Origin of the sequence: Rhizobium sp. Leaf306 (assembly GCF_001423425.1) — a bacterium.
GTDB classification, from domain to species: domain Bacteria; phylum Pseudomonadota; class Alphaproteobacteria; order Rhizobiales; family Rhizobiaceae; genus Neorhizobium; species Neorhizobium soli.
The window spans coordinates 737814-853156 of record NZ_LMNX01000001.1; the positions used below are offsets into that span (position 1 = coordinate 737814).

General features: G+C 60.3%; 99 protein-coding genes and 1 tRNA gene (2 of these 100 cut by a window edge). 30 read left to right on the forward strand and 70 right to left on the reverse strand.

Annotated features, from left to right (window positions below; translation table 11 throughout):
• A protein-coding gene (locus tag ASG19_RS03505; protein WP_062453759.1) for a CoA-acylating methylmalonate-semialdehyde dehydrogenase crosses the window boundary here: on the reverse strand, window positions 1-737 show its 5' portion. Its footprint begins 760 nt before the window's first position; 737 of the gene's 1497 nt are visible here — the first part of the coding sequence; it begins with the start codon at window positions 735-737; its stop codon lies beyond the left edge, outside the window.
• Between the two features lie 122 nt (window positions 738-859).
• Between ASG19_RS03505 and ASG19_RS03510 the strand changes: the two genes are divergently transcribed.
• Complete coding sequence (locus ASG19_RS03510; RefSeq protein WP_062453760.1) at window positions 860-1765, forward strand: LysR family transcriptional regulator; 906 nt, start codon at window positions 860-862, stop codon at window positions 1763-1765.
• 63 nt (window positions 1766-1828) lie between these two features.
• Here the strand turns inward: ASG19_RS03510 and ASG19_RS03515 are convergent, their stop codons facing one another.
• Window positions 1829-2074, reverse strand: a complete 246-nt coding sequence (locus tag ASG19_RS03515) for a helix-turn-helix transcriptional regulator (RefSeq protein WP_062453761.1) — start codon at window positions 2072-2074, stop codon at window positions 1829-1831.
• A 244-nt stretch (window positions 2075-2318) separates the two neighbouring features.
• Here ASG19_RS03515 and ASG19_RS03520 point away from each other — a divergent pair, with 244 nt between their 5' ends.
• Complete coding sequence (locus ASG19_RS03520; protein WP_062453762.1) at window positions 2319-2783, forward strand: hypothetical protein; 465 nt, start codon at window positions 2319-2321, stop codon at window positions 2781-2783.
• Window positions 2784-2805: 22 nt separating this feature from the next.
• Here the strand turns inward: ASG19_RS03520 and ASG19_RS03525 are convergent.
• Window positions 2806-2882 (reverse strand) — tRNA-His (locus ASG19_RS03525).
• A gap of 141 nt (window positions 2883-3023) precedes the next feature.
• A complete protein-coding gene (locus ASG19_RS03530; RefSeq protein ID WP_062453763.1) occupies window positions 3024-3470 on the reverse strand; it encodes a phasin in 447 nt (148 codons plus the stop codon).
• 238 nt (window positions 3471-3708) lie between these two features.
• Here ASG19_RS03530 and ASG19_RS03535 point away from each other — a divergent pair, with 238 nt between their 5' ends.
• The gene (locus ASG19_RS03535) at window positions 3709-7761 is read left to right on the forward strand and encodes a PAS domain S-box protein (RefSeq protein ID WP_062453764.1); all 4053 of its coding nucleotides are present in this window, start codon (window positions 3709-3711) and stop codon (window positions 7759-7761) included.
• A gap of 230 nt (window positions 7762-7991) precedes the next feature.
• On the opposite strand, the gene ASG19_RS03540 is transcribed toward ASG19_RS03535, so the two are convergent.
• Window positions 7992-9968 carry an acetoacetate--CoA ligase gene (locus ASG19_RS03540; protein ID WP_062453765.1) on the reverse strand — a complete coding sequence of 659 codons (1977 nt, stop codon included), beginning with the start codon at window positions 9966-9968 and terminating at the stop codon, window positions 7992-7994.
• A gap of 134 nt (window positions 9969-10102) precedes the next feature.
• Here ASG19_RS03540 and ASG19_RS03545 point away from each other — a divergent pair, with 134 nt between their 5' ends.
• A complete protein-coding gene (locus tag ASG19_RS03545) occupies window positions 10103-11986 on the forward strand; it encodes an AsmA-like C-terminal region-containing protein (protein WP_062453766.1) in 1884 nt (627 codons plus the stop codon).
• A gap of 16 nt (window positions 11987-12002) precedes the next feature.
• Here ASG19_RS03545 and ASG19_RS03550 read toward each other — a convergent pair whose 3' ends face one another.
• The 7 genes from ASG19_RS03550 to ASG19_RS03575 form a co-directional block, all read right to left on the reverse strand.
• Window positions 12003-12821: an ABC transporter permease gene (locus ASG19_RS03550; RefSeq protein WP_062453767.1), complete on the reverse strand. Its 819-nt coding sequence runs from the start codon at window positions 12819-12821 to the stop codon at window positions 12003-12005.
• Window position 12822: 1 nt separating this feature from the next.
• Window positions 12823-13734, reverse strand: a complete 912-nt coding sequence (locus ASG19_RS03555; protein WP_062453768.1) for an ABC transporter permease subunit — start codon at window positions 13732-13734, stop codon at window positions 12823-12825.
• An 11-nt stretch (window positions 13735-13745) separates the two neighbouring features.
• Window positions 13746-14903 (reverse strand): ABC transporter ATP-binding protein, encoded by a 1158-nt coding sequence (locus ASG19_RS03560; protein WP_062453769.1) that lies wholly within the window; start codon window positions 14901-14903, stop codon window positions 13746-13748.
• A 76-nt stretch (window positions 14904-14979) separates the two neighbouring features.
• A complete protein-coding gene (locus tag ASG19_RS03565) occupies window positions 14980-16077 on the reverse strand; it encodes a polyamine ABC transporter substrate-binding protein (protein ID WP_082471837.1) in 1098 nt (365 codons plus the stop codon).
• A gap of 257 nt (window positions 16078-16334) precedes the next feature.
• The gene (locus tag ASG19_RS03570) at window positions 16335-18056 is read right to left on the reverse strand and encodes a methyl-accepting chemotaxis protein (protein ID WP_244476074.1); all 1722 of its coding nucleotides are present in this window, start codon (window positions 18054-18056) and stop codon (window positions 16335-16337) included.
• Window positions 18057-18352: 296 nt separating this feature from the next.
• Window positions 18353-18487 (reverse strand): hypothetical protein, encoded by a 135-nt coding sequence (locus tag ASG19_RS24595; protein ID WP_256413687.1) that lies wholly within the window; start codon window positions 18485-18487, stop codon window positions 18353-18355.
• Between the two features lie 144 nt (window positions 18488-18631).
• Window positions 18632-19813, reverse strand: a complete 1182-nt coding sequence (locus ASG19_RS03575) for an NAD(P)/FAD-dependent oxidoreductase (RefSeq protein WP_082476175.1) — start codon at window positions 19811-19813, stop codon at window positions 18632-18634.
• Window positions 19814-19997: 184 nt separating this feature from the next.
• Between ASG19_RS03575 and ASG19_RS03580 the strand changes: the two genes are divergently transcribed.
• The 5 genes from ASG19_RS03580 to edd all read left to right on the forward strand — a co-directional run bounded on the left by ASG19_RS03580 (window position 19998) and on the right by edd (window position 26932).
• Window positions 19998-21437 (forward strand): glutamine synthetase family protein, encoded by a 1440-nt coding sequence (locus ASG19_RS03580; RefSeq protein WP_062453771.1) that lies wholly within the window; start codon window positions 19998-20000, stop codon window positions 21435-21437.
• 13 nt (window positions 21438-21450) lie between these two features.
• Window positions 21451-22740, forward strand: a complete 1290-nt coding sequence (locus ASG19_RS03585; RefSeq protein WP_082476176.1) for an FAD-binding oxidoreductase — start codon at window positions 21451-21453, stop codon at window positions 22738-22740.
• 96 nt (window positions 22741-22836) lie between these two features.
• Window positions 22837-24309 (forward strand): glucose-6-phosphate dehydrogenase, encoded by a 1473-nt coding sequence (gene zwf / locus ASG19_RS03590; RefSeq protein ID WP_062453773.1) that lies wholly within the window; start codon window positions 22837-22839, stop codon window positions 24307-24309.
• Between the two features lie 7 nt (window positions 24310-24316).
• The gene (pgl, locus tag ASG19_RS03595) at window positions 24317-25015 is read left to right on the forward strand and encodes a 6-phosphogluconolactonase (RefSeq protein ID WP_062453774.1); all 699 of its coding nucleotides are present in this window, start codon (window positions 24317-24319) and stop codon (window positions 25013-25015) included.
• Between the two features lie 99 nt (window positions 25016-25114).
• A complete protein-coding gene (edd, locus tag ASG19_RS03600; RefSeq protein WP_062453775.1) occupies window positions 25115-26932 on the forward strand; it encodes a phosphogluconate dehydratase in 1818 nt (605 codons plus the stop codon).
• Window positions 26933-27003: 71 nt separating this feature from the next.
• Here edd and ASG19_RS03605 read toward each other — a convergent pair whose 3' ends face one another.
• The 29 genes from ASG19_RS03605 to ASG19_RS03745 all read right to left on the reverse strand — a co-directional run bounded on the left by ASG19_RS03605 (window position 27004) and on the right by ASG19_RS03745 (window position 56034).
• On the reverse strand, window positions 27004-27360 hold the full coding sequence (locus ASG19_RS03605; protein WP_062453776.1) for a hypothetical protein: 357 nt from the start codon (window positions 27358-27360) through the stop codon (window positions 27004-27006).
• Between the two features lie 183 nt (window positions 27361-27543).
• On the reverse strand, window positions 27544-28632 hold the full coding sequence (gene ugpC / locus ASG19_RS03610; protein ID WP_062453777.1) for a sn-glycerol-3-phosphate ABC transporter ATP-binding protein UgpC: 1089 nt from the start codon (window positions 28630-28632) through the stop codon (window positions 27544-27546).
• Window positions 28633-28665: 33 nt separating this feature from the next.
• Window positions 28666-30333 carry an alpha-glucosidase family protein gene (locus ASG19_RS03615; protein WP_062453778.1) on the reverse strand — a complete coding sequence of 556 codons (1668 nt, stop codon included), beginning with the start codon at window positions 30331-30333 and terminating at the stop codon, window positions 28666-28668.
• Between the two features lie 26 nt (window positions 30334-30359).
• Entirely contained in the window at window positions 30360-31526 is a 1167-nt protein-coding gene (locus ASG19_RS03620) for a carbohydrate ABC transporter permease (RefSeq protein WP_062453779.1), read from the reverse strand.
• A 1-nt stretch (window position 31527) separates the two neighbouring features.
• Window positions 31528-32541, reverse strand: coding sequence for a sugar ABC transporter permease (locus ASG19_RS03625; RefSeq protein WP_062453780.1), 1014 nt, complete (start codon window positions 32539-32541; stop codon window positions 31528-31530).
• Window positions 32542-32694: 153 nt separating this feature from the next.
• Window positions 32695-34056 carry an ABC transporter substrate-binding protein gene (locus ASG19_RS03630; protein ID WP_062453781.1) on the reverse strand — a complete coding sequence of 454 codons (1362 nt, stop codon included), beginning with the start codon at window positions 34054-34056 and terminating at the stop codon, window positions 32695-32697.
• A 112-nt stretch (window positions 34057-34168) separates the two neighbouring features.
• Window positions 34169-35068, reverse strand: a complete 900-nt coding sequence (folD, locus tag ASG19_RS03635; RefSeq protein WP_062453782.1) for a bifunctional methylenetetrahydrofolate dehydrogenase/methenyltetrahydrofolate cyclohydrolase FolD — start codon at window positions 35066-35068, stop codon at window positions 34169-34171.
• Between the two features lie 129 nt (window positions 35069-35197).
• Window positions 35198-37039, reverse strand: a complete 1842-nt coding sequence (locus tag ASG19_RS03640; RefSeq protein WP_062453783.1) for a hypothetical protein — start codon at window positions 37037-37039, stop codon at window positions 35198-35200.
• Between the two features lie 83 nt (window positions 37040-37122).
• Complete coding sequence (locus ASG19_RS03645; RefSeq protein ID WP_062453784.1) at window positions 37123-37716, reverse strand: hypothetical protein; 594 nt, start codon at window positions 37714-37716, stop codon at window positions 37123-37125.
• Window positions 37717-37861: 145 nt separating this feature from the next.
• Complete coding sequence (locus ASG19_RS03650; RefSeq protein ID WP_062453785.1) at window positions 37862-38398, reverse strand: hypothetical protein; 537 nt, start codon at window positions 38396-38398, stop codon at window positions 37862-37864.
• A complete protein-coding gene (locus ASG19_RS03655) occupies window positions 38398-38763 on the reverse strand; it encodes a hypothetical protein (protein ID WP_062453786.1) in 366 nt (121 codons plus the stop codon). The genes ASG19_RS03650 and ASG19_RS03655 overlap by 1 nt, the downstream gene beginning before the upstream one ends.
• Window positions 38764-38782: 19 nt before the next feature.
• Window positions 38783-39355 carry a rod-binding protein gene (locus ASG19_RS03660; RefSeq protein WP_062453787.1) on the reverse strand — a complete coding sequence of 191 codons (573 nt, stop codon included), beginning with the start codon at window positions 39353-39355 and terminating at the stop codon, window positions 38783-38785.
• 30 nt (window positions 39356-39385) lie between these two features.
• Entirely contained in the window at window positions 39386-39805 is a 420-nt protein-coding gene (locus ASG19_RS03665) for a hypothetical protein (protein WP_062453788.1), read from the reverse strand.
• Between the two features lie 24 nt (window positions 39806-39829).
• Complete coding sequence (fliR, locus tag ASG19_RS03670; protein ID WP_062453789.1) at window positions 39830-40582, reverse strand: flagellar biosynthetic protein FliR; 753 nt, start codon at window positions 40580-40582, stop codon at window positions 39830-39832.
• Window positions 40579-42663, reverse strand: coding sequence for a flagellar biosynthesis protein FlhA (gene flhA / locus ASG19_RS03675; RefSeq protein WP_062454866.1), 2085 nt, complete (start codon window positions 42661-42663; stop codon window positions 40579-40581). Before flhA ends, fliR begins: the two co-directional genes overlap by 4 nt.
• A gap of 193 nt (window positions 42664-42856) precedes the next feature.
• On the reverse strand, window positions 42857-43123 hold the full coding sequence (fliQ, locus tag ASG19_RS03680; protein WP_062454868.1) for a flagellar biosynthesis protein FliQ: 267 nt from the start codon (window positions 43121-43123) through the stop codon (window positions 42857-42859).
• Window positions 43124-43279: 156 nt separating this feature from the next.
• On the reverse strand, window positions 43280-43711 hold the full coding sequence (gene flgD, locus ASG19_RS03685) for a flagellar hook assembly protein FlgD (RefSeq protein WP_062453790.1): 432 nt from the start codon (window positions 43709-43711) through the stop codon (window positions 43280-43282).
• Window positions 43702-44151 (reverse strand): flagellar biosynthesis repressor FlbT, encoded by a 450-nt coding sequence (gene flbT, locus ASG19_RS03690; RefSeq protein ID WP_062453791.1) that lies wholly within the window; start codon window positions 44149-44151, stop codon window positions 43702-43704. Before flbT ends, flgD begins: the two co-directional genes overlap by 10 nt.
• On the reverse strand, window positions 44148-44495 hold the full coding sequence (gene flaF, locus ASG19_RS03695; RefSeq protein ID WP_062453792.1) for a flagellar biosynthesis regulator FlaF: 348 nt from the start codon (window positions 44493-44495) through the stop codon (window positions 44148-44150). Before flaF ends, flbT begins: the two co-directional genes overlap by 4 nt.
• 48 nt (window positions 44496-44543) lie before the next feature.
• The gene (locus tag ASG19_RS03700) at window positions 44544-45572 is read right to left on the reverse strand and encodes a flagellar hook-associated family protein (RefSeq protein WP_062453793.1); all 1029 of its coding nucleotides are present in this window, start codon (window positions 45570-45572) and stop codon (window positions 44544-44546) included.
• A 3-nt stretch (window positions 45573-45575) separates the two neighbouring features.
• Window positions 45576-47015 carry a flagellar hook-associated protein FlgK gene (flgK, locus tag ASG19_RS03705; RefSeq protein ID WP_062453794.1) on the reverse strand — a complete coding sequence of 480 codons (1440 nt, stop codon included), beginning with the start codon at window positions 47013-47015 and terminating at the stop codon, window positions 45576-45578.
• Between the two features lie 16 nt (window positions 47016-47031).
• Window positions 47032-48300 carry a flagellar hook protein FlgE gene (locus ASG19_RS03710; RefSeq protein WP_062453795.1) on the reverse strand — a complete coding sequence of 423 codons (1269 nt, stop codon included), beginning with the start codon at window positions 48298-48300 and terminating at the stop codon, window positions 47032-47034.
• Window positions 48301-48479: 179 nt separating this feature from the next.
• On the reverse strand, window positions 48480-49151 hold the full coding sequence (locus ASG19_RS03715) for a winged helix-turn-helix domain-containing protein (RefSeq protein ID WP_062453796.1): 672 nt from the start codon (window positions 49149-49151) through the stop codon (window positions 48480-48482).
• 271 nt (window positions 49152-49422) lie between these two features.
• Window positions 49423-49938: a transglycosylase SLT domain-containing protein gene (locus ASG19_RS03720; protein ID WP_062454870.1), complete on the reverse strand. Its 516-nt coding sequence runs from the start codon at window positions 49936-49938 to the stop codon at window positions 49423-49425.
• Between the two features lie 169 nt (window positions 49939-50107).
• Window positions 50108-51715, reverse strand: coding sequence for a flagellar hook-length control protein FliK (locus tag ASG19_RS03725; protein ID WP_062453797.1), 1608 nt, complete (start codon window positions 51713-51715; stop codon window positions 50108-50110).
• Complete coding sequence (locus tag ASG19_RS03730; RefSeq protein ID WP_062453798.1) at window positions 51712-52989, reverse strand: chemotaxis protein; 1278 nt, start codon at window positions 52987-52989, stop codon at window positions 51712-51714. Before ASG19_RS03730 ends, ASG19_RS03725 begins: the two co-directional genes overlap by 4 nt.
• Before the next feature lie 6 nt (window positions 52990-52995).
• Window positions 52996-54204 carry a MotB family protein gene (locus ASG19_RS03735; RefSeq protein ID WP_062453799.1) on the reverse strand — a complete coding sequence of 403 codons (1209 nt, stop codon included), beginning with the start codon at window positions 54202-54204 and terminating at the stop codon, window positions 52996-52998.
• Complete coding sequence (locus tag ASG19_RS03740) at window positions 54201-54848, reverse strand: hypothetical protein (RefSeq protein WP_062453800.1); 648 nt, start codon at window positions 54846-54848, stop codon at window positions 54201-54203. Before ASG19_RS03740 ends, ASG19_RS03735 begins: the two co-directional genes overlap by 4 nt.
• 304 nt (window positions 54849-55152) lie before the next feature.
• Window positions 55153-56034 carry a flagellin gene (locus tag ASG19_RS03745; RefSeq protein WP_062453801.1) on the reverse strand — a complete coding sequence of 294 codons (882 nt, stop codon included), beginning with the start codon at window positions 56032-56034 and terminating at the stop codon, window positions 55153-55155.
• Window positions 56035-56619: 585 nt separating this feature from the next.
• Between ASG19_RS03745 and ASG19_RS03750 the strand changes: the two genes are divergently transcribed.
• Both ASG19_RS03750 and ASG19_RS03755 read left to right on the forward strand, forming a co-directional pair.
• Window positions 56620-57498, forward strand: coding sequence for a flagellin (locus tag ASG19_RS03750; RefSeq protein WP_062453802.1), 879 nt, complete (start codon window positions 56620-56622; stop codon window positions 57496-57498).
• A gap of 278 nt (window positions 57499-57776) precedes the next feature.
• On the forward strand, window positions 57777-58652 hold the full coding sequence (locus ASG19_RS03755; protein ID WP_062453803.1) for a flagellin: 876 nt from the start codon (window positions 57777-57779) through the stop codon (window positions 58650-58652).
• 105 nt (window positions 58653-58757) lie between these two features.
• Here the strand turns inward: ASG19_RS03755 and fliP are convergent, their stop codons facing one another.
• From fliP to flgB, 10 genes are all read right to left on the reverse strand, one after another.
• Window positions 58758-59495, reverse strand: a complete 738-nt coding sequence (gene fliP / locus ASG19_RS03760) for a flagellar type III secretion system pore protein FliP (protein ID WP_062453804.1) — start codon at window positions 59493-59495, stop codon at window positions 58758-58760.
• A complete protein-coding gene (locus ASG19_RS03765; RefSeq protein ID WP_062453805.1) occupies window positions 59492-59998 on the reverse strand; it encodes a flagellar basal body-associated FliL family protein in 507 nt (168 codons plus the stop codon). Before ASG19_RS03765 ends, fliP begins: the two co-directional genes overlap by 4 nt.
• 46 nt (window positions 59999-60044) lie before the next feature.
• A complete protein-coding gene (flgH, locus tag ASG19_RS03770) occupies window positions 60045-60767 on the reverse strand; it encodes a flagellar basal body L-ring protein FlgH (RefSeq protein WP_062453806.1) in 723 nt (240 codons plus the stop codon).
• Complete coding sequence (locus tag ASG19_RS03775; RefSeq protein ID WP_062453807.1) at window positions 60764-61321, reverse strand: MotE family protein; 558 nt, start codon at window positions 61319-61321, stop codon at window positions 60764-60766. Before ASG19_RS03775 ends, flgH begins: the two co-directional genes overlap by 4 nt.
• Complete coding sequence (locus ASG19_RS03780) at window positions 61318-62436, reverse strand: flagellar basal body P-ring protein FlgI (RefSeq protein ID WP_062453808.1); 1119 nt, start codon at window positions 62434-62436, stop codon at window positions 61318-61320. The genes ASG19_RS03775 and ASG19_RS03780 overlap by 4 nt, the downstream gene beginning before the upstream one ends.
• The gene (gene flgA / locus ASG19_RS03785) at window positions 62433-62885 is read right to left on the reverse strand and encodes a flagellar basal body P-ring formation chaperone FlgA (protein ID WP_244473995.1); all 453 of its coding nucleotides are present in this window, start codon (window positions 62883-62885) and stop codon (window positions 62433-62435) included. Before flgA ends, ASG19_RS03780 begins: the two co-directional genes overlap by 4 nt.
• 84 nt (window positions 62886-62969) lie before the next feature.
• The gene (gene flgG, locus ASG19_RS03790) at window positions 62970-63758 is read right to left on the reverse strand and encodes a flagellar basal-body rod protein FlgG (RefSeq protein WP_062453809.1); all 789 of its coding nucleotides are present in this window, start codon (window positions 63756-63758) and stop codon (window positions 62970-62972) included.
• A 17-nt stretch (window positions 63759-63775) separates the two neighbouring features.
• Window positions 63776-64114: a flagellar hook-basal body complex protein FliE gene (locus ASG19_RS24600; protein ID WP_062453810.1), complete on the reverse strand. Its 339-nt coding sequence runs from the start codon at window positions 64112-64114 to the stop codon at window positions 63776-63778.
• A 2-nt stretch (window positions 64115-64116) separates the two neighbouring features.
• Entirely contained in the window at window positions 64117-64530 is a 414-nt protein-coding gene (gene flgC, locus ASG19_RS03800; protein ID WP_062453811.1) for a flagellar basal body rod protein FlgC, read from the reverse strand.
• Between the two features lie 5 nt (window positions 64531-64535).
• Window positions 64536-64925: a flagellar basal body rod protein FlgB gene (gene flgB / locus ASG19_RS03805; RefSeq protein ID WP_062453812.1), complete on the reverse strand. Its 390-nt coding sequence runs from the start codon at window positions 64923-64925 to the stop codon at window positions 64536-64538.
• Between the two features lie 297 nt (window positions 64926-65222).
• On the opposite strand from flgB, the gene ASG19_RS03810 reads away from it, so the two are divergent.
• Window positions 65223-66188, forward strand: coding sequence for a flagellin (locus tag ASG19_RS03810; protein WP_062453813.1), 966 nt, complete (start codon window positions 65223-65225; stop codon window positions 66186-66188).
• A gap of 142 nt (window positions 66189-66330) precedes the next feature.
• Here the strand turns inward: ASG19_RS03810 and ASG19_RS03815 are convergent, their stop codons facing one another.
• The 3 genes from ASG19_RS03815 to flgF are packed head-to-tail and all read right to left on the reverse strand — an operon-like array spanning window position 66331 to window position 69033.
• The gene (locus ASG19_RS03815; RefSeq protein WP_062453814.1) at window positions 66331-66876 is read right to left on the reverse strand and encodes a hypothetical protein; all 546 of its coding nucleotides are present in this window, start codon (window positions 66874-66876) and stop codon (window positions 66331-66333) included.
• Between the two features lie 12 nt (window positions 66877-66888).
• Entirely contained in the window at window positions 66889-68280 is a 1392-nt protein-coding gene (gene fliI, locus ASG19_RS03820) for a flagellar protein export ATPase FliI (protein WP_062453815.1), read from the reverse strand.
• 18 nt (window positions 68281-68298) lie between these two features.
• On the reverse strand, window positions 68299-69033 hold the full coding sequence (gene flgF / locus ASG19_RS03825; RefSeq protein WP_062453816.1) for a flagellar basal-body rod protein FlgF: 735 nt from the start codon (window positions 69031-69033) through the stop codon (window positions 68299-68301).
• A gap of 205 nt (window positions 69034-69238) precedes the next feature.
• Between flgF and motA the strand changes: the two genes are divergently transcribed.
• From motA to ASG19_RS03890, 13 genes are all read left to right on the forward strand, one after another.
• Entirely contained in the window at window positions 69239-70111 is an 873-nt protein-coding gene (gene motA / locus ASG19_RS03830) for a flagellar motor stator protein MotA (protein ID WP_062453817.1), read from the forward strand.
• Between the two features lie 2 nt (window positions 70112-70113).
• Window positions 70114-71052, forward strand: coding sequence for a FliM/FliN family flagellar motor switch protein (locus ASG19_RS03835; protein ID WP_062453818.1), 939 nt, complete (start codon window positions 70114-70116; stop codon window positions 71050-71052).
• Between the two features lie 55 nt (window positions 71053-71107).
• Window positions 71108-71704 carry a flagellar motor switch protein FliN gene (fliN, locus tag ASG19_RS03840; protein WP_062453819.1) on the forward strand — a complete coding sequence of 199 codons (597 nt, stop codon included), beginning with the start codon at window positions 71108-71110 and terminating at the stop codon, window positions 71702-71704.
• A gap of 28 nt (window positions 71705-71732) precedes the next feature.
• Complete coding sequence (gene fliG, locus ASG19_RS03845; protein ID WP_062453820.1) at window positions 71733-72770, forward strand: flagellar motor switch protein FliG; 1038 nt, start codon at window positions 71733-71735, stop codon at window positions 72768-72770.
• Window positions 72771-72995: 225 nt separating this feature from the next.
• Window positions 72996-74147, forward strand: coding sequence for a UDP-galactopyranose mutase (glf, locus tag ASG19_RS03850; RefSeq protein WP_062453821.1), 1152 nt, complete (start codon window positions 72996-72998; stop codon window positions 74145-74147).
• Window positions 74148-74806: 659 nt separating this feature from the next.
• Complete coding sequence (locus ASG19_RS03855) at window positions 74807-76303, forward strand: hypothetical protein (protein ID WP_156466399.1); 1497 nt, start codon at window positions 74807-74809, stop codon at window positions 76301-76303.
• Window positions 76242-76865, forward strand: a complete 624-nt coding sequence (locus tag ASG19_RS03860) for a hypothetical protein (RefSeq protein WP_244476110.1) — start codon at window positions 76242-76244, stop codon at window positions 76863-76865. Before ASG19_RS03855 ends, ASG19_RS03860 begins: the two co-directional genes overlap by 62 nt.
• Window positions 76866-76894: 29 nt before the next feature.
• Window positions 76895-77758 carry a hypothetical protein gene (locus ASG19_RS03865; RefSeq protein WP_156466400.1) on the forward strand — a complete coding sequence of 288 codons (864 nt, stop codon included), beginning with the start codon at window positions 76895-76897 and terminating at the stop codon, window positions 77756-77758.
• A 215-nt stretch (window positions 77759-77973) separates the two neighbouring features.
• Window positions 77974-80025, forward strand: coding sequence for a glycosyl transferase (locus tag ASG19_RS03870; RefSeq protein WP_062454874.1), 2052 nt, complete (start codon window positions 77974-77976; stop codon window positions 80023-80025).
• Window positions 80026-80132: 107 nt separating this feature from the next.
• Window positions 80133-86969 (forward strand): hypothetical protein, encoded by a 6837-nt coding sequence (locus tag ASG19_RS03875; protein WP_062453825.1) that lies wholly within the window; start codon window positions 80133-80135, stop codon window positions 86967-86969.
• 154 nt (window positions 86970-87123) lie between these two features.
• On the forward strand, window positions 87124-88206 hold the full coding sequence (gene flhB, locus ASG19_RS03880) for a flagellar biosynthesis protein FlhB (protein ID WP_062453826.1): 1083 nt from the start codon (window positions 87124-87126) through the stop codon (window positions 88204-88206).
• A gap of 4 nt (window positions 88207-88210) precedes the next feature.
• Entirely contained in the window at window positions 88211-88666 is a 456-nt protein-coding gene (locus ASG19_RS03885; RefSeq protein WP_062453827.1) for a hypothetical protein, read from the forward strand.
• Window positions 88667-88796: 130 nt separating this feature from the next.
• Complete coding sequence (locus tag ASG19_RS03890; protein ID WP_062453828.1) at window positions 88797-90995, forward strand: DUF1217 domain-containing protein; 2199 nt, start codon at window positions 88797-88799, stop codon at window positions 90993-90995.
• Window positions 90996-91000: 5 nt separating this feature from the next.
• Here the strand turns inward: ASG19_RS03890 and ASG19_RS03895 are convergent, their stop codons facing one another.
• The 14 genes from ASG19_RS03895 to ASG19_RS03960 form a co-directional block, all read right to left on the reverse strand.
• Window positions 91001-91747, reverse strand: a complete 747-nt coding sequence (locus tag ASG19_RS03895; protein ID WP_062453829.1) for a helix-turn-helix transcriptional regulator — start codon at window positions 91745-91747, stop codon at window positions 91001-91003.
• A gap of 17 nt (window positions 91748-91764) precedes the next feature.
• On the reverse strand, window positions 91765-92481 hold the full coding sequence (locus ASG19_RS03900; protein WP_082471832.1) for a helix-turn-helix transcriptional regulator: 717 nt from the start codon (window positions 92479-92481) through the stop codon (window positions 91765-91767).
• Window positions 92482-92851: 370 nt separating this feature from the next.
• Complete coding sequence (gene fliF / locus ASG19_RS03905) at window positions 92852-94534, reverse strand: flagellar basal-body MS-ring/collar protein FliF (RefSeq protein WP_062453831.1); 1683 nt, start codon at window positions 94532-94534, stop codon at window positions 92852-92854.
• A 151-nt stretch (window positions 94535-94685) separates the two neighbouring features.
• Window positions 94686-95075, reverse strand: a complete 390-nt coding sequence (locus ASG19_RS03910) for a hypothetical protein (RefSeq protein ID WP_062453832.1) — start codon at window positions 95073-95075, stop codon at window positions 94686-94688.
• 31 nt (window positions 95076-95106) lie between these two features.
• Window positions 95107-95664, reverse strand: coding sequence for a chemoreceptor glutamine deamidase CheD (gene cheD / locus ASG19_RS03915; protein WP_062453833.1), 558 nt, complete (start codon window positions 95662-95664; stop codon window positions 95107-95109).
• Window positions 95661-96050, reverse strand: a complete 390-nt coding sequence (locus tag ASG19_RS03920; RefSeq protein WP_062453834.1) for a response regulator — start codon at window positions 96048-96050, stop codon at window positions 95661-95663. The genes cheD and ASG19_RS03920 overlap by 4 nt, the downstream gene beginning before the upstream one ends.
• Window positions 96050-97090: a protein-glutamate O-methylesterase CheB gene (gene cheB, locus ASG19_RS03925; RefSeq protein ID WP_062453835.1), complete on the reverse strand. Its 1041-nt coding sequence runs from the start codon at window positions 97088-97090 to the stop codon at window positions 96050-96052. The genes ASG19_RS03920 and cheB overlap by 1 nt, the downstream gene beginning before the upstream one ends.
• Window positions 97087-97995: a protein-glutamate O-methyltransferase CheR gene (gene cheR / locus ASG19_RS03930; protein ID WP_062453836.1), complete on the reverse strand. Its 909-nt coding sequence runs from the start codon at window positions 97993-97995 to the stop codon at window positions 97087-97089. Before cheR ends, cheB begins: the two co-directional genes overlap by 4 nt.
• Window positions 97992-98471 (reverse strand): chemotaxis protein CheW, encoded by a 480-nt coding sequence (locus ASG19_RS03935; RefSeq protein ID WP_062453837.1) that lies wholly within the window; start codon window positions 98469-98471, stop codon window positions 97992-97994. Before ASG19_RS03935 ends, cheR begins: the two co-directional genes overlap by 4 nt.
• 5 nt (window positions 98472-98476) lie before the next feature.
• Window positions 98477-100696, reverse strand: coding sequence for a chemotaxis protein CheA (locus ASG19_RS03940; RefSeq protein WP_062453838.1), 2220 nt, complete (start codon window positions 100694-100696; stop codon window positions 98477-98479).
• A gap of 16 nt (window positions 100697-100712) precedes the next feature.
• Window positions 100713-101078, reverse strand: a complete 366-nt coding sequence (gene cheY1 / locus ASG19_RS03945) for a chemotaxis response regulator CheY1 (protein ID WP_062453839.1) — start codon at window positions 101076-101078, stop codon at window positions 100713-100715.
• A gap of 2 nt (window positions 101079-101080) precedes the next feature.
• Window positions 101081-101374: an STAS domain-containing protein gene (locus ASG19_RS03950; RefSeq protein ID WP_062453840.1), complete on the reverse strand. Its 294-nt coding sequence runs from the start codon at window positions 101372-101374 to the stop codon at window positions 101081-101083.
• Window positions 101374-102996: a globin-coupled sensor protein gene (locus ASG19_RS03955; protein WP_082476178.1), complete on the reverse strand. Its 1623-nt coding sequence runs from the start codon at window positions 102994-102996 to the stop codon at window positions 101374-101376. The genes ASG19_RS03950 and ASG19_RS03955 overlap by 1 nt, the downstream gene beginning before the upstream one ends.
• A gap of 440 nt (window positions 102997-103436) precedes the next feature.
• On the reverse strand, window positions 103437-105818 hold the full coding sequence (locus ASG19_RS03960; protein ID WP_210168442.1) for a tetratricopeptide repeat protein: 2382 nt from the start codon (window positions 105816-105818) through the stop codon (window positions 103437-103439).
• A gap of 254 nt (window positions 105819-106072) precedes the next feature.
• Between ASG19_RS03960 and bcsN the strand changes: the two genes are divergently transcribed.
• The 3 genes from bcsN to ASG19_RS03980 all read left to right on the forward strand — a co-directional run bounded on the left by bcsN (window position 106073) and on the right by ASG19_RS03980 (window position 111845).
• Window positions 106073-107119, forward strand: a complete 1047-nt coding sequence (gene bcsN, locus ASG19_RS03970; RefSeq protein ID WP_162238117.1) for a cellulose biosynthesis protein BcsN — start codon at window positions 106073-106075, stop codon at window positions 107117-107119.
• A 74-nt stretch (window positions 107120-107193) separates the two neighbouring features.
• A complete protein-coding gene (bcsA, locus tag ASG19_RS03975; RefSeq protein WP_062453845.1) occupies window positions 107194-109365 on the forward strand; it encodes a UDP-forming cellulose synthase catalytic subunit in 2172 nt (723 codons plus the stop codon).
• A 5-nt stretch (window positions 109366-109370) separates the two neighbouring features.
• Window positions 109371-111845, forward strand: coding sequence for a cellulose biosynthesis cyclic di-GMP-binding regulatory protein BcsB (locus ASG19_RS03980; protein WP_062453846.1), 2475 nt, complete (start codon window positions 109371-109373; stop codon window positions 111843-111845).
• Window positions 111846-111855: 10 nt separating this feature from the next.
• On the opposite strand, the gene ASG19_RS03985 is transcribed toward ASG19_RS03980, so the two are convergent.
• The gene (locus tag ASG19_RS03985; RefSeq protein WP_082476179.1) at window positions 111856-112449 is read right to left on the reverse strand and encodes a DNA-3-methyladenine glycosylase; all 594 of its coding nucleotides are present in this window, start codon (window positions 112447-112449) and stop codon (window positions 111856-111858) included.
• A gap of 123 nt (window positions 112450-112572) precedes the next feature.
• Between ASG19_RS03985 and ASG19_RS03990 the strand changes: the two genes are divergently transcribed.
• Together ASG19_RS03990 and ASG19_RS03995 are read left to right on the forward strand one after the other, a co-directional pair.
• Window positions 112573-113013 (forward strand): DUF2231 domain-containing protein, encoded by a 441-nt coding sequence (locus ASG19_RS03990; RefSeq protein ID WP_062453848.1) that lies wholly within the window; start codon window positions 112573-112575, stop codon window positions 113011-113013.
• Between the two features lie 3 nt (window positions 113014-113016).
• A complete protein-coding gene (locus ASG19_RS03995) occupies window positions 113017-114603 on the forward strand; it encodes a sorbosone dehydrogenase family protein (RefSeq protein ID WP_062453849.1) in 1587 nt (528 codons plus the stop codon).
• A gap of 94 nt (window positions 114604-114697) precedes the next feature.
• Here the strand turns inward: ASG19_RS03995 and ASG19_RS04000 are convergent, their stop codons facing one another.
• Window positions 114698-115343, reverse strand: the final stretch of a protein-coding gene (locus tag ASG19_RS04000; RefSeq protein WP_062453850.1) for an aspartate aminotransferase family protein. 689 nt of this gene lie beyond the right edge of the window; the window shows 646 of its 1335 coding nt (coding positions 690-1335); the start codon falls outside the window, past its right edge — the gene reads right to left on this strand; the stop codon is at window positions 114698-114700.

Here is a 115343-nt window from a genome sequence, read left to right on the forward strand (position 1 = left end):
CACTGCGCGCGCTTGCCGTTCATGGCGGCGGTTCCGTAGACGTAGCGGGCGATCGGCGTCGAGCCGACAAACGAGACGGCAGAGATATCCGGATGCGTCAGGATCGCATCGACCGTGGACTTGTCGCCGTTGACGACGTTCAAAATGCCGGCCGGAAGGCCTGCCTCGATCATCAGTTCGGCCAGACGCATCGGCACGGAGGGATCGCGCTCGGAAGGCTTCAGGATGAAGGCATTGCCGCAGGCAATCGCCGGTGCAAACATCCACATCGGGATCATCGCCGGGAAGTTGAACGGCGTGATGCCGGCACCGATGCCGACCGCTTGCCGAATGGAATACATGTCGATGTTCGGACCGGCACCCTCGGTGAACTCGCTCTTGGAAAGATGCGGGATGCCGATGACGAATTCACAGACTTCAAGACCGCGAACGATGTCACCCTTGGCATCCTCGATCGTCTTGCCATGCTCGCGCGACAGCATCTCGGCAAGTTCATTCATGTTGTCATTCAACAACTGGACGAACTTCATGAAGACGCGGGCGCGGCGCTGCGGGTTGGTGGCGGCCCAGTTCGGCTGGGCAGCCTTGGCATTCTCGACGGCTGCATTCAGATCCGCATCGCTCGCAAGCGCCACGGTCGCCTGGACTTCGCCCGTTGCCGGATTGAAGACATTGGCCGTGCGCCCGCTCGTGCCGGCAAAATGCTTGCCGCCGATGAAATGACCGATCTCGTACATGGTGATCCTCCTTCTTGAAGTTGTAAGCGGCGAGGATACGCGTCAATTTGCACAAGGCAACGCCATGGTTTACGCATCCGTTGTGCAAAATTCGACACAACGATACCCACCGTGAGGTGACGATGAACTGGGATGACCTGCGGCTTTTCCTGGCTGTGGCGCGCAGCGGACAGATCCTGGCGGCTTCCCGTCGGCTGGGCATCAACCATGCGACGGTCGGGCGCCGGATATCAGCGCTGGAAGAGGATCTGCGCACGCGGCTGCTGATCCGCCGCACCAATGGCTGCGAGTTGACGCCGGAGGGAGAGGTGTTTTTGCGGGCCGCCGAGCGGATCGAAACGGAAATGCTGGACGCGCAGGCAAGCACCGGCCGGATCGACGCGGCAATTGCCGGTACCGTGCGGGTCGGCGCGCCCGACGGGTTCGGCGTGCACTTCCTGGCCTCGCGCCTGGGAATGCTGACGAAGCGGCATCCGCAGCTGAAACTGCAACTGGTGCCGGTGCCACGCTCGTTTTCGCTGTCGCAACGGGAAGCGGATATCGCAATCACGATCGACCGGCCAGAACAGGGGCGCCTGGTCTCATCGCGGCTGACGGATTACACGCTCGGCCTCTACGCCTCGAAAGCCTATCTCCAGGACGCAGGCGTGCCCGACAGTATCGAGGCGCTCAAGGACCATGCGCGGATCGGTTATGTGGAAGACCTGATCTTTTCCCCGTCGCTGAACTTCACCGGCGAGGTGATGCGCAACTGGGATGCCGGGTTCGAGATTTCGAGCGCAATCGGCCAGATCGAAGCGGTGCGGTCCGGCGCCGGGATCGGCATTCTGCACGACTATGTCGCTTCGCAGGACATGAACCTGACCCGCATCCTTCCGGACATCTCCATTCGCCGGGCCTATTGGAGCAGTTATCACGAGACGGCCAGGAACCTGGTGCGGGTTCGAACCGTCGCGGATTTCCTGCGGGAAGTCATTCAGGAGGAAGCGCGGATCTTCGTGTGGAAACCGCCGTCCGGACAAAAATAAAGCCCGCGAGAAGCGGGCCTTAAGCATTCACAGCGTCCAGCATGATAGGCCGGACGTCTCCGATTACGACGCCTTCAGAACCGACATCGGCATCTTGAGGGCATTTGCGATGCGCTTCAACTTGGCAGGATCGAAATCCGTGCCGTTCTCCATACCCACGATCTCGTCCGTGACCAATCCGGTCGTAACGGCAAGATCGTCGATGCTGTAGCCGGCAGCCTGGCGCGCTTGGGCAATCAACCCAGCCACCTGATCCGGTGCGAGAACCTGTTCTGTCGGGGCACGAAAGTTATTAATGGAAACCGTCATGGTAATCTTCCTTCCGTCAAAATCTGCCGCTAGGCAGTGAAGGGGGCAAGCAGCCCGAAGTTCGACTGCACAATTTTGGTGCCGCCAGAGCACAATAGATATGCATTGATGCCCCCACGGCAAGGGCATTCGCTGCACTGCAACAAAAAGTGTTGGGCGTCGTCGCAGATCCGAGCCCGTTGTTTGCCGCTTTTTCGAACAAAAACAGTCTTCGCGCGTTCTCTGCTCGAATAGGGACGTCAATATGCATCAGTCGAGTTCGAAACGTTTTGAAAATCTGGGTATACCCGGAAGCACAGATGCTGACATTCTCGAGGCGGCGCATCGCCTTGTGGAGCTTCATCTGACCTATTTGCGCGAACACGAGACGAAAAACGACCTCTTCGACGTGCGCGACCTGCCGGCCTCCAAGGACTCGCTGGTCAATGCTTTCCGGTTGACGCTAGCGACCGAAAACAGGACTCATATGCGCACGCTGTTGCTGAAGGCGGGCATGACATTGGCGCAGTTTCAGGAAAACATCGGTCGCCCGATGATTGTCAAATCGCAGGATGGCCATAAACCAAACCAGGTCCGGCGGAGCGATATCGATGCTGCCGTAGCGCGGCGGTTCAACAAGGCCCTGGTCCAACTGGGCGAAGAACGCGCCAGGCTCGGCCGTGTGTTTCAGGACGCCATGCGGATTGCCGGCGACAAGCCGCTTCACTGATCTGAAATTCCAGGAAAAGAAGTGGTACGGTTGAGTGGGGTCGAACCACTGACCTCAGGCGCCACAAGCCTGCGCTCTAACCAACTGAGCTACAACCGCACAAGACGCCTAAATCGCGTCGCCGGTGCAGATACTGCCATCGGCAGCGTTTGGCAAGCCCCTTTTGAGAGAACGAAGCCAAAAATGGAATGGCCGCCCAGTCGGCGGCCATGGAATACGGGCGTGATGCGCTGGTCGCTATCAAGCGGTCCGGAAATTTGCCAGTGCCTTTTCGGCAGCGTCCTTGCCCGGCCGCGACACGTCTTCTGCAAGCTGGCGGGCCATGTCCTGCATGGATTTTGCCTGCTCGACCGTCGCCTCTGCCTGACGGCGGATGAACGAGGTCTGCAATTCGAAGAATTCCGACGCTGATTTGACGCCGAGCAGCGCCTGCATGTGCGAGAGCGACAGATCCGCATTGGACCGGAACGCTTCCATTGCCTTAAGCCCGAGTTCAACGGAACCGGACTGGGCCGTGTGAACTGTGGATTCCACCGCCATGGTGGCTTCCTCTGTCGCGGCTTTCATCCTAGCATAGGCTTCACTGGACTGGCTTGCGCCCTGCCCGGCAAAGTCGCGAAGGCGTTCGCCAAGCTTCATGGGATCGAAAGCGGAAAACGAAAACATCTCTTCTGTGCCGTGTGCCATCGCGAAAGCTCCTCCAAGGCCCTACCCCGACTTTTAAATGGGCAAAAGCCGGAGTTGGATGCCTGAAATATAATCGCAAACGTTGTGCCGCGCAACGAATTTGTGCGGCGCACAAAAGCGCCGCCGTTAACCCTGACGGAGGTTTAACCGGTCGGCCTGTGGACCCCGGAAGGGGGGCAAGGTATTAACGAAGGATTAAGTCTCTCAGGAATGCCGGTAGTTAACCGACAGGTCGTTCATGTCCTCTGTACAGTACCCTTTCATCGACATCGCCGTCCACGAGCGCGTCAGGGAACGCTTTGCAGCGGGCGACGGTATAGTGCTGTTTTCCTCCGACATGCGCATGCCTTTGTGGGCGAACGGACGCGGTGCAGCGCTCTTCGGATTTGGCTCGATCTACGACCTGATCGATCAGGGGCCGAACCGCGCCGACGTGGCCTTTCGTCAGGTCGAGGCAACCGCCCGCCAGCTTGCCAAGGTCGGCGATACAAGAGGCCTCGCAGTCCGCGTTATTTCAGGTTTCCAACGGGTCGTGCTTCGCGGGGCCTGTGAACTTGTCGAAGTCCATGGCGAGCGGGCCATTCTGTTTTCGGCAGCACCCGAGCGGGAGCTTGCAACGATCGCCGAGCGTGCGGAGCGGATGATCGAGGGCTTCGAGGAAGCAGACACCCATATCGCTATCGTTGACGCGGCAGGCAAGGTTGCCGCTGCCTCCGAGCGTTTTGAAAGTCTCGACATATCGGAAGCGGCGATCACGACGCTTTCGGCGACGGCATCCGCCGATCCCAGCCGGCTTGCCAAACGGCCGATCATGACCGCCAAGGGCAACCTTCCGGCTGCCATCGGCAAGCTTTCGGACGCCCCTGCCCTCTACATTCTATTCACGGTCGATATGGCGACCGATGACGCGGTTACCCCGCAAACCTTGGTTGATCCCGGCGTCGTTGCGATGGTGCCCAATGACGAGACCGCCGTCATCGACGCCCTTGCCGCGATCGAGGACGATGTTGAGGCTCAGGAAGAGTTCGAGCTTCCTGAAACCGTGACGGCGGCAGAGGCAACCGAGATCAACACGGTCGCGATTGAAGAGACTGCGGCGGACGAAGAAAATTCCGAGCCTGCCGAGCAGCCGGAGCCGGTTGCGGAAATAGAGGCTGCGGTAAGCGCGGTTAACGACGCAGCTACGGTTGCTGACGCGCCGGTCGATGGCGACGTACCAGTTGAAGAAGCGGCGGCGGTAGAGCCGGAGAGTGAAGAAGTCGATCTGGAGCCGGCTCCGGAAGCAGTTGCCGAAGACATCGTGTCGGAGGATGTTGTCGAAGACATTCCGGCGCATGAGATCGCGGAAGCCTCGGACGAGATCGCGGAAGACCGCCTTCCGGCACCGGAGGCAGCGGATGCATCCGAGCCCGCCGAAACACGGAGCGAGCAGGCTCTGACATCGGTCGCCGCTCCCGAAACTACGGTTGCCGAGCCCGATGCATCCGGCGACGTGGAAGGCTTTGTGTTCAGCCGCGATTCACGCGCTGTGCGTTTCGTCTGGAAGATCGATGCCGATGGGCAGTTTACAGAGGTCTCGGGCGAATTCGCCAAGGCCGTGGGACCGCATGCCGCAGATGTTGTCGGCATGGCGTTTTCCGACCTCGCCGCTCTCTTCCATCTGGATCCCGAGGGGCGCATCACCGAACTGCTCGGCAAGCGCGACACCTGGTCGGGCAAAACCATCTGGTGGCCGGTAGAGGGCACGGCACTTGTCGTGCCGGTCGATCTGGCGGCACTGCCCACCTATACCCGGAGTCGCGAATTCGACGGCTTCCGCGGCTTCGGCATCGTACGGATCGCCGACGCCAAGGATGATCCTGACGCCACCGGCCTGACGCTTTCGCCGACGACGGTCGAGGATGAAGCGGTCAAGGAGACTGACGAACCGGGCATCGAGGACGCGGTAAACGACGCCGATCTGCCATCCGATGACGCGGAGCAGGTCTCCGACGTTCTGGAAGACCGCCCGGTGGAGACGGAAGCGCAACCGGCGGAACCCGAAGCAACGTCCCCCTCCGATAGCGCTATCTACGGAACCACCTATTCCGATAGCGACCGTTCCGACGCTGCCCCGCTCGAGTGGCCAGCCGGTGAGCGTCCTGCGCTGCGACTGGTCGAGAACCCCGGCCGTCGCCAGTCCGACAAGGTCATCCAGCTCGAAGAACACCGCGCCCGCCTGACGCCGGTCGAACAGGCGGCCTTCCGCGAGATTGGGCGCCAGCTCGACCGCGCAACGGAAGAAACGCCAGTGAGCGCCGAGACTGCGCCTGCTGAACCAGCGCCGAGCGAAGCTTCCCCCACAAGCGAGATTTCCGCGGAGAATACTGACGTTTCAGAGCCAGTGGCAGATGAGACTGATGTGACCAATGCTTGGCAGGAGCAGCCTGCTTCGCACGTGGCATCCGAAGAAGAGGTGCGTTCCGCCGATGACGCACCGGCCGCAGAAGACCACGTGTCGGATGAGGCCGAGATCGCCGCTCAGGCGGAAGACGAAGACCAGAGCATCGAGGCATCCGAAACCGATCTCGACGGCAGCGCTGTTGACGACCACTTCGCCTCGGACTTCCCGCCTGTCGCTGCAAACGAGAACCAGAGCGACAGCGAGGACGACGCTGGCACGGAAATCCCGGCTGCAGCAATGCTTGAGCCCGCAGATGTTGCGCCGGAGCCAGAGCATGTCGAGCCATCCGACGTCCCTCTGCTGAGCATGATCCCGGTGCGCGAGCGCATCGGCCTCTCCGCCGAGATTGTCGACCAGATGCCGGTGGCACTGCTCGTTCACAACGGCGACACGCTGATCCATTGCAATCCGGAATTCCTCAAGCTGACCGGCTATGCATCACTTGAGGAACTGGAAGAGGTCGGCGGTCTGGATGCCCTCCTGCAGCGCCAGGACTTCGATGGCGATGGTGCGAGACCAAGCGGCATGGTGGTGGTGCGTGCCGACGACGAGATCCTGCCGGTGACCGCACGTCTGCAATCGGTTCGCTGGGACGACACGACGGCCCTGATGCTAGCGCTGATGCCGACGACATCCGACGCGTCGGAAGCAAACTCGCTGTCCGATCACCCGGGCGAGGAAATCCGCACGGTTGCCCGCACCGTCCGCCCTGCCGACCAGTTGGTCCGGCTGCAGGTGGAAGTCGAAGAGTTGCGTGCCATACTGGAAACTGCGACCGATGGCGTCGTGCTGATCGGTGCGGATGGCGAGATCCGTTCGGTGAACAGGGCGGCAAGCGCGCTGTTCAACTACGATCAGGAAGAAATCGACGGCAAACCGTTCGTGATGCTGTTTGCCCATGAAAGCCAGCGGGCGATCGTCGATTATCTTTCCGGACTTGCCGGGCATGGCGTTGCCAGCGTGCTGAACGATGGCCGCGAGGTGATCGGTCGCGAAGCGTCCGGCGGGTTCTTGCCGCTGTTTATGACGATCGGCAAGCTGACCTCGTCGAACGGTTATTGCGCCGTGATCCGGGATATTACCCAGTGGAAGCGCACCGAAGACGAGCTTCGCACGGCAAAGCGCGCCGCCGAGACAGCCAACGCGCACAAGAGCGATTTCCTGGCGCATGTCAGCCACGAGATCCGCACGCCGCTTAACGCCATCATCGGCTTTTCAGACATGATGGCCGGCGAGCGGTTTGGGCCGATCGGCCATCCGCGCTATATCGAATATGCCAACGACATCGGTCGGTCCGGTCGCCACGTACTCGACATCGTCAACGACCTTCTCGACATCTCGAAAATCGAAGCCGGCGAGATGGAACTGGATTTCGTCGCTGTCGGTCTCAACGAAACGATATCGGAAGCCGTGTCGCTGGTGCAGCCGCAGGCAAACGGCCAACGAGTGATCATCCGCACCGCGCTGTCGCAGGCTGTGCCGCAAGTCGTCGCCGACCTGCGCTCGGTCAAGCAGATCGCGCTGAACATACTGTCGAATGCGATCCGGTTTACACCATCAGGCGGGCAGATAGTGGTGTCGACCGCCTATGAGCCGAATGGCAGCGTGGCGCTGCGTATCCGCGATACAGGGATCGGCATGACCCGGGCGGAACTGGAACTTGCGATGAAGCCTTTCCGGCAGGTTGCCGGTGCTGCCCGCAAGCGTGGCGACGGAACAGGTCTGGGGCTGCCGCTTACCAAGGCGATGGTGGATGCAAACAAGGCAGCCTTCTCGATCAGCTCGGCGCCGAACGAGGGAACGCTGGTGGAAATCACCTTTCCGCCGCAGCGGGTGCTTGCCAACTGAACGCACGTAAAAAGAAGGCAGCCCTGAGGCTGCCTGGAATTGATGCTGTTCGAAAAGTGACGGAAGACTTCCTAATCAGCAAAGCCTGAGCCTTGCTCATCTTCCCTACACGAAAAGTATCATGCCGGATCAGTTTTGGCGGGCGAGGCTTAACACGCCGTTAAAAACCAATACCAGTTCCGGCAATGCAGGCACTGCGAACCGCAATGGCACAGGGCACCTGATGGCCGTCAATTCCGCAATTCCGCGACATTGGCAAACAGCTCCAGCGCGTCCGGGTTGGCAAGCGCCTCCCGATTTCTGACCGGCCGATTGTGAACGATATCGCGCACGGCAAGTTCGACGATCTTGCCGGATTTGGTGCGGGGAATATCGGCGACCTGGACGATCTTTGCCGGCACGTGCCGTGGCGAGGCGCCTGCGCGAATACGCGCCTTGATCTCCCTGGTCAGTCGGTCGTCCAGCGTCAGTCCGTCCGCCAGCCGGACGAACAGCACGACGCGCACATCCTCGTCCCAGTCCTGGCCGATACAGATCGCTTCGGCGATCTCGTCCATCTGCTCGACCTGATTGTAGATCTCAGCCGTGCCGATCCGAACCCCGCCGGGATTAAGCGTCGCATCGGAACGGCCATGGATGACGATGCCGCCATGGGTCGTCCATTCGGCGAAATCGCCGTGGCACCAGATGTTGTCGAACCGCTCGAAATAGGCGGCGCGGTATTTCTGGCCGTCTGGATCGTTCCAGAACATCAGCGGCATGGAGGGGAATGCCTTGGTGCAGACGAGTTCGCCCTTTTCGCCACGCACCGGCTGGCCCTCGTCGTTCCAGACATCCACGGCAAGGCCGAGGCCCGGCCCCTGGATCTCGCCGCGCCAGACCGGCTTCAGCGGATTGCCCAGCACGAAGCAGGAGACGATATCCGTGCCACCGGAGATGGAGGCGAGATGGACGTCGTTCTTGATGCCCTGATAGACGAAGGAAAAGCCTTCCGGTGACAGCGGCGAGCCCGTCGAGGTCACGAGGCGAAGGGTGGACAGATCGTGGCTCTGCGCAGGCACGATGCCGCTTTTGCGCACGGCGTCGATATATTTCGCGGACGTGCCGAAAACGGCGAACCGCTCCTGTTCCGCATAGTCAAACAGGATGTTGCCATCCGGAGCAAAGGGCGAACCGTCATAGAGGCAGAGTGTGGCGCCAACTGCGAGACCGGAGACCAGCCAGTTCCACATCATCCAGCCGCATGTGGTGAAATAGAACAGGTTTTCACCCGGCTCGATGCCGCAATGCAGCCGATGTTCCTTCACATGCTGGAGAAGCGTGCCGCCGGCCGAGTGGACGATGCATTTCGGGATGCCGGTCGTGCCTGACGAAAACAGGATGTAGAGCGGATGCGAGAACGGCAGCGGCTCGAATTCGACGGTCCGTGCCGTAAATGGCGCCAGGAAATCGGCAAGCGCGCGGCCGTCGGAGAGGGTCTTTGCGAGCGGAGCGGCATCCTTTTGCTGCGACCCCGCGTAGGGCACGACCAGAACCGGTACGCCGAGCGTCTTTGAAACCGCGTCGACCTTTGCCGACACATCCTGCAGTTTGCCGTTGTACCAGTAGCCATCGCAGGTGATGAACAGCTTTGGGCCGATCTGTCCGAACCGGTCCAGCACGCCCTGTTCACCGAAATCCGGTGAGCAGGAAGACCAGATTGCCCCGATAGAGGCTGCTGCCAGCATGCAGGCGATCGTTTCAGGCATATTCGGCATCATCGCGGCGATGCGATCTCCCCTGCCGATGCCGAGTGCGCGGTATGCCTGCTGAAGCCTTGACACCTCACCCTGCAACCTTTCCCAGGACCAACGGTCCTTGACCTTGTCCTCGCCCCAGAAGACCAGAGCGTCCGAGGTCTTCGCGTCGGCTCCGCTGCCGGCAAGCAGATTTTCGGCGAAGTTCAGGCGTGCATGGGGAAAGAAGCGGGCGGCGAGCATTTCGCCATCGTCGTCCAGGTAGACGTCGCCTTTGTCGCCCTTGACGCCGCAGAAATCCCAGACGGCGGACCAGAAATCGCCGCGCTGTTCGATCGACCAGCTGTGGAATGCGTCGTAATCCTCAAAACCGATTGAATACCGCTCGCTGCACCAGACGATGAAGCGGGCAAGCGGTGCTGTCCGCAACGTCTCCTCCGATGGCGACCAAAGCGGCTGCTGCTCACTCATGCAATTCTCCTCCTATGCCGTTCACAGGCGCGTCCCTGACCGTCTGTATATCATGCGATCTAAGGGGATAAAGCACTGGAGCGCGCGCTTGCTGCATTTGCGCGACGCCGGCATTTCCTATATTCGCGTGAGCCATGCCCAACGAGACAGACGGAAAGCTGCGCAGGACCTTCGGACGCCCCTTAGGGACGCGGACGCGCATCGCCTTGATCGTTCTGGTCTCGCTGCTGAGCCTCTTCGTCGCCTTCCAGCTCGCGGCACCCTTCCTTGTTTCGACCGTGCTGGTACGGGAACGGATGGAGCGCGCCGTCGAGGAATGGATCGGCCACGACGTGTCGATCGGCGGACAGCCGTCGCTTGCCTTCTGGCCGGAGCCGCGCATCACATTCTCCGATGTAATGGTTCGCAACATCGATCATGGCAAGAAAGGCATGCTTGGCAGCGTCCGTGAACTGTCGGCGTCGTTCGATCTTCTGGGCGCGCTGGTGGGACAGCCGGAATTCAAGGATTTCCACCTCAAGGACCCGCAGCTTTTCGTGCTGCGCAAACCGGATGGGCGACTGGACTGGACCAATGACGGATTGCTCAGCCGCGCCGTTCGTGCTGTCAAAAGCGATGGCACCGGTCAGTTGCTGGACAATGCGAATGATGCGCCGATCGGCGATGTCCTGATCGAGAACGGCACGCTTCAGATTACCAACGAAGAGGATGGCCGCATCGTCCGGGTCGACCGGATCGACAGCGAGATCGACTGGTCCTACCTTTCACGCAGCGCGAGCTTCAAGGGCCAGGCAACGATTGCCGGCCGCAGGGTCACGGCCGATATCACATCGCGCCAGCCTCTGCTTCTGTTTTCGGGCCGCAGCAGTAGCACTTCGGGCTCGATCCAGTCGGACCTGTTCAACGCCAAGTTCAGCGGCGTCGTCAACCTCGCGAGCCACGGCTTTTTGTCCGGAGATGCCGAATTTGCAACGGCGGATGGCGCCAAAGCCATGCAGTGGATGGGGTTCGATCTGCCAGGCACGGAAAAGCTGAAGCAGCTCTCCGTGAAGGCGCGGCTGATCACCAACGATACGGCGATGCGGTTCGAAAGCCTGTCGCTCGGTATCGACGACATCACGGCAAGCGGCATTCTGGACCTGACCATGCCGGCGGATGCTCCCCCGCGGCTGACGGGGACGCTCGCCCTCAACACCCGCGACGTGTTGCCGATGCTGGCCGAGATCGCGCCGCGACTTCTCGACAAAAGCGATCCCGCCGCAAGACTGCGCGACCGGCTCGAGCTGGATTTGAGGCTTTCCGCACAAAGCGTGGAGATCGGCCCCTTCCAGCTCAGCGAAGTTGCCGTCGGCATCATGAATATCGGTGACCAGTCACGGATCGATATTCTCGACAGCGATTTCGAAAACGGACGACTGACCGGCCGCATCGCGACGATCAAGGACGGCGAGACCGGCGGCGTTGCCATAAGGCTCTCCGTGCAGGACGCCGACTTCGCCAGCGTGATCAGCCGGCTTGGCCTGACGGCCCCGCTACCCGGCGCCTCGGGCTCGCTCGAACTGGCGCTGGACGTGGCGCGACCGGTGACGGCGGAAACGCTGCGCAACGCCAAAGGATCTCTGCGCTTTCGTGCCGGCAGCGGAACTCTGCCCGGTGTGGACATGGCAGGCATAAGACGGCTGGCGACCCAAAAACCCTATTTCACGCTGAGCGAAGCAGGGACAGGAGCTTACGAATTCCAGAGTGTCGATATTAACGTCACCGTCGCCGATGGTTTAGCCGATATCCGCAACGGGCTGATCGTTGGAACCAACGAGCGTATTACGCTCAACGGCATCGTGCCCTATGCCAATAACAGCCTCGCGCTTTCTGCCGGTGTGCTCACAGATTCCAGCGGGACAACCAGCGGGGACGCTGCCGCTGGCCGCCCGGATGCCACCCACTTTTTTATTGGGGGATCCTGGCAGAACCCGGTAATCTGGCCGGTCGCAAAGCCCACGCCGAAGATCACCGAATAACACACGCCCTGACGGTTCAGCTCCCGGTCCGCAGCGCCATATGCTCGTCGCGGATACGCCGGACCTCGGCGCGCTTGGTGCCGATCGAGGTGGCGATGACGCCGAGTGTCACCAGCGCGATCAGGATCGTGCAGATTGCGTTGATTTCCGGCGTCACACCGAGCCTCACCTGCGAATAGATCTTGATTGGCAGCGTGGTGGCACCTGGCCCGGTGTTGAAGCTTGCGATCACAAGGTCGTCCAACGACAGGGTGAAGGCGAGCATCCAGCCGGAGATGACGGCGGGCAGGATCAGCGGCAGGGTGATCTGGAAGAACGTCTTGACCGGCGGGCAGCCGAGATCGAGCGCTGCCTCTTCCAGACTGCGATCGAAGGTCAGTAGCCGCGACTGAACGACGATCGCCACGTAGCACATGGTGAAGGTCGTGTGGGCGATGATGACGGTCCAGAACCCGCGATCGACGCCGATCGCCACGAACAGAAGAAGCAGCGACAGGCCGGTGATGACCTCCGGCATGACCAGCGGCGCATAGATCATGCCGGAAAACAGCATTTTTCCAGGAAACTTCTGGTAGCGGACCAGCGTCAGCGCTGCCAGCGTGCCGAGGATGGTACCGAACGTGGCGCTCAACAGACCGACGCGGGCCGTGACCCAGGCGGCATCCATAAGTCCCTGGTTCGACCACATCGAGACGTACCAGTTGAGCGAGAAGCCGCCCCAGACCGTGACGAGCCGCGAGGCGTTGAACGAGTAGACGACCAGAATGATAATGGGGATGTAGAGGAAGGCGAAGCCAAGCGTCAGGACGGTGGCATCAAGGCGGTTCTTTGTCATCTCACGCCACCTTCTTCTGCTGGTTCTGGAAGATGGCGATCGGCACGACCAGCATCAGGAGCAAGACCACTGCTACGGCCGAGGCAAGCGGCCAGTCGCGGTTGCTGAAGAACTCCGTCCACAGCGTCTTGCCGATCATCAGCGTATCGGCGCCGCCGAGCAGATCCGGGATGACGAATTCGCCTGTGATCGGGATGAAGCAGATCATCGAGCCTGCGATGACGCCCGGCAGCGACAGCGGGAAGGTGATTTTCCAGAACGCCTTCCACGGCGGGCAGCCGAGATCGTTGGCGGCTTCCAGCAGAGTATTGTCCATCTTTTCGAGCGCCGCATAGAGCGGCAGGACCATGAAGGGCAGATAAGAATAGACGATGCCGATAAAGACGGCCGTGTCGGTTCGGAAGATCTCCACCTGTTCGTCAGGTCCCATCAACCCGATCGTCTGCAAGGCGAGCGTCAGCAACCCGTCCGGCTTCAGGATGCCGATCCAGGCATAGACGCGGATCAGGAACGAGGTCCAGAACGGCAGGATGACCAGCATCAGCAGGATCGGCCGGATGGAATTGGGTGCGCGCGCCATGGCAAGCGCCATCGGATAGCCGATGAGGAGAAGCAAGAACGTCGAGATCGCGGCGATCCGCAGCGACGACATATAGGCCTGGAAGTAAAGCGGGTCCTCGGTCAGGAACAGGTAGTTCTCGATGTCGAGTTCGGAGACGAAATCGCTGATGGCGGCCCAGCCGCCGAACACCGGCGTATAAGGCGGCATGGCAATAGCCGTGTCCGACAGCGAGATCTTGAAGATGATCAGGAAGGGCGCGACGAAGAACAGCAGCAGCCAGAGATAGGGCACTGCGACGACCAGCCAGCGGGCCGGGTTGGCATGCGGATTGTCGGCTGTCGTATCGGCCATGATCGCGCTCCCTATCGTGTCAGCACAAGGCCGGCATCGCGTGACCAGGTCAGCCACACCATGTCGCCGAAGGTGATCGGCCGATCGACCAGGCGCGAGACGTTGGCCTGCGCGGCGCGGACGATACGGCCATCCTCCATCTTCACGAGAAATACCGAGAAGTCGCCGAGATAGCCGATGTCCCAGACTTCGCCATAGGCCGCATTGAGGGACGTATCAGCGGGCTGTTCCTGAGAAATGCGCACCTTTTCCGGGCGGACCGCGTAGGCGACGTGATCTCCCTTGACGGCCTGGCATTCCTGTTCCGCGGCAACGCTCAGACCGTCGCTGTCGATCCGCACCAGACCGGGGGCGCCGAGCGCGCTATCGGTTTGCGTCACCGTGCCTTCGAGGATGTTGATATCGCCGATGAAGTCCGCCACGTAGCGGCTGTTCGGGGCCTCGTAGATTTCGGCAGGCGTTGCCACCTGCATGATGATGCCCTTGTCCATGACCGCGATACGGTCGGACACGGTCATCGCCTCTTCCTGGTCGTGGGTGACAATCAGGAAGGTGAGCCCCAGCGTCTGCTGGATATCCATCAGTTCGAACTGGGTTTCCTCGCGCAGCTTCTTGTCGAGCGCGCCGAGCGGTTCGTCGAGCAGCAGGACCTTCGGGCGCTTTGCAAGCGACCTTGCCAGCGCCACGCGCTGGCGCTGGCCGCCGGAAAGCTGTGCCGGCTTGCGCTTGGCGAACTGCTCCAGCTTGACCAGCTTCAGCATTTCCTCGACGCGGGTATCGATCTCGCCCTTGGCCAAATTGTCCTGCTTGAGGCCGAAGGCGATGTTCTTTTCGACCGACATATGGGGGAAGAGCGCGTAGGACTGAAACATCATGTTGGTCGGGCGCTTGTAGGGCGGAACACCGGAAATGTCCTTGCCCTGCAAAAGGATGCGGCCTTCCGTCGGCTCCTCGAAGCCTGCCAGCATCCGCATCAGCGTCGTCTTTCCGCAGCCGGACGGCCCGAGCAGCGAGAAGAATTCCCTCTCGTAGATATCGAGCGTCAGATTATCGACGGCGGTGAAATTGCCGAAGCGCTTGGTGATGTTTTCAAAGCGGATGAAGGGCACCGAAGCCGGATCGGTCCACGGAGAGAATTTTCGTTTTACCGGTCCGAGTGTCTTTGCCATCGCCTGCCCCGCCTGCCCTAAAGAAATATTGCCAGAAACAGATCGGGGCAGGTTTTGCCTGCCCCGAAGCCGATGGTTACTTGCCGGTCTTGATCTGGGTCCAGAGCCGGTTCAGCACGCGCTGTTCCTTGGGCCCGTAAGGCGAGATCGTGAAGAGCTTCTTGGTGACCTCTTCGGTCGGGTAGACCGCCGGGTTTTCAAGGACTTCCTTGTCGATGAACTTCTGCGAGGCCAGGTTGCCGTTGGCATACTGAACGTAGTTCGATGCCTTGGCGATCACTTCGGGCTTCATCAAGTAATTGATGAATTCATGCGCTTCGGCCACGTTCTTTGCATCGGCCGGGATCGCAAGGTTGTCGAACCACATATAGGTTCCTTCCTTGGGGATCGAGAACTCGATGTTGACGCCGTTCTTGGCTTCCTCGGCGCGGGTCTTTGCCTGCAGAATGTCGCCCGACCAGCCGATGGTGATGCAGATGTCGCCGTTGGCGAGATCATCGATATAGGACGAGGAGTTGAACGTCTTTGCCGAGGAGCGGATGTCGGAATAGACCTTGCCGCCCGCTTCGAGATCCTTCGTTTCCTTGCTGTCGGGATCCTTGCCGACATAGTTCATGCCGATCGCGAAGGTCTCGTCGGATGCATCGAGGATGTTGACGCCGCAGGACTTGAGCTTTGCAGCATTTTCAGGCTTGAACAGCACGTCCCAGCTGTCGAGGGGCGTATCGCCGAGTGCCTTCTTGACCTTATCGACATTGTAGCCGATGCCGGTCGTGCCCCACATGTAGTTGACGGCGTATTCGTTGCCGGGATCGTATTTGGCAAGACGCGCCGAGATTTCCGGCCACAGGTTGGAAAGGTTGGGGATCTTGGACTTGTCGAGCTTCTGGAAGACGCCGGCCTGGATCTGGCGGGCGAGGAACGGGGCGGTCGGCACCACGACGTCGTAACCGGAGCCGCCGGCAAGCAGCTTGGTTTCCAGGATATCGTTGCTGTCAAAGACGTCGTAGACAACCTTGATGCCGGTTTCCTTGGTGAAGTCCTGCAGGATCGATTCATCGATGTAGTCGGACCAGTTGTAGACATGCACAGTGCGTTCCTGGGCGGAAACACCAGACACGCTGAAAGCGGTCGCAGCCAAAGCGGCGGCTATGCTGAGCAAATGGGCTTTCATCAATTCTCTCCTGTTGCAGCACCTGCAGCCACCGCCCCTGCGCGGCAGGACGGTTCGCGCGAATTTCCCTATAATTTTGAGGAGAGTAGAAAGGAATTCCCCAGGCCACAAGGGGGAATGTGCAATGCAGCAGCGGTTACCGGAAATCGACGCCGCCCGAACCCATGCCCTTGTGCCAAGCCGAAATCGCAACCGGCTCATCGTTCACAAAAAAGGGCGGCCCGAAAGCCGCCCCTTGTCATTTCATCTTCCCGCGCTCAGGCTGCCCGGCTATCCTGACGGGCCATTGATCTCTGGCTGTCGATCTTGAACTGCTGGACGAGGCCGAGCAGCATATCCGCCTCTTCAGCAAGACGACGGCTCGCCTCGCTGGTTTCGCCCACCATGGCACCGTTCTGCTGGGTCATCTGATCCATCTTGTTGACGGAGCTATTGATGTCCTGAAGCGCTGCGGCCTGGTCGCGGCTGGCAGTGGCGATCGTATCGACATGCTTGCTGATGATGGTGATGTCGCTGCTGATCGTGGCCAGCACTTCGCCCGCTTCCTGCACCAGCGTCGATCCGGAATGGACCTCGTGGCTGGACTGGTCGATCAGGCCCTTAATTTCCTTGGCCGCATCGGCGGAGCGCTGGGCCAGTTCACGGACTTCCTGGGCGACGACCGCAAAGCCCTTGCCGGCATCCCCTGCCCGCGCGGCTTCGATGCCGGCGTTCAAGGCGAGAAGGTTGGTCTGGAAGGCGATGTCGTCGATGACGTCGATGATCAGTTCGATCTTCTTGGACGCTTCCTCGATCTTGCCCATCGCTTCGACGGCATTGCGGACCACGGTGCCGGAACTGTCGGCGCTCTTCTTGGTCTGCGTCACGGCGTCATTGGCTTCGCGTGCGCGTTCGGCGGAGGAGCGTACGGTAACGGTGATCTCGTCCACGGCGGCTGCCGTCTCTTCGAGCGAAGCGGCCTGGCTTTCGGTGCGGCGTGACAGGTCCGTCGACGAGTGGCTGAGATCGGAGCTGCTCTTCTGGATCGAGAGCGTGCTGGCCCGGATATGCGTCATCGTTTCACGCAGCCGCAGGATCGAATTGTTGAAATCGGTCCGCAGGCCTTCAAGACGACCGGAGAACGGCGTGTCGATCGATGCGGACAGATCGCCCTGGGACAGACGCGACAAGGCCGATCCAAGCTGCGTGACGGCGTGCTCGATCTGGGCGTCGACATGCTGCTTTTCGGTATCGTTGCGATGGCGATCCGCTTCCGCTTCGGCACGCTCTGCGGCGCTGCGGCTTTCGATCAGCTGCTTTTCGCGGTCCTTATCGCGGAAAACCTCAAGGGCTCTGGCAATGTTGCCGAATTCGTTCGGCAGCTGGAGATAGGGGATCGCACTCTTGTTATCGCCCTGCGCAATGGCGCGGACGCTGCCGGTCAGCACGCCGAGCGGGCGCACGAGGGCCCGGATGGCGAAAAAGCTGAAGAAGCCGAGCACCAGAAGCGCGATCGCCGACGTGCCAATGAGGATATAAGCAGACGACGCGATATGGGCGAAATAGACTTCCATCGGAACACCGATGAAGAGGACGCCGGTGACTGCACCTGCGGCATTGGTGATCGGGAAATACCCGGTCATGTAGTCCTTGCCGAACAGAACCGCGTTTCCGAAATAGGATTCGCTCTTGCCGAGCTTCGGCTGCGCCGGATGTTCGGGAGCAAGCTTCGTGCCGATGGCGCGCTCACCCTTTTCCGTCTTCACGTTGGTGGAGATGCGGACGTAGTCTGCGCCCTGCTTTTCAAAGATCGTTGCAACGCCGCCGATGGCAGCAGCGGCACGGTCGACCACGTCATGGCCTTTCAGAGCGCCTTCGCCCTGGAGAACCTTGTTGACGACTTCGTCGCGGATCTCGGTCCTCGCACCGGGCAGTTCCAGCTCATAAAGAAGCCCCAGCGTGCGCATCGCCTTATAGGCATCGGCACGTGCACTCGACATGACGTCGTTCCGAAGATTGACATAGGCAAGCCCGGAAAGAGTAGCCGCTGCCACGGAAACGAGAAAAAGGCAGAGGAGAACAATCCGGGATACAACGGATGAGGGGAGAAGCTTCTTGGTCAAAACAGGGCTCTTTCCAAAATGTGAGAGACACTGTTGTTTTTGACGGAGATATCTGAAGATTAGATAAATAGGAAATTGACGTAACTCAAGCGACCGACGTAGATCCAGAGCTACACCGATGCCGTTACTCGTTCACACATTCCTTGCCACAGCAAGGCTGCGGGGAGACTACGTCAGAAGTAGAAAGGAACCGAAAGAAGAGCAACAGTTGCTCCAATCGCCATCGCCAGAAATCTTACGCGGATCAACTTTGCGTTATCCTGGGTCTTGGCAATAGCAATTGCACGGGCGCTGCGGGTCTTCTGCATAGGTATCCGACTCCACGATCTTGGTGATGGCCGCCGGAAGCCGGCGGGTACGCAGCCTATAGACCAAACAAATGGGCTGGCATTAAGGCAGCATCCTCCAGGCATATTAACAACACCTGAATCGAGCACAACTGGCATTTCTACCTAGAGGCTGTCTCCACAAGCATAGCCGGAAGACCAGGCCCACTGGAAGTTATAGCCGCCAAGCCAGCCTGTAACGTCGACGCACTCGCCGATGAAATACAAGCCTGGCACGGCCTTGGCCTGCATCGTTTTGGAATCCAGTGCGGAAGTATCGATACCACCCAGCGTGACCTCGGCCGTGCGATATCCTTCCGAACCGGCGGGGCGGATCTTCCAGTCCTGGATCGATGCTGCAAGCCCTGTCAGCATCTTGTCGGAGAGATCCGCGAGATTGCCGGTGACGCCCCGGTTTTCGACGAAGTATTGGGCAAGACGCTTGGGCAGTATTTCGCCAAGCGCCGTCTGCGCCGCCTGTCTGCCGTTCGTCTTGCGGGCCGCCTTCAGTGCATCGCTGATTGAGGCATCCGGTTCTATCGACAGCGTGATGTCGTCACCTTCCCGCCAATAGGAGGAAATCTGCAGGATCGACGGGCCACTGAGGCCGCGATGGGTAAACAGCATGGCCTCGCGAAATCCCGTCCGGCCATGGCGCACTTCTGCAGGAACCGCGATCCCGGACAGCGGCGACAGTTTTTCGAGTGTGTTCTGGTCGAAGGTCAGCGGCACGAGGCCGGGGCGCGTCTCGACCAGCTTGAGCCCGAACTGCGCAGCAATCTCGTAGGCGAAGCCCGTGGCGCCCATTTTCGGGATGGACTTGCCGCCCGTCGCCACCACCAGCGACCCGGCTTCGAACTGGCCGGCAGAGGTGGCCAGCCGATATCCGTCGGGCGATTTTTCGATGCCGTCGATCGCCGTCTGAAGCTTCAGGGACACTTTCGCGGCCGACATTTCCGCCAGCAGCATCGCGATGATGTCCTTGGCGCTGTTGTCGCAGAACAGTTGGCCGAGCGTCTTTTCATGCCAGGGAATCCGATGCCGTTCCACCAAGTCGAGGAAATCGCGGGCAGTGTAGCGGGCAAGTGCCGATTTGACGAAATGCGCGTTGCCGGAGAGGTAATGCTGGGGGGCCGCACCGATATTGGTAAAGTTGCAGCGGCCGCCGCCCGAGATGCGGATCTTTTCGCCGGGCGCCTTGGCGTGATCAAGCACCAGCACCGAGCGACCACGCTGGCCGGCGCGGATGGCGCACATCATGCCGGCGGCACCGGCGCCCAACACGATCACATCGAATTTCTGTGCCAATGGTCATCCTCTCGTCATCGACTTGCTGTTTTCGATTGGAGCCTCCAAGTCAAGATGGCGGGGGCACAATAGCGAATTCAGCCTGCTCCTCGCCAAGAAGTCAGCGCGCTCTCAGCCAAAGAGTGTTCCCAAACATCATTCCATGGCTATGATGGGGCTCCGATCAACATGACCCCGGTGTGTTATGCCGCGCAAGAAATCATCCCCTGTCCTGGCAACCGGAACCGTGGCGAAAGCCGCGACAGCCCAGCCGACACTGACTTCGCTTCGCGGCGTTGCAGATTGGCGCGAGGCAGCCGCTTGGCTTCGGGCACGCGGGATCGAAGACATCGAATGCATCACGCCCGATCTAGCCGGCGTGCCGCGCGGCAAGATGATGCCCTCGTCGAAGTTTACCTCCAACACCTCGCTGGCGCTGCCTTCGGCGCTCTATCGCCATACCATCTCCGGCGAGTATCCAGACGAGACGGCAAACTTCCGCTATGAGCCGCGCGACAGCGACCTCAAGCTGATGCCGGACCTTTCGACGCTTGCCGTCGTTCCCTGGGAAAGCGACCCGACGGCGCAGGTCATCTGCGACATCGTCGATACCGACGGCCAGGCGGTGTCCTATACGCCGCGCAACGTCCTGAAGAACATCGTCAAACTCTACAACGACCGCGGCTGGAAGCCGGTCGTGGCGCCGGAGATCGAGTTCTATCTGGTCGCCAAGAATGACGACCCGGATTATCCCCTGCATCCGCCGAAGGGCCGCTCCGGCCGCTCGATCCTGGGCGGACAGAGCTATTCGATCGCCGGCATCAACGAGTTCGACGAACTGATCGACGACATCTACCATTTCTCCGAAAAGCAGGGCCTCGAGATCGATACGCTGATCCACGAGGAAGGCCCGGCGCAGCTGGAAATCAATCTTCGCCATGGCGATCCGGTGGAACTGGCCGACCAGGTCTTCATGTTCAAGCGCACCATTCGCGAGGCGGCGCTGAAACACGGCATCTATGCAACCTTCATGGCAAAGCCGATGCAGGGCCAGGCGGGATCTGCGATGCATATCCACCAGTCGGTGGTGGAAATCGAGACCGGCAAGAACGTCTTCTCCAACGCCGACGGTTCGGCATCGGAGGAATTCTTCCACTTTATCGGCGGTATGCAGGCCTTCATCCCGAAGGCGCTGGTGATGATGGCGCCTTACGTGAATTCCTACCGGCGCCTGACGCCGGATATGGCGGCACCCGTCAACTCCGCCTGGGGTTACGACAACCGCACCACGGCCTTTCGCGTCCCGGTTTCGGACGCGAACTCGCGGCGTGTCGAGAACCGGTTGCCGAGCTCCGATGCAAATCCGTATCTTGCGCTTGCTGCCTCTCTCGGCTGCGGCCTGCTCGGCATCAAAAACAGGCTCGACCCGACACCGCCGACGGAAGATTCCGCCAATGAAGGCGAGATCGATCTGCCGCGCGACCTTCTGAAGGCCGTCTCGCTGCTCGAGGACGAGCCGGCGCTTGCGGAAGTGTTCAGCAAGGAATTCATCGGCCTTTATGCCGGCGTGAAGCGTGGGGAGTTCGAGACGTTCATGCAGGTGATCAGCCCTTGGGAACGGGAATTCCTGCTCCTCAACGTGTGAGGGAAAAGGTATCTTGGACAATTGGCAGAGCCCCATCGCCTCGGGCATTTCTTGGTATCAGGCAAGCGTTGGCGACCGGGCGACCTACCCTCCCCTCGACGGCTCGAAGAGCGTTGACGTTGCCATCATCGGCGGCGGCTATACCGGGCTCCAGGCCGCCTACACGCTGGCGAAAGCCGGCACGTCGGTGGTGCTGATCGAGGCCGCGCATTTTGGCGATGGCGCATCGGGACGCAATGGCGGACAGTTGGGCACCGGCCAGCGCTCATGGCCGGAAGAGATCGAGGAAAAGCTGGGTTTCGAGCGCTCGAAAGCGCTGTTCGACATGGCCGAGGGCGCCAAGCGCTATCTGATGGATTTCGCGTCCGCCCACGGCATCGACATGGAATACGTGCCGGGACAGCTGAACGTTGCCCACAAGCGGGGATACGAACGCTACTACCAGGCCAATGCCGCAATCGCGGCCGAGCGCTACGGCTATGCGCATGTTACGTTCATGGGCGCGGAGGAAACCGCCGAGCGGGTCGGCACGACCGACTACCATTGCGGCGTGCGCGACATGGGAACCGGCCATATCCATCCGCTGAAGCTCCTGATCGGACTGGCACGGGTGGCGCATGACGCAGGCGCTGCGATCCACGAGGGAACGCCGGCAACCAGGATCACGCAGTCCGGCGGCAAGACGCTGATCGAGACGCCACGCGGCACGATTTCGGCCGCTCGGGTGCTGCTTGCCACCAACGCCTATATCGGCAATCTCGAACCGGTGACCGGCGCGCATATCATGCCGATCGGATCCTTTATCGCGGCAACCGAACCGCTCGACGAGTTTCCGCAGGTCATTCCCGGTGGCGAGGCCGTCTGCGACAGCCGTTTCGTGGTGCGCTACTTCCGCAAGTCGCTGGACAACCGGCTGTTGTTCGGTGGCCGCGAGGTCTACACGTCGAGCAATCCGAAGGACACGGCAGAGGCCATCCGCCGCCAGATCGTCGATACCTATCCGGCGCTGAAGGATGTCCAGATCACCCATGCCTGGGGCGGCAATGTCGGGATTACCCTGCCGCGACATCCGTTCGTTCGCGAGGTGATGCCGGGCGTCACATCGATCGGCGGCTATTCCGGTCATGGCGTGATGCTGTCGAATTATTGCGGCAAACTTTACGCCGATATGGTCCTGGGAAATCGCACCGAGCTCGATTATCTGCGGGACCTCGACATACCGTCCTTCCCCGGCGGGCGGCGCATGCGAAGCCCTCTTCTGTTCCTCGCGCTGACTTGGTTTGCGCTCAGAGACAGGATGTGAGACGCCTCCCCTACCGCCCAGTTGCGATTTCGGGCTAGCGTTTTTAAATCGATTAGAATATGTGTTCCACCAACTATGCGAGATGAAAGAATAGCGATGAGCAGCCAGATCATCCCAGTCGAGCCGTTTGATTGCGTCGTTTTCGGCGGCACCGGCGACCTTGCGGAGCGCAAGCTTCTGCCGGCCCTCTACCATCGTCAGATCGAAGGCCATTTCACCGAACCAACCCGAATCATCGGCGCATCGCGCAGCGCGCTTTCGCACGACGACTACCGCAAGTTCGCCCAGGACGCTCTCAAGGAGCATCTCAAGAAGGGTGAATACGACGAGGCGGAAGTCGAGAAGTTCTGCAAGCGTCTCTATTACGTGTCCGTCGATGCGAAATCGGAAGGCGGATGGGCCGAGCTGAAGAAGCTGCTCGACGAGGGCAAGGACCGCGTCCGCGTGTTCTATCTCGCCGTCGCGCCTGGAATTTTCGGTGCCATTTCCGAAAAAATCCGCGATCACAAGATGATCACCAAGCAGACCCGTATCGTCGTCGAAAAGCCGATCGGCCGCGACCTTGCGTCAGCGCTGGCGCTCAACGACCAGATCGGCAAGGTCTTCCCGGAAGAACAGATCTTCCGCATCGACCACTACCTCGGCAAGGAAACCGTGCAGAACCTGATGGCGCTGCGGTTTGCCAACGCGCTCTATGAGCCGCTGTGGAACGCCAACCATATCGACCACGTGCAAATCACCGTTGCCGAAGCGGTGGGCCTCGAAGGCCGCGCCGGTTACTACGATACGGCGGGTGCTCTGCGCGACATGGTGCAGAACCACATCATGCAGCTCGTGTGCCTTGTGGCGATGGAAGTCCCATCGTCGATGGACCAGGAAGCCGTTCGCGACGAAAAGCTGAAAGTGCTGCGTGCGCTGAAGCCGATCAACGAATCCAACGTTCAGCAGATGACGGTGCGGGGCCAGTACCGCGCCGGCGCTTCTGCAGGCGGCGCCGTCAAGGGCTATCTGGAAGAGCTGGAAGGCGGCGTTTCCAACACCGAGACCTTCGTTGCCATCAAGGCCGAAATCGGCAACTGGCGCTGGGCCGGCGTTCCCTTCTACATCCGCACCGGCAAGCGCCTTGCCAGCCGCATGTCGGAAATCGTCATCACCTTCAAGCCGATCCCGCACAATATCTTCGATGCGAGTGCTGGCCGGATTGCAGCCAACCAGCTGATCATCCGCCTGCAGCCGGACGAAGGCGTCAAGCAGTCCCTCATGATCAAGGATCCGGGTCCGGGCGGCATGCGCCTGCGCGAAGTGTCGCTGGACATGAGCTTTGCCGCCGCCTTCAACGTGCGCAATCCGGATGCTTACGAGCGTCTGCTGATGGACACGATCCGTTCCAACCAGACGCTGTTCATGCGTCGCGACGAAGTGGAAGCCGCATGGCGTTGGGTCGACCCGATCCTCAAGGGTTGGGAAGCCGCCGGCCAGCAGGTTCAGGGCTATACGGCCGGAACCTGGGGACCGAGCCAGGCGATTGCCCTGATCGAGCGCGATGGTCGCACGTGGCACGAGACCTGAGGTAGCCATGACCTACACGACTCACGAATATTCTGACGGCGCGGCTCTGGCAGCCGCGCTTGCCGACGAGGTGGCAAGCCGCCTCGCCGCTGCGATCTACGCACGCGATTCGGCCTGCATCGCTGTTTCGGGCGGCTCCACGCCGAAGAAATTCTTCGAGGAGCTTTCGAAGCGCGAGCTTGCCTGGGACAAGGTGAAGGTGACGCTGGTCGACGAGCGCTTCGTGCCCGCCGACAACGAGCGCTCCAACCATCTCCTGGTTGCCAAGCATCTTTTGGCGAACAATGCGGCGGCAGCGACCTTCGTGCCGCTCTATTACGATGCGCCCTCGATCGAGGATGCGGCCGTGATTGCGACAAAGGCAACGGCTGCGCTCGACAAGCCGTTCGACGTCGTGATCCTCGGCATGGGCGGAGACGGGCACACGGCTTCGTTCTTCCCGCATGGCAACAATCTGGAACAGGCGCTCGACCTTACCGGTCTTTGCCGCGTCATGACGATGAAAGCGGAAGGGGCCGGCGAAGAGCGGTTGACCTTCTCCTTCTCCAGCCTTTCAGATGCCCGCTTTCTGGCGCTGCATATAGAGGGACAGGGCAAGAAGGACGTGCTGGAAAAGGCGATCGCCGGATCCGACGAGACCGAAATGCCGGTCCGTGCGGTCTTGAACCGTGCCGCCTCGCCACTCGACATCTACTGGGCGCCGTAACACGCGTCTTACCTGGCGGCTCCTTTTGAGGGGTCGGAGCAGTAACACCAGCGATCCCGGCACTCTCCCAGACCGGGATCGACCCAAGGAGGATGAACCATGGGCGCCCATTCCGGCATCGAGGCGATCACCGCCCGCATCGTCGAACGATCGAAACCGCATCGTGAGGCCTATATCGACCGGGTGCGCCGCGCCGCATCGCGCGGGCCACATCGCACCACCCTGTCCTGCGGTAACCTTGCACACGGCTTCGCGGTCTGTTCCCCCGCCGAGAAGGACGCGCTCGCTGGCGACGTCGTTCCGAACCTCGGCATCATCACCTCCTATAACGACATGCTCTCGGCTCACCAGCCCTACGAGACCTTCCCCGCGATCATCCGCGAGGCGGCACGCGCAGCCGGCGGCATCGCCCAGGTCGCCGGCGGCGTTCCAGCCATGTGCGACGGCGTCACGCAGGGGCAGCCGGGCATGGAGCTTTCGCTGTTTTCGCGCGATGCGATTGCCATGTCGGCCGGTATCGGCCTGTCGCACAACATGTTCGACGCGGCCGTCTATCTCGGCATCTGCGACAAGATCGTGCCGGGCCTGGTGATCGCGGCTCTGTCCTTCGGACATCTGCCGGCGGTGTTCATTCCGGCCGGACCGATGACGACGGGACTGCCCAACGACGAGAAGTCGCGCATTCGCCAGCTCTACGCAGAAGGCAAGGTCGGCCGCGCCGAGCTGCTGGAAGCGGAGTCCAAATCCTATCACGGCCCGGGCACCTGCACGTTCTACGGCACGGCCAACTCGAACCAGATGCTGATGGAAATCATGGGCTTCCATATGCCCGGCGCCTCCTTTGTCAATCCGGGCACGCCGCTTCGCGAAGCGCTGACGCGCGAAGCCGTCAAGCGGGCGCTTGCCATCACCGCGCTCGGCAACGAGTTCACGCCGGCGGGCGAGATGATCGACGAACGCTCGATCGTCAACGGCGTCGTCGGCCTGCATGCGACCGGCGGCTCCACGAACCACACGATGCATATCGTTGCGATGGCGCGTGCCGCCGGCATCCACCTGACCTGGGAAGACATTTCGGAACTGTCCGACATCGTTCCGCTGCTGGCTCGCGTCTATCCGAACGGCCTTGCCGACGTGAACCATTTTCACGCAGCCGGCGGCATGGGTTTCCTCATCCGCGAGCTTTTGAAGACCGGCATGGTGCATGACGACGTGCGCACCGTGTTCGGCCACGGGCTCGAGGCCTATACGGTGGAAGCCAAGCTCGACGAAAAGGGCCTCGTGGCGCGCCATACGGTGCCGCAGACAAGTGGCGACCCGAAGGTTCTGGCGCAGATCGAAACGCCGTTCCAGCCGACCGGCGGCCTGAAGATGCTGACCGGCAATATCGGCAAGGGCGTCATCAAGATTTCGGCCGTGAAGCCGGAGCGACATATCATCGAGGCGCCGGCCATCGTGTTCCACGACCAGCAGGAACTGCAGGACGCGTTCAAGCGTGGCGACCTGAATCGCGACTTCATTGCCGTCGTGCGCTTCCAGGGACCGCAGGCGAACGGCATGCCGGAGTTGCACCGTCTGACGCCTCCGCTCGGCGTGCTGCAGGACCGCGGCTTCAAAGTGGCGCTTCTCACCGACGGGCGCATGTCCGGCGCATCGGGCAAGGTACCGGCCGCCATTCACATGACGCCTGAAGCCTGCGATGGCGGGGCGATCGCCAAGATCCAAAACGGCGACATGATCCGTCTCGACGCTGTTGCCGGAACGCTTGAGGTTCTGGTGGACGCCGCCGAATTCGAGGCGCGCCTGCCTGCCAAGGCGGACCTTTCTGAAAACGAATTCGGCATGGGCCGCGAACTCTTCGCCGCCTTCCGCCGCAACGTCGGCCGCGCCGAGCACGGCGCCAGCGTGTTTTCCTGAAATAACAAAGGGCGGCCTTGAGCCGCCCCTTCAATAACTCCGACAGTGCCCACGGTCCTTGGACAGGTGGCTTACCAGGCCCGGATATCGATCGTCATGTCGCGGTGGTTCGGATGTGTCGAGAAGACGAAGATGCGGTTCATTTCCTTCTTCGTCAGCATCTTTAGAAAGCGAACCTGAATGGTGTTGTTGGTGTTGACCCGCATCAGGATGCAGCCGACCTTGGAGATGCGGGCGTCCGGGATGTCGAGATAAAATTGCTTGGGCAGGTGGTACTGGGTGATGATGCCGAGAACCGCTTCGGTTTCGGATATCTGCAGAACGTCGCAGCGGCGCTGCGCCATGTTCATCACGCCGTTTTCGGTATACTCGATGCGGGCTGCGTTCATCGTGTCATGCATCTGGAACCGCGCTTCGCGGTCATACATGAACGACTCTTCCTTATTCAGAAAATGGCTTTTTCCAATGGGGGCCGCGGTCACGACAGTGTCTCCTATTCCAATGTCAAAAGAGTAGGGCCTGAAGTTTAACAGAGCGTTGGAATTTCATATGCGGCCCGAATCGGAGCACTAGTCACAAAATTCCGGTAAATGTAAAGTTATCCCGATCCGTCAGCGGCGATAGGTCTGGCCGTCCGCGTCGAAGAGATGCAGCTTCTGCGGATCGGCTGAAAAACGCATCGTGTCGCCTCTTTTCACGTCGATGATCCCAGGCAGTTTGGCGATGATCGGCTCCTTGGCCGACAAGCCTTCGATGTAGAGGAGCGTCACCTCCCCGAGCGCCTCGACGATGGAGACCTTGCCTTCGAAGAGATAATCCTCGCCGGTCGCGATGGTCAGATCTTCGGGCCGGACGCCGAAGCTTGCGCTCTTGCCGTTCGCGCCGGTTTCGGTCGAGATCGGTACGATGACCGACTTTCCGTCGACAAGCGAAACGGTGGTCACAGCGCCGGTTTCGTTGACCGTGACGGGCATGATGTTCATCGCCGGCGAGCCGATGAAGCGCGCGACAAAGAGGTTTTTGGGGCGCTCATAGAGTTCGAGCGGTGGCCCGACCTGTTCAATGCGGCCGGCCGAGAGGACCACGATCCGGTCGGCGAGCGTCATCGCCTCCACCTGATCGTGGGTGACGTAGATCATCGTCGTGTCCGGCATCTGCTCCTTGAGGCGGGCAATCTCGATGCGGGTCGCGACGCGGAGAGCTGCGTCGAGGTTGGACAGTGGCTCATCGAACAGAAAGACTTTCGGGTCACGGCAGATCGCCCGGCCAATCGCCACGCGCTGGCGCTGGCCGCCCGAGAGCGCTTTCGGCAGGCGGTCGAGATAGGGCGTCAGTTGAAGGATATCGGCGGCCGCACGGACCCGTCGGTCAATCTCCTCCTTGCTTTCCTTGGCGATCCGCATGCCGAAGGCCATGTTGTCGTAGACGGTCATATGTGGATAGAGCGCATAGGACTGGAACACCATGGCGATGCCGCGGCGCGAAGGCGGAACGTCGTTGACCACCTGACCATCGATCAGCATCTCGCCGCCGGTGATCGTCTCGAGCCCGGAGATCATCCGCAGCAGCGTGGACTTGCCGCAGCCGGACGGGCCGACAAACACCACGAACTCGCCCTGCGCAATGTCCAGGTCGATGCCGTGCAGCACCTTCACCTGGCCATAGGACTTGCGGATATCCTTCAGTACGACACCGGTCATGACGTGGTCCTCCCCGTTACCCTTTGTTGTCTCTTACGTGTGGCGAGCGAAATACGCCCCCCAAGGTGGCAGCTCGACACGATTGCCTTCGACACGGCTGTCAAAACCGTGGCCAACGAGCATGTCCCACTGACCGATCGGCAGGTCGGTCGCGACCTCGCCCGCACTCATGTTGAACAGGCAGACCAGCGTCTCATTGCCGTATTGGCGTTTGTAGCCCAGCACCGTGTCATCGACCGGAAGAGACATGAACTGCCCCTTGCTCAGGGCCGGATGCAGTTTGCGGAAGGCGAGAAAGCGGCGGTATTGCTCCAGCACCGAAGCCGGATCGCCATACTGGGCGCCGACGGCTTTCAGCTGGTGTTCGACCGGGATCGGCAACCATGTCTTTTCGGCCGTCGAAAAGCCGGCCTGAAGCGCTTGGGCATCCCAGACCATCGGCGTGCGGCAGCCGTCGCGGCCCTTGAATTCCGGCCAGAACTGAATGCCGTAGGGATCGCGCAGGTCGGCATAGGCGATATCGGCCTCGGTCAGGCCCAGCTCCTCGCCCTGATAGATGCAGACCGAGCCGCGCTGGGTCAAAAGAATGGCCGAGAGCATTTTTGCGTAGGCTTCACGGTCGAGCACGTCCATGCCCCAGCGGCTGACATGGCGCACGACGTCGTGGTTGGAAAAGGCCCAGCATGCCCAGCCCTCAGGCGCGGCCTCGGAAAAGGCGGTCTGCACTTCGGCAACGCGGGCGGGCGTCAGAGCGTCGGGCGCCAGGAATTCGAAGGCGTAGCACATCTGCATCTTGTCATCTCCGGACGTGTATTCGCCGACGATTTCCAATCCGCGCTGACTGTCGCCCACTTCGCCGACGGCAGCGATTGCCGGGAATTCGTCGAGAACGGCGCGGAAGCGCTTCAGGAACGCAATATTTTCCGGCCGGTTCTTGTCGTAGATATGTTCCTGGAAATTGTAGGGGTTCACGGCGGGCGCCGTCGACGCGTTGCGGCGCGAGGGATCGAGCGCCGGATTGTCGCGCAATTGCTTGTCGTGGAAGTAGAAGTTGATCGTATCGAGGCGGAAACCATCGACGCCGCGGTTCAGCCAGAAGCGCGTCATGTCCAGCAACGCATCCTGAACCTCGGCATTGTGCAGGTTGAGGTCCGGCTGCGAGGTGAGGAAGTTGTGCATGTAATATTGCATGCGGGTCGGATCCCAGTGCCAGGCCGAACCGCCGAAGATGGACAGCCAGTTGCTGGGCGGCGTGCCGTCGGGCTTGGCGTCTGCCCAGACATACCAGTCGGCCTTGGGATTGTAGCGCGAGGAACGGCTTTCGATGAACCACGAATGCTGATCCGACGAATGCGACATAACGAGATCGATCATCACCTTGAGGCCAAGGCGATGGGCTTCCGCGATCAGGCCATCGAAATCCGAAAGCGTACCGAACATCGGATCGACATCGGAATAATTGGAGACGTCATAGCCGAAGTCCTTCATCGGCGACGGAAAGAACGGCGAGATCCAGATGGCGTCGGCGCCGAGCGCTGCGATATGCGGCAGGCGCGCGGAAATGCCCTTCAGGTCACCGATGCCGTCGCCGTTGCTGTCCTGGAACGAGCGGGGATAGATCTGGTAAATGACGGCGCCACGCCACCAGTCCCGATCCTTTGCTGCGTCCGTTGCTCCGGAGACTTCCGCCGAACTTGTCATCCACTATCCCTGTTGGTTCACAGACATCATCCGCCCTTGACCGACCCGGCGAGCAGGCCGCGGACGAGGTATCGCTGCAGTGCAAAAAAAACGATAATCGGGACGATGATGGTTATGAAGGCCGAAGCGGTGAGAATTTCCCATTTGCCGCCCATCGACCCCAACAGCGCGTTGAGAGAGCCGGTCAGGACCAGTTGATCCTTGCCGGTACCGAGAAATACCATGGCGACGAGAAGGTCGTTCCACGTCCACAGGAACTGGAAGATCGAGAAGGAGGCGAGTGCCGGAAACGACAGCGGAAGGACGATCTTGACGAAGATCTCGAAATCGCTGGCGCCATCGACACGGGCGGATTCGATGATCTCCTTGGGCAGACCTGCAATGTAGTTTCGCAGGAGATAGATCGCGAGCGGCATGCCGAAGGCCGCATGCGCAAGCCATATCCCGACATAGGAGCGCGACGACACGCCGAACAGGTTGCCGATGTCGTTATAGAGCGTCAGCAACGGGATCAACGTCATTTGCAGCGGCACGACGATCAGCCCGACCACGAGCGCGATGATCAGCGACCGGCCGGGAAACTGCATCCAGGACAGGGCATAGGCTGCGAAGGCTGCGATCAGGATCGGGATGATGGTGGCGGGTATTGCGACCGTCAGCGAATTGATAAAGGACTGGCCGATGCCGGCGGACGTCAGTACCGTGCGGTAATTGTTAAGGGTAAAGTTCGGCGGCTGGGTGATCGAGAGATAGATGCGCTTGCCGCGCTTGTCGTCGAATGGGCCGCTCTTCACGTAGGAATAGCTGCCATCCGTGTTGACGGTGAGCTTCTCGCCGTCTCCCAGATCCGCTTCCTTGCCGGCCTCGAATTCTGTCGGTGCAGCGACCCTGGTGCCGAAGGCGACGACGCTGCCGCTCTTGACGTCGCCGCCATCGAAGACGGAGCCTGAAATGATGTAGTTAGGGCCGTCCTGCCTGGCGCTTGCGGGATCGCCGAGGCGTGCCGCGCTGGTTTCGGCGGCACCCGTCAGCGCCGTCCACCAGCCCGAGGAGGTGATCTGGCCGGCATCGCGGAACGAGGTGACGAGAATGCCGAGCGTCGGGATCAGCCAGATGATGCAGATCACCAGAACCGAGGCATGCAGGATCAGTCTTGGAACGCCGATGCGGCGAAGGCTTGCGGCAGCGCTCATCTCAATGGTCTCCCATGTCGCGGTTCGCCTGACGGATGTTCCAGATCATGATCGGCGTCACTGCCGCCATGATCACCAGCGCGATGACGGCACTTCGGCCGCTGTCGCCGCCGCCGCGGAACATCCAGTCGAACATCAGGTTGGCAAGCACCATCGTGTTCCACTGGCCATTGGTCATGGTCAGAACGATGTCGAACACCTTGAGAACGAGAATAGTGATCGTGGTCCAGACCACAGCGATCGTGCCCCAGATCTGCGGCACCATGATTTTCCAGAAGATCTGCCAGCCATTGGCGCCATCGATGACGGCTGCCTCGACGGTTTCCTCAGGAATCCCGCGTAGCGCTGCCGACAGGATGACCATCGCAAAACCGGTCTGGATCCAGATCAGGATCGCCATCAGAAAGAAGTTGTTCCAGAAGGGCAGCGAGATCCACACCTGCGGATCGCCGCCGATTGCCCGGACGATCGCGTTCAAGAGGCCGATCTGCGTTTCGTTGCCGCCACGGAATTCGTAGATGAATTTCCAGATCACCGAAGCGCCGACGAACGAGATCGCCATCGGCATGAAGATCAGGCTCTTGGCGAGATTTCCCCACCAGATACGGTCTGTGAGCACCGCGATGACCAGGCCGAGGAAGGTGCAGGCTGCCGGCACGACGGCGAGCCAGAGGATGTTGTTGAAGATCGACTGGCGGAACTGCGCGTCGAAGAAGGCCCAGCGGTAATTGGCAAAGCCGACGAAATTGCCGCCGGAACGATCGTAGAAGGACAGGATGAAGGTCGCGATGACGGGATAGACCAGATAGACCGCGAGCAGCAGGAGTGCGGGTCCGAGAAATAGCCAGGGGCGGATCGTGGCTCTACGGTTGAGATTGGCCGAGGCCTTGCGGGCATCGCCTTCCGGCACCGGAAGTGCCGCTGATAGCAGCTTGTCGGAAAGCCAGTAGTAGAGCGCGCAGGCAAAAACGCCGGCAACGACGACACCCATGGCAGATGCAATCTGAGCTAACATAGGCCCTCCCCCTTTTCTGCAGTGCTAAGCAGGTCTTCCGTCGTCATATCCGGGAAATGCCAACCCTGGAAATGCCCCTCGCCCCCGCATCCACCCTTCTCCCCGTGGTCGAGGGAGAAGAGCAGTCGCGAGCACAGCCTTCGACGCGAATGACTATTTAAGGCCGTCCCAGGCCTTCTGGATATCGCCGCCCACAGCCTTTGCATCCTTGCCGCCGACATAGTCGATCATGCCGGTCCAGAAGGCGCCGGCACCGATCTTGCCGGGCATCATGTCGGATGCATCGAAGCGGAAGGTGGTGGCGGTGGTCAGCAGTTCGCCCTGCTTGCGCAGTGTGTCGTTGGCATAGGCTTCCGTCTTGGCGCCCTTGAACGGCGTGAGGAAGGAGGCTTGCGCCATCCAGACTTCATGGGCGATCGGCGTCTTCAGGAATTCGATGAAGGCCTTTGCCGCAGGCGAATCCTTGGTGATGGCAAACATCGTGCCGGCACCGAGGACCGGGGTGCCGAGTTCAGGCTTGGAGGCATAGGTCGGCAGGTAGAAGAAGTCCGCATCGACGCCCAGTTCCTTGTCCGCAGGGAAGAAGGATGGCACGAAGGAGGCCTGGTGATGCATGTAGCACTTCGGCGGGATGTCGAAGAGGCCCTTCGGGCTGTCGCGGAAGTCGGTCGAGGCGACCGCTGCAACGCCGCCCGCGACGTATTTGTCATTGCGGGCGAACTTGCCGAATTCCTCGATGGCGCCAACCACTGCCGGATCGTCGAACTTGATCTCGTTCGACACCCACTTGTCGTAGGTTTCAGCCGACGACGTCCGCAGCATCATGTCCTCGACCCAGTCAGTCGCAGGCCAGCCGGTGGCACCGCCCGATCCGAGACCGATGCACCACGGCACGCCGCCATCCTGGACGATCTGGTCGGAGAGCTTGATCAGGTCTTCCATCGTCTTTGGGACTTCGTAACCGGCTTCCTCGAAATTCTCCGGCACGAACCACACGAGCGATTTCAGGTCGGCCTTGAACGGGAAGCCGAAATAGGCCTCTTTGCCGTCCTTGCCCTTGTAGGTGCCGTAGCGGATCCAGTCCTCGCCGGAGCCGTAATTGGTCTTGATCCAGTCGGCATTTTCCTGGCCGAGCGGCGTCAGAAAGCCCTTGGTCGCGAGATCGGCCAGAAGACCCGGCTGCGGGATGATGGCAATGTTGGGCGGCGAGCCGGCCTGGGTATCGATGACGATCTGCTGCTCGTAGTTCTCGGACGACGAGTATTTACCGTTCGCACCCGTCGCGGCATTGAAATAGGCGAGCACGCTGTTGAACAGCACCTCGTCCTCGCCACGCCAGGGACCGAACAGGGTCAGGCTCTGGCCCTTCAGGTCACCATGCGCGGATTTGAAATCCTCGTAGCTTTTCCAGTTGAACTTGGCATCTTCGCCGGGCGCGAACTTCAGTTCCTGCGCACCTGCGGCACCAGCCAGCAATGCGACGAAAGCCGTGCCGATCCAAAACGATTTCTTCATCAAAATATCCTCCCCTTTGAAGCGTAATCTACAGGGGGATTTAAGGCAGAGCCAGAGGTTTCAAGGGCGCCAGTGCAAGCAAAACGCCTTGAATGTGATGAATGGTCCGAAATCAGAACTTTGGCGCAGGCAGCCCGGCGGCGCGATGGGCGGCGATTACGGTGTTGGCCATCAGCATGGCGATGGTCATCGGACCGACGCCGCCTGGAACCGGCGTGATGGCTGCGGCGACCTCTGAGGCCTCGTCAAAAGCAACGTCGCCGACGAGACGGGTCTTGCCCTCGCCCTTTTCCGGTGCCGGCACCCGGTTGATGCCGACATCGATCACGGTCGCGCCGGGCTTGACCCAATCCGCCTTGACCATTTCGGGCCGACCGACGGCGGCAACCAGGATATCGGCGTTGCGGCAGACGGCGGCGAGATCCTTCGTCTTCGAATGCGCCATGGTGACGGTGGCGTTTGCGGCCAGAAGCAACAGGCCCATCGGCTTGCCGAACAGGTTGGACCGGCCGATGACCACGGCGTTCAACCAGGACAGGTCTTCGCCATGGATGCGCTTGACCAGCAGCATGGAGCCGGCCGGCGTGCAGGAGATCATGCCTGTCGTCAGGTCACCGGTGGCGATCTTGCCGGCATTGGCGATGTTGAGGCCGTCGACATCCTTTTCCGGCAGGATGGACTGGATCACCGGCTCCTGATCGAGATGTCTCGGAAGCGGCAGCTGGACGAGAATGCCATGGATCGCCGGATCGGCGTTGAGCGTATCGACGAGAGACTGAAGCGCCTCCTGCGTCGTCTCTTCCGGCAACGTGTGCTGGATCGAGTTGAAGCCGCACTGCTTCGCCATCCGGCTCTTGGAGCTGACATAGGCGTGGCTGGCCGGATCGTTGCCGACGATGACGACTGCGAGGCCGGGCTTTGCGCCGCCGGCCCGTTCGAGACTTTCCGCTGCCTCCGTGACTGCCGAAATGACCGATGCTGCCGCCTGCTTGCCGTCGATTACCGTGACCACGTGCCATCTCCCGTTGACCGAACAGATCTAAGCCGGAGGCTACTGCCCGAACTAGCTCACCTGCGCCTAATGCTGTCGGGAGCAAACAAAAGCAAGGTCAAATCTTGATCCGGGTGACCCGTGCCTGCCCTATCGTCCCGACGCGGTGCGCAGTTCGGAATAGCTCTGCACGCGGTCGCGCAGTTCTATCATTTCCTGTCGCAGAAGCTGCAATTCCTCGATCGCCCGGCGATCCTCATGCGAGAGTTCGGAATAGGCAAGCTCTTCCTCCCGCATCGCATGCCGGTGCGGATCCGAAATTGCGACCGCGAGAAGCGGTGGAACGGCGGCCTGATCGTAGGGCTGTCTGTTTGCCATCAGCAGTTCGCGAAGCTGTGCGGACAGCGGCAGGCCATTGGCGGCCTCGCGCTCCTCCATTTCGTGTCTGTAATCCTCGGACACGGCATCGGTCTCGACGTCCTGCGCCCAGGCGTCGGAGCCCGCACCGTGGTCATATTCGTAGGCGGCTGCGATCTCTTCGGAATCATCGGTAAGATCCAGATCGGCGGCCCAACGCGCATCCATCGGCAGCGCGGCGATGTCCTCGACATCGTCCCGCAGGATCGGATCGGCCTCGTCGTGCTCAATATCGACGTGCGCGACCTGCGGCTCCGGCGACGAACGGCGTCCCATCAATATTGCGCCGGCAGCGCCGAGAAGCAGGCCAGCCATGCCGCCGAGCCCGCTCAGCGCGTACCAGGGCAGGCCGAGCCAGACGGTCGCTGGTGCTTCGTTGGGGGTGACGGTCAGAGGCTTTGAGATCTGTACCCTCGGGGCGGCGACCAGCTTGGTAGACTCGGGGCTGTTGAACCGGCCGCGTGAGTAATTGTCGCGCGCTTCCGCAACGGCCGTTTCCAGCCCCGAGAGCGCTGCGATCTCGTCAGACACCGTCTTGTCTGCGGAAAGCTGTTCCAGCTTGACGCGGAGTTCCGCAAGCTGCGCGGCGGCATGCACCTGCTGGCTGTTCAACGACTTCACCAGTTGCCTCAACGCGTCCTGGATCGAGAGGCGCGCCTGCGCAAGCACTGCTTTGGCTGCCTGGAAACGCGGATGAAGCGGGCCGAGATCGCTCGAGAGCTGATCGACGGCAAGCTGTGCTTCCACATGCCGCTGGCGCTGATATTCGAGGCCGGTATAGTCCAGACTGTCCGGCAAAGGCTTGTTCAGAACGTCGGCGACCTTCATGGCGGAGGCCTGGCTCAGCCTGTCTTTCAGATCGACGAGATCGCTCTCGGCCCGCTCGACATCGCGGCTCAGGTCGCGCATTTCGGAGGCCCGGCTTTTCAGTTCGGCAACCTTGTCCTTGCCGGTTCGGCTGACAAACCCTGAAAGCGCCGCTTCTGCGCGGCCCAGCGTGTCGCGAAGGGCTTCGACGGCTGGGTCGCGGCCATCGAAGGCGCCGACAGACAGGGCTGTCGGCACAGCATTGCCCAGCATGCCGACGATCTGGCGGGCCTCTTCAGGCTTTCCGGCCGTCGCCGCAATGCGCAGATCCGTGCTGCTGCGGTCGTATGAAATGGTGATTGCGCGGGTCAGGCGGTCGCGCAGACCCGCTTCGTCCTGCAGGGTCGTCGTCCCGGTGCCGGACAGGATTTCGTAGAGAAGGCCGGTCACGCTCTGGGGTTCGGTCGCAAAACTGCTGTCCTTGCCAAGGTTCAGGGCATGGATGAGATTGTCGATCGTGGTTCTGGCGAGAAGCTGCCCCGTCGCAGCAGATACGGTCTGCTCACTGACTGCCCCGACCTTCAGCTGCGTCTGGGCGGTAAACGTCGCCTCGCCGCTGCCAAGGAGGACGAGCGGCGCCACGCCTCCGAGGGCCGTCATCAGACCGATCCCGAGCAGCGCGGACGGGAGTGCACGCCGCGCCGGAAGGTTGTCCCGGGCGCTATCCTCGAGCAGGCTGTCGGGCTTTTCGATCTCAGAATTATCCATGGAAAGACCGTCTTGTTTCGCGGGCAGCACCGAAGCGCTCCGATTTTCTTAAGACAGTCTAAATTTCCATGGCAAAGAAAGCGTTAACGACGCGAAACCTGACCCGGCAGACGGAAGAGATCATCGTTTGCGGCAATCGTCAGAGCTGCGGAGGCAATGGCCGGCAGATGGACGAGGCGATCGAGATCCTGTGGACGGCGAAGATCGGCGATCACGAGATCAAAGCCGCCTTCCAGAACCGACGACGGATCGACAGTCTCGAAACGGTGCCAGGGCGCATGGCGGGAGAACGCGGTGCGCAGTGGCTTGAGAACCGCCACGTCGTTGCCAACCAGGCCGATGCGGCGGTTCTTCTCGGAAAATGTCAGGAACGCCGGGACGAAGGCCGAGGCGGTGAAGCGGTCACGCAGGCCGGGGCCGAACAGGCGTGCCGATATGCCGGCCAGACGTACGCTGCCGCGAACGAGAAGCCGCGCGCGCGCAACGCTCTCACCCGTTTCTGAAAGGGTCCGATATTCGACGAGACCGCGTGAAAACGTTATGGTCGACGATGGATGTGGATCGTTGAGCATGGCCTCCGCACGCTCGAATGCGGCAGTCCAGCTCAGCTCTTCGATGCCGTTGCCCAGACCGTGCGGGACTGCCTTGAAGGCGTTGATGTGTACCGAGGCGTTCACGTGTGCTCTCCGCTCGAAAATCCAGTCGTCCTGGAGCCTAGCGGAAAGCGCTGAATCGGCTTTGAAGCCAACCGTTAAAATGCGAGTGATGTGTCGAAAAGACATGGCCGTTGAAGCGGCATGCCTGATCCGGAGCGACGGATGCTTAGTGCGCCGGAGCTGCCGCCGGTGCCTCGACCTTGACGCCCTCGACGATTTTCTGGGCCGGAATGGGGTTGCTGCCGCGTCTTGCCGTGTTCGTGTCGATCGTCTCCTTCGACATGTAGTCGAGCTGTTCGATCAACACGTTGGCGACGACCGTATCGCCGAGCTTGGCGTTGATGCCGTCCTTGATCTTCGTGCGGAAGCTTTCCGGATCGAAGGTGCCGATGCTTTTCAGGTCGATCATCTTTTCGCCCATCAGAAGCGAGAACAGTTGGTCCGTCAGAACGACTTCCATCGGAAGCTGAACGTGCTTGGACTTCATGCTGTCGACCGAAAGCGAGATCCGGCCGAGGAAATAGCCCTGAACCGTACCATTGTTGACGACCGGCAGGCTGACCGGGTTGCCTCGCACGATCGTGGTCACGACCGCGGCTTCCGCCTCGGTCGCCACGGGCGCCTTCGACATCTGCGCAGAGACATACACGCCACCGATCGTGGCGATGCAGACCCAGAGCCCGATCAGCAGAACCTTGATCATCAGGACGTGCCGAACCGGAACTGATGTTCCGAATAGGTGCCGTCGGCGTCCATGTCCTTGACGGCGTTCTTGAGGATGTCGGCAACGGCGCGGACGGCCTCGAGATGCGCTTCGACGCGCTGGGCGTTGAGCTTCAGCTTCTTCTTCAGGCCCTGCAACTGACCAAGATAAGGTGCCGACGTTTCCTTGACGTCCGGCCCGCGGAACAGGGTCGTCAGTTCATAGAGGCAGCGGCTCTTGTGGGCGTTCGACACTTTGAGGTCGAAGCCGGAGTCGCGGCCGATCCGATCATTCTCGTTATCGATGATCATCTCAAGACGGGAGAGCACGGTCTTGATGCGGTAGTCAGTGGAAACGACGTCCATATCAACCTTCTAATGTTAATTAATTTGATTTCTTGGCTGCGCCGGCGTTTTCCGACGGAGACAGGATCTGCCGCTGGAAATCAGTGATCATGCCCACCGCCATCTGGCGATCGCCTTCATCGGTCTTGGCATTCGGTGCCGTGCCACGTGCATGCTGAACCGACTGCGAGAATAGTTTTTCGGCAATACCGAAACCGCCCTGCTTGGAGACGGCATCAGCAATCTGTTCCGCCATCATGCCTTTCCAGAAATCGCCGGCGGAACCCTTGCCGAAGACTTCTTCGCTCTCGGATGGAAGCATGTTCTGGATAAACGTGGAGGCAACGCTTGCCTCGAACTTCCGGTAGGTCTCCGGAATATCCTTGTGGCGCGAAACACGGACGTTTTCGACCGTGGCTTCGGACCCGGCGGACTCTGCGGACTTGGCAGTCTGGCTTACGGCCTGGGCGAAACCCACACCGTTGGAGGCCAGCATGACCGATTGCGCCGTTGCTTCGTTTGCCTTCAGCTTTTCACGTGCGGCCTGAAGCAGGCCCGGATCTGCGGCCTGGACAACATCCAGGACAAGATCGCTCGGGGGGGAAATAGCCAATTCCAGTTCCTCATTATTTAGCGAACTGGATCATCCCTTATCAAGCTTGCTGGAAGCTGGTGTGGAGACCATCAGGCCGAGATCAACGAGATCGTACATGCGCTCGTCCTCGGCAAGCCGGCCTTCCAGCTCCTTTGCGTCGCCCATGCGCTCCTCGAGCCTATCGCCCTTGGTCTTTTCGCGCAGGACCCGCTGTTCCTGCGCCTTCTGCTGGGCAACGATCTGCTGGCTTCGCGAAAACAGGCGCGTCAGCCGGTCGGCGTAATTCTTGGAGAACTGCTGGTGTACGGGATCGGTCGAGGACAGCGCATCAACAGTCGTGTCGATGGATTGATCGATTTCCGCCTTGCGCTGCACCGTGGTGCTGAGCTCGAACTCGGCGAGCTTTTCAAGCTGGCGCTGGACATCGACCAGACGCCGCAACTTGTCGGATTTCTTGTTGCCTGCCACGCGCGTCCTCCTTGGAAGCCTTGCCTACAGCCCGGTGAAAACAAGCGGAAACCCGCGCACGAATTCCTCGATCATGGAGGCGATGCCGAGATAGAGCAGGAAGATACCGCCCATCAGCGCATACGGCGTCGAGATGAAGTAGACCGGGATCTGCGGCGCCATCTTGTTGATCATTCCGACAGCGACGTTGAACATGATGCCGTAGACGAGGAAAGGGCTCATCAGCCTCAAGACGATCATGAACGTCGCCGACAACGTATCCGTCAGGGTGATCAGGATGCGCCGCGGATTGAGACCTTCGGCGAGCGGAATGGTCGTGTAGGAATCGACCAGTGATCTGATGACGATGTGATGGAAGTTCAGCATGAACAGGACGAGCAGGCCCGATAGGGTCAGAAGGCTGGTCAGCTGGCTTTCCGACGAATCTTCCAGCACGTCGGATCCGGGCGGACCGCTGAAGGAGATCGACATGGCGATGGCGGCGCCGGCAAACTGCAGACCCGACGCATAAAGGCGGGCGATCAGGCCGAACACGGCCCCGACGAGGGTTTCAGACGCAATCAGCAGGCCAAGACCCGCAGCGTCACCGGAAACCCTGGGGTAGATCGTATCCCAGACCATCGGCAGCACCGCCATGGACAGCGCCACCGATAAAAACAGCCGGACTTCCATGGGCAATCTGGCAGATGAGAACCCGGGCATGATCATGATGCAGCCGCCGATTCGGCAGAATGCAAGAAAGAGAGCGATGACCGTGCCCTGCGGGTCCGTTATCATGAGATCGATCCAAGTACCTTGATCTCGGTGCCCTTTGCCAGCTCGACATGCGACAGGACGGGAAGGGTTGCGAACAGCCGCTCGATGATCATGCGCACATAAGAGCGTGTCTCCGGCGACGTGACAAGTACGAAGGGCATGCCCTTGTCCATGTATTCACGGATGACTTTGCCCGCCTGTTCGCTGAACTCCTCGAGCGAGCGCGGATCGATGTCGAAATCGATGATGTCGCCCTTGGGATCGCGCTTGATTGCCTGGTGGAACAGCAGATCCCATTTCGAGCCGAGACGCAGGACGCGCAGGATGCCGTTGTCGGCAAGATCGCCGCAGATCTGCTGGGCCATGCGGACGCGCACGTGCTCGACGAGCTGCTCGGTCTTGCGGACATGCGGCGCGAGTTCGGCGAGGGCTTCGAGGATGAGGTGCAGGTTGCGGATCGAGACGCGTTCGGCAAGCAGAAGCTTGAGAACCGCCTGAAGGCCGGAATAGGACATGTGCGACGAGCACATCTCGTCCGCGAGCTTCTTGTACTCCGGATCGAGACGTTCGATGAGGATCTTGACGTCCTTGTAGGACAGAAGCTGCGGCAGGTTGTTGCGGATGACTTCGCTGACATGGGTCAGAAGCACCGAGACGTTGTCGATCGGGTGGAAACCCTCGCGCTTTAGATCCTCGACGAAATGCTCCAGCACCGAGACGGCCGGCATGCCGAACGTGGGTTCGCGAACCTCGTCGCCGGGAACCGACGGCTTGCGATCCTTGCCGACGATGACGAGGACTTCGCCCAGTCGCAGCGTGCTGCTGGCGACCGTCGTTCCGTGGATGCGGATCTGGTAGGACTTTTCCGGGATCTGGATATCGTCGACGACCTTGATTTCCGGCACGACGAACCCGTATTGCGTGGCAAACCGCTTGCGCATCTTGCCGACGCGGAACCCGAGTTCCTGGTGTGCGCCGAGAAGACGCGGCGAGACCTGCTTGCCGAGCGCCAGTTCGATTTCTGCCGTCTTGAGGACGTTCTTGACCGAATCCTTTTCCGATTCGCGGTTCTCGACGACCTTCTTTTCCTCGCTTTCGCGCACCCTCTGGTTCTCGGCTTCGATCTGCCTCGGAATGACCCAGCCGGCACCGGCGAGAAGGAATGCAAGCGTCATGAACGGCATGAACGGCAGGCCGGGCACCAGTGCCAAGGTCGCCATCATGCCGGCTGCGACCCACAGCGCGCGAGGATAGCCGCTCAGCTGGCCGATAACAGCTACATCGGTGGAACCCTGGGTACCGCCGCGGGTGACGATCAGGCCGGCTGCGAGCGAAACGATCAGCGCCGGAACCTGCGACACGATACCATCGCCGACCGACAGCTTGACGAAGACGTCGGCGGCTTCGCCGATTTCCATGCCGTGACGGAAGTAACCGATGATGATGCCGCCGAACACGTTGATCGTGGTGATCAGCAGGCCGGCGACAGCATCACCGCGTACGAATTTGGAGGCACCGTCCATGGCGCCGAAGAACGAGCTTTCCTCTTCCAGCTCGCGGCGGCGCAGCTGCGCCTCCTTCTCGTCGATGATGCCGGCTGACAGATCGGCATCGATCGACATCTGCTTGCCGGGAATGGCGTCGAGGGTGAAGCGTGCACCGACTTCGGCGATACGCGTCGCACCCTTGGTGATGACGATGAAGTTGACGACGATCAGGATCAGGAAGACGATCAGACCGATCACGAAGTCGCCGGACATGACGAGGTTCGCAAAGCCCGCGATCACGCCGCCAGCTGCGGTATGGCCCTCGTGGCCATGCGAAAGAATGACACGCGTGGTGGCAATATTGAGCGCCAGCCGGATCATCGTCGCGATCAGCAGGATCGTCGGGAAGGACGAGAAGTCCAGCGGCCGCTGGATCCACAGCGCCACCATCAGGATCAGGACGGAAAAGGCGATCGAAAACGCCAACCCGATATCGATCATGAAGACCGGCACCGGCAGGAACAGGATGCACAGGATGGCCATGATACCGACGGCAAAGCCGATATCGCGGCCATTCGGCGCGGCCTTCACGGGGGTAATGGACGTCTTCGTCATTGCCATATGCGGTATCTCTTCATGAGATTAGAAAGGCGCATGCTGCGCCCATGGATCGCGCAAAAAGCAAGACATGATAATGCCCGGACCTGTTGCGACAGATCCCTTCTAGGCAGCGAAGCTTGTGTGAGGGTGTCCGCCATCATCGCAGGCGAAGCGTGCGAGCAAGCCTCGCAGCCTTGGCAGCCGTGCGCTAGAAACCGGACTGGACGCGCGAAAAGACGAGATCGGTGAAAAGCGAGATCTGGCCGCCGATGAAGGGAGCGGCAATCCCGAGCGCCAGCATGACGGCGACGATCTTGGGCACGAATGTCAGTGTCATTTCCTGGATCTGAGTCAGCGCCTGAATGAGCGCCACGACCATGCCGACAATCATCGCGGTCAGCACTGCCGGGCTTGAGGCGATGAGAATCGTCCATATCGCCGAGTGCATCATGTCGAGAGCATCGGCTTCATTCATTGCAGGATCATCCGGGGCATTGGTGTCGTAGCCATCATCATCTGGCGCGAATCGCATGCGGATGATGACAGCCACCGACCGCCAATGCAATTGAGCGACCGGTACTGCCCCCGGCAAAACCGCAGGCTCGCCTGCAATTTCAGGAATTCAGTCGGATCAGGACTCCGAGGACTTCGTCGCAGATATCGTGATGCCGTCTCCGATCGTGATCTCCTTGCCAGCATCGGTCGTTGCAACCAGACCGTCGGACGTGACTTCGATCGATTCGACCACACCGCTGGTCTTGCCATCACTGCTGGTGATCGTCTTGCCGATATAGGACGAGGCGTTCGACAGCGACGACTGTGCGATCAGGCTTTCCAGGTTGGTGTTCGTCTGGATCGACTGTTCGACCTGCGAGAAGGTTGCAAGCTGCGAGATCTGTTCGCTGGCATCCAGCGGATCGGTCGGATCCTGGTTCTGCATCTGGGCGATCAGAAGCTGCAGGAAAGCGTCGTAATCGAGCGAAGCGCTTGCCGCAGCGGATGAAGCCTTCGACGAACTGGTTGCAGTCGTCGAGGTTGCGGACGATACCGTATCTACTGCCATAGCCCCATCTCCTTGCGCAGACCGGCGATAGCAGCCGGCGCGACTTCCTTGCTGTTCAGGATGCGCTCTTCGACAGGATAGAGCGCGCGGATTGCCTTCAGTGCTTCAAAAGCGCGATCGGAGGCGACAAGCGCATCGATCTGCTTGAGCTCGTCGATGATTTCCGGATTGCGGAAGCATGCGAGCAGCATCATGACCGACCGGCGGAACATGGTCACGGCCTGGTCCTTGCCTTCCGGATTGATCAGCATCATCTGTGCGATGAAGTACAGCTGACGAAGCGGGGTCGTCGTATCTTCGGGCTGGAGAACATGGTTTTCCAGCAGGAACGTGACGTTGTTGAGGAATTCGAGAGAAACCTTGCGATCAACACGCAGGACTGCGCCGTTGATGAAGATCTTTTCGCCGGACTTCAGCGAGATACGCAGTGTGCTTTTCATCTTAGGCCATCCCTGATGATGGTAGTCACGTCGATAATGCCCTGGTAATTGTCGGACTGCTTTTTACGAATGCGTTCGCATTCCTTCAGTATCCAAAGGGCGATGGAGATCAGCTTTGCGCGCAGCTCGATGCCGAGCTCGTTGTCGGGCTGGTTGAGGTCTTCGATAAACCGGGTCCAGACCCTGCGCGTATAATGGATGGCCTCGACGGCCTCGCGTCCATAATGCGATTTGTTCGGGACTGCAGAGAGGAGCTCAATGGAGCGGGCCAGAACCTGGCGTTCTCTCTCTCTAGCGCTTGCGAGGTCATCCTTGATTACCTCGGCATACGCAAACTGGAACATGCTTGCTTCCTTCATGTTGCAAACCAAATGCCGCGGGGCAACTACCCATTATAGATAGTTGACGAGGCTCAGTCCCTGGATCTTGGAGGTGATGGTGTATGAGGTCTCTACTTGCGTCAACAACGTGTTGAGACGCACCGAAGCATCATAAGTATCCACGCCGACGAGATCTGTCAGTTGGGTGTTGATGATATCCATTTGCGCCGACATGGCGGTATTGGCCTTTTCGACGCGCTCCTGGGAAAGACCCATGGAAGAGCGCTCAGCATCGATGCCGGACACCGATAGGCCGGCAAGATTGGTAACGGTCGCGTTGACCTTGTTCAGTGCATCGGCGGACAGGCCGGCCGTCGCCAACTGGGACGTGATCAGGCTGCCGAGAACGAGGTTCTTGAAGCCATCGGCATTCAGGCTCGTCGAAGTGGTGACGGTCTCAGACGTGCTGACACGACCGGTCATTTTGGTGTCGGACGCGTTTGTCCAGCCGGACCAGTCGAAGGACGACGTATAGTCCTCGAGGAAGGTCGCCATCTGGCTGGACGATATATCCGATGCGCTGGAGATACCGTTGGCCGACATGAAGCTCGAAAACTGCGTGTTGAAGTCGTCCTTCAGGTCGGTGATGAAGCTGTCGTCCAGAGGCGCGGCATCGGTGTTGATGCCGGAAAACAGATACTCGCCATTGACCGAGACGTTTGCGTAGCTGACGAAATTCTCGAGCACGGACGTCGCCGTATCGGCAGAAACCTGCAAGCTCGTCTTGTCGCTGCTGCCGGAGAGCGCGACCAGCGAATCCAGCAGCGTCTGGCCGGAGTCGGACATCTGCTCCATCGCAAGCTGCGAGGAATCCATTCGCTGATTGGTCAGCGAATTGGAATCGATGATTGCCTGCAGCCGTGATGACTCGCGGCCGTAATCGAGGCTTGCAGACGTCCGCGTACCGAGTTCCAGACCCGTATCCGCATAGGTACCGTTGACCGATTCCTTCTGCAGCTTGGCGATCTCGGTCTGCGAGTTCTGTACGGTCAGCTGCATTGTCTGGCTGACGGACAGGGTTGAGATGGATGTCGTCTTCATGACTTAGTTCGCAGCCTCCATCAGCGCCGCCAGCATCTCGTCGATGGTCGACAAGAGCTTTGAGGCCGCCTTGTAGGATTGTTCGACATCGAGGAGGAGGATCAGTTCCTCATCGAGATTGACGCCCGTTGCGTTGGAATAGGCCTCGGTTGAACGCGACAGCATGGCCGTCGTGGTTTCCGCAGCATTTGTGGCTCCGCTCCGGTATTCCTCGACCCAGCCGACTGAATCCGTTGAGTAATCCAGCAATGTGGCCTTGTCGCCGATCTTGGCGGCAGGATCAAATTCCATGGAAGTCTCGAAGCCCGAGACATATTCGCTGAGCAACGTGGAAAAGCCGCTCGCGCTCTCGGTGTTGACACTGGCGCCCGAAATCGAGCCGTCCCTGAGCTTGGTGGGGTCGGCGACCGCCTCGGCATTGACCGTGATGATCCCAGCCAGGCCGGTGATGATCTCAGCCGTTTCGAAATCGACTTCGTCGCCTGTGGTCGTCGTGAAAAGACCGGCGATCTGGCTTGCGCCATCTGTTTCGGAAAACAGGGAAATCAGGCCGCGGGCAATTTCGTCGAGCTGGTCCTGGTACGTTGGATAGACCTCGTCACGCAGCTGGACGAGTGCCTGAAGCGACCCTTGCGCCGTCGTGTCGCTGCTCTGGCCGGCCTTCAGCTCCACGCCGTCGATATAGACTGCGCCACCGACCGTCGTTGCATCGTAACCCGCAGTCGAATCGAACGTTACAGGCCGTGCCGTGCTTTCGAACAGCGTGATGCCGCCATTCGTATAGATCGACATGTCGTTGTTGTCGCGCGTCGCGGTGCTGATGCCGACGATGCCGGAAATCTGCTTGAGCAGGCTTTCGCGGGTATCGAGAGCATTGTTGCCGTCGGTGCCGGCCGCAGCCGCCGTCACAACCGCCTTGTTGGCCTGCTCGAACTGCGCAAGCAGCTTATTGAGCTTGTCAACCTGGCCGGAAATCTGGGCGTCGGTGCCAGCCCGAAGCTGCTGCACTTCGGTGGTGCTGGTATTGAGAGCCGTCGCAACATCGACCGCCGAGTTGACCGCAGCCGAAGCCAGCGTCACGTCTCCGGGGGTCGCCGCGTAGGTCTGCAGCGCGTCCCGCAGTTCGGACAGTGCCGTGGACGGAGCAAGCGAATACCCGTCCCCGCCCATGATTGTGTAGACGGATTCCAGTCCGGCCAGCAATGTCTGCTGTCCCGCATCGTCGGCCGTAGACGAGAGTGTCTGCTTCAGCAGCGCGGCGTCTTCCGTCCGCGCTGTCTGAACGGTCGTGGCACCGGTATAGGCGTTCGTGACAGTCGCGGCGGAACGGCGGTTGTAATCGCTGTTCCCGACGTTTTGAACGTTTGTCGACAACACCCCCGTCTGCGTGGCGGTGTTGTTCAAGATATTCTTTGTCGTACTCAGTGCCGATGCGAGTGACATCGCTTAACTCCTGAAACTACCGGACCAGATTAATCAGTACGTCCATCAGATCGGAACCGGTCTGGAACACTTTGGAATTGGCGCTATAGCTGCGCTGCGCTTCGATCATCTCGGTCAGTTCGTTGGCCAGATCGACGTTGGAGGTTTCGAGCGCGCCCGAAACGATCTCGCCAAATCCACTGGAGCCGGCAAAGCCGAGGGTGACCACGCCGGAGCTGCTCGTCGTGCGGTAGACGTTGCCGGAGGAGACTTCGAGGTTGTCGGGGCTTTCGACCGTCGCCATGGCGATCTGGTACAGCGACTTCGACGAACCGTCCGCATAGACCGCGTTGATCGTGCCGTCAGATTCGATCTTGACGCTGGAGATGGAGCTCGGCGCGCTGCCGTTGACGCTGCCGCTCGAGATGTTCGACTTGGCCGACAGCTGCGTCATGCCGGCGAGATCGAACTTGATCCCGTTGACCGTGACAGAAAGCTCCTCGGCACCATCAACTGTTTCAAGCTTGCCGGACGAATTGAACGCGAGCGACAGGTTGGCGAGTTCGCCATCACCGCCATAAGGGAAGCTGCCGGTGCCGGTCGTGCTTGCGTCAGCTGCGTTATAGACGCTGAGCTGCCATTCGCCTGCAGCCGTCTTCGAGAAATAGAAGTCGTAGACGATCGGGTTGCCGAGGCTGTCGTAGCTGGTCAGCGACGTCTTCAGCGTGCTGTCCATGTCGACGTCGACATCTTCGGTGTTGTCGGACGGCAGGTCTGCGGCGACGACATCGGACGCGCTGTTGAGGTTGCCGGAGAGCGACCCGGAGGTCGACGCAACCGCACTCAGTTCCGAGCCGCCGACATTGATCGGGACCAGGCCGTCATAGCTGTTGACGACGGTCGTCGGGGTTCCGGAATCGTAGGAGTAACCGAGGAGCGTATAGCCGGCAGAGTTGACCAGGTTGCCCTGCTCGTTCGGCGTAAAATCGCCGGAACGGGTCAGAAAGGTCTCGCCCGCTGAATTCTGTACGACGAAAAATCCGTCGCCCTGGATGGCAAGATCGGATCCTGACGTGGTGTATTCGAGAGCACCCTGCTCAGAAATCGAATACTTCACGCTGGTTTCGACACCACCGGAATTGTATGAGCCGGCCGTCGATGGCAGCACTAGCGACGCAAACTGCGTGGACGACTTTTTGTAGGCAGTCGTTGACGAGTTAGCAATGTTATCGCCAACGGTGCCCAAGCGGTTTGCCTGCGCATTCATGCCCGATACGGCGGTTTTCATAGTTCCGAAAAGGCTCATAGCAATCCTCGTTGCACTTAGGCTTATGACTTTAGGGGATGGGCCTTGCGTGAAGCTGTCTGCGTGCTGGCATCGAGCGCTGATCTGCGTCGAAGTCGAGGGCCCTATCTGTCTGACAAAAATGACAAATCGAGCACGCAAAAAAAATGGCACCTCATATTTGGGTGCCATTTTCAGTGTTATTTCCAGTCGATGCAGTATCCTAGGAACCGCTTCGAATCGATGGGATCGAAGCCCAGTTTCTTGCGAAGCTTCTTGCGAAGCTTGCTGATGTGGCTTTCGACCACATTCTCTTCGACGTCCTCGTCGAACACACCGTAGATGGCGTTGAAGATCTGCGACTTGGAAACCCGACGGCCGCGATTGGCAATCAAGTATTCCAGGATGCGGCGTTCGCGCCGTGGAAGTGCAAACGCTTCGCCTTCGACTTCCGGATCGCGGCCATCGGAGAAAACCCGGATCGCGCCGATGTCGGTGTGATTGGCAACCGCGTTCAGGCGGCGGCGGATAGCCGCTGCCCGTGCCAGAATTTCCCTTGGATGAACCGGCTTGCGCACAACATCGTCGACACCGCAGTCGAAAAGCGCAAGCGTGGATTCCAGGGACGGCTGATCGCTGACAGCGATTACCGGTGCACTGCTGCGTCCACGGATTGCCCGTGGCAAATCATGAATCAGGTCGCCCTGACCAATCAAAAACGCCTCGATTGCAGCAATATCGGCTTCCGCTGCCGAATTCACCCAATCTGTAAATTCTTCCGGATCAAACCCGGTAGAAGGAACGCCTTCGCGCCCAAACAAAGACGTGTAACCGTCTTTCACTATTTCTCGTTCATCAACCACTACGATCATTCGTCCGCCTCCGAATCAATATCGCATCTCAGTGAGAGAGTGATACGAATCGTCAGGAATCTGGGCAACTAGAGGAAGTAACAGGGGCTTGCTAATAATTGATTAACCATGTTGCGCCGATTTGGTACTAGATCTAGTGGAAAAAGGGTGGCCTCCGCATAATGCGCGGTGGAAAATTAATTTTTGAGAAAATGCTCACTTGAAAACGCAGTTTGAACGCATTCTCTCACCGGCAGCCGTAAACAGATATTAGATTTCACTAATTGCTATTTCAGGTTGCGCTCGGACCGCAAAAATTCGTCGCGTTCCGCGTCCATTTTCCGAAATCGGTGGCAACAAGATTGGCGATCACCCGGCACACATAGCGCTGCTGCGCCGGATTGTTGTTGGGACCGGCATGATATCTGGCGACTGCCATCGTCCATGTCTCGTGCTTGTCGTGCAGCCGTTTTAGAAATAGCGCCGCATATTCGACGTTCTTTCTCGGGTCGAGCATGTCCGGAACCGAGGCAAACTCCTCGCCATGGAAGTGGTGATTGATCTGCATGCAGCCGAGATCGATCAGCTTGGCGCCCGTGCTCTTCGCCTGGGTAAAGAGCTGCATCGCCTCCTGCACAGACGACGCGAAATAGGCCTTGCCTTCGATATTCAGCGCATAGGGACTGAGCGATCCCTTGCGTCCGGTTTCTGTCAGCCCCACCGAGTAGAGGATGCCTTCAGGGACGCCGTATTTGCGCGCTGCGGCCTGGATCTGGGCCTCGCAGATGCTGACCTGTTCCGAGGTGATCTTGCCGTTTCCAGCCTGGCCAGTCCCTGGCTGGGCGGTTCGGGCCTGATCGCGCCGCTGCGGCGCGCCGGCGCGCTTCTGCGTCCCCGGCTGCGCGGCGTTGGGCACGTCTGCCTGCTGAGGAGGCTGCTGGGTGGCGTAGAGCTGCCAGGCGCGGGTTTCGACCGCGCTACAGGTAAATGTCGCCAGTGCCAGTGCTGCCGATGTCAGTTTCAACGACAGTCTCATTGCGCTTCTCCATGTCGTTGCGATTGCTGTCGTTGGAGCGGCCACCCTGAGCCTGTCCCTGCTGGCGGGCTGCCTCGCCGTCACGGGCGAGCTGCTGCTGTGTCTGGGCGCCGCTGCCGCCCTGCTGCTGGTCTGCAGACGAGTTCGAGCTGTCGGTCGACGGCGCCATGCTGACGGTCACCTGGTCGACGTTGAAGCCCTGGGCCCGCAAGGCATCGAGCATCGGCTTGCTGTCGTCGCTGAGCTCGCGATAGGCCATGCTGCTGTGGACGGTAAGATGGATGCTCAGCTGATCTCCCACCAGTCGCATATGCGCGGTCACGGTACCGAGATTGTCGGGCGTCAGCTGGAGCTTGAGCGTATTGACCACGCTGCCGGTGCCGGATGTGCGGGTCGGATCGGTCAGCGCGGAAGACGGCTGCATGGCCGCGGTCCATTCCCTGTTGCTGGAGGCGGCACTCAAAAGATTGCTGGCATTTTCGCCGACGCCAAAGCCGAGATAGCGCCGCGAGTCGAGAACCGTGACGGTTTCGGTGTTGGCTGTGCCTGGAAGGCTGTCCTGCAGGTCGGATCCGCCGTCCGCGCCTGTGACGATCGACAGGCTGACAGCCGCAATCGCATCTCCGGCTTTCTGGAAGCGGTAGGATTTAACGTCTGTCTGGGGTTCTGCCTCGCCCGTATCGAGGAAATCGAACGACGTGGCAGCATCCGTGTCGTCGGACGGCATGCTGGCGTCCGTCTTATCGTTCGACATCCCCGTCTCGGTCACGGAGATCATGGCCGACAGTGCGGCTATATCCGCGGACTGGGCCGGGTTACCGGTCTCGACGCTGGCCGTCAGATTGAGCAGTGCCGCTGTTGAGAGTGCAGCCGTTGAATCTGGCACAGCGGTCGCGAGGGCCGCTCCTTGGCTTTCATCGTCCGGCACGTCCTTCGAAAGCACATCGGCGATCTTCGCCTTTCCATCGTCGCCAGCAACAGTCGTGACGCGCTTGGTTGCAGTAGCAACCATCTGGGTAACGTCGATCTGGCCGCCGGCCTTGTCCGGGCTACCGGTCTGTTTGATGTTGCCTGTTTGGTTGAGGCTGTCACTCTGGTCCTGACCCGGAATCTCTTCCGGCAAGGCTTGTCCGACGAGCTCTTCTTTGACCGCCTCGTCTACAGACGGCGCCGGAACCGGCTGGGCGACCGGGTGCGGCACGTCCACCTGCGGGGCTGCGACCGGAAGCTCGGCTGCAGCCTGGACAAGCGTTGCAGCGGATGGAGCAGCGGTATCCGCAGGTTCCGTCGGCTTGAAGTTTGCGGCAAGCGACGTCAGGTCGGTAAGCGTCTTGAAGCGGGAACTGCCGAGCGAAATCTTTCCCGTCCCGGATCCGTCCTCGGCAACCGCCGTGCCGTTCTCTGTCGATTTCCCGGCATCGGCGTCCGCGTCTGTCAGCACCTGGGCAAATTCGCCGGCTTCGCCGTTCTGCGGCGATGCCTTTCCGAAAAGAGTCCCGACCTGCCCGTCTGATACTGCCTTAACCGAAGCGCCTGCTACGTTCGTCATTCATATGCCTCATCGCTGAGCAGGTCGTCGATCTGCTTCAGCTTCATTCTGTTCTGCTCTACATAGGTCTGGAGGCTTGCCTCCATTTCCGGATTCTCGGTCTTTGCTGCGGGCTTGGCCACAGAGGTGGTCGGTGCCGGCGCCGAAGGAATGGTGGCGGACGCCGTCGCAGCCTGACCCGCTTCGCCCGCGGGCATCACCACCGGCTCTGCCGATACGCTCGAGGTTTCGGGTGCCATCAGGATCTGTTCGACGACCTTTTGCGCCGCTGCACGCAGGTTCCTGTCGCGTTCGGAAAGCGCGCCATCGGGGATCTGCGACAGACTCTTTGCCGCTTCCACAACGTTACTGGACGAAATGCTGGCAAGATCGCCATACAGCTGCCCGATCGCATTGTTCTCCGAACCGGGACTGGGGGAGAGACGTTCCGCGTTCAATGCCGCAAAGCGAGCCAGATCCTTGTTGCCCGCGAGCAAGGCGCGCCTGGATACCCGGAGGTAGAATTCGTGCGCGCGCGGATCGTCCATCATTGAGACGACGTCGGTCCAGCGGCTCCGGTCACCCTTGCCGTCATCGTCAGTGGCAAGTTGCACGAACATGTCGATAAACTGGCTGGCATAGGGAGAATAGAGAAAACGACGGACGTATTTCGCCGCCAGATCGAAGCCCCTGCCCGGCTCCGTCTGTAGGATCACGGCGAGCGACCGTCTGAGCGCTGCCTCTTCCAGATTGGTCCCGGGTGCGAGCAGCCGAACCTGATCGAAATAGCCGATCGCCTTGGCGGGGTCGGCATTCGCCGTGATGTTGCCGGCGACGAGCGCCAGATAGGGGCCAACCGGGCTTGTGCCATACTCCTTGACCAACCCCTCGAATGCAGCGACCGCCGTCAGGCCCTGCCCCTGGAAATAGCGACGGAGAACGCGCGCCAACCGGCCATCGAATTCACCGTCGACATCGCGTGCCGCAAGAAAATCCAGCGTCTGCGGATTGCCGCCACTCATGGCGAATACGAAAACCGCATCGACGTTGCGGGGATCCTTGAACACATCAGGTGATGCCGTGCGTAGCCGCTGGTCGAGTGTCTTGAGAAGGAAGCGCTGCATTTCGTTGGCGGAATGATCGCCCGCGACGATCGCGTCCTGCAGATATTGCAGGGAGCGGATCATCTTGTATGGCTCAAGATCCTCACTGGCCACGGCGTTGCCCGCAGCGGCGAGAAAAACCCCGGCGACCAGTGAGCGCAGCAAGTTATGGCGATCGCGCGAACGCATCATCTCGATTTATCCGTTGCCCAGCAGGATTTCGATACGGCGGTTGGCGCCGCTCATCGGATCATCGACGTTTTGAAGTCGCCGGTCGGCAAATCCAGAGACCTGCTTTACCCTCTCCTCGTTCAAGCCGCCCCGCACGAGCATGTAATAGGCCGCATGCGCGCGGGACATTGACAGGCTCCAATTGTCTCCGGTGCGTCCCTTGAAGGGCCGTCCGTCCGTGTGGCCACGAATGATCACCGACCCTGGACGCGCGGCCAGGAGTTTGCCGATCTTTTCCATGGCGAGCACGAGCTCCTTGCCGGGCAATGCGGATCCGACATTGAACATCGCGGTATTTGCTTCGTCCGAGATCGTGATCAGCGTGCCGCCTTCGGCCGGCTGCACCACGATGCCCTCGGCCAGCTTGCCGGCAATCCCGGCGACCTGCGCCTGAATTTCCTTCTGAAGCTCTTCGGCCTTGTCCTGCCCGGCGGCGTCGAGTTCAGCCTTTGCCTTCTTGACCGATGCATCGGAAGCATTGGGCGCTGAGACGGCATCCGGCTTTACCGATACTGGGACAGTTTCCACCGCGGGCGGCTGGGAAAAGGCGCTCGCCTGCTCGCCCGGCAGACTCGTGTCCGAAGCAAGCTTGGCTTGCGCCGGTGTGTCGAGCTGCTTGCTCCAGAAATCCGGATCGAAAGGATCGCGATAGGCTTCTCCGCCATCCGCACCGGTGGACGGACCGGAATCGCTCGCGCCGCCCTCGCCCTTCGTGCTGACATTGGCCTGTTGGCCTACTTCCTGAGCGATGCTGGCAAGCACGGAATAGGGATTCTGGAACAGAGCTGCTTCGGAAAAGGTCATGTCGTCGCCAGAGGCGGAAATGGACTCGCCATCCATGCCTGCCTTGCCGCCGCCCGTCTTGTCGTTCTCCACGGTGGACTTCTTGTCGGAATCTTCGCCCTTGGCCTGATCCGACGGCTTCTTGATGCCCTTGGATGCGGGCGTGTCGTCGGACAGCGGCACGGGATTGAAATAGCTCGCGAGCGATGCCTTCGTTTCCTCATTGGCGGCGTTGACCAGCCACATGACGAGAAAGAAGGCCATCATGGCGGTCATGAAGTCGGCGAACGCAATCTTCCACGCACCGCCGTGATGGCTGTCGTGATCGCCGCGGTGACGCTTGATGATGATGATTTCGTTTTTGCCGTGATGATGGTTCTCAGCTTCGCTCATGCCAGCACCCTCTCAAGGTCGGCGGCAAAGGCAGAAAGGCGCGTCACGAGAAGCGAATCACCGATCTCGACGCGGATGTCGGTGTCGTCTGTGTGGACGAAAGACACCGCATCGCCTTTCTCCTCTAGCTGGGCTTTGAGAAGATCGCAGAGATGCACCGGTCCGAAGACCGTAATCTGCTCCAGAATTTCCTTGGCGAGCGTCGGTTTCAGCTCCTCGACAAGCTCGTTGATAGCGCCGCGCATCACCTGTTCTTTGAGCAAGGGAGACAGAACGCGGGCCGTCGCCTCGGACAGTTCGGCAGAGACCCGTGACGCGAGATCCGGAAGAGCCTTCGAGAGATAGTCGGCCAACCCGTCCTCGAACTGGAGGCGCTGCTGTTCGATCTCCTGCGCATGCTGTTCCTTCAGCGCCTCGAGCTCTTCGGCATGCTGCGCCGTCAAGGATTGGGTCGCCGCAAGATGACCTTCATCATAGGCTTCGCGACGCTCGGCCTCGAGATCGACTTCTACCGTCTGCGCAAAGCTTTCCAGCGCCGGCATCTCGGCGGGCGACGCAAAGTGAGAGGGCGTTTCTATCGGGGCCGCAAGCAGCGCAGCCTCGGCGCCGAAATCTCTGAGATACCGCGCAAGTGGGGAATTCATCAACGCACTCCATCAACGTCGTTTGCGGAATAAGGCCGCAACGTCTCACGCATCGCCCGTTCTGTGATGCTCCACACCGGCCTCCGGCCCGCGCCCGATCGCCGGGGCGGCGGAGTTCGCCATGGGAATAGATCAGAAATTAGGAAGTTAAACTTGTGCGAGGATGATGCAGTCCTCGTGAACCTGAACGACAAGGTGCGACGACACCAAGATACCTGACACCTACGCCGCAAGAGCCGTACCGCAAATGCAATCGGCCGCGCTCGAAAGCGCGGCCGGCATAATTTCGCTGGTATGTTCAATCTTACTGCTGGAAGAGCGTAAGAATGTTTTCGGAGCTGGAGTTTGCAATCGACAGCGACTGGACGGCCAGCTGCTGCTGCGTCTGCAGAGCAGACAGTCTGGCAGACTCTTCTTCCATGTCGGCATCGACGAGGCGGCTGATGCCTTCTTCGATCGCATCCGTCAGAGTTCCGGCATAGCTGGTCTGAAGGTCGATACGGGTGGTCAGCGCGCCGAGGGCAGCACCTGCATCCGTAAGGCTGGAGAGAGCCAGTTCGACATTGTCGAGATATTCTGCGAGTTCTGTGTCCGTGGTGTCGGCCGTCAGCGCAATGTCCATGACATCGCCGAGGAGACCGCCCGAGCCGACACCGTCAGTGATAACTTCGAACATGGCGTTGGTTGAAACGTCATAGGATGCCGTCGTGACTTCGACCGTACCGTCGTCGTTGCGGATAAAGCCGTCGACGACCGATTCTGGCTCGGCGCCGTCTTCTGCAACCATCCAGTTCTCACCGCTGAACGAAGCACCTTGGGCGATCGAGGACAGCTGTTCCTGCAGCTTGGTGATTTCAAGCTGGATCTGTGCCTTGTCGGTCGAATTTTCGTTCGCGGTGACGATCTTCGACTTGATTTCGTTGACGACGTCGATAGCGCTTTCCATGGCGGCGTAGGCCGTATCGACCTTTGCAGCACCAACTCCCAGAGCGTCGGTCGCAGCCACCAAAGCGTCCTTGTCGGAACCCATCGTGGTCGAGATCGACCAGTAGGCAACGTTGTCGGAGGCCTCGGATACGCGATAGCCCGAGGATACACGGCTCTGCGCCTGCTCCAGGCTATCGTTGATACCCCTCAACGTCTGAAGTGCAGAGTTTGCGGCGTTGTTGGTCAAGATGCTGGTCATTAAAACTGCCCCTTATGGCATTGGATGGGAGGGCATCCCGGGTGTTCCGGTAACGACGATCAGCTTCATGCCTGCCGCGCCCTTGCATTCGGCTCGCCGTTGCGATGGACACAGAAAATCATCTTATGGTTAATGGAGGGTTAAAGCGGGAACAAAAGTTAACGCGGGCTGGAACATTTTTAGCTTTCGCGAACGAAGATTAATGGGCGGTAGGTTTTATGGGACCCTGAATGACTGCCTCCACGGTCTGCTCGCAGGATAGAGGTGGAAAGGATCCCATCGTTGCACCGCAGCTGCAACGCGGCTTCGACGCCGCAGCGCGTTCCACCTTCGGACAGCCTTCTGAACCAACCTGCAATGGCATGAATTTGCTTTTGTTTTGAAGTCATTAACCACGCTGGAAGCTGTTTTAGCAATGCCACCAGATTTAATACCTTGGCAAGGAATGGCTGCGAAATTGCAGCCTAGATGACGGGCTTGGATCCGGTAAGGAACAAGAGGCATGAAGCCGGGCCGTCATTTGCCGGTGACACTACCGAACCCGGTATGTCCTCCTTTTTTGTATAGAGTCCAAGGGGACAATCCATGACTAGCATCAACTTTAATTCTTCTGCTTCGTCCGCTCTTCAGACACTGAGCACCATCAACAAGAGCCTGGAGCAGACGCAGAACAGCGTTTCGACCGGCTACAAGGTGAGCAAGGCTTCGGATAACGTTGCCTACTGGTCGATCTCGACCACGATGAATTCCGACAAGGGCGCCCTCAACGCTGCTTCCGACGCTCTGGGCGTTGGCGCTGCCAAGGTTGATACCGCCTATGCCGCCATGGAAAGCGCCATCGACGTCGTCAACGAAATCAAGGCTAAGCTTGTTACCGCTTCGGAAAGCTCGACCGACAAGGCTCAGATCCAGCTCGAAGTCGGCAAGCTGAAAGAACAGCTGTCCTCGATCGCCGAAGGCGCTTCGTTCAGCGGTGAAAACTGGATCGTCCAGGGCGACCAGACAACTGCAAGCGTTGTCGACGGCTTCGTTCGCGACTCCGAAGGTGCGGTCAAGGTTACGACGGCAACCTACGACATCACCAACAATGCATTGTTCGAGTCTGTTGACGCTGGCGTCGGCACGGGCGGCATCCTCGGCGACCTGATGGAAACCGCAGACCTCACGGACGCGACGACGGACGCGGAAATCGCGACCTACCTCGAAACCGTTGAAACGGCTCTTTCCAGCATGACGATCGCTGGCGGCGCACTTGGTGCTCTGACCACCCGTATCGACCTGCAGTCGGAATATTCCGGCCAGCTTTCTGACGCGATCGAAGAAGGCGTAAGCCGCCTGGTCGACGCCGACATGGAAGAAGAATCTGCCAAGCTGTCTGCCCTGCAGACCCAGCAGCAGCTCGCCATCCAGTCGCTGTCGATCGCTAACTCCTCTTCGCAGAACGTGCTCTCGCTGTTCCAGTAAGAAGACCAGCCTTCACGTCTGGTTTGTTCAAGGAAAGCCCCGGGTCATCCCCGGGGCTTTTTTCGTACCTTCGATCCGGCCATGGTAAAGAAAGATCTTTTTTCTCGTCAAAGACCGTCTACCTTCGGACTTCATTAACGTTAATGCTGTTATCTAAGCTCATCTAAGCGGCGGGCCGGAATGAGTGAGTATTTTCCGACTGGCATGATGCACTCAGGCCGCTTTCCGGTGCTTCCGGAATGTCCCCTCTTTTTTGTTTTGCCTAGGGGTTTAGTAACATGACGAGTATCCTTACCAACAGCGCAGCCAATGCTGCACTCCAGACGCTCAGCAGCATCAACAAGGGCCTGGAAGACACTCAGGACCGCGTTTCTTCCGGCTACAAGGTCAGCAAAGCATCCGACAACGTTGCTTACTGGTCGATCTCCACCACAATGAATTCCGACCAGAAGGCGCTCAATGCCGCTACCGACGCACTTGGCGTTGGCGCTGCAAAGGTCGACACTGCCTACGCCGCGATGGAAAGTGCCATCGACGTCGTCAACGAGATCAAGTCCAAGCTCGTTACGGCAACGGAAACCTCGACCGACAAGGAACAGATCCAGCTCGAAATCGACAAGCTGCAGGAACAGCTGTCGTCGATCGCGCAGGGTGCATCCTTCAGCGGCGAGAACTGGATGGTCACCGGCGACCAGACCGACGGTACGGTCGTAGACGGCTTCGTCCGTAGTGACGACGGCACCGTCAAGGTAACGTCCGCCACCTACAGCATCTCCACCTTTGCACTGTTCGACGACGTTACCGGCGGCGTCGGCACCGACGGCATCCTCGGCGAGGTCATGGACATCGATCTGTCCACGATCGCTGACGAAACTGAAATCGCGGCGATGCTCACCACGGTTGAAGATGCTCTCGCCACGATGACCATCGGCGGCGCCGCTCTCGGTGCTCTGACTACACGTATCGATCTCCAGACAGACTATTCCAACCAGCTTTCGGACGCCATCGATGAGGGCATCAGCCGTCTCGTAGACGCCGACATGGAAGAAGAGTCTGCCAAGCTGTCTGCCCTGCAGACGCAGCAGCAGCTCGCTGTCCAGTCGCTGTCGATCGCGAATTCCAGCTCGGAAAACATCCTCACGCTCTTCCAGTAAGACGCGTTTGGTTCAACATACGAAAGAAAGGCCGCGCTCAATGCGCGGCCTTTTTTCGTCTCGTTGTCCGGGAATAAAACTTCGCCTTGGAGAAGGCGCCGTGCCTTACGAGAACGATCTCACCAGCGAGCCGACGAGAAGGTTCCAGCCGTCGATAAGGACGAAGAAAAGGATCTTGAACGGCAGCGAGATCGAGGTTGGCGGCAGCATCATCATGCCCATCGCCATCGTGATGCTGGCAACGATCATGTCGATGACGAGGAATGGCAGGACGATGAGAAAGCCGATTTCGAAGCCGCGGCGGATTTCCGACAGCATGAATGCCGGGATCAGCACGCGGTAATCCGTCTGCGCGCCGAGCGTGACCGTCTGGCCGCGTTCCCGGGCGATGTCGACGAACAGCGCCACATCCTTGTCGCGGACATTGGCGATCATGAATTCGCGAAACGGCTGGGCGATCCGCTGTATCGCTTCGGCCTCGTTGATCTGGTTCTGCAAAAGCGGCTGTGCGCCATCCTGCCAGGCACGGTCCATCGTCGGCGCCATGACGTAGAAGGTCATGAACAACGCCATGCTGGTCAGGATCATGTTGGACGGTGTGGTCGACAGGCCCATGCCGGACCGCAAGATCGAGAAGGCGATGATGAAGCGCGGGAAGCTCGTCACCATGATCAGGATGCCGGGCGCGATGGATAGAACCGTCAGCAGGCCGAAGGTGCGGATGATCCAGGCGGAAACCGAGCCGTCGACCGGCAGGTTCAGCATGTCCAGGGCAGACTGTTGCGCATTCGCCGCGTCGGGTAACGCAGCGAAGAGAGCAAGAACGGCTAAAAAACGAATCATTCGATGATGAAAGTCCTGAACACCAGATCAGCAACCTTGCCCTGAGACCTCAGCTTGGCGCGTTCCTTCAGGTCATCTCGGAGATAACCGAAGCCGCGTGGCCCCTGAATTTGCTGCAGCGACAAGGTCCGCATATAGGCGAGTATATCTTCCTGAATGGAAGCCGCCACCGCTTCATCGATGTTTTCACCGAATATTAACGAAACCTCGAGGCGGACCATGCTGTCCGAAGGATAGGCGAGGTTGGCAATGATCGGCTCCAGCGGCCGGACGTGGCTCACACCGGCAGCGGCGCCGTGTTCCCCTCCCCCGGCAGGAGCCGCGGCTGCGCCATGACCGGCGGCAGGTGCCTCCTCCACGACCGGCGACGGGACGATCATCTTGCCGACAACCCAGCCTCCGCCCACGCCGACGACCGTCAGTCCCAGTACGGCCGCCGCAGTCATCACCAGGGAAGACTTTTTCTTCGCTGGTTGATCCGCCGTGAGGCTGGCGTCGGTCATGGTGGCTAAACTCCGCTAGTAGTGAGGGACATCGATTCGCGCCCGGTCAGATCGGCGAGAAGATGTCGCTGATCTGCTGGCCGACCGGCGGCTGCTGGACTTCCATCAGGCGACCGCGGCCGCCGTAGGAGATGCGTGCTTCGGCAATCTTCTCATAGGATATCGTGTTCTCGGCATTGACGTCTTGGGGCCGCACGATGCCGGCAACGTTGAGGATGCGGATCTCATGGTTGACGCGCACTTCCTGCGAGCCGCTGATGATGAGATTTCCGTTTTCGAGAACGCCGGTGACGACCGCGGCCACGAGAAGCGTCAGCTTCTCGGCGCGGCTGATGGAGCCCTTGCCGTTCGACTGGCTGTCGGAATCAAAGCCCGCCGTCGAATCTGCCTCCGGCTTCCAGCCAAGAATTTCCGCGGCGGCCTGCCAGTTGGTGGTCTTGGAATTCTTGCGGCTGCGATCCGTCTCGTTGTCGAAGCTCGCCTTGTCGTTCATCGAGATATTGACCGTCAGGATGTCGCCGACGTTCAGCGCGCGGGCATCCTTGAACAGGGCGCCCTGGCTGTCGCTCCACAGCGAGAAGCCGCTCGCCATGTGGCGCGGCTGCTTCGGATACATCGACATCTGCTGCGTCTGGCCATATTGCAGGCCGCTGCCGATCGGGCTCATGGCCGGCGCATTGCCGATTTCCTTGATGGTCGTCATCTGCCCGTTCTGACATCCGGCGATCAGCGATGTCATCGCAAGAAGAGCCGTGAGTTGCTTTTTCATGACGGGTCCTTGGAGGTATTGGGGTCTGCGGCGCTCGCCATGATCATTGCGACCATGGCAGCCTTCTGGGCGTCCATTTCGGCAAGGATCAGTCCCGATTGCCGCGGTGGCAGCTGCATGATGATGGCGGCTGCAATGTTGATGTTCATCTGGTCGAACTGCGGCGCGACTTCGTCAGCCTTTGCCGTCTTGTAGATTTCGACCAGACTGGCCTTGGCGCTGGCCAGGAACGCGTTGCGTTTCTTCAGCCAGTCCTGATATTCGGCGCGCCGATTTTCGAGCTCGGTGATGCGCGTGTTGATGTCGCCCTGCAGCTTTTCCAGTTCCTGCTTCTGCAGGAGATAACGCTGGTCGCGGGCCGAATCGACGATGTTGCCGCAGAACTGCTGGACTTCCTGCTGGCTGCCACCGGCTTCCTGTGCGGCGCCGAGAAGCTGCGGCTGCTGCTGCGCGCGGGCGCCCGGTAGGAGGCAGAGCGAGAGAGCGGCGGCGATCAGATAGACCGAGCTGCGAGTGGCGAGAACCGGGAACCTGCTTGAAACTGTGTTGGTCATTGCAGAACGAGCTCCGCTTGCAGGGCTCCGGCAGACTTTATCGCCTGGAGGATCGAGATGATGCCGTCCGGCTTGACGCCGATATTGTTCAGGCCGGCGACCAGCGTCTTCAGATCAGGTCCGTCGATGACGGCAATCGGTCCGCCGGTCTTTTCGGCCATGATATCGGTCTGCGGCTGCACCGCCGTTTCGCCCCTTGAGAACGGTTCGGGCTGGATGACCTGCGGCGTCTCGGTGACCTGAACAGTCAACGTGCCGTAGCTGACCGCAACCCGGGCGACCCGGACATCGGCGCCGATAACGATCGTACCGGTGCGCTCGTTGATCACCACGCGTGCGGGGGCGTCGGTCTGGACCACGAGATTTTCGATGTCGCCCATCAGGCGGGTCAGGTCGGCTGAGCGCGGTTTCTGGACAACCACTTCCTGGCTGTCGCGCGCTTCGGCGATCGGATCGCCGAAGGTGCGGCGGGCATAGGCGTTGACGACATCGGCGATACGAACCGATGTCGAGAAATCCGGGTTGCGAAGCTGCAGCACCAGATTGACCGAATCCTTGAACTTGGACGGAAGCTCGCGCTCGATGATCGCTCCCGACGGCACACGACCGGCTGTGGTGACGCCTTCGGTCAGTGTCGCAGCAGCACCCTGTGCATTGAAGCCGGAGACGATCACCGATCCTTGCGCGACGGCATAGATCTGTCCGTCGGCACCGGTGAGCGATGTCATGATCAGCGTGCCGCCCCGCAACGAGGTGGCGTCGCCGAGCGAGCTGACATTGACGTCGATGCGGCTGCCGGGGCTTGCAAACGAGGGAAGATTGGCGGTGACCATGACCGCAGCAATGTTCTTGGCGCTGGACTGACCGCCCTGCGTCGAGATGCCGAGGTTCTGCAGCATGGCGCGCAGCGACTGATCGGTGAACGGAGACGAACGCAGGCTGTCGCCGGTTCCCTGCAGACCCACGACCAGGCCATAGCCGATCAACTGGTTCTCGCGACCGGACTGCAGCGAAGCGATATCCTTGATGCGGGACGACGTGGCCGTGGCATCGGTGACGGGCAGCATCGTGATGACCGCGATCGCCGCAATCATCAGTTTCCGGACCATACTCATTTCTGAACCACCTCGACGCTGCCGTCCGCCATCACCGTGCCGTTGACCATGACGCCCGTATCGAGGTTCCTGACCTTGATGACCTCGCCTGTCATCGCATCGTCCATGGGCGCGCCGCGGGCAGCGATGACCATGCGCTGCGACGAGAAGGTAAGCCTGACACTTGTGCCGCGCTTGACCGTGAAAGGATCGCGGAGAACGTTCAAAGGAATGGTGCGGCCGGCAAGCAGCGTCTTGCGCGTGACCTTGCCGACCACCTGATCCAGCGAACTGGCATAGCCCGGCGCGATATTCGGATTGGTGACGGCCACCTCGCTGACGAACGCCTCGCCGATCGTATCGCCCGGATAGATCGTGGTGCTGGGCACGACGGCATTGCGCGGCTCCGCGAATGCCGCCCCCGGCAGGATGAGCGCGCTCAAAAGCGCCCCGGCCAGCCAGGTCTTCATTCCGGTTTTCCAGCTGCTTGCCCGACCGGTTTTCCGGACGTTCTCTTGCCAAAGCATCATGCTCGGTCCGCCTTCTATCTTCCGCTACTTGAGGTTCTGGCTGACGATCTGCGCCATCTCGTCGGCGGTGGTGATCACCTTCGAGTTCATTTCATACGCACGCTGAGCGGAGATCAGATCGGTGATCTCCTTGACTGAATCGACGTTGGAGTTCTCGAGATAGCCCTGCTTGAGGTAGCCGAAGCCAGTCTCCTGCGGGTTGGCGACCACCGGCTGCCCGGATGCCGCCGTTTCAGAAAACAGGTTGTCGCCCAAAGGCTTCAGACCGGCATCGTTGACGAAGTTGGTCAGAGTGATCTGGCCGAGTTCCGTCGGGGTCGTCGATGTCCCGATCGTCGCATTGACGATCCCGTCTTCGCTGACGCTGACCGACGTCGCGTCAGTCGGAATGGTGATTTGCGGGATGACACCGTAACCGTCGGCAGTCACCAGTCTTCCGTTGGCATCCTTGTTGAAGGACCCGGCGCGGGTGTATAGGGTCTCACCGTTGGTGCCTTCGACCATGAACCAACCACGCCCGACGATCGCCATGTCGAGATCGTTGCTCGTCTGGGTGATTTCGCCCTGGATGTGGAGCTTGCGGACGGACTGCGTCTGAACACCGAGACCGATATTGGCACCTTCCGGCACAGCGGACTGATCGGCGCGGTTGGCGACGCCCGAAGCGCGCTCGGTCTGATAGAGAAGGTCGGTAAACTCGGCACGCGACCGCTTGAAGCCGGTCGTGTTGATGTTGGCGATGTTGTTTGCGATGACTTCGAGATTGGTCTGCTGCGCATCCATGCCGGTAGCGGCAATTGCTAGTGCTCTCATGGTCTCTGCTCCAGTCTCTAGATCTGCATCTTGGTGATGTCGAGGTAGGCGGACACGATCTTGTCGCGGAACGCCGTTGCCGTCTTCAGCGCCTGTTCGGCCTGGAGAACGGCATCGACCACTTCACGCGTGTTCGCCTTACCCTGGATGCCGGCAAACGATGCAGTTTCACCGCCCTTGACGGCGTTGATCGCGTCTGTTGCCATGCTTCCCAGGACATCACCGAAGCCCGGTCCTGCAACGGCCGTCGTTGCCGCGTTGACCGCGGTGCCGAGAACATTTGCTGCCGTATTGTCGCCGGAGACGCCGTCGGTCTGCTTTGTGAACAGGCCGAGGCCCTCAATAGGATTGATCATCTTTAACCTTTCAAGAGATCGATGGTCGCCGAGATCAGATCGCGGGACTGGCGAATGCTCTGGAGATTTGCCTCGTAGCTGCGGTTTGCTTCACGCAGGTCTGCCATTTCGATCAGCATGTTGACGTTCGGCATCTTGACGACGCCGTTTGCGTCCGCTGCCGGATTGCTGGGGTCGAGTTCTTCAACGAAGTCACCCTTGTCGACACCGATCTTCTGGACGCCGACGGTCCTGACCCCTGTTGCCCGGTCGAGTTCGGCGCCGAACGTCACCGTCTTGCGGCGATAGGGATCGGCACCCGGCGTATCGCCGGTGGTGCGGGCGTTGGCGATGTTTTCCGACACGATGCGGAGTCTGGTCGCTTCCGCTTCCATGCCGCTGCCAGAAATCTTGAGGGCTGCTGATAAAGGATCCATTGGGCTCACTTGCCGACTGCGGTCAACATCATGTTGTGGAACGCCTTCACCAGCTGCGTATTCAGCTCGTACTGGCGCTTGATCTCCCCGCTCTTGGAGAGTTCGCTGGCAACAGCAACCGTGTTGCCCGACTCCTGATTGCCGATCTCGTTGTTGAGATCTTCGTCCCTGACGTCGACATTGTCCGAGCCGAGGCCGACGCTGGCGAAATGGGCCGAATTGGTGCGCGCCATCGGGATGTTCGAGGCGTCGAGTACCGATTGGAACGGCGTCACGTCCTGTGCCCGGTATTGCGGTGTATTCGCGTTGGCGATGTTGGTGCTGACGACTTGTTGCCGGATCGACAGCCACTCCGCCTGCCTGGAGGCAAGCTCAAACAATTGGATCTGTTGCATCACGTCTTCTCCGTCTTCTCGACAAAGGAGTAAGATTAGAAACTTGCGTGGGACTTGTGCTGATGCCCGCAGACCCGCGGCGAGCCCGGCATCCAAGATGAATGCTGCGTGGGTGCGGACCCGTTGCACGAGGTTTTGCGGGTCGACCGTTGAGGCCTAATTAACTTTCTGTTAAACATAAGCTTACAAATTGCTGCAAAAGCGATGGGCCTGCGTCTTCGACCAGGCGGGCATGAAGCCATTCGATCGCAGCCAGATGTTTTGGCAAAATCCCTTAGTTTTCAAGGATCATGCCTGATGTCCGACGCTATCTCCGTCAGCTATATCCAGAGTGCGTTGCAGACTCTGCTGTTCACCAGTGATTCGCTGGAAGAGGCACAGAAGCGTACCTCCAGCGGCTACAAGATCAATTCCCCGGCGGATAATGCGAGCTACTGGTCGGTCGCAAATTCGATGACGTCGGACACGAAAATTCTGAGCAGTGTGAACGATGCGCTCGGTCTTGGCGCCGCAAAGGTCGATGCCGCCTATTCCGCTGTCGAATCGTCGATCGATATTGCCGACCAGATCGTGGCCAACCTGACCACCGCCAAGGAAGACGGTGTCGACCAGAGCGCCGTCAACGCCACAATCAGCGATCTCAAGGCCAGCCTCTCGTCACTGATCAAATCCGCATCGTTCGGGAGTGACAACTGGCTTTACAACTCGTCGGAGGCCGACGCTGGCGCGAAGACCGTTCCGGCCTATTTCCAGCGCAGTGTGTCGGGTTCAGTATCGCTGTCCTACGCGACATTCGATGCAAGCAATTCCACGCTGATCGATACCGGCGATGCAAACCGCGGGCTTCTTACGAGCTCGATCGATCCGAGTACTCTTGCCTCGAACGGAACCGGCTCGGGCAAACAGTATTATCTGTTGGACGCAGGGTCGGAGATCGCCACGGATGGTTCCCCGATCGAACTGACCGACGAGACGACGTCCGAAGACATCGACGACATGATCAACGTCATGAACTACATTCAGCAGAAGCTGACGACGCTCGGTTCAACGCTTGGGACGATGTCGAACCGGATCGATACCCAGTCGAGCTTCGTTTCGAGCCTGGCGGACGTGTTTGACAAGAGCATCTCGCACCTCATCGATGCGGACATGGAGGCGGAGTCGACCAAGGTCAGCGCCTATCAGGCCCAGCAGGAGCTTTCGTCCCAGATCCTCGGCATGGCCAATACCCATCTGCAGAGCCTCGCGACCCTCTTTAGGTAGGGCGGCCCTCTTCAGCGCCACGGCTCTGAAATTTTCGCAATAAAAAGCCTCGGACGCCGGTGAACTGACCCCATCAAAGCTGGATCAGCTTTGATGGGCAGCGTACGGACGTGCCGAAGCTTTTTGCTGTGCTGCCAGTTGCTTACTGGGCGCTCTCGTACATTTCTCCGGTGGAGGTGACGATCACCCATTTGCCGTTCTTCTGGGTAAGCGCGGCCAGGCGGCTGTTGTCCGGCAGGACCGAACCCGTCTGAACAATGTACATTCCCCGATCGTCCTCGATCATCGCGCGTCCGTTGGCGACGTGAAGAAGACGGAAGCTGGAGCGTCCAGGGAACGGCTGCTGAGTGCCCGTGTCCTCGCCCTTCGCATCGGCCGAGCCCGCCTTGGGAACTGTTGCCGTTACAAGCAGGTCGGTCGGTTCCTCGGGCGGTCTGCGGGCCACCGACATCGGCGGCACTTCGACCACGTCGCGCTGACGGAAGCTGCGCAGGTCGCGCAGTTGCTCCCAACCCGAAACGTTGACGCCGAACTTATCTTCGTTGAGGAAGACGTACCACGGGAACATGGCGGCGGCGACGGCGAGCAACAACGTGCCGCCCTTCAGCGTGATGTCTGCCGCCGTGGTCTTTTCGTCCGACTTCTTCTTGAAGCGTTTTGCCAGTTTCTGCCGTTGCGTGAATTTCATCCCCAATCCTCATCAACCCCTCTTGAGAGCCGGCATCTGGCCCTGGGCCGCGACATTGCGCAGCGCGATGGCCAGCTCCGCGTAGGCGTCGGCAACGCGCTTGTCGCCGGGCGTCTGCTTCAGCACTTCATAGATCGCGGGCACCTGCCTCACCGCCATGTCGAGATCGGCATCGGTCCCTTGCCGGTAGCCGCCGATCAAGCGCAGATCGCGGGTTTCCTCGAAGCGATGCATCAGTGTTTTCAATCGCATGACCAGTTTCTCCTGGTCGGGCGTCCAGGCCTTTCGGGCGAGACGCGAGATCGACGACAGGGGATTGATCGGCGGGTAGCGACCTTCGTCGGCGAGACCGCGCTCCAGCACGATGTGCCCGTCGAGAATGCCGCGGGCGGAGTCGGAGACCGGATCGTTGTGGTTATCGCCGTCGACGAGGACGGAAATGATGGCGGTGATCGTGCCGCTGTCTTCGAGGCCCGGCCCTGCCCGTTCCAACAGTTTGGGCAGTTCGGTAAACACCGACGCCGGATAGCCGCGCGAAATCGGCAACTCGCCGCCGGCGATCGCGACTTCACGCACCGCATGCGCAAAGCGCGTCACGCTGTCTGCGATGAACAGCACGTTTTCGCCCTTGTCGCGAAAGTGCTCGGCAATGGTCATGGCGATCAGCGGCGCCATTTTGCGCAGCATCGGGCTTTCATCGCTCGTGGCCACCACGGCGATGGATTTCTTCATGTTCTCGCCCATCGTGTCTTCGATGAATTCGCGCACCTCGCGGCCGCGTTCCCCGACGAGGGCAATCACGACGCGGTCGAACGCATCGGCGCCGGCCATCATCGACAGGAGCGTCGACTTGCCGACGCCGGAGCCTGCGAAAATGCCGAGACGCTGGCCGAAGCAGAGCGGCGTGAAGATATCGATCGCCTTGACGCCGGTACGGAAACCTTCCTCGACGCGACGGCGGGACATGGATGGCGGCGCGGTACTCATGATCGAGCGCGCCACATCGCCCTGCACAAGCGGACCGCGGTCGTCGATCGGCCGACACAGCGCATCGATGGCGCGACCGCACCAGCTGTCATGCGGGGAGACCTTGAACTCACCGATGCGCAGAACACTGTCACGGATGCCGATCGGCTCGCCCGGTTCGATCGGGCAGATATGAACCTGGTCGGACTCGACTTTGATCACCTGGCCGAGATGCGTACCAACACTGCTGCAATGCTCGACGAAGTCGCCCAGCCTGACATGTTTCGAAAGGCCGCTGACGGTGTAATAGGTCGCGGAAATTGCGGTGACCACGCCGCCCGGTGCAAACGCAAAGGCCGGCCCGGTGTGGCGCCCAACGAGGGCTGCCAAGAGATCGAGCTTGTTTGCCGGGCCGTGAACTGTCTGACTTGCGGTCATGAGGGATCGTTTTCCGGCTTACTGGCTACCGCCCAAGGTCTTGATGGCCTCGGTGAAGCTGCTGTCTGTGGAGCTGAGAAGCGAGGAAATGCTTTCAAAATTGCGGCTGATCGAAATCAGCTCGGTCATCTGGCCGATGCCGTTGACGTTCGACTGCTCGATAAAGCCCTGCATGACGCCGACGTCGCTGTTGTCGACGACCGGCTGTGCCGGTGACGACGGCAGGACGCCGCTGTTTTCATAGCGCAGATAGCCCTTGGAAAGATCGGCCTGGAAGAGACCCAGCGAAGCGACAATCCTGCCGTCCTGCATGATGCGGCCATCGGTGCCGACCGAGGGCGGGCCGCCGTTGCGGTCGAGCTGGATGGCGCCACCTCCGGCATCGAGAACCGGATAGCCCCGGATCGACTGGAGTTCGCCCGTGTCTGCCATGGTGAAGCGTCCGTCACGGGTCAAGACCTGGCCCGCCGGCGTATCGATCGCCATCCATGCGTCACCCTTGACCGCAAAGTCGAGAGGGTTGCCGGTCTGCTGCAGTTCTCCCGATCTCGTGGAGAGGTAGTCGTTGCCCTGCGACACGAAAGAGACCGACGCGGAGATGTTGTTGTCGATTTTGGCGAGCATCTGGTCGAACTTTACTTCGGTCGCCCGGAAGCCGACGGTGTTCATGTTGGCCATGTTGTCCGCGACGGTCGTCAACCGCCGCTCAAGCGCCATTTGGGCCGACAGGCCAACATAAATACCAGATTGCATCGATGGATCTCCTGAGATGAAGCGGCTCCTACCATCGAGGAATCGCCGAGCGGCCTGAACCGGCCTTCGTGCGCATTCAAACAGGGGTTGCTTGTGTGAAGCTGATCGAAAGTGCGAAACGGCGGAGAGGCTGCGATAGCCAGCTTCACGCAAGGCTACCCGCCTAGATGTTCCGCTGCATTAATGACGGCGGATACACATCAAAATGATGATCATTGTGGGTTTCATAATCACTATTGGCTGCGTGCTTGGTGGCTTCATGGCCATGGGCGGCCATCTCAATGTTCTGTTCCAGCCTTTCGAGCTGGTGATCATCGGCGGCGCAGGCCTGGGCGGCTTTATCATGGCCAACCCGATCAAGGTCGTGAAAGACAGCGGCAAGGCACTGGGTGAAGCCTTCAAGTTCGCGGTTCCCAAGGAGCGCGAATATCTCGACATCCTCGGCGTTCTCTACGCACTGATGCGCGACCTCAGAACCAAGCCGCGCAACGAGATCGAAGCGCATATCGACAACCCGCAGGAATCGTCGATCTTCCAGACGGCTCCGACGGTTCTGAAAAACAAGCAGCTGACCGTGTTCATCTGCGACTATGTTCGCCTGATCATCATCGGCAACGCCCGCAGCCACGAGATCGAAGCGCTGATGGACGAAGAGCTGGAGACGATGCTGTCCGACAAGCTCAAGCCCTATCATGCGATTACCGCAATGGGTGACTCGTTCCCGGCCATCGGTATCGTCGCCGCCGTTCTCGGTGTCATCAAGGCCATGGGCAAGATCAACGAGTCGCCTGAGGTCCTGGGCGGACTGATCGGCGCCGCACTGGTCGGCACCATGCTCGGTATCATTCTCTCCTACTGCGTTTGCAATCCGCTGACCTCGCAGATCAAGGTCGTCCGCACAAAGCAGCATCGCCTCTACACGATCGTCAAGCAGACGCTCATCGCCTACATGAACGGCTCCGTACCGCAGGTCGCTCTCGAATACGGTCGCAAGACCATCGGCAACGGCGATCGTCCTTCGATCGACGCCGTCGAGCAGGAGATGATGAACCCCGGTGGTGAGAGCAAGGCGGCCTAACGATGAACAATCCGTCGAGCGAAGTCACTAAGCCGATTGACCCGATCGTCCTTGCGCGGCTGACAGGCAGCCTGGGTGACGTGAAGACGATTGCCCATTGCTGCAGCGATGTTGCAGCCCTGCAATGCCAGCTTCTCGGCGATGTCGTCCAGGAGGAAATGCAGCTCGACATCGGCGTCGAATATGCCGGCCACGTCTCCGGTCTGCGCTCTCAGGTCATCGCGGGGCTTGGCGCGGGTTACACGCTTGTCAGCGCCAGTCAGCGCAACTGGTGTACCCATTTCGTGCTCGCCACCCGGAACAGCCTGCCGATCGCCATGATCGCGCAGCTGCTCGGCGATACCGACCAGCCTTCTGATGACACGCGCACGTTGACGTCTATCGAGGGCGATATCGCATCGCTGCTCGTTTCGCGGATCGCGGGCGTGCTTCGCCTCGGCCTCGGCCCCAAGGGGGAGTTCGAGCCGGTGCTGTCGCCATGCTATCCGATCACCGACTACGCCCGGCAATCGCTGGAGATCCCCGACTGTTTCGCAGCCGCGGTCCGGCTTCAGGTCAAGCTTGGATCGCTGACGGGGGAGGTCGTGATCGTCATTCCGCAAAGCGTGTTGCTGAAGACGACGATCACCCGTCCTTCCGGACAACTGGCAAACAGTCTTCCGGCGCCGGCCGACGCCGTTGCCGATCACGTGCTGCGCTCGCAGATCGATCTTTGCGCGCGCATCAAGCTCACGCCGCTCAAGCTTGGCTCAATTGCCAGATTGAAGCCTGGTGATACCATACCGTTCGAAGACATCGGCGACATTGGGGTCGATATGGATGCGAACGGGAAACTGATCTACCGCTGCGAGTTCGGCCGGTCCGGCGACAGCTATTCCGTAAAGATAAAATCCAACGTCTCTCCAGACGGCAATATACTCAAAAAAATTCTCGATAATTGACGCGGCGCCTCCGCGCCCGGCAGCTTCAGACAAGTTTCGATGTGGATAATAGATCATGGCTAGAAAAACGACCGTCAAAAACGAACTGACTGAAGATCCGATCGCTTCGAGCAGCCTGGATCTGGAACACGCGATCGACGACCTGCGTGGCGCATTGAAGGCGGACGAGGACGGCACGCTGCTGTCGGCCGATCCGTTCGCGTCACCGGCCTCCGATTTCGGCAGCGACAGCTTCGGTTCGACGGATTTCGGAACGAGCGACTTTGGCTCGACCGATTTCGGCGGCAGCGATTTTGGTGGTGGCGACCTTGGCAAGTCCGACTTCGGAGCCAGCAGCTTTGGTGGTGGCGCAAGTGCGATGCCGAGCTTCGGATCCGACACGCATGGTGAAAGCCTCGAGGCCAATCATGACCTCATCTTGGACATTCCGATCGATGTCCAGATCGTGCTCGGTTCAAGCCGCATGCCGGTCAAGGGTCTGATGAGCCTCAAGGAAGGCACGACGATCACGCTCGACAAGAAAATCGGCGAGCCGGTCGATATCACCGTGAACGGTCGCCTGATCGCCCGCGGTGAAATCACGCTTCTCGAAGACGACGATACGCGCTTCGGCGTAAAGCTCACTGAATTGTCAGGAGCTCCCAAGAGCTAAAATGAATTTAGCGTTTTAGGACAAGCCCATGATGGACTTCGATACCTTTAGTGACAACCTGCCCGGCCAGCCGCTTTCTCAGGCAGAGAAAGCGGCTGCGGTTCTGCTCGCAATGGGAACGGGCGTTGCAGGTAAGCTGCTGAAGTATTTTACCCAAGCCGAACTGCAGACAATCATTGCCTCCGCGCAGAGCCTGCGCGCCATTCCGCCAGACGAACTGACCACTCTCGTCAACGAGTTCGAAGACCTGTTCACCGAGGGAACAGGTTTGATGGACAACGCCATGGCGATGGAAAAGATTCTCGACGAAGGCCTGACGCCGGAAGAGGTCGACGGACTGCTGGGAAGACGCACCGCGTTCCAGACCTACGAGGACAGTCTCTGGGACCGTCTTCAGGACGCCGATCCGGTGTTCATCTGCAAGTATCTCGGCCGCGAACATCCGCAGACGATCGCCTACATCCTTTCGATGCTGCCTTCCGCCTTTGGTGCGAAGATCCTGGTCGAACTGCCGGAAAGCCTGCGTGCCGACATCATGAAGCGTGCGGTGAACCTGAAGAACGTCAATCCGCAGGCGGTGCAGATCATCGAAAAGCGGATCGCCGATCTCGTCAACGAAATCGATGCCGAGCGGAACTCGACCGGCCCGGTCAAGGTTGCAGACCTGATGAACCAGCTCGAAAAGCCGCAGGTCGATTCCCTGCTCGAATCACTGGAACAGGTCAGCCAGGAAGCAGCCCAGAAGGTTCGCCCGAAGATCTTCCTGTTCGAAGATCTCATGGTCATGCCGCAGCGCAGCCGTGTCATCCTGCTCAACGATATCGCGGGCGACATCCTGACGATGGCGCTGAAAGGTTCGTCGGCACCGATGCGCGAATCCGTGCTCGTCTGCCTCAGCCCACGCCAGCGCCGCATGGTCGAATCGGATCTTGCCGCCGGCGGTACGATCAACCCGCGCGAAGTGGCGCTTGCCCGCCGCGCGATCTCGCAGGAAGCGATCCGGCTTGCCAATTCCGGCCAGATCGAACTCAAGGAAAAAGAAGCACCGGCAAGCGAAGCGGCCTGATTGCCTCCGCTGCCGGACGCATCCAACACCGAAATGCCCGCCTCGTGCGGGCATTTTGTTATCCTTCGCCATCTCGGATGCGGTCAAGCATAGCCGGGACACGATGGAAACTATGCTCGCAGCGCCGCGAATCGGTTAAGGCTTTCGCGCTCGCCGAGCTGGACGAGTATGGGGAGATGTCGCGCTTTCGTGGGCCGACATGCTGAATGCCACTGGGAGAGATCGATGTCGAATAAGCGCATATTGCTGGTCGGAGCCGGATTGTCGGGCGCCGTCATCGCCAGGAAACTTGCGGAGGCCGGTCATTCCGCTGTCGTTCTCGACGAGCGCGCCCACATCGCCGGCAACTGTTTTACCGAGCGTGACAGCGATACGGGCGTGATGGTGCATGTCTACGGACCGCACATCTTTCATACCGACGATGAGCCGGTCTGGGATTATGTTAACCGGTTCCAGACCTTCATGCCCTATGTCAACCGCGTGAAGACGACCAGTGGCGGGCGCGTGTTCCTGCTGCCGATCAACCTGCACACGATCAACCAATTCTTCGGCAAGACGCTGCGACCCGACGAGGCAAGACAGTTTATTGCGTCGCTGGCCGATACGTCCATCGGTGAGCCGAAGACGTTCGAAGAGCAGGCTTTGAAATTCGTCGGCCGTGATCTCTATGAGGCGTTCCTGAAGGGCTACACGGTCAAGCAGTGGGGCTGCGAGCCAAGCCAGCTGCCGGCCAGCATTTTGAAGCGTCTGCCCGTCCGTTTCAACTATGACGACAACTACTTCTTCCATCGTTTTCAGGGCATGCCGGAGAACGGCTATACGGAAATGGTCGAACGCATCCTCAATCACGAGCGAATCGATGTCAGGCTCGGGACCCGTTTCACCCGGCCAGATGCCGCGTCATTCGACCATGTCTTCTATTCGGGACCGCTTGACGGTTACTTCGACTTCGAACTGGGTCGGCTAGGCTATCGGACGCTGGATTTCGATCGCTTCAGCTACAACGGCGACTACCAAGGCTGCGCCGTGATGAACTACGGCGATCTCGACATTCCCTATACCCGGATTACCGAGCACAAGCATTTCTCGCCTTGGGAAACCCATGAGAAGAGCATCTGCTACCGGGAATATTCACGCGCCTGCGGACCAAGCGACATCCCCTACTATCCGATCCGCATGGCCGACGAAAAGGCCTTGCTCGAGCGCTATGTCGAGCTGGCCCGGACGCAGCAGAACGTGACATTCGTCGGCAGGCTCGGCACCTATCGTTACCTCGACATGGACGTGACGATCCGCGAGGCCCTGGACACGGGGGACGCTTATATCAACGCCCTGCAGGGGAAAGGCGCGCTCGGGGCGTTTTTCGTTGATCCGTAGAGCCGATGTAACAGTGGCATAGTCTGCAAGAAGGGTTGCCCGGATTTGCGGGAAACGGATGGCTGCACCGAAATTGGTGAAAATGGCCGCGCTATACTTTGTCGCGTCGACAATATCTTGCGGTTCGATTGCGCGATGCTGTTCGTCGCTGACGAAAAGACCGCCAATTCAGTGGAACTTTAGGTCGCTGCTTCCTGCGACAGTGAACCGGCAAATCAGGTTCCATTGAGTTCTTGCCGGGCGTAGTAAACTCCTGAAGTCTCGCTCGGCATTAACCCAAAATTAAGCGGTACTCCGTTACATCTTTAGTGATCGCGAAAGTTCAAACACAGGTCCCATTCCCCCATGCGTCAGACGCAACGCGGGGAGGCTTTGTATGGAATCTTTCTCGGCCACCGGCGTAGGGGGTCAGAGCTGTCGAACAGCTCTGGAAGCATGATGCCCTTCCAATACGCAGGCTCGCAGGAGCCATGTCTCACTTGATATTGTTTCGTCCGTCATGAGGTCCGAGTTGTGGTCGCTGAGTGCGCCCGGCTACGTGGGCATGATTGCCGGCAGGCGCCTTTGCGCGCCTGGGTCGCTGTAGGAACTGTTCGTTCATTACGCAGCCAGGGACAGGGGAATGCGTACGTGATCAACCAACTCCGAGGGCGCACATAATGACTTCTATCGTATCATCTCTAAGCGTAAACCAGATCAAGGCGATGTCCACGACGACGATTGCGTCGCTGAGCACGGATGACGTCGCCGCTCTGAGCTCCACTCAGATCGCAGCACTTTCATCGTCGCAGATCGCTGCGATCGAAACCGGCGACTTCGAGGTCATGTCGTCCGCACAGATCAGCGCCATCTCGGCCGCTGCGGTGCTGGGCATGTCGACCGACCAGCTTGGTGTCCTTTCGACCGGCAATGTGCAGGGTCTGTCGACCTCGCAGCTCGCCGCGATGTACTCCACCCAGATCGAAGCTCTCGATGCCGATCAGGTAACCGCGCTCAGCAGCACGCAGATCGCGGCTCTCGGCTCCGCGTCGCTCGCCGTGATGTCGACGGATGAACTTGCGAGCTTCACGACCGACGAAATTGCCGCCATCAGCACCAAGGCTATCGTCGCTCTCGACGCCGACGATTTCGCTGCATTCGGCAGCAACGTGTCGGCCCTCACCTCCAAGCAGGTCTCGGCGCTCAGCACGGACCAGATCGCACTTTTTAGCACCACCACGATCGCTGCATTCGGTTCCGACCAGGTCGCTGCGCTGACATCCAGCCAGATCGGCGTTATGTCGACCGCCGCGATCGCCGCAATCGCGACCGACACCATCTCCTCGCTGACGTCCAAGCAGCTCTCCGCGATGTCCTCCGACCAGATCGCCGCACTTGATCTCGACCGGACCACCGCGCTGACCAGCTCTCAGATCTCCGGCCTCGGCTCCGACGCAATCGGCGCAATGACGACGGACGAAATCGCAGCCTTCACGACCGACGAACTCGCCGCTATCAGCACCAAGGCCATTGCAGGCCTTTCCACTGACGACTTGACCGCTCTCGGCACCAACGTCACCTCCTTGACGTCCAAGCAGATCTCGGCACTATCGACCGCCCAGATCGCATCGCTGAGCACCGACGTCATCGCCGGACTCGGCAGCAGCCAGATCGGCGCGCTGACATCCACTCAGGTCGCAGTTCTGTCCACCGCCGCTATCGCCGCAATCGCGACAGACAACATCGCCGCCCTGACCTCCAAGCAGCTCTCGGCCATGTCGACAGACCAGGTTGCAGCTCTGGATGTCGACCAGGTGACGGCTCTCTCCAGCTCGCAGATCGCCGGCCTGAGCTCGGGTGCCATGGCTGTCATGTCGACCGACGAAATCGCAGCCTTCTCGACTGACGAAGTCGCCGCCATCAGCGATCGCTGCCCTCGGAACCGACGTGACTGTCCTGACCTCCAAGCAGATCTCGGCAATGTCGACCACCCAGATCGCATCGCTGAGCACGGATGTCATCGCATCGCTCGGCAGCAGCCAGATCGGCGCATTGACGTCCACTCAGATTGCGGTTCTGTCGACCGGCTCCATCGCAGCGATTGCTACCGACAGTATCGTTGCTCTCACCTCCAAGCAGCTTTCGGCCATGTCGACAGACCAGGTCGCAGCTCTTGATGTCGACCAGGTGACGGCTCTGTCCAGCTCGCAGATCGCAGGGCTGACCTCGGGTGCCATCGCTGTCATGTCGACCGACGAAATTGCAGCCTTCTCCACTGACGAACTTGCCGCGATCAGCAGCAAGGCAATCTCCGGCCTGTCCACGGATCAGCTTACTGCCCTCGGCACCGACGTCACGTCCATGACGTCCAAGCAGATCTCGGCGATGTCGACCGCGCAGATCGCATCGCTGAGCACCGACGTCATCGCCGGACTCGGCAGCAGCCAGATCGGCGCAATGACGTCCACGCAGGTCGGAGTTCTGTCCACTGCCGCTATCGCCGCAATCGCGACAGACAACATCGTTGCCCTTTCCTCCAAGCAGCTGTCGGCCATGTCGACAGACCAGGTCGCAGCTCTTAGTGTCGATCAGGTAACTGCCCTGACCAGCTCGCAGATCGCCGGCCTGAGCTCGGGTGCCATGGCTGTCATGTCGACCGACGAAATCGCAGCCTTCTCGACTGACGAAGTCGCCGCCATCAGCCCACGGATCAGCTGGCTGCCCTCGGGACCGATGTGACTGTCCTGACTTCCAAGCAGATCTCGGCGATGTCGACTACCCAGATTGCATCGATGAGCACGGATGTCATCGCTTCGCTCGGCAGCAACCAGATCGGCGCACTGACGTCCACTCAGATCGCGGCTCTGTCCACCAACGCGATCGGCGCAATCTCGACCGCCAGTGTCGTTGCCCTCACCTCCAAGCAGCTTTCGGCTATGTCGACAGACCAGGTCGCAGCTCTCGGTATCGATCAAGTAACGGCTCTCTCCAGCTCGCAGATCGCCGGCCTGAGCTCGGGTGCCATCGCTGCCATGTCGACCGACGAAATCGCAGCCTTCTCCACTGACGAAGTCGCGGCCATCAGCACGAAGGCAATCTCCGGTCTCTCCACGGATCAGCTTGCTGCTCTCAGCGCTAACGTTGGTTCGCTGAGCTCCAAGCAGATTGCGGCCCTGTCCACCGACCAGGTCGCGTCTCTGAGCACTGATACGGTTGCAGCCCTCAGCTCCACCCAGATCGGCGCGCTGACCTCCAGGCAGATCTCGGCACTGTCCACCGCCGCGATCGGTGCAATCGAAACGGCCGACATCGGTTCGCTGAGCTCCAAGGTGCTCTCGGCCATGTCAACCGATCAGGTTGCAGCGCTCAGCCTGGATCAGGTTACTGCACTGACCAGCTCGCAGATTGCCGGTCTGACCTCTGGCGGCATCGCCGCAATGTCGACCGACGAAATTGCAGCCTTCTCGACTGACGAGATCGCCGCGATCAGCACCAAGTCCATCTCCGGCCTGTCTACAGAAGACATTGCCGGCTTGGCCTCGACACAGCTCAATGCCCTGAACTCGCGTCAGATCCAGGCCCTGAGCGACGAACAGGTCGCAGCTGTCATTGCCGCATACTCGTCGGTCTGACGACCAGCGAAGGCGATACGCTCCATCATCAAAGGCGGCGCAGCTTAGGCTGCGCCGCCTTTTTGGTTGACCGCAGGGCATGCAAGTCTGGATTGCCCTCACCCTGCTTCGCGACCGCAATAACAAGCCCGACGCAAGCTAACCCCGATAATTACAAGGATAAGACGCGTGGAGTGCGTCAATCGTCAGCATCGCTGCCTTGGAACGGGATGGTCATGAACGCCAATATCGCACCTGCAACTGCCCAGGCTTCGCCCTTCGCCAGTATTCTGGAGAAGGCGCAGAACCAGCAACTCTCGCTCGGCGATCTGTTCCAGGTTGCAGAAGCGCTCAATTCCAGCGGCCAGCAGGCGCGCGCCGTCGAGGTCTACAAGGTGTGGACCGCCTTCAACGAAACCCACCCGCTTTTGCATGTCGCCTATTTCAACTACTCCGTGACGCTGCGACAGCAGGGCGACAATGCCGGCGCCATTCTCGCCTTGCAGGCGGCCAACAGGCTCGATCCGCTTTTCGGCCCGGCCCACATCAATCTGGGACGTACGCTCGAAGATTCCGGCCTCATCAATCAGGCACTCCAGAAATGGCGCACCTATATCGATCTGACCGACGAAGTCATTCCTGACCGCATCAACAACCGCCTGATGGCCATGCAGCATACTGGCCGCGTGCTCGAAAACGCGGGTCGGCTGGATGATGCGGAATCCATCCTGTGGCAGGCGATCGAACTGCAGCCAAACAAGACGGAGGCCGGCCAGCACTGGAGTTCGATTCGCCAGCGCCAGTGCAAATGGCCGGTTCTGACCACGACATCGCCGCATGTGACGCCGCGCCAGCTTCTCGATGCCATGTCGCCGCTGACGCTGTCGTGCTATTCGGACGATCCGATGTTCCAGTTGGCCAAGGCCTATCGCTACAGCAAGCAGCTTATCGGCGGGCCGTTCGACCTCAGTGCCTTCCTGCGCAAGGCTCCTAAGAAGAAGACCGGAACCGGCCAGCGCCTGCGCATCGGTTACCTGTCATCAGACCTTCGCGACCATGCCGTCGGTTTCGCATTGCGCGAAGTGCTCGAGTTGCACGACAAGGATAGCGTCGAGATCTACGCCTACTATTGCGGCGAGGCCCGCACCAATGACGCGACGCAGGACCGCATCAAGGCGGTCGCCGACCAGTGGCGCGATATTGCGGCACTTGGCGATGCGGAAGCGGCGAAGACGATCCGCGCCGACGAGATCGATATCCTGATCGACGTCAACGGCTATACGAAAATGGCCCGTGCGAAAATATTCGCCTACCGTCCGGCACCGGTCATCGTCAATTTCTGCGGCTATCCGGGATCGATCGGCAGCCCGTTCCACCAGTACATGATTGCCGACGGTCACATCGTGCCGCCGGAAAACGAGATCTTCTATACGGAGAAGGTGCTGCGGATCGCCTGCAACCAGCCGATCGACCGCAAGCGCGTAATCGCCCCGACGCCGAGCCGCATCGATGCCGGACTGCCGGACGGCGCCTTCGTCTATGCCTGCTTCAACGGCATGCAGAAGATCACATCGGACTGCTTCAATCGCTGGATGAAGATCCTGTCGGCAACGCCCGGCAGCGTCCTCTGGCTGCTCGCGGGGGACGAGGATGCCAATGTGCGGCTGCGCCAGCTGGCCGAGAAGCAGGGGATCGCGGCAGAACGGCTGATCTTCGCGCCGAAAGCGCCGAACGCCAATCACCTTGCCCGCATCGCCTGTGCCGATCTCTTCCTCGATACATTCCCCTACGGCGCGCATTCGACGGCGTCGGACGCCATTACCATGGGTCTTCCGATCCTCACTGTGTCGGGCAACGGCTTTGCCTCGCGGTTCTGCGGCAGCATTGTTGCCGCCGCCGGCATTCCGGAGATGATCTGCGCCACACCGGAGGAGTATGTCGCGCGCGCCATCGGCTTTGCGCATGACCGCGAGAGCCTGCGCGAGATCAGAACGTCGCTCTGGGACAAGCGCGACACGAGCGCGCTTCGGGACATGCCCGGCCTCGCGCGTCGGCTGGAAGAACTCTACTGGCAGATGCAGGGCGAGGCCGAGCGTGGGGAGACGCCGGTGCCTGATCTTCGCAATCTCGACATCTATTACGAAGTCGGCGCGGAGCTCGTTCTCGAGGGGATCGAGTTCGAAACTGCCGATGCCTACCGGAAGCGCTACACATCGAAGCTGGCATATCAGAACGAATATGCGCCGATTCCCTACGACGACCGTTTCTGGAAACAAAACAAGGGCTGAACTGTCCTGACCCGGCTGTTCTCGATCGAGAGCGTCCGGGTTTTCGGCAGTCTCAAAGGCTCAAAATCCATTTTTAAAATCAAATGCCGCATCAAGGATCATAGCGTATGACCTCGACCATTTCCTCCCTGAGTGCCTCTCAGGTCAGGTCCCTCTCAACGGCAAGCGTCGCTGCGTGGACCACGGAAGATGTCGCATCGCTTTCGACCAAGCAGATCGCTGCGATGTCGTCCTCGCAGATTGCGGCCCTTGATGTCGAAGACGTCGACGTGATGAACACGGTGCAGCTCAATGCCATTTCGCAAAATGCGATCATCGGCCTGACGCTGGACCAGTTGTCCATTCTCAACGGGAACGAAATCGCCAGCCTGAGCACGAGACAGGTTTCCTCACTGTCGACCGCACAGATCAGCAGCCTTTCGGACGATCAGGCCGAGGCTCTGACCTCCGTCCAGGTCGGCGCCCTCACCTCGGAACAAATCGCGGCCCTTACACCCGACGAGATCGCAACATTTTCGACCGCCGACATGGCTGCGATCAGCGCGAAAGGTGTGCGCGGCCTGACATCGACGCTGATCGCCGCACTGTCGGAAGAACAGGTTGCAGCGCTCAACACAGCGGCGATTTCCAATCTGGCCACGAGCCAGATCGATGCCTTTTCCGCCGATCACCTTGCAGCGCTGAAGACAATCCAGATTGCCGCTCTCGGCGGGTCGCAAATGGGCGCATTGACCAGCAACGATATCGCGGCGCTGTCGACGGATCAGGTTGCGGCGCTCAACACAAGGGCGATCGTCGGTCTCAACACCGATCAGATTGCTGCTCTGTCCATCGACCAGGCCGAAGCGCTATCCTCGGTCCAGGTAAAAGCGCTGACCTCGATCCAGCTCGCGGTTCTGAGCGCAGAGGCGATCGAAACGTTTTCGACGGCGGACATCGCATCGATCAGCAGCAAGGGGGTCTCCGGTCTGACAACCGACGTGATCTCAGCCCTGTCCGAACAGCAGATTGCCGCCCTGACCGTGGGGACGGTTGCGAAGCTTTCGGCAACGCAGGTGGCAGCGCTCTCGGTCGATCAGTTCACTGCCATGGCAACAGCGCAGATCGCAGCGCTCAGCGCAACGCAGATCACCGCAATCAGCACGGGGACCATAGCCGAATTTTCCACGCAGCAGATTGCAGCACTCGGAACCGCGACCGTTGCCAAGCTTTCGACGGTTCAGATTGCAGCACTTTCCGAAGATCAAGCGGAAGCCCTCTCCTCGGTCCAGGTAAAGGCCCTGACCTCATCGCAGATCGCAGCCTTCAGCGATTCGGCAATCGCCACCTTCTCGACCGACGATATCGCTGCCATCAGCAATCGTGGCATTGCGGGGCTGACCGTCGAGAACATTGCCGCGCTGACAACCGGACAGATCGCTTCGCTCAGCACGTCCGCCATTTCCAACCTCGGCACGGACCAGATTGCCGCCCTTTCGGTCGAACAGGCCGAGGCCTTGTCTTCGGTCCAGATCAAGGCGCTGAGCTCGAAGCAGCTTGCCGCACTGTCGCCGGAGGCAGTCGCGACCTTTACCACCGCCGAAATCGCCGCGATCAGCAGCAAGGGTATCGGCGGCCTCAGTTCGGATGCGATCGCAGGACTTTCCATCAGCCAGGTCGCGGCTCTCGGCACGGGTGCGATCGCCAAGCTTTCGACAACCCAGATCGCCAGCCTTTCGGCCGAGCAGGCGGATATCCTATCCACCCTGCAGATCGCGGCACTGACCTCGAAACAGCTTTCAGCGCTTTCCCCCGAGGCAATCGCGACGTTTACGGCCGCAGAAATCGCGACGCTCACCAACAAAAGCATCGGCGGCCTCAGCACCGATATCATTGCGGCACTCACGACAGCGCAGATCGCCGCTCTCGGGACGAGCGCGATTGCCAACCTCGGCACGCAGCAGATTGCGGCACTGTCGACGGATCAGGTGGCTACGCTTTCGGCGGCTCAGGTGAAGGTCCTGTCTTCCAAGCAGGTTTCTGCGCTGACGGAAGACGGTATCGCGACACTGTCGACGAACCAGGTGGCAGCACTGTCAACAGGTGCCATCAAGGGCTTGGTCGCGGACCAGATCGGTGCAATGTCGACCCGGCAGGCCGAAAGCCTGACGTCGGCACAGGTCGGCGCCCTGTCGTCGAAACAGCTCTCGGCGTTCGACGATGATCACATCGCCACCTTCTCAACGCTCGATATTGCAGCAATCGGATCGAGCGCGGTTGGCGGGCTGTCGGAGGATGCGATCTCGTCGCTCTCCGCAAGCCAGATCGCAGCGCTTGGGACAGGTGCCCTGGCGGCACTCGGTACAGGCCAGATCGCAGCTTTTGCGACATCCCAGATCGGAGCGTTGAGCACCCAGCAGATCGCCGCCCTGAAACCGACACAGATCGCAGCGCTCGGCGCGAGCGACATTGCGGTTCTCTCCACGGCGCAGGTCGCCGCACTGAGCGCCTCCGCAGTGGCAGCGCTTGGCGTCGATCAGGTCGAGGCTCTCACATCCGCACAGATCACGGTGCTCGGCTCCAAGCAGATGGCGGCCCTGACATCGACGCAGGTCGCAGCGCTTGATACCGCCGACATCGCACGGCTATCTTCCATGCAGGTCGCAGCCCTAAGCGCCTCCGGCGTTGGGGGTCTCAGCACCAGACAGCTCGCCGTTCTGTCGGTTGATCAGGCCGAAGCGCTGAATTCCAATCAGATCGGTGCACTCACATCCTCGCAGCTTGCTGCACTCGGGACCGACGACATCGCGACATTCTCGACCAAGGAGATTTCGGCGATCGGTTCGGGCGCAATTTCGGGTCTGTCCACGTCAACGATCGCCAGCCTGTCGAGCGAGAAGATCGTGGCGATCAGCACAGCCGGTATCTCCGGCATGACGACACGGCAGGTCGATGCCCTGAGCGCTGGTCAGATCGCGATCCTTTCCACGAAGCAGGTGTCGGCGCTGACCTCGCTGCAGGTCTCTGTTCTTGAGACTACAGATATTGCCGCTCTTTCCTCGAGCCAGGTGAACGCACTCAGTTCCACCGGTGTTGTCGGCCTGACCACGAGCCAGATTGCCGCGCTCTCCTCGGATCAGATCGCAGCGCTGTCCACCCGCCAGGCTGCGGTTCTGAGCTCGTCGCAGATCGTGGCGATCATCTCCAACAATATCGAGGCGTTTTCCGCCAAGAACCTCGGCGTGATCAGCTCCAGCGCGGTTGCCGGGCTTTCAACATCGGTGATCGCTGCTCTTTCGACCGCAGCCATCGCGGCGCTCAGCACGAACGGCATTTCCGGACTGACGACGAAACAGGTGGATGCGCTGACATCCGACCAGGTTTCGGTCCTCACCACGAAGCAGCTCGCGACACTGACCTCGGCGCAGGTCGGTGCTCTCGGCGCCAGCGACGTGACCGTGCTGACGACCTCCCAGATCGCGGCACTTAGCGCGGCGGGTGTCGCCGGGCTTTCGACCGGCCAGCTGAGTGCGTTGAGCACGGCGCAGGTCGAAGCCATGACGGCCTCGCAGGTCGGCGCGCTCAGCTCCAAGCAGCTTGGAGCGCTCGGCACCGACGATATCGCCACATTCTCCACCGCAGATATCGCCGCGATCGGCTCGGACGCCATTGCCGGCCTCTCCACCGACATGATCGCGGCACTGTCGGTCGACCAGGTCGATTCGCTCAGCACAGCCGGCATAGCCGGTCTCAGCACCAGGCAGATCGACGCCATGGACTCGGCGCAGATCGAGGCGCTGACAAGCAAGCAGGTCGCGGCCCTCAATTCCCGGCAGGCGACGGCGCTCGACACTGCCGATATCGGCAAATTCTCGACGCAGGATATTGCAGCGATCGGCTCCGACCTCATCGTCGGGCTTTCGACCGCCGTGATCGCAGCACTGACCACCGATCAGGTCGCAGCGCTGAGTGCAGCCGGACTGTCCGGGCTGTCGACGAAGCAGATCCAGTCTCTGACAAGCGACCAGATCGGATCGCTGTCATCGTCCCAGATTGCGGTTCTCAACTCCAAGCAGATCGCAGCGCTGGATACGGAAGATGTCGCGGCCCTTTCGGCCGGCCAGATCGCCGCTCTGAGTTCGGGCGGCGTTACGGGGCTTTCGAGCGCGCAGATCAGCATCCTTAGCACCGCTCAGGTCGAGGCCTTCACTGCGACCCAGGTTGGCGCCTTCAGTTCATCGCAGATTGCAGCGCTTGGCGCCGACGATCTTTCGACCTTCTCGGAAGCTGATATCGCCGCGATCAGCTCGGCTGCGATGCAGGGTCTGTCGACCGCGACCATCGCGGGCTTTTCGGCAGACCAGATCGAAGCGCTAGGCACCGCCAATATCGCCGGCCTGACGACGGCTCAGGTCGGGGCGATGAGCACGGATCAGTTGTCTGCGCTGACCACGAGCCAAATCAAGAACCTGACCTCGCGGCAGATTTCGGCGCTCGGCACATCCGGGATCGCTGCCTTCTCCCACGATCAGATCGAATCGCTCAACACGGCCGCCATCGCGGGGCTGACAACGGCCCAGATGAGCAGCATGAGCAGCGATCAGGTCGAAGCTCTGACGTCCGTTCAGGTTGCCATGCTGAGTTCGACGCAGATCGCATCGCTTGGCACGGACGATCTGGCGACATTCAGCACCGGCGATCTTTCGGCGATCAGTTCGTCGGCCATGCAGGGGATCTCGACAGCGACGATTGCAGGCTTCTCCGCCGATCAGATCTCTGCACTCGGCACCGGCGGCATTGCCGGGCTGACAACGGCCCAGATCAACGTTCTGAGCACCGATCAGGTCGGCGCACTCACCACCGGCCAGCTTTCGGCTCTGACATCGAGGCAGGTGGCAGCGCTCGGCACCGACGACATTCTGGCCATCTCGGCCGATCACATTTCGGCGCTCAACCCGTCGGTGATCGCCGCTTTCTCGACGCTGCAGATCGCAGCACTCAGCACGAGCCAGTCGGAGGCACTGACATCCAGCCAGATCGCGACCTTGAGCTCAGGCCAGATCGCAGCCTTCGGCCTTGACGACATCGAGACATTCTCGACTGCAGACATCGCCGCCATCACGTCCAAAGCCGTGCCCGGCCTCTCGACGTCGATGATTGCGGCACTTTCGACCGACCGTATCGCGGCCTTGAGCGCCGACGGCATTGCAGGCCTGTCGACCGCCCAGATCAATGCCTTGAGCGTGTTGCAGGTGGAAGCCCTGACGACTGCACAGTTCTCGGTGATGACGTCCCGCCAGCTTGCGGTGCTCGGCACGGACGATCTGGCGATGCTGTCTCCGAACGATATCGCGGCGCTCAACACAGGCGCGATATCAGGCCTCTCGGCGACCCAGATTGCCGCCTTGACGGTCGATCAGGTGGAGGCATTCACCTCCGATCAGGTGGGCATGCTCACATCCACACAGCTTGCCGCGCTTGGCCAGGACGATATCGAATCGTTCTCGACCAGTGACATTGCCGCGATCAGTTCGAAGGCGATGCCTGGCCTTTCCACAGCAATGCTGTCGGCGTTTTCGGTCGAGCAGATCTCCGTGCTCGGTACCGGCGGCATTGCAGGACTTTCGACGGCGCAGATCGCCGTCTTGAGTTCGATGCAGATCGAAGCTTTGACGACCACGCAGATCGCGGTCTTCACGTCCAAGCAGATTGCAGCGCTCGACACCGGCGATCTCGCCGTTCTCTCGAGCCAGCAACTCGCGGCCATCAGCTCGGCCAGCGTCGGCGGACTTTCGACGGCAACGATCGGCGCCTTCACGACGGAGCAGATCGCGGCCTTGAGCCCGGCTGCGATCTCGGGTCTCTCCACCAGCCAGATCAACGCCATCAGCGTCGATCACCTGGAAGCGCTGACGACCGACCAGGTCGGCGCCCTGACCTCCAAGCAGATGGCCTCGCTCGGCACAGACTATATCGCAGCACTCTCGGTCGAACAGATCGCGGCGATCGGTGCCGGCGGCATTTCCGGTCTCGGCAGTGTTCAGATCGCGGCTCTCAATACCGAGCAGATCGACGCGTTCACGACGAGCCAGATTGCGGCGCTGAGTTCCGGCGCGCTGATGGGGCTCTCGTCGGAAGATTTCGAGACCTTCTCGACGGCGGATCTGGCAGCGATCAGCTCATCCGCAATCAAGGGCCTTTCGACCGGCTTTATTGCCGCGCTTTCTAACGATCAGATTGCTTCTCTGAGTGCCGGAAGCGTCGGCGGCCTGACAAGCCTGCAGATCGACGCCATGAGTTCGCAGCAGATCGACGCGCTTTCGACCGAACAGCTTGCGGGCCTCAGCGCCAACGGACTTGGGGGGATTTCGGCAGACGACTTCGGCACGTTCACACTCGAAGAGCTGGCCGTTCTCAACCCGACTTCGATCAAGGGACTGCCGGTCAGCATCATCGCAGGTCTTTCCACGATCCAGATCGGCGCGCTGACGACCAGCCAGGTGGCCGGCCTCGGCTACAACCAGATTGTCGCCATGAGCACCGATCAGCTCGCCGCATTGTCGGTCGATCAGGTCGGGGCGCTGGGCGCGCTTCAGGCGTCGGGCATCGGCGCCGACGATATTCTCGGCTTCACCACCGAGGAGATTGCCGCCTTCAGCACCGGTGCGATCTCAAGCTTGAGCACGCTGGTCATCGCGTCGCTCACCACGGCACAGGCAGAGGCCCTCACACCGCTGCAGGTCAACGCGATGACGTCGGCACAGATTTCCGCACTGACGGATGCGGGCCTTGCGACATTCTCGGCCGAAGACATCTCGCTCATCAGCGCCTCGGGGATCTCTGGCATATCGACGGCAGACATCTCGCATCTGACGAGCGACCAGCTTGCGGCGTTGATCGATACGCAGATGGGATCGTTGAGCCCGGACCAGATCTCCGCCGTGATCGCCCGCTATGTCGCGTAAGTAAGGTTCACCGCGTCGCGGTGAACCGCTCGACGGCCGTTGGGTTCAAAGCATCTGTGAGAAACCGGCAAACCTTGCGGCGCGGCACGGGCGGACAGATGCCACCGCGCCGTGCTTCTGCTAAGCTTGCTGCCGATGAAGCAGGAGTTGGCTCTTGTCCGACGATCAGGATAAAGACAGCAAAACCGAAGACCCGACTGGTAAAAAAATCCAGGACGCGATGGACAAGGGCAACATCGCGATCTCGTCCGAGGTGGCGATCTTCGCCTCGACGCTTGCCTTCTACATCTACCTGATCTTCTTCCTCCCGCAAAATACCGCGCATCTGGCTGAGGTTCTTAAAGATCTGGTCGAACGCCCCGAACAGTGGCGCATCGATTCGAGCGCGGACCTGGTGTCGCTCTGCGCCTATGTGCTGCTTCAGAGCGCTTATTTCATGCTTCCGGCAGCCGTCCTGTTCATGGGCTTCGGGTTGCTTGCGTCGGCAGGTCAGCACATGCCGTCGTTCATTCTCGAACGAATCAGGCCGCAGTGGAACCGGATCTCGCCGATGTCCGGGTTCAAGCGACTTTTCTCGATGCAGGGCATGGTCCATTTCGGCAAATCGCTGATCAAGATCGTCGCCGCCGGCATCATCATGTACCTGTCGCTGCGCAACGAGTATTTCAAACTGCTCGATTCGATCTTTTCCGACCCGCAGACGCTTTTTCCCATTCTGGCGCGAATCATCAAGAAGATGATCATCGTCGTCCTGGCCTGTACGTTTCTGGTTGCAGCACTGGATATCGCCTGGACGCGGTTCCACTGGTTTACCGAGCTTCGGATGACCAAGCAGGAAATCAAGGACGAGATGAAGCAGTCGCAGGGCGACCCTTTCGTCAAGGCGCGGCAGCGTTCGATTGCCCGTGATCGCGCCCGGCGGCGCATGATCAACAGCGTTCCGCGCGCCACACTGATCATCACCAACCCGACCCATTATGCGATCGCATTGCGCTATGTCGCGCAGGAATCGGAAGCTCCGGTCGTGGTTGCCAAGGGCCAGGACCTGATTGCGATGCGAATCCGCGAAATTGCTCAGGAACACGGAATACCGATTTTTGAAGACCCGCCGCTCGCCCGTTCCATGTTTGCGCAAGTCTCGGTTGATAGCGTCATCCCATCGGTTTTTTATAAGGCGGTCGCTGAACTGATCCATCGGATCTATGCGGGACGTCGTCAGAACAAACGGATGCGCTGACAGAATGAAAAAATGCTCCTATTCCGCCGTACGTGAAGAAATTCTCGCAAAGGCCATCGGCCCGCTTGCATCCGAATTACGGCTCATCGATGCGGCCGATCTCATTTCGCTTTTGCGGCTTGAGTATCATGCCAATATCTCGGACCTCGTCTCTTCGGCGGCCGAGCTGTATTTCCATCCCGGCACCGTGAATTTCGGCGTCGGTGGCGACTATCATCTCGACTGGGATACGCACCCATCGGTCACGCTGGACCTGGAGATCAAGCCGCGTGGCGTGACGATCCATGCTCAGCTGACGCTTCAGGCCGAAAAGGCGAGCGTCGAAATCAACTACATCAGCTTCCTTTCGCCCTCGGCCAATCCTGACGAGAACACCCGGTTTCTCGAGCGCAGTCTTCAGGACGCAGCCTTCGTACCGTCCATGCGCGGTTTGGCCGGCATGGCCGCCACGGCGAACTAAAAGGCGTCGTACCGCGGATCGTAAAGCTCCGCTTAACCGGGTCTCTGGTACATATGCTTGATTCGGCATTTGACTGCCGAATCAAGCGGCGATGCCCGGGAATGAAGCCCGATCTTTAAGGGTGAAGACCATGACTTCGACGACGCTGTCGACCTATACGAGCTATCTGATCGTCAACCGCGACATGAAGTCGTCGCTTGACCGCGTCGCCAACCAGGGCACGGTCGCTCGCGATACCGAATATTACGAAGCCAATATCGACAAGGTGACGACAGCCGACGAATTCGTCGATGACTATCGACTGTATTCCTATGCGATGAAGGCCTATGGCCTTGAGGAAATGACGTACGGAAAGGCCTTCATGAAGAAGGTCCTGGAGAGCGATCTCAGCGATACTGCAAGCTTTGCCAATTCGCTGACCGACAAGCGCTATGCGACCATGGCGGCGGCTTTCAACTTCGGCACGAAGACCGCCGAAGCGCAGACTTCGGTTCAGGAAGATAATCTCGTCAAGGCGTATCAGGATTCCTTCGATCAGGAAGAAAAGGATATCCAGTCCGAGGTCGACTATTACAGCAAGGCCATCGCTAATATCACCGATGTCGACGACCTCCTGTCGAACAGCCGGCTGAAGACATATGTGCTCGACTCATTCGGGCTCGATGCCAAGTACACGTCCACCAGCTATCTGAAGCAGGTGTTGACCAGCGATCTCGAAGACCCGAACAGCTTTGCCAACCAGACCGGCAGCGACAAGTTCGTGGCGCTTGCCGAAGCGTTCAACTTCCAGGCTGACGGCACGGTCGCAGACGGCGACAGCGCCCAGACGAGCGGCCAGATCGAATCGCTGAGGCTCGATTACGTCTACAACAAATCGACGTTCCCATCCGATACGCTCGCGGCCGCCAACCAGACCTATTGGGAAACCAATATTGCCTCGATGACCAGTGTCGACGAGTTGGTCGACGACCCGCGGATGGTCGAGTATCTGACCACGGCCTTCAGCGTCAAAGTGCAGTTCACCTCCACGATCCGGTCGCTGCTGACCAGCGATTCGGCTGCAGCGACGCTCGGCTATACGGGCGTCAAGGCGATGTTCAATTTCCAGAGCGACGGTTCGATCGCCGCTGGCGAGACCGCTCAGAACCAGACCCAGCTGGCGTCTACCAGCACCTCCTACCAGACGGCCTTCAAGGCCAACCAGGAAGATGCGGTCACCAACGCCGTCACCAACTATCAGACGCGCATCGCCGAGGTGAAAAGCCTCGATGACTTTCTAAGTTCGAATAAAGACGACGACGACGATACCAATGACGATGTGACGGAGATCTGGGACGTCGCCCTGCGCGCCTATGGGATCGATCCGGCCGATGTCAGCAAGAGCCGGCTCAAGGATATTCTGGCAAGTGATCCGAACGACCCGAAGAGCTACGTCAACCAGCTGAAAGACGACCGGTACGTCAATCTGGTCAAGGCGTTCAACTTCGACGCGGAAGGCGATATCGACACGCCTCTCCTCGTCCAGTCAGCCAGCGTCATCAGCAATTTCGCGACAGACTACAAGACGGAACAGCTCAAACTTCTCAAGGGCAGCGCTCGCGAGAAGGCGGAGGAAGCTGCCGACAAGGAGATCGACTACTACAATACCCAGATGCAGACGATCACCACGGCCGCCGAGCTTATTGCCGACGACCGCCTGGTGTCCTTCGTGCTCGAATCGAAGGGGATCGATCCCAAATCGGTCACCAAGGACGAGCTGAAGAACATGTTCTCGTCCGATCTCGACAATCCCAAAAGCTATGTGAACAGTCTTGCCAACGGCGTATTTGCTGAGATCGTCGCATCGTTCAACTTCGATAGCGAAGGCAACCTTTCTGCGCAGCCCGTGGGCACGATCCAGCAGCGCGGCGACGTGCTGGCGACCGTCAACAACTACAAGCAACAGACGCTTGAAGAGCAGGAGGGGGAATCCAACGAGGGCGTGCGGCTGGCGCTGTATTTCGAGCGCAAGGCGGCGGACGTTACGAGCGCCTATACGATCCTTGGCGACACGGCGCTTTTCGAGTTCTTCAAGACGACGTTCAGCATGTCCGACTACATATCCAACATGGATACGGATCAGCAGGCGAGCATGATCGAGAAATACGTCGACATCTCGAAGCTTCAGGATCCGGACTACGTGACCAAGTTGATCAAGCAATACACGGCGCTCTACGATTCCGAGAACAGTTCGACGACATCGCCGGCGCTGACGCTGCTCACAACCACCGGCACGACACGCATCAGCTCCGATACGCTGCTTGCCGTTGCCCAGCTTTCATCGAAATAGAGACTTCAGTGGATGTAGCCGAGGCGGATCGCCTTGGCGATCGCCTGGATGCGGTTCACGGAATTGAGCTTGATCGTCGCGGAGCCGAGATAGGCGTTGACGGTGTGAACGGAGAGGCCAAGCTTCTCGGCGATCTCTTCGCTGATACGACCGTCGCCGGCCAGTTGAAGACACGCCACTTCCCGTTCGCTCAAGGATTCGGCCGGCACGCTTCGACGCTCATCGAGTGCCAGAAGGTCCATCATGACCTGACAACTTCTAACGTGCTGGTCGATGATCAGATTGCTGCCCAGCTCCAGCGAGCCCGACAAAAACGTGACGTAGCCATTCCCGAGAGCACCCAACCGCACCGGGAACGCAATTCCTGACGATGGCATGATCCGGTCGTCGATCTTGCGCACGAGCGAGGAAAAATCGCCGGCCTCGCTATAGGCCCCTTTTTCCGTGCCGGTCCACACGATCGGCAGGATCGACATTTCGATATGATCGAGAAACATATCGCCGTAGGAGCTCACGAGTACGCCCTGATGCTCCCCGCTTCCGGCGCCCCAGTTGTCCAGCTCGCAGACCAGCTTGCGCTTGTTGGGAAGCCCGGCGCCGGTAACACGAAACACAGCGAAGTGCCGCGCCTTGAGGTTCCTCTGCATGGCGACGAGTTTGGGAAATATGTCCGAACGACTGGAGGCACGCTGAAGACGCAGATACTGGATGCTGCCCGGTCCATCTGACGTTCCACCGCGGGAAAAGCCCATTGTTGCCCCAAGCCTTCCTAAACCAGATTGTTGCGTACGGCATAAGCGATCGCTTCCGACCGCGTTTTGGTTGCCGTCTTACGCATCACGCTGGTGATGTAGTTGTTGATCGTATTGCGGGAGATCCCGAGGATCACCGCTATCTCATCGCTGGTCTTGCCCTCGGCGATCCAGAACAGGCATTCCAGCTCGCGTTCCGTCAGTTCGAAGTCGCGTTCAGCCTTGGCATCGCGCGCCTCGGCAAAGCTTGCGCCATAGGATGCAAACAGTCCGACTTCGCGAAGTCTTTCCTGTGACAGGATGATGCCTTCCAGGAAAAGCAGCATCAGAGAGAAACGGGTTTTGCCGACGCAGAATGTCAGCGAACAGTATTGGCGGCTGATGTCGTCCGGCGGCGTGATGTCATCGGGCAGGAGCGCGAAGCTCGGGGTCAGCAGCGACAGACACTTTTCGAGTTCCGTCGAACGCGCATAACCACTCGCCAGATCCGCCCCGAGCCGTCGGACGAGATCGAATGGCCAGTTGGAGGTTACGATGAAATCGAGACCGTGTTCCTGGACGAGGTCGTAGCGGGCGAGAAGAAAATGCGAAGCGCCAACGTAGTCTGCGAGCAGCCGCATGATAGCCTGAACGTTGTTCGATCTCGACAAGATCGAAAGCCGTCTTACCAGTTGTTCACGGGAGATAATTTTCGACCCAGGTCCATCGTGATACGCGCGCTGGTCGATCGTCATCTCTGCTTCAGGCAACTCCACCGTTATCTGCTCCCCACCGGCTCCTCTCCCCGAAGGGCGACACCGGTATGTTCAAACGACGTATGGCATCCGCTTCCAGAATCAAGGCAGTTCCGGGTGCCGATACCCTGGCGTGACCGGTCCATTCCGAATCAGACTTCACATGTGCAAAGCCTAGACGTTGCCGTACGAATCAGGGCCATTGTAGGAATCGCTTTTGGAAATGCTATGCCGCGAGCGCCGATTTTGCCCACTTCCATCCATAAAGGCTTCATCAATGAGGCTAAAATGCGCCAACTGTATGGCAATGCCCACGCAACAAGGCCGGGACGAGCCCGGCCTGTTGTGATCATATGTTTGTGAAGGCAGTTTAGGCTGCTTTGTCGATCGCCCACTTGCGCAGGATTTTCGCGGCCCGCTCTTCGGAGATCTCGACCATGCGGGAGAGACGTTTTTCCGGACCTTCCTTGACCCGGCGGTTGAAGCCGCCGTCGTCGGCACCGCCCATAAGATCGTCCGAGCTGTCGAAACCGAAGTCGGCGCCGAAGCCATCCATGAGCGCCGGGCTTGCGCCACCCGGTGAGAAGTCGGGAAGTTCGAGGCCGGCCGCATCGGCGGTAAGCTCTCCGGCCGGGACGCTGGTGTTGCCACCGACGGTGCGCACCAGAGGACGAAGGCCAAGCCAGACCACGAGGAAGGCGACAAGAACGAACGCAAGCGAGTTGATGATGCCGCCGATATTACGGTTGAGCACTTCCATCATACCCGGACCAGACGAAGCGGCCTCGTCGAGAAGCTGGGTTTCGACGAAATCCATGGCCGTGAGTGTGACGACATCGCCGCGGTCGCTGCTGATGCCGGCAGCCGAAGACACGATCTTCTGCATTTCGGCAAGATAGGCGTCGACCTTTGCCTGATCCGCGGGCTCGCCCACCATCTTGGCAATACGGCCCTTGTTGACGACGACGGCGATCGAAATCTTTTCAATCTGATAGCCGTTGCGAACTGTCGCCGTGGTCTTCTGATTGATTTCGTAGTTGGTCTGCTCTTCCTTCTTGTCCGACTGGTCGGAGGATTTAGGAGCGCCGTCGCCGCCGGCCTGAGGAGCGGCCTGGGGAACGTTCTGCTCGACCGTGGTCGCGCTGTCGTTCTGGGCCTGCTGCGACTTGGAAGCTTCCTTGGTGGAGCGCACCGACCGTTCAACGCGGGAGTTCGGGTCGAAAACGGTTTCCTGGATCTGCTGGCTGTCGGTGTTGAGGGCGGCAGTCACGCTGGAGCGGAAGTTATCCATTCCGAGAAAGGGTGCCAACGCCTTGTCGATGTTGTTTTCGATTTCCTGCTGGACCGACTGGACCACACCGAGCGAACGGCTGATCTGGCTGTTGCTGCCATCGTCACCCGAGGCGAGAAGCTGGCCGGTTGAATCGAGGATCGTGACATCGTCGACTTCGAGGCCCGGGACGGCCGAAGCGACGAGATGGCGGATAGACGCAGCGGCTTTGCGACCGGCGGATGCGTTCGCACGGATCATCACGGACGCCGTCGGCTTCTGCTCGCCGCGACGGAAGTTGCCGGCATCAGGCATGACGATGTGGACGCGTGCGGCCGACACGCCGGAGATCTGCTGGATCGAACGGCCGATTTCGCCTTCGAGCGCCCTCACCCGCGTGACTTCCTGCATGAAGGAGGTCAGACCGAGCGAGCCGACATTGTCAAACAGCTCGTAGCCGGCATTCGCGCTGTTGGGCAGGCCGCGTTCGGCAAGCATCAGACGCGCCTTGCCGGTCATACCGACAGGCACCAGGATGCTTGCGCCATCAGAGCCAACCTCAAAGGGCATGTTGGCTTCCGCAAGGGCGATGCTGATCTGATTGAGATCGGCTGTTTCCAGACCGACATACAGTCCCTCATAGGAGGGCTTGTTCACATAAAGGGCAGCGGCCAGAACGATCGCTATCGAAACGACGCCGACGGCGCCCAGCGCGATCAATCGTGTCTGGCCAAGACTGGCCAGATTTTTGAATATTGTTGGAAATTGAGATAACAGATTCATTCTGTCCCACGCCGCCAGATAACATCTCGAGCCTATGCCCAGCATCACCCTAGGGAGCGAAGCTTGCGCGAGCGTTTCGAAACGTCGTGTCTGGTTGCCGCATGATGATTGCGACGCGGCCTGGCAGCAGGGTCAGAGACAGTCTGTGACGTCAGAAGAAATCGAAGTCTCCGGCGGCCTTGTTGAGCGGCTGGGAGTGGCCGTGGCGCATCCCGTTGGCCAGCGCCTTCTGCATGTCGGCAAGTTTGACGAGGCTGAGAGCCGTCGACAGATCCACCATCCAGTCGCTCGGAATGCTCGCGGTGACGGTATCGATGAACTCTGCGAGACCCCGCGTTTTCTGCACCGCGAGATCGATGCCCTGCAGCACTTTCACGCTGTCGGGCGAATGAAGCAGGCCCGGGCCGCCCAGTTCCAACACCTGCGGTTCGATACGCTCGATCAGATAGGCGACATCGTGCAGCTCCGAGACGAGGCGCATCAGTACCTCGGGCAGAGATTCCTCAAGGGAATCGCGTATCGGGGCGGTGATTTCAGTCATGAATTTCCTCGTCTTTACCCAGGCGTAAGAATTAAAAGAATTCGATCGAGCTTTCGACGGGCTTTGGTGGCGTACGGACAGGACGCTGCTCCAGCGCAACCGTCTTTTGCGTTTCGGCGCCTGTGAGAGGATATTGCCGGGCACGGCCGCTGACCGGCCAGAATTCCAGCTTGCGGCCGTGATCGCCTCCGGTCGAGGACCCCACCACCGGAATGCCTTCGTCACGCAGGAACTCCACGGCGAAGGCCGCATTCTGTTCGCCGACATTGGAGAAACTGGCAATCGTCTTTGCGCCGCCGAAGATCTTTGCCTCCAGCCGGTCTCGACGGGCACCCTTTTTCAGGAGACCGTTGATCAACAACTCCATCAGGTGCACGCCGTAGCGGGTCGCGTCGCCCCCCGACGACGCTGCCCCGCCCGAGCCCGGAAGCAGGAAGTGGTTCATGCCGCCGACACCGGCGACAGGATCACGAAGGCAGGCAGCCACGCACGAGCCAAGAATCGTCGACAAAACCACATTGGGATCGCTTTCGACCTTGAATTCGCCCTGGATAATATGGACGCGTTTGGCACCTGCCGGGTCGTTCATTTAAGGGCTCCGAACACCGCCTCGATAGCAGCTTTCATCTTTTCGATTGTGAATGGCTTGGCGAGCACGTTGTTGGCGCCGAGCTGAGCAGCCTTCTGAACCAGAGCGCGATCGCCCTGCGCCGTCAGAATGATAAACGCTGCCTTCTTGGTATTCGGGTTGGTGCGCACTGCCTGCAGCAGGCCCAGACCGTCCATGTTCGGCATGTTGAAGTCCGAGATCACCAGGTGATGCGGCTGCTCGGCCATGATCTTCATGCCCTGCACACCATCGCCGGCGGCAGTGATCTGCTTGAAACCGAGCTGTGTCAGAGCGTCGCTGAGCAGCAGTCGGCTGGTGACCTGATCGTCGACGATCAGAACTTTGATTTTTTCAGCGAGGGACATTATTCGGTACCTTCTTTTCGGGCGGCAGTTAGTTTCAGTATTTCGTCTCCGATGGAGCCGAGCGGCAGCTGCTGCTCGACTGCACCAATTTCGTAGGCGACCCTCGGCATGCCGTAGACCACACATGTCTTTTCGTTCTGGCCGATCGTGCGAGCGCCTGCGCTGCGCATCCTCAACAGTCCCGAAGCCCCGTCGCGACCCATGCCCGTCAGGATAGCCCCGACCGCATTGCGACCAGCCAACTCCGCGACCGAATCAAACAGGACATCGACGGAGGGCCTGTGGCCGTTCACCGGATCGCGTTCGACCAGCCGGCAGCATGGCGCCGACGGATTGACCACCTGAAGGTGCCGGTCGCCACCAGGCGCAAGATAGATCTTGCCGATCTCGAGACGCGCACCATCGGTCGCTTCCTGCACCACAGGAGCGCAGATACGATTAAGCCGTTCAGCAAAACTTTTCGTAAACGTGGACGGCATATGTTGAGTGATCACAGTCGGTGGGCAGTTCAACGGAAACTTTTGAAGCACTGCGATCAACGCTTCAACGCCACCGGTAGAAGATCCGATCGCCACAACCTTGCGACCGTTGCGGTAATCTGATGCCGGCGTCGGGACCATTGAGACCGGAGCACTGACCTGTCGGCGTGCAGAGCGTGCCGCGGCCTTTACCTTTTCAGCCAGATCCATGAACGGGCGAACGTCTCCCGGCACCGGCTTTCCGACGCAGTCGAACGCACCGATTTCGAGCGCGGCAAGCGTTGCGTCGGCGCCGCGCTGGGTCATGGTCGAGACCATGATGACCGGCATCGGACGCAGACGCATGATCTTTTCGAGGAAGTCGAGGCCGTTCATGTTCGGCATCTCGATGTCCAGCGTCACGACATCAGGATTGAGCTGCTTGATGGCGCTACGCGCTTCCATCGCATCGCTGGCCTGCCCGACGACGCTGACATCGGGATCGGAATTGAGGACGGCCGTGATCAGGCCTCGCATGGTCGGGCTATCGTCGACGACGAGAACTCTGGCCGGTGCGATCATGCCTTCCTCCCGGCATTCTTGCCCATATATTTGTAGGTCGTGATGCCGATATTATCGAACGTGTTCTTCGCTTCGCCCGATACCCGCTCCGAATGGCCGATATAGAGATGGCCGCCTTCCGGCAGAAGCTGGGAGAAGCGCGACCAGATTTTCACCTGGGTCGGTTCGTCGAAATAGATCACGACGTTGCGGCAGAAGATGATGTCGAAACCGCCCTTGAAGGGCCATTGCGCCATCAGGTTCAGTTCGTTGAAGGTGATGAGCTTCTTGACGCGATCATCGACCTGGAACTTGCGGCGGCCACCGACGTCGACCTCGCGGAACCACTGCTTGCGCATGGCCGGGGAGACGGTTTCGAGGGCACCTTCGTCATAGGCTCCTGCCCGAGCGGCAGCCAGGATCTTAGGGTCGATATCGGTTGCCAGGATGCGGAAATCATAGTCGGCAGCGTTGGGGAGAAGGCCCAGCACCGTCAGCGCGATCGAATAGGGCTCCTGCCCGTCGGAACAGGCCGCCGACCATATGCGCACACGTCCGCCATTGCGGGCACGCTGGATCAGCCCGGGCAGGACCTCGTCCCGAAGGTGCTCGAAGTGGTGGTTCTCTCGAAAGAAACGGGTGAAGTTCGTCGTCAGATGCGACAGCATCTCCCGGCGTGCCGGAGCGCCCTCGACGGAGGCGACCAGGGTACAGTATTCCCGAAAGCCCCGCAGTCCGAGGTTGCGGATATGCTTGGACAAGCGGGAATAGACGAGCGACGCCTTGGAATCGTTGAGGTAGATCCCGGCATCGGCGTAGATCATCGCCGCAATCTCCGACAGGTCGCGACGCGTCAACGGGTATTCCCCGCTGGCGAGGACTTCGTCCGGCGACTGTCTGGCTTCTATGGCGCCCAGGGGCATCATGCGGCTTCGCTTTCCTTTTCGAGGTACGTCTCGGGGAAGAGATGATCCAGCTCGATCATGCAGATCATCCGCTTATCGAACGCCAGAATGCCCTTCGCGTATTGTTTCGCCAGGTCGGAGGAAATCTCCGGCACAGGCTGGATATTCTCTTCTGTAATCGTAAGGATATCGGAAACGGCCTCGACCAGCAGGCCGACAATCCGTTTCCCGACCTGCGCAACGATGATGACGTGACGCGCCGTCGGTTCGGCATCCTTCATTCCAAGCCGCGCCGACAGATCGACGATCGGCAGCACGGCGCCGCGCAGATTGATCACGCCGCGCACATCGGCGGGAGCGTGCGGCAGCTGCATTGCCGGCGTCCATCCGCGGATTTCGCGGACAGACATGATGTTGACGCTGAATTCCTGATCGCCGATCCGGAAAGCGATCAGCTCCCGGCTTGCCTGCGTCAGATTTTTCACAGCGTAGGACATTGTGTTCAACCTGTCGCAGCGAGCGACATCTCCGGACTGAGCGACTGACCGCGGGATGCCGCAACCACCGCGTCCACATCCAGGATGAGAGCGACGCGGCCATCACCAAGGATGGTGGCGGCGGCAATGCCCGGAACATGGGTGTAGTTGGCTTCCAGCGACTTGATGACGACCTGACGCTGACCCTGGATGGCATCGACCATCAGCGCGCGCTGACCGCCGCCTTCGGATTCGACCAGCAGTGCCACGCCCTCGACCGGATTTGCCTGTGTGGCGCGGAAGTTGAGGATGCGGCCGACATCGACCAGCGGGCAGAACGAGTTGCGGATCGAGATGAGCCGCTGCGTTGCGCCAAACGAGTGGATGGCAGACGCTTCCGGCTGCAATGTCTCCACGATCGCCGTCAACGGCACGACAAGCGTCTGGCCGGCAACCGTTACCACCATCCCGTCGAGGACGGCGAGCGTGAGCGGCAGGCTCATGGTGAAGGTCGAGCCCAGACCCGGGCGCGAGGAGATCGAGATACGGCCGCCAAGTGCCTGGATCGAACGTTTGACCACATCCATGCCGACGCCGCGGCCGGAAATGTCGGAGATCGTGTCTGCCGTCGAGAAGCCAGGCGCGAAGATGAGGTTGTCGATTTCCTCGTCCGACAGATTGGCATCCGGCGAAATCAGGTCGTTGTCGATTGCCTTCTGCTTGACGCGCTCGCGGTTGATGCCGCCACCGTCGTCGATCAGTTCGATCAGGATGCGGCCCGAACGATGCTTGGCCGAAAGCTTGATCGTGCCTTCCGGATCCTTGCCGGCGGCTTCGCGCTTTTCAGGGCTTTCGATGCCGTGGTCGACAGCGTTTCGGATCATGTGGGTCAACGGCTCGGCGATCTTGTCGATAACCGTCTTGTCGACTTCGGTGTTCTCGCCTTCGGTGACCAGACGGATCTGCTTGCCGACCATGTCTGCGACTTCGCGGACGATACGCGACATGCGCTGGAAGACCGGCTTGACCGGCTGCGCGCGGATCGCCATGACCGAGTCCTGGATCTCGCGCGTCAGCTGCTGCAGCTCTTCGAGACCCATATTGACGGCGGAGGTGCCGCTGGCATCGTTTTCGATGACGCTCTGCGAGAGCATCGCCTGGTTGATGACAAGCTCGCCGACCAGGTTGATCAGGCGATCGACGCGATCGAGATCGACGCGGATCGTCTGGCCGGCGGCCGCTGTGGCAGCGGCCTGGGCCGGAGCCGGCGCGGGTGCTGCGGCTTCCTTCTTTTCGACGCGTGCCGCGGCGGCAGCCATCTTGCTGACGTTGGCGGCAGCTTCAGTCGCCACGACGGCGGCTGCTTCGTCGGCAGCCTTCGTGTCGGAGCCGAGCTCATCGTCGAGCGACGAGAGATCGAATGGTACCGGAACCATCGGCAGTTCTTCGTCGCTTGGCTTTGCTGCGGCCAGCTTGACGTCGAGATCACAGTCCCACTCGGCGAATTCGAACACCGAGCGAATATCGGCTTCGGTCTTTTCGGTCGTCAGGGAGATTTTCCAGCTGAAATAGGAGGCTTCCGGATCCAGCTTGTCGAGGGTCGGCAGCTGCTCCATGTCGCAGCCGACGCTCATCTCGCCGAGCTTGGACAGGTCGCGCAGCAAGAGGGCTGCTTCGTTGCCCTTGGCATAGAGATCGTGGCGCGGCTTGAAGCCGATCTCGTAGACCGACCCTTTTGCTGCCGGGACGTCGTCGTCGAAACCATCGAAGGTGAAAGGGATCGGCTGGAAACCGCTATCATCGCTCGGCTTCGGTGCCTCGGCCTTTGCAGGCTTTGCGACTTCGGCATGGGCCGAAGGCATTTCGCCATGGGCAAGGGCTTCCAGTTCCTTGACGAGGCCGCGTGATCGCGCCTCGTCCACACCACCGCCGTCACGGGACGCGGTGACGAGATCGGCGAGCACGTCGGCCGATTTCAGCATCACCTTCAGAACGTCCTGGTTCGGCTCGAGCTTGTTGGACCGGACGCAGTCGAGCGTCGTCTCGAAGACGTGGGCAAAGCCCACGAGGTCATCGAGGCCGAAGGCGCCTGCTCCACCCTTGATGGAATGAACGGCGCGGAAGACGGCGTTGACCGTTTCGGGGTCGCGGTCCCCGTCGTTCAGCTTCAGCAGACCAGATTCCAGTTCAGCGAGCTGTTCTTCGCATTCCTGAAAGAAGATCTCTTTGATTTCGTTCATATCCATGGGAGGATTTCCTGGCTCAGGCGGTTACACGCTCGATGGCATCGATCAGTTTGGCGGGATCGAACGGCTTGACGATCCAACCCGTGGCACCGGCCTGGCGGGCGCGGTTCTTCTTCTCCGCGTCGCTTTCCGTGGTCAGGACCAGGATCGGGATGGCGCGGTACTTGTCGTTGCGGCGAACGCCTTCGATGAAACCGAAGCCGTCGAGGCGCGGCATGTTGATGTCGGTGACGATCACATCGGGGTTGCAGCCTTCGAGGACTTCGAGACCTTCGATGCCGTCTTCAGCCTGGATGGTTTCGAAACCGGCGTTGTTGAGAGTGACCAGAAGCATGTTCCGGATCGTCCGTGAATCGTCCACGGTCAGGACTTTTTTCTTCATCGCTAAATCTCCTTAGCAACCAAATTCTGTGTATCGAGGCCGATGAGCTGCATCGTCTTGACGAAGGCATCGGAAGGCTTTTGGACGGCAAAGGACTTCTTGTCGTCATCCCAGGCGTTTGCGCCGGCGACGAGGACCTGGACGCACTGGACGCCGAGACGCTCGACACCGGACGCATCGATGACAATGTCGCTACCGCGCATGGACAGCAGTTTGGCGTGCAGCGCGGACGCCTCGTTGAGGTCCAGCACGGAAGACAGTTTCAAACTTCCCGGACCGGCTTTCTTGGCCGCCATCAGCTTATTCCTTGTCGTTTGGAGTAAAATGTGTCTGAGGAACCGATGCGTTCCGCCGCGGCCCGCGGGGAGATGTCGGTGGCAATTTCCGGCCGGCGTGCAGCCGGTCTTGAGCGGTCGTCATCGTAACGGCCCTGTCGCGCAATCCGGAATTCGCGAACCGTGCGTCCAAGCTCCAGGATCACCGTCTGCAATTCGTCCGCGCCTTCGCCCGAGCGACGCGCCAGAACGGCATTGGATGCGACTTCCTGGCTGAGATCACTGACATGTGCCGTGACGACGTCGAGGCCTTCCGCCTGGACCCCGGTATCGCGAGCTATGCCCGCAATCGTGTCGTTGATGGCGGACACCTGCTGGACGATGCCATCGATGGCGCCCTGCGTGCGGTGAACCATTTCGACACCGGCATCGACCTGCGTCTTAGTGCCGTTGACGAGCGTCTTGATCTCGCGGGCGGCCTCGGCGGAACGCTGGGCGAGCGCCCTCACCTCCTGCGCAACGACAGCAAAGCCGCGGCCACTGTCGCCGGCGCGGGCGGCTTCGATGCCGGCATTGAGGGCGAGGAGATTGGTCTGGAATGCGATCTCGTCGATCGTGCCGATGATCTGGCCGATCTTTTCGGCTGACGCTTCGATATCCGCCATGGCGCTGATCGCCTGACCGACGACCTTGCCGCTGTCTTCCGCTGACCGGCGTGTGGCGGCCGTCGCCTTTTCGGCGGCGGCCGTGCCGACGGCACTCTGGCGGACACCGGCAGCGATCGAAGAAAGCGCTTCGCCAGACTTTTGCAAGCGGGCGGACTGGTTCTCGGAAGTTCTGGCGAACGTGCGTGCGCTCTCGGAAAGAGCGTCGGTCAGCATGTCCGCCTGGATTCCGGTCTCGCCGACGGTCTCGAATGTCGTGCGGATGTCGCCGATGGCGCTGTTGAGGATGTCGCCGAGTTCGCGATAGGCGTCCGGCATGTCGTCCGGAACCTTGGCGGTCAGATCGCGATCGGCCAGCGCTGAAACCACGGAGAGGAACGTCTCAACGGCCTGCGCCTGATCGGCCTGGCGCTGCTCGGTCAGGGCACGCTGGTGCTTGAGGCGCAATTCGTTAAAGCGCAACGACACCGCGATCTCCGCGTCGACCATGACGAGGCGCACGATTGCGCTGACGAGATCGTTGAGTTCCTGTTCGCGCTTGCGACTTGCCGGAAGAATGGAGCGGGATGACATTCCGGTGACCGCACCGGTGATCAGATGCTCGAGCATCACCGAATGACCGGCAAGGTGCCAGCGCGGATCAAGACCCATGCGGCTTTCGGTATCGGAGAGGAGTTTGACTCGTTCGGCATACAGTGCATCGAAGCGCGCGTCGCTGAGCACGCTCCAGTGAGACGCCTGGAGGTCATGCAGGCGTTCGATCTGCTGTTCGCTTTCGAAGATACCGGCAGCCTCGGGAACGGACTGCAGCCGGTGAAAATAGTCGCGCAATCCGGCTTTGAGATGAGGTTCGAGCTGCGGCCGGCACCGGCGCAGCAAGTCGCGCAGGTCCCCGTCGAGGCCAGCAAAGGCCAAGCGTTCACTCAGGCTGCCTGCCTGGCTCCGTCGCCCCTGTTCTGTCGGCGTGTCCTGCACCAAAACCGTCCCCGCATGAAAGTCAGACCAACCCGACGAGTTGGTGTATTGCCGCCCAGCGAGGCAAATCCGAAACGGGCGGGAGCGTGCCGGGACAGGCCATGACCTGTCTGCGGTGGCGACGCTTATACCGCGAAGCATTTCGTAATCTGTCGATGAGAAATACCGGATTCAGACCGGTACGGCTTGGCGGCTTCATGCCTGTTGGGAGCCCTCGGGACATCCCATTCGCCGTCTATCTAATATGTATGGTTAATTCCTTGCCCGAAGGTTAACACGGGCGGTGTGAAATGCTCTTTCAAGCAAAGTCAGAAACCGGCCATAGCTCCGACTGTCCGCAAAGGTGACAACAAACAGAGGCGCAGAACAGCTCAACCAAAAGCTTCAAAACTTTTAGTAAAATCAAATTGATCTAATCTGGAAGTTCAGCTTGTGGCGGTGTTTCAATTGTCCGGCGGCCAGATCAGTTCGGCCAGCGCTCGTTGGCCGTCCTTGCTTCCGGTCGATGCAAGAGCCTGAAAAATTCTTCGCGCATCGGGCTTGCGACCGACATTGAGGTAGGCGTAGCCGCGAAGGATCATCAGATCGGTCTGTTCCGGCGTGATCTGGGCGCGCTGATCGAGCGCGATGAGTGCCTCCCGATAGCGACCGAGGTTGAAGGAACTTTGGGCGCGATTGGCAAGAATGGCGCTCTGAAGCTCCACGGCGCGGGAGTTGGTCTGCTTGGCGGCGGCCGCGGCAACCGATGCCTGATCCGTCAGGCCTGCCCGCAGATAGGCAAGGCTTCGACCATAGGACGCATCGGAGCGGACCACGTCGGAAGCACTGTTTTGCGCGACCTCGAAAGCCTTGACGGCTTCGAGCGGCCTGTTCAGATCCATCAGGCACCAACCGCGCGATAGTGCCTGGTCCGGATTGGTCTGGCGGAGTTCCGTCAGAGCACAACCGCGCGACGGCGGCCCGGAGCTTGCCTGAGCGGATCTGGTTGCCTGGCGGACCGACGGCTGCACGGCAACAGGCTGCCGGGTTGCAGCGGCACGCTGCGGGTTGGGTTGCTGAACGCTGCGTTGCGCTGGTTGCTGGTAGGGTTGTCCGTCCTGCTGCGAATAGGCTTCCGCAACGCGATCCTCGGGCCTGACGCTCGGCAGCGGCGGTTGGCGACGGTAACCTGTCCGGTCGTCGACGCCCGCGACAGATGGTCTGCCGAGATTTGCAATGCGCTCTGAACGATCGCCCCAGGCACGCTGGAGAGAAGCTACACCGGCCCGGTCGCCCAGGTCGTTGCGGGTCAGCGCCAGACCATAGGCGGAGGGCTCGTCATCCGGCTTCCAGGCGAGTGCTGCCCCGAACCACTCGGCGGCTGTGCGAAGCTGCCGCATTGCTCTTGCATACCAGCCGAACTGTTGTGCCGCGTCGGCATCGCGGGCGGCGATCACGACAGGCGCCATGCGGGCCAGAACCTCTTCCTGCAGCATGGGCGGAGGATCGAGTGCAAGAAGATTGGCGACGGCGGAAAGATAGGCCGCCTTGGTGCCTTCGGAACTTTCCCGGAAACGATAGAGAACGTTTTCCGCTTCGAGCGGCGACTTCTGGCGGACCAGGGTGAGCGCCAGCCCCTCAGCAGCGGAGGCCGTCTCTTCCTTGCCATAGGCGCGCCGGAACCAGCGCTCGGCACCGCCGAGATTGTCTCTGCGATAGGCATACCAGCCCAGTAGCAGCGCGTCCGAGGCGAGCCCTTCGCGTTCCGCGAGTTGTTCGAGACGCGTGACATACTGCTGGCCGACGACCAGTTTCGCATCGTCGCCGGCTTCGTTGACAAAGCGGCGCGCGAGATCGTTTCTCAGACCCTCGAATTCCGGCTGACCACCGGCGGGAGTTTTTTCCTTGGCGAGGAGATCTTCCAGCATGGTGGAGGGAAGAAGTTCACTCGCCTTCTGCACCGTGGCGACACGCGCGGCGGTGTCCTCGCAATTGTCCAGAACGTAGAGATAGGCATCCCGGGCGCGACCCTGTCGCTCGGTCTCGGCAAAGGCTTCCGCCACCCGCCACAAGACGTCGATTTCGCTGCAGGTGAGAAGGCTCGGGTTTTCGGCCGCCATGCGGATGACGACGTCGTAATCCTTGCTGTCGGAGGCGCCGGTCAGGCTGACACGTGCCTCGGCAAGCTTTAGCCGGTCGAGGAGATCGTCCGGTGCCTGCCAGCCGCTCTCGGCAGTCTGACGGTCGGCGATTGCCTTACGCACGTCGGCAAAGCGCGACTGTGCATAGAGTTGCCACATGTTTTCGAGCTGTGGATCACCGCTTGCGCGCACAGCCAGCGGATCAGCGGGCGGCGACCAGGTCGGATAGAGCGCGCGCAGGCGCGAGATCTCGGCCTGAAGCCGTGCCGTGTCGCCACGGGCAGCAAAATATCGCAAGGCGCTTTCATCCACGACGACCGGAGGCGGCGTGTTGCCGCGCTGCGCCGTCAAGTTTTCGGGACGCTGCAAGGGTGGTGGCGACGATGCGGCCGGGGACTGTGCGATCAAGGGCATGCCCGAACGCGCCGGGGAAGGCGTATCGGCCGGTTCGGTGGCGGATCCGTTCGACAGCGTTTGCGTGATCACAAGCGCTGCTGCACCCGGAGACTGCGCGGAAGGTTCGTCTGAGGAGAGCAGTTGAGCCGTAAGCCGCTCGGTCTTGGGACGCGGCTGCATACCGTCTGCCCATGCGGGCGCTTCGGGACTGATGGCGCCGGTCAGCTGCGTCATGTCGACATTGGAGGATTGTCTATCGAGGCTCCAGAATCCAACAGCGGCGATACCTACCACCGTCAATGAGATCATCATAACCTTCATGGACTTCCGATCCCGATCCTAACCCCGACCTGTTGCCCCGCAACGAGGCGTATCAATGGCATGAACGCCATGATGTGTAAGAATGAGCTGATATGGTTAACGAACAATTTAGATTTGTTTAGCAAATTGTAAGCAAGACTCGCGATTCGCTTCGTTGCGTAGACTTTTGTGGAAGCGGAAATCGAGACGGAAGCGATCGGACGATGACTGTCCAGTAGATGCGCCATTATATGCGAGTGCCCATGACGAAAAGATCATTTGCCGAAGTTCGCCGGTTCGTACGCAGCGACCGCCGAAGCTTCGCAATTGCCATCGCAGGATTGCTGCCTCTCGTCCTGGCAAGTTGCGGCGGAGCTCCGATCCAGCCGGGCGCCCTGGTGAAGACCGTGCAGGCGGAAGAAGCCATGGTCATGCCCCCGCCATCCGGCCCCGGTATCGTCGGCGTCATCGAGCGGCGCTACGACAACGCCATCGAGCAGGAAATTCCGCTCTTCACATCCGCACTCACGCCCGGCCAGAACTTCATCAAGGCGCAGTTCTTCGGCACGAAGAGCGCGTTCAGCTATAGCTCGAACCGGCTGACGTCGAAAATGGTCTCGCAAAGCGGCACGGCACGCGAAATGGCATCCGGGTTTCCGGGTGTACGGATGGTGCGGTCGCAATTTTACGTCCAGAACAGCTATGGCCCGTTCGGCTATGCGTTCGGGCGCGGCAGGGGCAGCGATCTTTGCCTCTACGGATGGCAGCAGATCCGCTCGCAGGCGCAGAAGATGTCGCCGGTCGATAACTACGGCTCGATCCAGATCCGCGTGCGGATCTGCGAGGCCGGCGCGACGGAGCAGGCACTTCTCGCCTTCATGTACAATTTCACTATCAACGCCTCCGTCGACTCGCTCGGCTGGAATCCCTATGGCGATGCGAGCCCGCTTTCGCCTGAAATCGGACGAACCGGCGCTCCGACCTACCCGCGTCCTGCCTCGACGGAAGCTATCGTTCCGGTCCTGCCGCAACGGCAAGCTGCGCCGATGATCCGCCGCGCAGCCCCTGCCGCGCCGGTCCGGCCAGCCGTAGCACCGGTTGCCAGCAGCATGATGGAGCCTGTCATGCAGCCGGTGGGGCCAAGGATCCCCAGCGTTTCCGCACTTTCTCCCGCAGGCCTCAGTCCGTCAGCGCCCTCGGACGCTGCTGCGTCCCCGAGGTCACTGACACCCGCAGCCGCTCCGCGCGTCACGGTTCCTTCGCCTTCCTGCTCGACACAGGCGGAGGGTGCCAATGTCGTATGTCGCTGAGCGTCAGGCCGGCAATCCCGTCGTGATCCTGCCAACCGTAATCCGGTCGATCGAACCGCAAAGGTAATCCGGCGATGCGTACTTTTATCTCTGCCATCGTGTGGGTTCTCGCCACGATCATGATCGTGACCCTGGTCACCCTGCCGATCAACACGCGCACCCAGTTGATCGCGAGCGTCCTGATCGTCACGGTGATGATCATCATCAAGATGCTCAACGCCGACGGCAAATGGCGTCTCGTGGCTCTCGCCTTCGGCACCGCGATGGTGATGCGCTACGTCTACTGGCGCACGACGAGCACGCTGCCGCCGGTGAACCAGCTGGAGAACTTCATTCCCGGCATGCTCGTCTACTTGGCCGAGATGTACAGCGTGATGATGCTGGCGCTCAGCCTCTTCGTCGTTGCCATGCCGCTGCCGGCGCGAAAGCCGCATGGCCGCACGGAAGGACCGCTTCCGAGCGTCGACGTCTTCGTGCCGTCTTACAACGAGGACGAGACGCTGCTTGCCAACACGCTTGCAGCCTGCCGCAACATGGATTACCCGGCCGACAAGTTGACCGTCTGGCTGCTCGATGACGGCAGCACGCTGCAGAAGCGCCGCGCCGACAACGTGGCGGATGCACGGGCTGCGGATGCGCGCTACAAGGCCCTCAACCAGCTTTGCGAAGACCTCGGCGTCAAATACCTGACCCGCGAGCGCAACGAACACGCCAAGGCCGGCAATCTCAACAACGGGCTTGCCCATTCGAGCGGCGATCTGATTGCCGTGTTCGACGCCGATCACGCTCCGACGCGCGACTTCCTCTTGGAAACCGTCCACTATTTCGAGAAGGAGCCGAAACTCTTCCTCGTGCAGACACCGCACTTCTTCCTCAATCCTGATCCCGTCGAGCGCAACCTGCGCACATTCGAGAAGATGCCGAGCGAGAACGAGATGTTCTACGGTATCATCCAGCGTGGTCTCGACAAGTGGAATGCCGCCTTTTTCTGCGGCTCCGCGGCCGTTCTCAATCGCAAGGCGCTCGAAGTCTCCAACGGTTTCAGCGGCGTCAGCATTACGGAAGACTGTGAAACCGCGCTCGATCTGCACGGTCTCGGCTGGCACAGCATCTATGTCGACCGCCCACTGATCGCCGGCCTGCAGCCGGCGACCTTCGCCAGCTTTATCGGCCAGCGCTCGCGCTGGGCGCAAGGGATGATGCAGATCCTGCGGTTCCGCTTCCCGCCGCTCAAGCGCGGGCTCTCCTTCCCGCAGCGCCTCTGCTACATGTCCTCGACGCTATTCTGGCTGTTTCCCTTCCCGCGGACGATCTTCCTGTTTGCACCGCTGTTTTATCTGTTCTTCGATCTGCAGATCTTCACCTCCTCCGGCGGCGAGTTCCTCGTCTATTCGCTGACCTACATGATCGTGAACATGCTGATGCAGAACTACCTCTACGGTTCGTTCCGCTGGCCGTGGATTTCGGAGCTTTACGAATACGTCCAGACCGTGCACCTGCTGCCGGCTGTCGTTTCGGTCATGCTCAATCCGCGCAAGCCGACCTTCAAGGTGACGGCGAAAGACGAGTCCGTGTCCGTCAGCCGACTTTCGGAGATCAGCCGGCCGTTCTTCGTGATCTTCTGCGTTCTCGTCATTGCCTTCTTCATCAGCATCTACCGGGTCTATACAGAACCGTTCAAAGCGGACGTGACGCTGGTGGTTGGGGGCTGGAATCTTCTCAACATCATCATTGCGGGCTGCGCGCTCGGCGTCGTTTCCGAACGTGGAGAGAAGCAGTCGTCCCGCCGTATCCGCGTCAGCCGGCGTTGCGAATTCGGGATCGGCGACCGCTGGTTCACGGCGACGATCGAGGATGTTTCGGTCAATGGTGCAGCACTGCAGATCTATACGGAAGGCGCCAGGGACATCGCGAACGGTGCCATGGGTGTGCTCCGGTTCCAGCCGTTCAGCGACCTGCCGATCAGCGATTTGCCGATCGAAATCCGCAATTTCGATACGGTCGGCGACGTGACAACGGCGGGGTGCCGCTACATGCCCCAGAAATCCACCGATCACCGTTTGATCGCCGATCTCATATTCGCCAATTCGAGCCAGTGGACACAATTCCAGACCTCGCGACGTTACAACCCGGGCCTCTTGCGCGGCACGATCTGGTTCCTGGGTCTTGCCGCCTATCAGACGACCCGCGGCCTCGGCTACCTGTTGAAGGATCTGGGCAAGAGCCAGACGACGAAGGAAGGTTGAGCGACATGATCATCAATACACGCTTCCCCCGCCTTCTCTTCGTCGCGGCCATGCTGGCATCGACCGGCGCCCTGTCGGTCTCGTCGCTTGCGCAGCAACCCGGTCAATCGCCGGCCACCGCATCATCGCCATTCGACATGGGTCCGGAGCGGTCCCGCCAAGGTGTAACCCCGACCGCGCCGCCTTCACCGCAAACCCCGGCTCCGGCACCTGTGCCACAGGTTCAACGGCCCATTCCAGCCGCTCCGAAAACGCCCGCGGCACCGGCACCGGCGGCCACCGCTTCTCCCTCTCCGGTAACGGCCCCTGCTCCTCAGGCGGCAGCCAAGGCTTCGACCGAAACGGCGCGGCGCTACCTCATCCCTGCCCCGTCGCTGCGCCTGAACGGCGAGGTCCAGCAGCGTTCCTGGTCCGTCTACCTGACCGAGGAGCAGGCGGCGACGGGTGCAAAGCTGCACCTCACATACCAGAACTCGATCGTCGTTGCGCCGGAGGCCTCGCGACTTTCCGTGACGATCAACGACGTCGAGATCTATGGCGACAAGATTGCATCGCCCGACCAGCCGTTCGAACGGGTGCTCGACATACCGCCGGGCGTTCTGAAGGCGGGCGGCAATATGGTACGGTTCGCGGCCAATCAGCGTCACCGCACCGACTGCACGGTCGAATCCACGTTCGAACTCTGGACCGACATCGACCCGAAGCGGACGTTCCTGGCGTTCGACGACGAGCGTAGCGACCGGTTCAACCGACTGGACGATGTCAGGGCGGTCGGCGTCGACGGCAGCGGAAAGACGCGATTCCGCTTGATTGTGCCGGCGCTCGACCAGCTGGGCGCGACGGATGTTCTGATGCGGCTTGCGCAGGGACTATCGCTGGTGGGCGGCATGCCGAACCAGTCGTTTTCATTCCAGAAAACCATTACACCCGATCTGAGGCCCGGCGAACTTGCGGTCTTCGTGGGGACACCGGACGAACTTCGACCGATCCTTCCGAACCTGGCGGCAGCCGCTTCCAGTGCAGCCGTTGCAAGCTTTACCGATTACCCCGGGCACGGATCCTCCGCTCTGGTCCTGTCGGGACCCAGCTGGCCGGCGCTTCAGGGCCTTATCGACAGTTTCGTTGCCTCCACCGATGGCGGCAGCATCCAGCGCCGCGATACACTGGCGACCTCGAGCTGGCGCGGCATCGATACGCCATTTCTGTTTGCCGAGAAATCGATTGATTTCAATTCTCTCGGGGTCAGCAGCGAGGAGTTTTCCGGGCGGCTTTACCGTACCGAGTTCACAATCGGCGTCCCGGCGGATTTCTACGCGAACGCCTATGGCGAAGCGCGCATTCTGCTGGATGCCGCCTATGTGTCGGAGGTTCTTCCGGGCAGTCACATCGACGTCTTCGTCAATGGGAATATTGCCTCAACCGTTCCGATCACCTCGGACGGAGGCGCCATTCTGCGCCACCTGCCGATCAAGCTGACGCTGCGTCACTTCAAACCTGGGGTCAACACGATCACGCTCGAAGCTGCGCTGCTGACGGCGTCGGACAAGGCCTGCGCGCCGGGTGCCACTGCGAATGAAGGCACGCGGTTTGCTCTCTTCGGTACTTCACAGTTCGAGATGCCGGATTTCGCCCGCATCGCGCGCGTCCCCAATCTCGGCGCTACGTCGGGCACCGGCTTTCCTTACTCGACCGGCACCGAGTCCGTTCCTTTGTTCCTCGGCCGGATCGATGAAAAGACCCTCGGATCTGCGGCAACTTTCCTTGGCAAGATCGCGACCGCGTCACATCGGGCAATACCGGTCTCGGTGACGATTTCAACGGCGCGTATCGCCGGGCGCAATGCGCTGTTTGTCGGCGCGATCTCCGAATTTCCAGCCAATATCCTGACGGATCTCGGCATCGAGCAGAAAAGCCGCGGTAGCTGGGGTGAGAACAGCGATCACGTCCCGGCCGACCGGGCGTCATTGACGCTCCAGGACTGGCAGGATCGCAACGGCAACAACTTCTTCGGCCGACAGCTTTCTTCCGTGGCGGATTGGGCCAAGCGGAACTTTGACCTCTCCGCACCGATGCTGCGGTTTGCGCCGGCAGGTGACGCGATCTATGTGCCGCCGAAAACCGCCGGAATGATCATCGCACAGGAAAACGATCCGACCCAAACCGGCACCTGGACGGCGGTGATCGGCGCGACGGGCGATGAGCTTTCTGCCGGGATGGAGGCCTTTTCGGCACGCGAAGCGTGGAACCAACTCGACGGACGCGTGTCCGTGCACGATGTTTCCGAAGCAGATCCGGTGATTGTTCCGGTCAACTGGTTCCACTTCACGCCGACTGCAAACTTTTCACTCTCGAATGCACGGTTGATCGCAACGAACTGGCTGTCGGACAACATCATGTCCTACGGACTGCTTCTCGTCGCGAGTGCAATTCTCGTGGGGCTGGCAACCGGTGGACTGCTGACCCGGCTCGGTCGGAAATAGGCACGGCAGGTCAATCCCGTGCGGCTGTCGGGTCCTCCGGCAGCCCTCCCTTGCCGGTAAAGCGTCGGCTGACATGCAGCGATCCCTGAAGGCCGAACCGCCACGGCTGGTCGATACCACGCGATATTCCGATCCGCCGTCCCGCGACCACCAAGGGCGGCGTTACCGGCGGAGCAAGCCGGAAAGGCGCTTCCATGAGCGACAGGCCGTCATGCTCGATACCAATTCCCAGCGCCTGGCAGACGCGTCCGGGGCCCGAGCATAACAGCAGGGGCTCCGCCCTGCCCCGCCGGTGTTCCATCTCGGCAATGCCGTTCACGGGCTGCAAGGCCCGGATCAGCACCGCGCTGCCCGGCGTGCAAACGAAATTCACGCACCAGTGTATGCCGTAGGAACGGTAAACATAGGCATGACCGGCCGGCCCGAACATGGCAAGGTTGCGGGGCGTCGGCCCGCGAAAGCTGTGGGATGCCGGATCATCCGGCTGGTAGGCCTCGGTCTCGACGATGACGCCGCCGACGCCCGAAAGCTCGAATTCAGCGCCGATCAGGTCGCGCGCCACATCCACCGCAGACCGCGTGAAAAATCCGGCTGCCAGTGTCATGTCGTGCCTCACCATTTCTGTGGATCATGATCCAACCTAACCACTCGATAGCGCCAAGGGAACAAAGGGCGTCGTCACGGGTTGGCGTCCATTCCCTGGCTCTTTGCCTCCCGGAGCGTTTTCATGACTGTTTTTTCTTCCGATAACAGAGACTCTGCGGCGTATCCGCTGCAGTCCCTCTTCGTTCCCTTTCCTTTCGTCTGCTTCACCCTGACACTCGGGACCGACCTGGCCTTCTGGCTAAGCGATGGTCACCTGATGTGGCAGAACTTTTCCTCCTGGCTTCTGTTCGCCGGCCTTGTCTTCGGTGGCGTCGCAATCGTCGCCGGCCTGCTGGATATGCTTCGTCCAAGAACGCGGCCGCTGCGCCCGGCATTTCTCACCATCGTCATCTATATCGTCATTCTGGCGCTGGCTTTCCTCAACAGCCTTGTTCACGCCGGCGACGGCTGGACGGCCGTTGTGCCTTACGGACTGGCGATTTCTGTCGTCACATTCGTTCTCTCGGTTTTCGCCGCCGCGATTTCCGCCCGCAAGTATTCCCGCCTGGCCTGGAGGATCTGATCCATGAAGCCGTCCCGCATTCTCTTTGCCTCCGCGCTTTCGCTGTCGCTCGGCACCGCCTTGCCGGCCTTTTCCCAAAGCAATGACTTCGACGTCAACTCGCAGATTGGCCCCGATCCTGTCCTGCCGGAACCATCGCACCCGCTCATCCCCGACCTGAAAGTCGCGGAAGTGATCGGCTGGAAGGATGGCGAAACGCCGAAGGTTCCTGAAGGCCTAAAGGTTACCGTTTACGCCAAGGATCTTTCGAGCCCGCGCACCGTCCACACGCTTCCGAACGGCGATGTGCTTGTCGTGCAATCCAAGGCACCGGCAGGCGAGCCGACCTCGAGGCCGAAGGATTTCATCCGCGGCTGGATCATGTCGATCGCCCACGGCGATATTGGCGCTGAGAAGGAAACCAATATCATCACTCTGCTGCGCGATACCAATCGCGATGGCACGGTCGATGAACGGCACGACCTTCTGACCAAGCTCGATTCCCCGTTTGGCCTGGCTTGGGTGGACAATACGCTCTACGTGGCCTCGGCCAGCGCCGTGATCGCCTACCCTTATGAACTCGGCCAGAACGAGATTACCGCGCCGCCAAAGGTGCTGACCCCGCTTCCTGGCGGGCCAATCAACCACCATTGGACTAAGGATCTGGCGCTCAGCCCCGATGGCAAGATGCTCTACGTCTCGGTCGGCTCGAACTCCAATATCGTGGAGAACGGGCTCGAGGCTGAAAAGGGCCGCGCCGCGATCTGGCAAGTCGATCGTCAGACGGGGGCGGCACGCGTCTTCGCATCCGGCCTACGCAACCCGAATGGTCTTGCCTTCAACCCGGATACGGGCGTTCTCTACACCGTCGTCAACGAGCGTGATGAACTCGGTCCGAACCTGGTGCCGGACTACATGACGTCGGTGAAGGAAGATGGCTTCTACGGCTGGCCGTGGAGCTACTACGGCAACCATGTCGACGTTCGCGTTCACCCGCCACGGCCGGACATGGTCGAAAGGGCGATCGCGCCGGACTACGCGCTGTCCAGCCATGTCGCAGCACTCGGCCTGACGTTTTCGGCCAATTCCGCCATGCCGTCCGCCTTCGCAAGCGGTGCCTTCATCGGCGAACATGGCAGCTGGAACCGGGATCACTTCAATGGCTACAAGGTCGTCTATGTGCCCTTCGAAAACGGCAAGCCTGTTGGCAAGGCACAGGACGTCGTGACAGGCTTTATCGAGAACGATCAGGCGCGCGGCAGACCTGTCGGTGTCGGGATCGATGGAACGGGGGCGCTTCTGGTTGCCGACGATTCCGGCAACACGGTCTGGCGGGTCGCCAATGCCGACGGCACGGTCATTCCGCAGCCGATCGGCACCGACCAGACCGCGGCAACCGCACAGCAGGCCGCGACCACCGACAAGACGGATCGGGCACCCGTTGCAGCAGTGAGTCCTCCGGCCAACGGGACGACCGGCTCCACGGAACCGGCACTCGCCGCACCAACCGCCCCTGCAGAAGAGCGGCTGACCGGTCAGGCCCCAGTGTCCGGTAAAAGCGATACGCTGCAGCCGTCGCAAACCGACATTGCGCCAGCAGCAAGGCCTTAATCCGGAAACGGTCTCGCGCTTATCGACGCTAGACAGACGAACTCATGTGCAGCCGGTAACGCCTACCGGCTGCACTTTCTTTTTAAGGTCGCCGTCATGCCGCGCGCTTGAGCGCATCACCGAGCATCGAGACGATGGTGCCGATCTGCTCCTTTTCGATGATCAGCGGCGGCGACAGCGCGATCGTGTCGCCCGTGACTCGGACCAGCAGCCCCTTCTGGAAGCAATCGACGAAGACATCATAGGCACGTGCTCCCACAGCGCCTTCGCGCGATGCCAGCTCGACGGCGCCGACGAGGCCAAGGTTTCTGATGTCGATGACGTGCGGCAGGCCTTTCAGCGAGTGCAGCGCCTCTTCCCATTCGCCAGCAAGACCAGCAGCGCGGGTCAACAAGCCCTCTTCCTCGTAGATTTCCATGGTCGCTAGACCGGCGGCGCAAGCGACCGGGTGGCCGGAATAGGTATAGCCGTGGAACAGCTCGATCGCGTTCTCAGGCCCTGCCATCAGTCCGTCATAGATCGTGCGGCTGGCAAACACCGCGCCCATCGGGATCGTCCCGTTGGTAATGCCCTTGGCGGTGGTGACGAGATCCGGCACGACACCGAAGTAATCCGTGCCAAACGGCATGCCGAGACGGCCAAAGCCGGTGATGACTTCGTCGAAAATCAGAAGAATGCCGTGTTTCGTGGCCGTTGCGCGCAGCTTTTCGAGATAGCCCTTGGGCGGCAGGATGACGCCG

Bases quoted from the DNA above. Each gene is read 5' to 3' on its own strand.
- ASG19_RS03510 (WP_062453760.1), top strand. From the start codon at position 860: ATGAACTGGGATGACCTGCGGCTTTTCCTGGCTGTGGCGCGCAGCGGA.
- ASG19_RS03515 (WP_062453761.1), bottom strand. From the start codon at position 2,074: ATGACGGTTTCCATTAATAACTTTCGTGCCCCGACAGAACAGGTTCTC.
- ASG19_RS03520 (WP_062453762.1), top strand. From the start codon at position 2,319: ATGCATCAGTCGAGTTCGAAACGTTTTGAAAATCTGGGTATACCCGGA.
- ASG19_RS03530 (WP_062453763.1), bottom strand. From the start codon at position 3,470: ATGGCACACGGCACAGAAGAGATGTTTTCGTTTTCCGCTTTCGATCCC.
- ASG19_RS03535 (WP_062453764.1), top strand. From the start codon at position 3,709: ATGTCCTCTGTACAGTACCCTTTCATCGACATCGCCGTCCACGAGCGC.
- ASG19_RS03540 (WP_062453765.1), bottom strand. From the start codon at position 9,968: ATGAGTGAGCAGCAGCCGCTTTGGTCGCCATCGGAGGAGACGTTGCGG.
- ASG19_RS03545 (WP_062453766.1), top strand. From the start codon at position 10,103: ATGCCCAACGAGACAGACGGAAAGCTGCGCAGGACCTTCGGACGCCCC.
- ASG19_RS03550 (WP_062453767.1), bottom strand. From the start codon at position 12,821: ATGACAAAGAACCGCCTTGATGCCACCGTCCTGACGCTTGGCTTCGCC.
- ASG19_RS03555 (WP_062453768.1), bottom strand. From the start codon at position 13,734: ATGGCCGATACGACAGCCGACAATCCGCATGCCAACCCGGCCCGCTGG.
- ASG19_RS03560 (WP_062453769.1), bottom strand. From the start codon at position 14,903: ATGGCAAAGACACTCGGACCGGTAAAACGAAAATTCTCTCCGTGGACC.
- ASG19_RS03565 (WP_082471837.1), bottom strand. From the start codon at position 16,077: ATGAAAGCCCATTTGCTCAGCATAGCCGCCGCTTTGGCTGCGACCGCT.
- ASG19_RS03570 (WP_244476074.1), bottom strand. From the start codon at position 18,056: ATGTCGAGTGCACGTGCCGATGCCTATAAGGCGATGCGCACGCTGGGG.
- ASG19_RS24595 (WP_256413687.1), bottom strand. From the start codon at position 18,487: ATGCAGAAGACCCGCAGCGCCCGTGCAATTGCTATTGCCAAGACCCAG.
- ASG19_RS03580 (WP_062453771.1), top strand. From the start codon at position 19,998: ATGCCGCGCAAGAAATCATCCCCTGTCCTGGCAACCGGAACCGTGGCG.
- zwf (WP_062453773.1), top strand. From the start codon at position 22,837: ATGAGCAGCCAGATCATCCCAGTCGAGCCGTTTGATTGCGTCGTTTTC.
- pgl (WP_062453774.1), top strand. From the start codon at position 24,317: ATGACCTACACGACTCACGAATATTCTGACGGCGCGGCTCTGGCAGCC.
- edd (WP_062453775.1), top strand. From the start codon at position 25,115: ATGGGCGCCCATTCCGGCATCGAGGCGATCACCGCCCGCATCGTCGAA.
- ASG19_RS03605 (WP_062453776.1), bottom strand. From the start codon at position 27,360: ATGTATGACCGCGAAGCGCGGTTCCAGATGCATGACACGATGAACGCA.
- ugpC (WP_062453777.1), bottom strand. From the start codon at position 28,632: ATGACCGGTGTCGTACTGAAGGATATCCGCAAGTCCTATGGCCAGGTG.
- ASG19_RS03615 (WP_062453778.1), bottom strand. From the start codon at position 30,333: ATGACAAGTTCGGCGGAAGTCTCCGGAGCAACGGACGCAGCAAAGGAT.
- ASG19_RS03620 (WP_062453779.1), bottom strand. From the start codon at position 31,526: ATGAGCGCTGCCGCAAGCCTTCGCCGCATCGGCGTTCCAAGACTGATC.
- ASG19_RS03625 (WP_062453780.1), bottom strand. From the start codon at position 32,541: ATGTTAGCTCAGATTGCATCTGCCATGGGTGTCGTCGTTGCCGGCGTT.
- ASG19_RS03630 (WP_062453781.1), bottom strand. From the start codon at position 34,056: ATGAAGAAATCGTTTTGGATCGGCACGGCTTTCGTCGCATTGCTGGCT.
- ASG19_RS03640 (WP_062453783.1), bottom strand. From the start codon at position 37,039: ATGGATAATTCTGAGATCGAAAAGCCCGACAGCCTGCTCGAGGATAGC.
- ASG19_RS03650 (WP_062453785.1), bottom strand. From the start codon at position 38,398: ATGATCAAGGTTCTGCTGATCGGGCTCTGGGTCTGCATCGCCACGATC.
- ASG19_RS03655 (WP_062453786.1), bottom strand. From the start codon at position 38,763: ATGGACGTCGTTTCCACTGACTACCGCATCAAGACCGTGCTCTCCCGT.
- fliR (WP_062453789.1), bottom strand. From the start codon at position 40,582: ATGATAACGGACCCGCAGGGCACGGTCATCGCTCTCTTTCTTGCATTC.
- flhA (WP_062454866.1), bottom strand. From the start codon at position 42,663: ATGACGAAGACGTCCATTACCCCCGTGAAGGCCGCGCCGAATGGCCGC.
- fliQ (WP_062454868.1), bottom strand. From the start codon at position 43,123: ATGAATGAAGCCGATGCTCTCGACATGATGCACTCGGCGATATGGACG.
- flgD (WP_062453790.1), bottom strand. From the start codon at position 43,711: ATGGCAGTAGATACGGTATCGTCCGCAACCTCGACGACTGCAACCAGT.
- flbT (WP_062453791.1), bottom strand. From the start codon at position 44,151: ATGAAAAGCACACTGCGTATCTCGCTGAAGTCCGGCGAAAAGATCTTC.
- flaF (WP_062453792.1), bottom strand. From the start codon at position 44,495: ATGTTCCAGTTTGCGTATGCCGAGGTAATCAAGGATGACCTCGCAAGC.
- ASG19_RS03700 (WP_062453793.1), bottom strand. From the start codon at position 45,572: ATGAAGACGACATCCATCTCAACCCTGTCCGTCAGCCAGACAATGCAG.
- flgK (WP_062453794.1), bottom strand. From the start codon at position 47,015: ATGTCACTCGCATCGGCACTGAGTACGACAAAGAATATCTTGAACAAC.
- ASG19_RS03710 (WP_062453795.1), bottom strand. From the start codon at position 48,300: ATGAGCCTTTTCGGAACTATGAAAACCGCCGTATCGGGCATGAATGCG.
- ASG19_RS03715 (WP_062453796.1), bottom strand. From the start codon at position 49,151: ATGATCGTAGTGGTTGATGAACGAGAAATAGTGAAAGACGGTTACACG.
- ASG19_RS03725 (WP_062453797.1), bottom strand. From the start codon at position 51,715: ATGACGAACGTAGCAGGCGCTTCGGTTAAGGCAGTATCAGACGGGCAG.
- ASG19_RS03730 (WP_062453798.1), bottom strand. From the start codon at position 52,989: ATGATGCGTTCGCGCGATCGCCATAACTTGCTGCGCTCACTGGTCGCC.
- ASG19_RS03735 (WP_062453799.1), bottom strand. From the start codon at position 54,204: ATGAGCGAAGCTGAGAACCATCATCACGGCAAAAACGAAATCATCATC.
- ASG19_RS03740 (WP_062453800.1), bottom strand. From the start codon at position 54,848: ATGAATTCCCCACTTGCGCGGTATCTCAGAGATTTCGGCGCCGAGGCT.
- ASG19_RS03745 (WP_062453801.1), bottom strand. From the start codon at position 56,034: ATGACCAGCATCTTGACCAACAACGCCGCAAACTCTGCACTTCAGACG.
- ASG19_RS03750 (WP_062453802.1), top strand. From the start codon at position 56,620: ATGACTAGCATCAACTTTAATTCTTCTGCTTCGTCCGCTCTTCAGACA.
- ASG19_RS03755 (WP_062453803.1), top strand. From the start codon at position 57,777: ATGACGAGTATCCTTACCAACAGCGCAGCCAATGCTGCACTCCAGACG.
- fliP (WP_062453804.1), bottom strand. From the start codon at position 59,495: ATGATTCGTTTTTTAGCCGTTCTTGCTCTCTTCGCTGCGTTACCCGAC.
- ASG19_RS03765 (WP_062453805.1), bottom strand. From the start codon at position 59,998: ATGACCGACGCCAGCCTCACGGCGGATCAACCAGCGAAGAAAAAGTCT.
- flgH (WP_062453806.1), bottom strand. From the start codon at position 60,767: ATGAAAAAGCAACTCACGGCTCTTCTTGCGATGACATCGCTGATCGCC.
- ASG19_RS03775 (WP_062453807.1), bottom strand. From the start codon at position 61,321: ATGACCAACACAGTTTCAAGCAGGTTCCCGGTTCTCGCCACTCGCAGC.
- ASG19_RS03780 (WP_062453808.1), bottom strand. From the start codon at position 62,436: ATGAGTATGGTCCGGAAACTGATGATTGCGGCGATCGCGGTCATCACG.
- flgA (WP_244473995.1), bottom strand. From the start codon at position 62,885: ATGAAGACCTGGCTGGCCGGGGCGCTTTTGAGCGCGCTCATCCTGCCG.
- flgG (WP_062453809.1), bottom strand. From the start codon at position 63,758: ATGAGAGCACTAGCAATTGCCGCTACCGGCATGGATGCGCAGCAGACC.
- ASG19_RS24600 (WP_062453810.1), bottom strand. From the start codon at position 64,114: ATGATCAATCCTATTGAGGGCCTCGGCCTGTTCACAAAGCAGACCGAC.
- flgC (WP_062453811.1), bottom strand. From the start codon at position 64,530: ATGGATCCTTTATCAGCAGCCCTCAAGATTTCTGGCAGCGGCATGGAA.
- flgB (WP_062453812.1), bottom strand. From the start codon at position 64,925: ATGCAACAGATCCAATTGTTTGAGCTTGCCTCCAGGCAGGCGGAGTGG.
- ASG19_RS03810 (WP_062453813.1), top strand. From the start codon at position 65,223: ATGTCCGACGCTATCTCCGTCAGCTATATCCAGAGTGCGTTGCAGACT.
- ASG19_RS03815 (WP_062453814.1), bottom strand. From the start codon at position 66,876: ATGAAATTCACGCAACGGCAGAAACTGGCAAAACGCTTCAAGAAGAAG.
- fliI (WP_062453815.1), bottom strand. From the start codon at position 68,280: ATGACCGCAAGTCAGACAGTTCACGGCCCGGCAAACAAGCTCGATCTC.
- flgF (WP_062453816.1), bottom strand. From the start codon at position 69,033: ATGCAATCTGGTATTTATGTTGGCCTGTCGGCCCAAATGGCGCTTGAG.
- motA (WP_062453817.1), top strand. From the start codon at position 69,239: ATGATGATCATTGTGGGTTTCATAATCACTATTGGCTGCGTGCTTGGT.
- ASG19_RS03835 (WP_062453818.1), top strand. From the start codon at position 70,114: ATGAACAATCCGTCGAGCGAAGTCACTAAGCCGATTGACCCGATCGTC.
- fliN (WP_062453819.1), top strand. From the start codon at position 71,108: ATGGCTAGAAAAACGACCGTCAAAAACGAACTGACTGAAGATCCGATC.
- fliG (WP_062453820.1), top strand. From the start codon at position 71,733: ATGATGGACTTCGATACCTTTAGTGACAACCTGCCCGGCCAGCCGCTT.
- glf (WP_062453821.1), top strand. From the start codon at position 72,996: ATGTCGAATAAGCGCATATTGCTGGTCGGAGCCGGATTGTCGGGCGCC.
- ASG19_RS03855 (WP_156466399.1), top strand. From the start codon at position 74,807: ATGACTTCTATCGTATCATCTCTAAGCGTAAACCAGATCAAGGCGATG.
- ASG19_RS03865 (WP_156466400.1), top strand. From the start codon at position 76,895: ATGTCGACTACCCAGATTGCATCGATGAGCACGGATGTCATCGCTTCG.
- ASG19_RS03870 (WP_062454874.1), top strand. From the start codon at position 77,974: ATGAACGCCAATATCGCACCTGCAACTGCCCAGGCTTCGCCCTTCGCC.
- ASG19_RS03875 (WP_062453825.1), top strand. From the start codon at position 80,133: ATGACCTCGACCATTTCCTCCCTGAGTGCCTCTCAGGTCAGGTCCCTC.
- ASG19_RS03885 (WP_062453827.1), top strand. From the start codon at position 88,211: ATGAAAAAATGCTCCTATTCCGCCGTACGTGAAGAAATTCTCGCAAAG.
- ASG19_RS03890 (WP_062453828.1), top strand. From the start codon at position 88,797: ATGACTTCGACGACGCTGTCGACCTATACGAGCTATCTGATCGTCAAC.
- ASG19_RS03895 (WP_062453829.1), bottom strand. From the start codon at position 91,747: ATGGGCTTTTCCCGCGGTGGAACGTCAGATGGACCGGGCAGCATCCAG.
- ASG19_RS03900 (WP_082471832.1), bottom strand. From the start codon at position 92,481: ATGACGATCGACCAGCGCGCGTATCACGATGGACCTGGGTCGAAAATT.
- fliF (WP_062453831.1), bottom strand. From the start codon at position 94,534: ATGAATCTGTTATCTCAATTTCCAACAATATTCAAAAATCTGGCCAGT.
- ASG19_RS03910 (WP_062453832.1), bottom strand. From the start codon at position 95,075: ATGACTGAAATCACCGCCCCGATACGCGATTCCCTTGAGGAATCTCTG.
- cheD (WP_062453833.1), bottom strand. From the start codon at position 95,664: ATGAACGACCCGGCAGGTGCCAAACGCGTCCATATTATCCAGGGCGAA.
- ASG19_RS03920 (WP_062453834.1), bottom strand. From the start codon at position 96,050: ATGTCCCTCGCTGAAAAAATCAAAGTTCTGATCGTCGACGATCAGGTC.
- cheB (WP_062453835.1), bottom strand. From the start codon at position 97,090: ATGATCGCACCGGCCAGAGTTCTCGTCGTCGACGATAGCCCGACCATG.
- cheR (WP_062453836.1), bottom strand. From the start codon at position 97,995: ATGATGCCCCTGGGCGCCATAGAAGCCAGACAGTCGCCGGACGAAGTC.
- ASG19_RS03935 (WP_062453837.1), bottom strand. From the start codon at position 98,471: ATGTCCTACGCTGTGAAAAATCTGACGCAGGCAAGCCGGGAGCTGATC.
- ASG19_RS03940 (WP_062453838.1), bottom strand. From the start codon at position 100,696: ATGGATATGAACGAAATCAAAGAGATCTTCTTTCAGGAATGCGAAGAA.
- cheY1 (WP_062453839.1), bottom strand. From the start codon at position 101,078: ATGAAGAAAAAAGTCCTGACCGTGGACGATTCACGGACGATCCGGAAC.
- ASG19_RS03950 (WP_062453840.1), bottom strand. From the start codon at position 101,374: ATGGCGGCCAAGAAAGCCGGTCCGGGAAGTTTGAAACTGTCTTCCGTG.
- ASG19_RS03960 (WP_210168442.1), bottom strand. From the start codon at position 105,818: ATGATCTCATTGACGGTGGTAGGTATCGCCGCTGTTGGATTCTGGAGC.
- bcsN (WP_162238117.1), top strand. From the start codon at position 106,073: ATGACGAAAAGATCATTTGCCGAAGTTCGCCGGTTCGTACGCAGCGAC.
- bcsA (WP_062453845.1), top strand. From the start codon at position 107,194: ATGCGTACTTTTATCTCTGCCATCGTGTGGGTTCTCGCCACGATCATG.
- ASG19_RS03980 (WP_062453846.1), top strand. From the start codon at position 109,371: ATGATCATCAATACACGCTTCCCCCGCCTTCTCTTCGTCGCGGCCATG.
- ASG19_RS03985 (WP_082476179.1), bottom strand. From the start codon at position 112,449: ATGACACTGGCAGCCGGATTTTTCACGCGGTCTGCGGTGGATGTGGCG.
- ASG19_RS03990 (WP_062453848.1), top strand. From the start codon at position 112,573: ATGACTGTTTTTTCTTCCGATAACAGAGACTCTGCGGCGTATCCGCTG.
- ASG19_RS03995 (WP_062453849.1), top strand. From the start codon at position 113,017: ATGAAGCCGTCCCGCATTCTCTTTGCCTCCGCGCTTTCGCTGTCGCTC.